The sequence below is a fragment of the Allokutzneria multivorans genome (genome assembly GCF_039537405.1).
In the GTDB taxonomy this organism is placed as follows: Bacteria; Actinomycetota; Actinomycetes; order Mycobacteriales; family Pseudonocardiaceae; genus Allokutzneria; species Allokutzneria multivorans.
Genome location: NZ_BAABAL010000018.1, coordinates 412,920 through 524,201, shown reverse-complemented (window position 1 = coordinate 524,201; position 111,282 = coordinate 412,920). Strand labels below are relative to the sequence as shown.

The following is a 111,282-nucleotide window of genomic DNA, read 5'->3' as shown; positions in this document are numbered from 1 at the left end:
CTGGCCGAGCTGCTGCGCCGCGTGGAGAGCTTCCACCCGGCCGGACCGGTCCGCAGGCTGCGCTCCAGCTTCGTGCACGGCATCAAGGAGCTGCCCGTCACGGCTCGCTTGGCCTAGGGCCTGTCCTGCAAGTCGCCGGGTTCGGCGGTCTTCAAGACCTACACACCCCTGCCCCAGCGGTCTTCAACGACGGCAAACCTCGCGAGGCTGCTGGGTTTGCGGCGGTTGGTGATGATCAACAGGGGGTTTGGTGGTCTTGAAGACACCCCGACCCCCAGCGGCACCGTGACCGGAATACGCAGCTCAACCACTTACAGGACAGGCCCTAGCAGGGTCCTCAGCCAGGTCGCGCTCGGCGTAGAGCCGGTGCTCCCACTCCTCGTTCACCACGATCCACAGGCATTCCCGGAACGGGAAGTTCTCCATCTGGGGCCAGCCCGGTTCGGTGCGCGTCACCTCGGAGTCCAGCTGCTCGTCGGTCAGCGACTCGATCACCGAGCGCACCATCGCCTGCCGTTCGCGGCGGACCGCGAGGACCTCCTCCAGCGAGGGCCGGGCCTCGCGGTCCCAGGGAATGCCGTCCCAGCCGGGCGCCTCGTCCCACGGCAGGTCCAGCGGGTGCCACGGCGACGCGGTGCCCAGCACCATCCGCCCGACCCACGCGGCACTGGCGAAGTTGAGGTGCCGCAACGTCTGGACGAAGGACCACTCCCCGTCGACGTTGCGGTGCAGCTCAGCCTCCGGCAGCCGCCGCGCGCGCTCGACCGTGCCTTCCCACAGCCGCTCCAACACCGGCCACGCTTCGCGGAAGTCGTTGGCGCTCTTGGGGTTCATCTTCGCGCGCTCCGGCATGCGGCGGTTCAGCTCCGCGTCGACCAGCGGCGCGACGTCGACGCCGTTGATCACCAGGTTGCGCAGCTCCCCGCTGATCTCCACGTCGATCAGCTCGACGCCGCGCATCTTCGTCCCGTGGAAGAGCGCGCCGCGCACGTCGGCGCCGCTGAAGTCCACGTGCCGGAACGTGGCGTTCCGGAGCTTCGTGCGCTGGAAGAGCGCTCCGCTGAGGTCCTGCTCGTGGAACTCGGTCATGACCGGCACCGTAGAGCCGATCCCGGACGTTCGGCTACCGCAACCGCCGCGCAGGCCGCAGTCCGCGTGGCGCGGAGTTCACCAGTCTTCAAGTACACCGAACCCCCGGCCTGGAGGTCTTCAACCGCCGCAAACCCCTGGCCCTGTGGGGGTTTTCGGGGGGTTTGAAGACGTGCCGACCCGGGCGCTACCGGGAACGGCGGGCCGCCAGGGCCAGTGCGACGAAGGTGATCACCACGCCGATGAGCGTCGCGGTCGACGGCGGGCCGGAGGTGATCATGTCGAGCGCCACCGCGCCCAGGAGCTGGCCCGCCACGCTGGCGAGCCCGAAGACGAGCACTCCGATGCGCCGCACCGCGAGCGTCGCCACCGCGATCACACCGACGCCGATCACTCCCGCCAGGTAGAGCAGCGGTTCGCCCGGCAGCTGTCCGACTGAGCTCCCGGTCAGCACCACCCTCAGCACCAGCGCGATCCCGAGCCCCGCCGTCGCCACCACGAAGTTGAGCAGCGTCGCCGGCCACGGCGACCCCGCGACCGCGCCGACCCTGCCGTTGAGCGAGGACTGCACCGCGATCGCGACACCCGCCAGCACCGGCAACACCACCAGCGCCAAGGTCCCCTCGCCCGCCCACGCGCCACCTCCGGCGATCGCGACCGCGCCGACGCACGCCACGGCACCGACCGCTCGCGCGACCGTGATCGGGCGCGGACCACCTGGGCCCGGCCAGAACCTGTCGACGACCAGTCCGCCGACCGCCGTGCCTCCCACCGCGGCGACGGTGAACACGGCCACTCCGAGCGGAGCGGCGCTGATTCCCTGTCCTGCCACGAACAACGCGCCGCACAGTCCGCCCGAGAGCTGCCACCACCGCAACTCGTTGCGGCGCACCGCGGTGCGGATCCGGCCGAGCCCACGCCGCCCGGACGGGAGCAGGGGAACCACCGCGAGCAGCAGCAGAAGTCCGACGGCCGTCGACGCCAGCGTCCCGGTGATCCCGTCTCCGGCGAGCGCGCCGAGATCCCCGTTGAGCCGAGCCTGGAGCGCCAACCCGACCCCGGCCACCACCGCCGCCACCACCGGGACGACACCCCGAACTCCGGGACCAGCGGAATCCTTCCGCACCACCACATCGCGCACCGTCACACCGTGAAACGGTGGCAGCCCCGACCTCCGCGCGGGAGCCGAGATGAACGATCCTGTCAGCACTGCTCCACCTGGCGTAGACCGCCATCCCACCGCCCCCGTCGACGTACCCGGGCGTGGGCGCGGGGGAGAGGGGTGGACGTAGCGGCCCGGCACCTGGGCGGGTGCCGGGCCGCGGTGTGCTCAGCAGGTCGTGGGCGGGGTCATGCTGGTCCGGAAGACCGTGGCGGAGCTGCTCTTCTGGTCGGTGCCCTCCTTCGCGCGCGTGACGCTCTGCCCGGCGACGGTCCAGTCGCTGCGCGCCCCGTCGAAGGACCAGTTCCCGCTGACCTTCTTGGTGAGGTAGCCCTTCTCCAGCCAGCCGTACTGCTTCGGTTTGAGCACCAGGTAGGCGCCGACGCTCACCGCGCGCTCCTCGATCCAGGTGTGGGAGTAGGAGGCGGTGATCGCGACCTTGAGCTTGCTGATCAGCAGGTCGGTCTCCTTCTCTCCGCTGATCGAGCCGCCGACGGTGTTCTGCCACCCGGTCATCTCGGTGTAGTTGAGCACCGCCGTCTGGTCGACGTTGGCCATGTTGCGCACCACCGTGGTGGGCAGGCACTTCATCGTGTCCACGTAGGCGGTGTTGGTCGTGCCGTCCAGCGTGAAGTCGCACGAGCCGTTGCTCTCGGCGCACTCGGCGAAGCCTCGGTCGATGGCGAGGTTGGCGGTGCCCGGCGCGTCACCGTTGTTCTTGCCGAGCCGCCACTGCTGCTTGGTGTCGCTGGAATCGCAGTGGTCGGCGAGCTTCGCGGCGGGCGCCATGTCGATCTTGGTGAGGCAGCTGCCGTTGTCGCTCTGCCGGATCAGGTAGGTGCTGCCCAGCTTGACCGGCTCCAGGTACCAGACCTGGTTGGAGCTGTCGTTGCACGCTTCCTGGTAGATCCGCAGATCCGACCACCAGATGTCCATGCAGCGGTTGGCGGCCCGGTTGACGATGCGGAACGTGCCGCCGCCGCGCGACTCCAGCTTCCAGTTCTGGCTCTCCTTGGCCGCGTTGGGCGTCAGGAGGTTGTAGTAGGTGTCCGCCCGCGCTTCCTCCAACGGGCCGATCGTCAGGTTGGACGCGACGTTGAGGATGCTCAGGCAGTTCATCCCGCCCGTCCCCGCGCACGGCGAGGGGCCGGAGGACAGGCTGCTCCACTCGCTCCAGTCGTTGCCGGGCGGGGCGCTCGGCGCGTTCTGCGCCTTGGCGGACATCCGCCCGTCGGCCTGCCTGGTGATCAGCGCGACGCGGCCGTCGGTGTTGCGGGCGGCGATCAGCTGGTTGTCGGTGCCGGGATCACCCAGGCGCTCGAACTCCCGCCAGGTGTCCACGCTGCCGGGCTGTCCTTGGATGCGGTGCACGACCATGCCGTCCGACACGGCCTTCGCGAACAGCTCAAGGCGCCCGTCGGAGTTGGAGACCACCACCGGGTCGTTCTTGAGCACACCGCCCATCGAGGTCCACGCACCCCAGGTCGCCCCGTCCGCCTTGGTCTGCGCGCTGTACCAGATCTGCCCGTTGGCTCGGCGCCCGAAGATCTGCAACCGTCCGTCGTTGTTGCGGCCCACCGCGGGCACCCCGGCGAACTCGCCGCCCAGATCGGTCCAGGCTCCCCAGTCGTTGACGCCGTTGACCGTCTTCTGCGTCCGGCTCCAGAGCTTCTTGTCCGCGCCGACCGCGAAGACCTGGAGCTTGCCCTGGAGGTTCGCCTCCAGCACCGGCTCCATCGCGATGGTCGTGCCGGTCGGCGCGCCGAGCTGGCCCGCCGTGCCGTCCCACTGCTCGGTGAAGGGGCTGCCCGCGACCTTCTGCCAGCGGCTGATCAGCGTCCCGTCGGTCGAGCGCGCCACCACCTGCACCCGGCCGTCGGGGTTGAGCGCCACCGCGGGGTCGCCGGTGATCTTGTTGCCGAGCGACTTCCAGCCGGTCTCCCACTTGGTGCCGCAGGTGAGCCCCGCGGTGCCCTGGCTGGTGTAGCGCACCGTGCCGTCGGTGCCCCTGACGAAGGCCTCCAGCCGCCCGTCCGCGTTCTTGACGATCACCGGGTTGCCCGCGGCCGCGCCGGTCAGGTTGGTCCACTGGCCCCAGCGCGAGCCCGGCGAGGTCTGCCCGATCTGCCAGATGTCGCCGTTGGCGGCGGTGGTGAAGGTCTCCAGGCAGTTCTGGCTGTTCATCGCGACGTTCTTCGCGCCGGAGGTCTCGACCACCCCGATCTTGCCGATGCCCGGGTCGGAGACGGTCGGTGGATCGGCGGCGTGCGCCGACGGCACCGCCCCCAGTGCGGCGGTCACCACCGAGGCGGTGACCACGGAGAGGAGCGCTTTCGTTGTTCGATGCTTCCGGCGGCGCATGACGGCTCCATTCTGGGAATGCGTTTCCGCGAATGAGCGATCCGCCGTCTGCCCCGACTCAGCCTGTCTGGATCGAATCGCCCGTCGGACAGCGTGGGGGCCGGAAATAGTTCCGCACAAGAGCAGTTATTGACTCGATATTTACTGTCGAATGAGGCAGGGAAATGCATGGATATTCACTCCGTGGTGTCCGGAAAGGTCCACGGATGCGGTTCGCCGTCCCCGGCCGATGATCACTGGTTGTCGCCGCGCTGCTCCGTTCGGCGGCATGGCGTGAAGGGGTTTCGCGGACATCCCTCGCGATTGCCGTCCACGGGTAGGTTCGCGTTCGTGCCCAAGGCCCTGTGGATCACCTCGTTCGCCTTCGCGACGGTGCTGCTGAGCGCCCTCGTGCTCGAAACGCGTGTGCTGCTCGGCTTCGACAGCGTGCTCTGGGTGGTGCTCCTGCTCGGCGTCGCCGCGCTCTGGGTGGTCGTCGTCGTGCGGCTGCACGTGCGCCGCGCGGTCGTCGTGCTCGCGGTCCTGCTCGCGCCGGTGCTCGTGGTGACCGGCGGCGGGAGCTGGCTCATCGCGCAGAACCTGGCTTCGGCCGAGCGCGCGAGCGGGACCGACGCGCTGTGGATGGGGCACGCCTGGGTCGACGGGCGGCGCTCCCGCTCCGACGTGGACGCTCTCGTGGCCCGCGTCCGCGAAGCGCGGTTTCGCGACCTCTTCGTGCACTCCGGGCCGCTCCGCGACGACGGCTCGCTCGATCCCGCGCTCCGGCCGGCCGCGCGGGGGCTCGTCGAGGACCTCCACCGAGCCCTGCCGGGCGTCCGCGTGCAGGCGTGGCTCGGCAACGTCGTCGACGAGGGCCGCATGAAGCTCGCCGATCCCGCGACCCGCGCGCGCATCGTGGAAAGCGGGCGGCAGGTGCTCGACGACGGCTTCGACGGCGTGCACTACAACTTCGAGCCCGTTCCAGAAGGCGACCGCGATCTCCTGGAAACCCTTTCTTCGGCGCGGGAGATGACGAAGTCGCGGGCAAAAGTGCTTTCGGTGTCCGCCAACCAGATCGAGCCTGTGCGCGGAACGAACTTCGTCGGCCAGACGCTGCGTGGAAAGCCGCACTGGTGGTCGGCGACCTACATCGGTGAAGTGGCGCGGCGCGTCGACCAGATCGCCGTGATGTCCTACGACTCCGGCATTCCCGTCGAGGCCGCCTACACCGGCTATCTCCGCGCGCAGACCCGCATCGCGCTCCAGGTCGTGCCGCCCGAGGTCGATCTGCTCATGGGCGTCCCCGCCTACCACGACGGCCCGATGCACACCGCCGCCGAGACCGTCACCGCCGCCGTGAAGGGCATTCGCCTCGGCGTGGTTGCGGGTCGGCGGGTCGGCGCGGCCGTCTACGTCGACTTCGCCGCCACGCCGCAGGACTGGGCGCAGTACTTCGCCGGGTGGGTCCACTGACCGTCCACAGTGGAGGATCTGCGGCGGTGGCATGCTGGCGGACATGCCCTGGTTCAGCGCCGCTACCTCAACTCCGACGGGCGCCGGGTCGACTGGAAGCTGATCGACGTCCAGACGCTGGACCTGCTCGGCGATGCCGTCGAGGACGGTCGCGAGGTGTACTCGGAGCTGCGCGATCCCTCGGAGGAGGAGCTGCGGCGGTGGCCCGCACGCGTGCGCTTCGACCCGGAGAACACGCCTCCGCAACAGACCGGCGTGTGAGGCCGCTGATCGGCTTAGACTCCCGGGCGTGACCCAGACCGGGCGTTCTCGCGAGCTCGGCGCCCTGCTGCGCACCGGCCCGTTCCACGCGGCGCTGCGGCTGGCCATCAAGGAGCGCGGGCTGACCCTGGAGCGCCTGCGCGCGCACCTGCGCAGGCACGGCGTGTCGATCGGGCTCTCCAGCCTCAGCAACTGGCAGCACGGGCACAGCCGCCCCGGCCGCGCCGACTCCGAGCACGTGGTGCGTGCGCTGGAGGAGGTGCTGCACCTGCCGAGGCTGTCGCTGGTGACCCTGCTCGCGCGCTCGACCCCGCAGCGGCTGAGCGAGCACGTCGGCCCGCTCGGCGAGCTGCTGGCGGAGTTCGGCGAGACCCAGGGCGAGCACCTGGCCGTGCTCAACCGCTACGACCGCGTGGTGCTCGACGAGCACGGGCGCTTCGGCAACTACCTCTGCCGCACCGCGATCCGCGCGCGCCGCGACGGCGTCGACCGCTTCGTGGTCCGCTACTTCGGCGCGGAGGACAGTTCGAGCGAGTCGGTCGGCCTGCTGGCGCTGGAGAACTGCGAGCTGGGCCGTGTCCGCAGGCACCCGGGCTCTCCGGTCATGGTCGCCGAGCTGCTCTTCGGCCAGACGCTGCGCGCGGGCGACACGTGGGTCTTCGAGTACCAGGGGGTGAGCAGCCACCCCGGGCGCAGCACGGAGTTCGCGCACGCCTTCCGCTACCACGAGAAGCAGTACGTGATGGAGGTCCGCTTCCACCCGGAGTGTCGCCCCGCCCGCTGCCGGTCCTACGAGCGGGGCGACCTCTACAGCCCGAAGCGGATCACCGGCGACCTGCCGCTCAACGACCGCGACGGCGTGCACATCCTCGTCGCGGACGGCACCTCCGGGGTCGTCGGCATCCAGTGGGAGTGGGACTCAGACGACGCGTAGCCGCAGGTTCGTCGCGCCCTCGGCGTGGCTCACCCCGATGCGTTCGAGCTTCACGTTGGTCCCGCCAGGGTGGTCGAACAGGCGCACGCCGTCGCCGAGCAGCACCGGCACCACGAACACGAAGATCTCGTCGAGCACCCCCGCTTCGAGGCACTGGCGGGCGACGTCGGCGCCGATGATGTTGACGTAGCGCTCACCGGCGGCGGCCTTCGCGGCGGCGACCGCGCTCTCCAGGTCCCCGACGAAGGTGACCCCCGGCACCGGCTCGGCGGGCGCGTGGTGGGTGAGCACGAACTGCGGCCCGTCCCACCCGCCGCCGAAGGCCTTGCCCTCTCGCTCGGGATCGCCCCGGTGCGGGTCGTCGCCGCTGTAGCTGCGTTTGCCGACGAGCAGCGAGCCGATCTCCTCGATCAGCCCCGCGACCTCCGGGTTGGGGCCGATGTGCTCCTTCAGCCACGACATGTCACCACCCGGCCCCGCGATGAAACCGTCCAGCGACATGGTCGCGGAGTACAGCGTCTTGGCCATGATCCACCTCCGTCACGATCGGTCGACTGGAGTTGAGACGGTGACGGCCGGGAAAACTCATCGGTGCTCGACGAACTCGGCCCCGCCGGTCAGGTGGTGAAGCGCGAGGACCTTCCCCACAGGAACCAGAACAGCGGCCCCAGGAACGGGAAGGCGAACACGGCCAGCGCCCAGATCGCCTTGCCGCCCGGAGCGTAGTTCTCGCTGCGCACGATGCCGACCAGCGCCGCGATGTAGATGATCAGCGCGGCGAGCCCGATCACCAGGAGCACGCTCAGCACGCTCCACCCCGCGATCTGGCCGCCGAGGTCGGCTTCTTCGGCGAGCACCGCTCCCATCGGACTCTCCCTCCGTCGTGGACCTTCCCCTCGATCGTCGGTCAGCGCGCAGGGCCCCGCATCCCGGGAGCTGCGGGGGACCCGGTCGGCGGCCAGGATGTGATCATGACTCACGACCAGCCCGACCCCCGCCGCTGGAAGGCGCTCGCCGTCAGCCTGAGCGCCGGGTTCATGGGCCTGCTCGACGTCAGCATCGTCAACGTCGCCCTGCCCTCGATGCAGTCCGGTCTCGGCGCCTCCGCCGGAGCCGTGCAGTGGGTCGTCTCCGGCTACGCGCTGGCCTTCGGCCTGACCCTGGTCGCAGGCGGACGGCTCGGCGACGCGCTCGGCCGCCGCACGATGTTCCTGCTGTCCCTGGGCGGGTTCGTGCTGACCAGCGCCCTGGCCGGGATGGCGGCCGACACCACCACGCTGATCGTGGCGCGGCTGCTCCAAGGCGCCTGCGCGGGACTGCTGAACCCGCAGAACTCCGGCCTGATCCAGGACCTCTTCCGGGGCCCGGAGCGCGGGCGCGCCTTCGGCTTGCTCGGCGCCTGCATCGGCGTCTCCACGGCGGTCGGGCCGGTGCTGGGCGGGGTGATCATCGCGATCTTCGGCGCGGAGCAGGGGTGGCGGTGGGTCTTCTTCGTGAACCTGCCGATCGGCCTGGTCGCGCTGGCCTTCGCGCTGCGGCTGCTGCCCGCCGACCGCCGTCGTCCCGCGCGCCTGCGCGAGGAGATCGACGTCGTCGGGGCGCTGCTGCTGGGCCTGGCGGTGCTGTGCGTGCTGCTGCCCCTGGTGCAGTTCGAGAACGACGGCCTCGCGCGGTTCTGGTGGCTGTTCCCGCTCGCGGTCGTGCTGGGCTGGGTGTTCGTCAGGTGGGAGCGCCACACCGTCCACAGTGGACGATCACCCCTGCTGGACACGCGACTGTTCACCGACACCCCCGGGTACTCCTCGGGAGCCGCGATCGGCGCCGCGTACTTCTGCGGCTTCACCGGGGTTTTCGTTGTCCTGTCGATGTTCTTCCAGACCGGGCAGGGCTACACGGCGCTGGAGTCGGGTCTCGTGGTCACCCCGTTCGCCCTCGCCTCGGCGCTGGCCGCCGGGCTCGCGGGTCGTGCGGTCGCCCGCTTCGGCCGCCGCATGACGATCCTCGGGCTGTGCCTGGTGGCGGCCGGGTTCACCGTCGCCGGAGTGCTCGCGCTGACCGCTCCGGAGAGCGGGCTCGGCGTGTGGGTGGCGCTGCCGCTGGCGGTGGCCGGGCTCGGCGGCGGGATGGTGATCTCCCCGAACACCACGATGACGCTGGAGCACGTGCGCGGCGAGATGGCCGGGGTGGCGGGCGCGGTGTTGCAGACCGGTCAGCGCGTCGGCACCGCGATCGGCGCGGCGCTGCTCGTCGCCGCCTTCCACGTGGTCGCGGCGCACGCGGGCGGGCGAGCCGGGCTGGCGGTGGCCCTGGCCTGCGCGGTGGCGCTGGTGCTGCTGGCGCTGGTCCTGGCGGTGCGGGAACGGCGCGGTTGACATGCAGCCAGAAGGCTGCCTATATTTCAGGCAGCCAACCGCCTGCCTATCGAGGGGGAGCGATGGACGAGGTGTTCAAGGCGCTCGGCGACGCCAGCAGGCGGCGCCTGCTGGACAGCCTGAACGCGCGCAACGGGCAGACGCTGCGCGAGCTGTGCTCCGGGCTGGACATGGCCCGGCAGTCGGTGAGCAAGCACCTGGCGCTGCTGGAGGACGCGGGCCTGGTGACCACCGCGCGCCGGGGGCGGGAGAAGTTGCACTACCTCAACGCAGAGCCCATCAACGCCATCGCCGACCGCTGGATCGGGCAGTACGCCCGGCAGCGCGTGCGAGCGCTGGCCGACCTCAAGACCGCATTGGAGCAGGAAACCGTGAGCCGGACCGAGTTCAGCTACACCACCTACATCAGGACCACGCCCGAGCGGCTCTGGCAGGCGCTCACCGACCCGGCCTTCACCGACCGCTACTGGGGCGAGCGCTTCGAGACCGACTGGAAGAAGGGCTCGGTGATGACCTGGGTCTCCGACGAGAAGCGGATCGCCGACCCCGAGCAGGTCGTGCTGGAGGCCGACCCGCACCGCAGGCTGTCCTACACCTGGCACACCTTCACGCAGCAGTTCGTCGACGCCTACGACATCGACGCCGAGACGGCCGCGAAGATCACCGCGGAGCCGCGTTCCCAGGTCACCTTCGACCTGGAGCAGGAGGGCGAGCTGGTCAAGCTCACCGTCGTGCACGACGGGTTCGAGCCGGGCAGCGCGGTGCTCGGCATGATCAGCGGCGGCTGGCCCTCGTTGCTGTCCAGCCTCAAGACGCTGCTGGAGACCGGGGAACCGCTGCCGCGGTGAGCACCGCGCTGCCGGTGCTCAGGGCCTCGGCGGCAGGTCGAGCTTCCGGCAGGGCCAGCCGGTCCCCTGCTCCGAGCCGGTCTTGTGCATGCCGGAGGCGCAGACGTCCAGCTCGCCCTTGACCACGTCCGGGATCTTGTACAGCCCCATCGTGACGTACCCGGTGCCGGGGGCGAGCTTCGCGTTGGGGCTGTAGTTGGTCGCGTAGCTGTGCATGGCCCAGCTCTTGGTGAGCAGGACCATGTCGGTGTGCGGGTTCTCCGTCCCGGCGTGGCAGTAGCCCGCGACGAAGATCGGGTTGTAAGCGCCCGTCGGGCACCCCTCGGACGGGGCCTGCGACTGGGCCCAGCGCACGTTGAGGTCGCGCGGACCGAAGTCCTCGACCTCGATCGCGGGGTCGGCGGAAGCGACGGCGAAGTACACCTGGAGGAACTTCGTCCCGGCGGGCGCGGGCTTCATCTGACTGGAGTGCTCGGTGGACCACTCCACCTTGAGGACCTTGACGGCGGCCTTGGCCTTGTTCACGCCGATGCGCGAGCTGGGCTGGAAGACCATCGCCTCGCCCGGCACGTCGGCGAAGGTCTGGGGTTTCGCCGGATCGCTCTGCTTCGAGGTGCTGGTGTCGCCGCCCGGCGTGGTGGGGGAGGTGTTCGTGCTCGTGCCGCCCCCACCGCACGCGGAACCTGACAACGCCAGCACGGCCGCGAGCGCGACCATTCGGATCGTTCTCATGGTGCATGCCTACCGGACCGTCCTACCAGGACTGCGACCGCACCCTGATATCGCCCGCGCAACGTCCCACGAGGATGTCGAACGGGCCCGCTTCGCGCCGCCACCCGCCCTCCGCCCAGTGCTCGAACGCACGCTCGGGGAGGTCCACCACGGCCTCCACGGTCTCGCCCGGCGCGGCGGTCACGGCGGCGAAGCCCGCCAACCACAGCACCGGGCGCTCGATCTCCGACGTCGGCCGCGAGAGGTAGACCTGCACGACCTCGCGCCCGGCCCGCAAGCCACTGTTGGACAGGCGCACGCGCACGCGATTTCCGTGCTCCACAAGGACTTCCGAGTACTCCCACGTCGTGTACCCGAGGCCGTGGCCGAACCAGTACGCGGGCTGCTCGCCGCTGCGCAGCCATCCCCGGTGCCCGATGTCCAGGCCCTCGGAGTACTCCAGCCTGCCGTCCACCGGCGTCACCGAGGCCGCCGAAACGTCCTCGGCGGGCCACGTCGTCGGCAAGCGCCCGCCCGGCTCCGCCGCGCCCAGCAGCACATCTGCCAGCCCGGCGCCGCCTTCCTGGCCGGGCAGCCAGCTCAGCAGGACGGCGGGCACCTCATCGCGCCACGGCATCAGCACCGGCGCTCCGGAGTTCACCACGACGACGGTCCTCGGGTTCACCGCGCTGACCGCGCGCACCAGCTCGTCCTGCCTGCCGGGCAACGCGAGCGTGGCTCGGTCCGATCCCTCGCTCTCCGACTCGTCTGTCGTGCCGACCACGACCACCGCGACATCGCTGGTGCGAGCCAGCTCCACGGCCTTGGCGAACGCGTCGTCGTCGCGCGGCGCGTCGGCCGAGAGCACAGAGGCTCGGGGCGAGTCCGGGGCGAGCTGGCGGCGGGCCACGAGGAGCACCGGCCTGTCCGCCTCCAGTGCGACCGTGACCGTGCGCCACCTCGGGTCCAGGTAGAGCGTCGCGGGGTCGTCGGTGTCGACCTCGATCACCTCGTCGATGACGGTCTTCCCGTCCACCACAAGGGAAACCGGGCCCCATGCGCCGAAGGACAGCTTCCAGTCGCCGGAGACCTCGGGGTGCAGGACGGCTTGGAGTTCGACGATCCGCTCGCCCTCGGCGCGACCCGGCTCCGGCAGCCTGCCCGTGAACCGGTGCTCGCTGAGCAGCTCCGCGCCGTCGGCGTCCAGGATGCGCACGAGCACGCCGGGCTCGCCCGTGACGGGGTGCGTGGCGTTGTCCCGGTGCAGCGGCGTCGGCTTGGTGGTCGTGCGGACGCCGGGGGAGTGCACGACGTCGGCGACGCCTTCGAGCGCCGCGCGCAGACCGTCCACAGGGGACACCACGGCCGCCGGGTAGACCTCCGCGCTGCCGCCGCCCTGGAAGCGCACCGACGCCGCGTTGGGACCGACCACCGCGACACGCTCCACAGTGGACAGTGGAAGGAGGCCGCCTTCGTTGCGCAGCAACACCGTGCTCGCCGTGACCGCCTCGCGGAGCAGCGCGCGGTCATCACCATGGGGCTCACTGCTCGAAGGTCCGCTCACGCGTGCGGCTAGGCGCACCAGGCGGCGGATCTTCTCGTCCAGCGCGGACTCCGGCACTGCTCCGCCGCGCACCGCCTCGGCGAGCCCGAGGTTCCAATGGCTGCGCGGGCCGGGCATCACCAGGTCCTGCGGCGCGTTCGCGGACGCGGCGACCGAGCGCACCGCGCCCCAGTCGGAGACCACGACGCCGTCGAAGCCCCACTCGCCCTTCAACGGCTCCGCGAGCAACGGGTTCTCTGTCATCGTCGTGCCGTTGACCGCGTTGTAGGCAGCCATGACCACCCATGCGCCCGCTTCCACCGCCGCTTCGAACGGCGCCAAGTACAGCTCGCGCAGCACGCGTTCGTCCACGCGGGCGTCCAACGTCATCCGGTCCGTCTCGGAATCGTTGGCCACGTAGTGCTTCGCCGTCGCCGCGACTCCGCCGGACTGCACGCCCTTGATGAAGGCGACGCCGATCCGCGCGGTTAGCACAGGGTCCTCGGAGAAGCACTCGAAGTGCCGTCCGGTCACCGGCGAGCGGTGCAGGTTGATCGTGGGCGCGAGCAGGACGTCCACGCCCTTGCGCCGCGCCTGGGCCGCCAGCACCGCGCCGAGCCGCTGCACGAGTTCCTCGTCCCAGGTGGCCGCGAGCGCGCTGGGGGAGGGCAGCGCCAGCGAGTGGTCGCGCTCGTCCCAACGCTCGCCGCGCACCCCGATCGGGCCGTCGGACATGACCAGCTCGCGCAGCCCGAGCGCGGGGTCGGCGTTCGTGCGCCACATGGTCTTTCCGGTCAGCAGCCGGACTTTCCGCTCGATCGGCAGGCCCGCGAGATCATCGTCCACGCACCCCACCGTAGCCGGGTCGCTCAGGGCTGCCAGCGGGCGAGTCGATCAAGGGCGGCGGCCGTGCGGAGGAACCCGTCCTCGCCGAGCAGCTCGCGCATCTCGGCGTTGAAGCGCTCGATCTCCGGCCGCGCGGCACCGAGCGCGGCGGCCCCGTCCTCGGTCAACTCCAGCACGAAGGCGCGGTGCTCGCGCGGGTGCGGCGCCTTGCTGACGAGCCCGGCCGCGACGAGCCTGCCGACCAGCGCGGTGACTCCCGGCTCGCGCAGCCCGAGCGTCGCCGCGAGCTCCCGCTGGGTGAGCCCCGGCCGCTCGCGCACCGCGAACAGCGCGCCGAGCTGCGCCGTGGTGATCCCGGCCGCCGCGGCGCACCGCCGGTCGGCCACCGTGCGCAGCTGGTGCGCCGCCCGCTGGAGCAGGAAGAACAGGCGCTGATCGGGCTCGGACATGCGTCGATCTTGACAGACCGGGCGGCACTGGCGATGCTCACTTCACTAGCGAAGTGAGGTGAGCGGTGCCCGACATCCCCGATCTGGAGACCGCGCGCGAGGTCCTGGCGGCCCAGCCGTTCAGCGCGCTGCTCGGCGCCCGGCTCACCGCCTTCGGCGGCGGCGCGGCGACCCTGGAGCTCGACGTCCGCGACGAGCTGCGCCAGCAGTACGGCGTCCTGCACGGCGGCGTGCTCGGCTACGCCGCCGACAACGCGCTGACCTTCGCGGCGGGCACCGTCGCCGGGGCCGGGCTGATCACCGCTGGGTTCACCATCGACTACCTCCGCCCCGCCGACGGCGCGGTGCTCCGAGCCCACGCCACCGTGGTCCGGGCCGGCCGCACCCGCGTGGCCTGCCGCTGCGATCTGTCCACTGTGGACTCCGACGGCGTCGAGACGCTCTGCGCCGTCGCCCAGGGCACCATCGCCCGCCTTTCGTGACTTTCCGTGATCACTCGGGCGGCGGTACCCATGATCCGGTGGCGGCTCCACCGGGAAGGGTGATGATCGCGCGGCGGTGCGCGTCGCGCGCCGCCACCCATCTAGGGTCCCCGGGGTGGTAACGAACGACGCACTTCAGGCTCTGATGGAGGCGGTTGAACGGGCGCTGACCGGGCTGGAACGCCTGCCGTCCGAACCCCTCCCCTTCGCGGCCGCCGCCCTGATCGCGGTCGAGTTCGGCGCGGTCGCGACCCAGACCGAGTCGCGACTCTCCGTCACCCTCGACGAGCGCTCCGCCCCCGTGGTCACCGCCCTGCGCGCCGCCCGCGTCGCACTCGCCGCCGACGGCTTCGACCCGCAGGTCGCCCACGACCGCTTCGTCGAGCTGCTCGCCAGCGTGCACGAGTACCGCCAGGCCAAACGCTCGCGCAACGCCTTCAACGCCCTGTGGCAGGACGCCATCCCCGAGCAGTTCACTCGCCCCTCCGGCCGCTCCCGCCACCGCGCCCCCGACCCCCACGCCGTCTGAGGCCTGTCCTGAGAGCGGTTGCGCTCTGCGTCCCCGGCGCGGTGTCGCCAGGGTTGGGATGTCTTCAAGACCGGCAAACCCCGCTGTTGATCATCGCTAATCGCCTCAAACCCTTCGGTCCTGCGGGGTTTGCGGTAGTTGAAGACGGCAGGGGTGGGGGTTGGGTGGTCTTGAAGACCCACAAACCCGCCGCCTCGCCCACCCATGCCCGGCGCCCAGCGCTTCCCCTTTCCCCCAGCCCCAACCTCGCCCCTGCCCCCCGCTCCTGACAGCAACCTCCCCGTCCCCTGCGCCTGCTCCGTCCGCGTGCCCCGAACGACCCCTTCGGGTACCTCAACTCCCTGAATGACCCGTTGAGGTACTTGAACTCCCCGAACGGCCCTTTCAGGTACTTGAGCGCACTGAACGGGTCGTTCAGGTCCCTCAACGCACTGAACGGGTCGTTTGGTGCGTTGAGCGCACTGAACGGGGCGTTGGGGGCGGCGGGTGCGGGGCGAGATCGGGGTTACTGGACCGATCGTTCCAGAGTTGCTACGGTCTGCGGCATGGGCAGGACCAAGGAGTTCGACCCCGACGTGGCGCTGCGCGCGGCGATGGAGCTGTTCTGGCGGCGCGGGTACGAGGCGACCTCGATGCAGGACCTGGTCGACCACCTCGGCATCGGCAGGGCCAGCATCTACGCCACGTTCGGCAGCAAGCACGAGCTGTACCTGAGCGCGCTGGACCGCTACTGCGAGAGCATGGACGGCAACGCGCTCGCGGCGTTGTCCAAGCCGGGGCCCGCCCTGCCCGCGGTCCGCGAGGTGATGCGCTCCTTCGCGGAGTCCGCGCTCGCCGACGAGGAGCGCAAGGGCTGCATGGTCACCAACACCGCGGTGGAGTGCCTGCCCCACGACCAGCGGGCCGCGCGCCGTGTCGACGCCAGTCACGACGCGGTGGAGACGGCGCTGACCGGCGCGCTGATCCGCGCGCAGAACCAGGGCGAGCTGGCTGAGGACCGCGATCCGCGTGCGATCGCCCGGTTCCTGGTGACCTTCCTGCAAGGCCTTCAGGTGATCGCCAGGACCGGCCACGACCGGCGGCTGACCGACGCGCTGGAGCAGGCGTTCGTGGTGCTCGGCTGAACCTCCCCGCCTCAGGGCGGTGTTGTGCTGCCCTTTTATTGGAACGATCGATCTAGAAAAGGAGTCGGGTATGCGTTTGTCCTTACGGCTCAAGGCGGGTGTCCTCGTGCTCGCGCTGCTGGCCGCCACGGGGGCCGCACCTGTCGACGGGCTCTCCGACGCGGCGCTCGCGCGCTCGCTGCCGGGAGATTTCCGCAGCGCGCACGCGGAGGTCAACGGCACGCGGCTGCACTACGTCGCCGGAGGCCGGGGCGAGCCGCTGGTCCTGCTGCCCGGGTGGCCGCAGACGTGGTGGCAGTACCGCAAGGTGATGCCCGAGCTCGCGAAGAACTACCGCGTGATCGCGGTCGACCTGCGCGGGATGGGTGGCTCGGCCAAGCCGGACTCGGGCTACGACAAGAAGACGATGGCCGCCGACATCCACGGGCTGATCGCGAAGCTCGGGCTCGGCCAGGTCAACCTCACCGGCCACGACATCGGCGCGATGGTGGCGCACAGCGTCGCCGCGAACCACCCGGCGGACGTGCGCAGGCTCGCGCTGCTGGACGTGCCGCACCCGGACGAGAGCCTGCAACGCCTGACCCTGCTGCCGGATCCGGGCGGCTCGCCGCACCTGTGGTGGTTCGCGTTCAACCAGGTGCGGGGGTTGCCGGAACAACTGGTGGCCGGGCGTTCACGGGTGATGTTGGACTGGATGCTCGGAAGAATGCTCAAGGACCAGGCGAGCGTGGACGAGAAGGCTCGTCGGGTGTTCGCGCGGGCCTACGACTCCGCGGATGCGATTCGCGGCGGAAACGGCTGGTACCAGACGTTCAACCAGGACATCGCGGATGCGAAGAACTACGCGAGGGTGACGATCCCGCTGCTCGGGCTGACCAATGACAGCCTGGAGTACGACGGCCTTAGCCCGGTGCTGCCGAAACAGGCGACGAACTTCCGGGTGGTCACGGTGGCGGGCAGCGGGCACTACCTCGCCGAGGAACAGCCGCGCACCGTCGTGGACGAACTGCGCAGGTTCTTCGGCTGAGCCGTTATGCCGCGCTGTTGCGATTGCGGACCCGGTCCGCAATCGCGACAAGGTGCCATAACGTGAGCCCTGGTCGCCCCGCGCCACGCCCGCCGGACTAATCGTTTGAGGGATTTCCTCCACATTTCGACCAGAGCCGACGACGGGGGCTTGCCAGCGTCGTGACCACGGGGTTGAGCCCGCCCGGGGGCTCGTCAACGGTGAATGTGACCGTTGCGCGCGACGCAAAAGTGGGACGGGCTATGTCGAACCCCCTGCGGGTTATTTGCTACTGTCGCGCCCAACGGGGCGACAAAACCGGCCAAACCCGACCTGACCACACCTTCATGGGGGTACAACATGGCTCAGCTGACCATCGTCCAGCTCATTGATGACCTGGACGGAACCAGTAGCGAGGACATCTCGCGCGTCGAGTTCGCTATTGACGGCGTCGCTTACGAGATCGACCTCAACGACGAGAACTCGGCGAAGCTGCGGGACACCTTCGCGCAGTACGTCGACGCCGCGCGCCGGGTCGGCGGCCGGGCGAAGCGGGGCACCGCCCCCGGCAAGGTCGGTTCCACCCGCAGCAAGGACGAGACCCGCGCGATCCGCGACTGGGCCAAGGCGAACGGGCACGAGGTCTCCGACCGGGGTCGCATTCCGAGCAACGTCATCCAGGCCTACGAGGCCTCCAAGAACTAGGGCCTCCCAGAACTGGGCCTCCCAGAACTAGGGGAACGACCAGAGTTCCCTCACGAAGGGCACCACCGCGGGCCGCGCGGTGGTGCCCTTTCGTCATGTCTGGGCCCTGTGCGCGGCCTCACAGAACGTGCAGAGACTGCAACTGTGCAGAGACTGCAAGATTTTTGCTAGCGTGGGCGCATGCCGTCGACCGACCACGTCCCCGCGCAGGCCCTGGGTCTGCGCGCCCGCAAGAAGCTGGAGACGCACCGCGCGCTGACCATGGCCGCGCTGCGGCTGGTCGGCGAGCGCGGGCTGGAGAACGTCACCGCCGAGGACATCAGCGCCGAGGCCGGGGTCTCGCCCAGGACGTTCTTCAACTACTTCGCCACCAAGGAGGACGCGGTCCTCATCGCCTACCCGGAGTCCGAGCAGCGCGCCGAGCAGTCCGCGCGGCGGCTGCTGGAGGCACCGCCGGAGCTGGGGCCGATGGAGGCCGTCCTGGTGATGATCACCGAGGACGTGGCGCTGATCGACGAGAACCGCGAGGAGTGGCTGGCCCGCTTCGCCATCGTCGACGAGCACCCGGCGCTGGCCGCGCGCATCGTCACCGGCCAGCTCAGCGGGGAGCGGCTGATGATCGAGACGATCGCGCGGCGGGTCGGCATGGACGCCGACGCCGACCTGTACCCCGCGCTGCTGCACGGCGTGATCGGTGCCGCGATGAAGGCCGCGATCAAGCTCTGGGCCCACGAGGGCGGACGACGGCCGGTCGCCGAGCTGATCCGCGCCTCCTTCGACGCGCTCGCCGCCGGGCTGCCCGTCCCTGCCGCCACCACCACGAGGGGAAACTCATGACGAGCACGACCGCCGCTCCCACGGAGGCGCGGCAGCACCAGGACCCGAGCAGACGCGTGGTCCTGCAAGCACTGTCCGGGCTGATGATGGGCATGTTCGTGTCCATCCTGGCCTCCACGGTGGTGGCCAACGCGCTGCCGAGGATCATCTCCGACCTCGGCGGCTCGCAGTCGGCCTACACCTGGGTGGTCACCACCGAGCTGCTGGCGATGACCGCGACGGTCCCGCTGTGGGGCAAGCTCTCCGACCTCTACAGCAAGAAACTGCTGGTCCAGCTCTCGCTCGGGTCGTTCCTCATCGGCTCGGTGGTCGCGGGCCTGTCCCAGGGCATCGACGTGCTGCTGGTCAGCCGTGTGGTGCAGGGCATCGGAGCGGGCGGGCTCACCGCGCTGGCCCCGGTCATCCTGGCCACGATCGTGTCCCCGAGGGAGCTGGGCCGCTACTCCGGCGTCCTCGGCGCGGTCTTCGCGGTCGGCACCGTCGCCGGTCCGCTGATCGGCGGCGTGCTCGTGGACACCCCGTGGCTGGGCTGGCGCTGGTGCTTCTTCATCGGCGTCCCGCTGACCGCCGCCGCGATCGTGCTGCTCCAGCGCACGCTGACCCTGCCGACGACGCGCAAGGACGTGAAGGTCGACTACCTCGGCGCCGCGCTGCTGATGACCGGCGTCTCCACGCTGCTGGTGTGGTCCTCGTTGGCGGGCAACCAGTTCCCGTGGGGCTCGGGGTGGACCGCGCTGCTCGTCGGCGGCGGTGTGCTGATCCTCGTCGCGGCGCTGGTCGTGGAGTCCCGCGTGTCCGAGCCGGTGCTGCCGCTGAGCCTGTTCCGCAACCGCACGGTGACGCTGTCGATCATCGCCAGCTTCCTCGTCGGTGTCGCGATGTTCGGTGGAACGGTGTTCCTGTCCCAGTACTTCCAGCTCTCGCTGGGCAAGTCGCCGACGCAGGCCGGGCTGCTGAGCCTGCCGATGATCTTCGCGATGCTGATCTCCTCCACCGTGTCCGGGCAGCTGATCAGCCGCACCGGCAAGTGGAAGTCGCACCTGCTGATCGGCGGCGTGCTGCTCAGCGCCGGGCTCGCCCTGCTCGGCACGATCAGCGCCACCACCTCCGTGGTGCTCCTGGGCTGCTACATGGCGGTGCTGGGCCTCGGCGTCGGCCTGCTCATGCAGAACCTGGTCCTGGTGGCGCAGAACGACGTCCCGCCCAAGGACCTCGGCGCGGCGACCTCGTCGATCTCCTTCTTCCGCAGCCTCGGCGGCTCGATCGGCGTCAGCGTGCTCGGCGCGGTGCTGGCCAGCCGCGTCGGCACCCTCACCGCCGAGGGCCTCGCCGCCGCGGGCGTGGTGGTCCCGGTCGGCGAGTCGCACGGTGCGGTGCCGAACCTGGCGCTGCTGCCCGAGCCGGTCGTGGCCGTGGTGCGTGACGCCTACGGGATCGCCACCAGCGAGCTGTTCCTGATCGGCGTGCCGCTGGCCGTGCTCGCGCTGGTGACCACGCTGTTCATCAAGCAGATCCCGCTCAAGACGCAGAGCGCCGCCCAGCGCCTCGCCGAGGAGGGCTCCACCGCGGGCTAGACCGGTCGCGTGGACCCTTCGGGCTGCTCAGCGGGTTCCCAGCGTTCTCCCAGCAATGCCGGGAAGGATGCGTGAGCATGATCGGAACAGCTCGACCGGCGACCAGGGTCCTCGTCGTTGACGACGAACAGGCGATCACCGAGCTCGTGTCGATGGCGCTGCGCTACGAGGGCTTCGACGTCGTCTGCGCGGCCAGCGTCGCCGAGGCGCTGACCGTGGCCGACCGGTTCACCCCGCACGTGGTGGTCCTCGACGTGATGCTGCCGGACGGCGACGGGTTCTCGCTCGCGCCGAAACTGCACGCGCGGCAGGGCGGGGTCCCTGTGCTGTTCCTGACGGCGCGCGACTCCGACGAGGACAAGATCCGGGGCCTCACCCTCGGCGGGGACGACTACCTCACCAAGCCGTTCTCGGTGGGGGAGCTGGTCGCGCGGGTGCGGGCCGTTCTGCGGCGCACGGGAGCTGCCGCAGCGGCTGAGCGGCTGGTCTTCGCGGACGTGGAGATCGATCCGCGCACCCGCGAGGTGCACCGCGCTGGGCGGTTCGTCGAGCTGACGGACACGGAGTACCGGCTGCTGCACTACTTCGTGGTGAACGCGCGCGTCGTGCTGACCCGGCAGCAGCTCCTGGACCACGTGTGGGGCCAGGACTTCGCCGGGGAAGCCGGAAACCTGGAGACCTACGTGTCCTACCTGCGGCGCAAGCTCGACGACGGGCCCCGGCTGATCCACACCGTGCGCGGCGTCGGGTACGTGATGCGGCTGCCCAGGTGACAGGGCTGTTCAGGTGACAGGGCTGCGCCGCAGGATGGTGCTGCTGACGGTGTTGCTCTCGGCCGTCGCCCTGACCGCCGTCGCCGCGCTGACCTTCACCTCGATGCGGTCGTTCCTGTTGCAGCGCACCGACGAGCAGCTGAACCTCGTGCGTCTGCCGATCGGCGCGAAGCTCGCGGGCGAGCCGATCAAGGAGCCGCCGCGCGGGGTCCAGCACACGCTGGTCAACGTGTACGGCGTGCTGCGCGGTCCGGACGGCCGGTTCGGGCCGGAAACGCGGTTCGGCACCGGAGTGTCCACAGTGGACAAGCCGGTGCTCGCCGACCTCCCGGCGATCGGCCAGGCCAAGTCCGTCGAGGGCTACGCGGGCGTGCGGTACCGGATCGCCGCCTACGAGGCGTTGCAGGGGCTCGAAGGCACGCTCTACGTCGCGATGCCGCTGACCGAGGTCGACGCGACGCTGGACCGGCTGTTCGTGCTCGTCGTGGTGATCACCGCGGCCGTGCTGCTGGCGCTGCTGGTCTTCGCGTTGTCCTTGGTGCGCATCGGTTTGCGGCCGTTGGACGAGATGGAGGCGACCGCGACCGCCATCGCCTCCGGCGAGTACCACCGGCGCATCGCCTACGTCGACAAGACCACCGAGGTCGGCAGACTCGGCCTCGCGCTGAACACGATGCTCGGCCGCATCGAGGACGCCTTCGCGCAGCGGTCGCGCTCCGAGCAGCGGCTACGCACCTTCGTCGCCGACGCCAGCCACGAACTGCGCACCCCGCTGACCTCGATCCTGGGTTACGCGCAGATGTTCCACCGCGGAGCCGCCGCCGACCCGGAGGACCTGCGCACGGTGATGCGGCGGATCGAGGGCGAGTCCTCGCGGATGACGCGCCTGGTGGAGGACCTGCTGGTGCTGGCCCGGCTCGACGAGGGACGGCCGCCGAGGCGCGCGGAGATCGACGTGGCCGCGCTGTGCCGGGACGCGGTGCTCGACGCGAGCGCGCACGAGCCGGGGCGGGTGATCACCGGGCCGGGGGAGGCTCCCGTGCTGGTCGACGCGGACGCCGACCAGCTGCGCCAGGTGCTGGCCAACCTGCTGCGCAACGCCCTCACGCACACACCGCCCGGCACGCCCGTCGAGGTGGTGCTGACGCGCTCGGGCGAGGAGGTCACGATCGACGTCGTGGACCACGGGCCCGGTATTCCCGCTGAGCACCACGAGCAGGTGTTCGACCGGTTCTTCCGGGTCGCGGCGGGGCGGGAGCGCGACAGCGGCGGCGCGGGGCTCGGGCTGTCGATCGTCGCGGCCGTGGTGCGCGCGCACGGCGGGCGGATCGGCGTGCTGGACACCCCGGGCGGGGGAGCGACCTTCCGGCTGGTCCTTTCCGGTGAACCCTGATTCCCAGGCCGCTCCCAGACTCGGCCCAGGAACGGTTGATGATCCACCGCGACCGTAACGATCATGACTTCCACGCAGGCCCCGGCCGGGGAGATCGCCGAGCGGCTCGGCCCGCCGCCCACGCTGCCACCGCCCACCGTCGACGTCGTCGTGCCCGTCCACAACGAGGAACAGGACCTCGGCCCGAGCGTGCGCAGGCTGCACGCGTTCCTGGGCGAGGCGTTCCCGTTCGGCTGGCGGATCACCATCGCCGACAACGCCAGCACGGACGGCACCTGGGCGCTCGCCGCGCAGTTGGTCGAGGAACTGCCCGGGGTCAGCGCGGTGCGCCTTGAGGCCAAGGGGCGCGGGCGCGCGCTGAACGCGGTGTGGACGAGCAGTGACGCGGAAGTGTTGGCGTACATGGACGTCGACCTCTCCACCGACCTCGCCGCGCTGCTCCCGCTGATCGCGCCGTTGGTGTCGGGACACTCCGACGTGGCGATCGGCTCCCGCCTGGCGCGCGGCGCGCGTGTGGTGCGCGGACCGAAGCGCGAGTTCATCTCCCGCTGCTACAACCTGATCCTGCGCGGCACGTTGCGTGCGCGCTTTTCCGATGCGCAGTGCGGTTTCAAGGCCGTGCGCAAGGATGTGGCCGAGCGCCTGCTGCCGTTGGTGGAGGACACCGGCTGGTTCTTCGACACCGAGCTGCTCGTGCTCGCCGAGCGCTCCGGGCTGCGCATCCACGAGGTTCCGGTGGACTGGGTGGACGACCCCGACAGCCGGGTCGACGTGCTCGCGACGGCCGTCGCGGACCTGCGCGGAGTCGCCAGGCTGACCAGGACGCTGGCCTCCGCGACGATGCGGGCTCAGCTGCCGACCACACTGCGCTCCGCGCTCGCCGATGAGCATCCCGGAGTGCCGAAGGGGATGAGCGCGCAGCTGGTGCGCTTCGCGGCCATCGGCGTCGTGTCCACAGTGGTCTACCTGGCGCTCTACGCGTTGCTGCGGCCCATGATGGGCGCGTTCTCCGCGAACGCGGTGTCGTTGCTGCTGTGCGCGGTCGGCAACACCGCCGCGAACCGCTTCTTCACCTTCGGTGTGCGCGGTCAGGAAGGACGGATGCGCGCGCAGTTCGAGGGCCTGGTGGTCTTCGCGCTCGGGCTCGGGCTGACGTCAGGATCGTTGTGGCTGCTGGAAAAGCTCGCGCTCGGCGGCGGTACGGCGGTCGAACTGCTCGTGCTCTGCCTCGCCAACGCCGCGGCCACCCTGCTGCGGTTCGTGCTCTACCGGAACTGGGTCTTCCGTCCCGGCCGTGGAAAGGACTCCGCTCGATGAGGTTCAGGCTTCCCGCGATCCTGGCGCTCGCCGCCGTGCTGCACGCATGGGGGCTGTGGGCGTGGGGATGGGGCAACAGCTACTACACGGCCGCCGTGAGGTCGATGTCCAGTGGCTTCGTCAACTTCCTCTTCGGCGCCTTCGACCAGGCTGGTGTCGTCACCGTCGACAAGCCCCCGTTCTCGTTGTGGCCGCAGGTGATCTCGACGTGGATCTTCGGGCTGCACGGGTGGTCGGTGTTGCTGCCGCAGGCGATCTTCGGTGTGGCGGCGGTGTTCCTGCTGCACCGCACCGTGCGGATCTGGGCGGGGGAGAACGCCGCGCTGCTGGCCGCGCTCGTGCTCGCGCTGACGCCGATCACGGTGGTGATCGACCGCGACAACAACCCGGACACGCTGCTCGTGCTGTTCCTCGTCGGGGCCGCCTACGCCATCACCCGCGCGGTCCAGCCGGACATCACCTCGGGCTCGGCGACGAAGTGGTTGCTGCTGGCCGCTTTCTTCGTGGGCTGCGGGTTCAACACCAAGATGCTCGCGGCGTGGATCGTCGTGCCCGCGCTGGTCGCGGCCTACCTCGCCGGGTCGACGGCGCCGTGGCGCAGGCGGATCACCGACACGCTGGCGGCGGGCGGTGTGCTGCTGGCCAGCTCGTTGTGGTGGGTGGCGCTGGTCGATCTGTGGCCGGGGGAGAAGCCCTACATCGGCGGCAGCACCAACGGCACCGCGTTGGACCTGGTGATCGGCTACAACGGCTTGGCGCGCATCCTCGGCATGGGCGGCGGCGGTCCTGAGGGCTTTCCCGGTGGCCAGGAGATGCCCAAGGCCTTGCGCAACATGATGATGGGCGGCGATCCCGGGCTCGGCCGCATGTTCAACGAGTCCATGGGCGGCCAGATCAGCTGGCTGCTCCCGGCGGCTCTGGTCATCCTCGTCGGCGTTGCTGCTGCGCGCCTGCGGCTTCCGGCCCACCAGCGGGCGGGCTGGGTGCTCTGGGGTGGTTGGCTGTTGGTCAACGGCTTGGTGTTCAGCTTCGCCGGAGGGATCTTCCACTCCTACTACACGACCGCGCTCGCCCCGCCGATCGCTGCCCTGATCGGCGCTGGAGTCGTTGCGGCGCAACGCGTTCGCTTCGGCATTCCCGTTCTTGCGGTGATCACCGCGGCGTGGGCGCTCGTGGTCGTCTACCGCACTCCTGAGTGGAACGCGTGGGTCGGCCCGGTGGTGGCTGTGCTCGCGGTCGCGACGTTCTTCGTCGGCAAGCGCGCCACCGCGCTCGTCGGCGTCACGGCGTTGCTGCTCGCGCCCGCGGTGTGGTCGGCCTCCGCCGCGTTCGGGCCGCCCCCGGCCAACGCCAGCCTCCCTTCGGCCGGCCCGCAGTCCACTGTGGACCTCCACGAGCTGATGCGGCCGGAGGTGGGTGGCGGCAACTGGACCAACAAGGGCGATCTCACCGAGGAGCAGCGCAAAGTCCTCGACCACGCGAGCGCGCGCTCCGGCGGCGCGCGGATCAGCCTCGCGGTGGACGGCGGGGCGATCATGGCGTCGAACTTCGTGCTCAACAGCTCACGAGTGGTCGTCGGCTTCGGCGGCTTCATGGGCGCCGACCCCGCGCCGACCACGTCGGAGCTGGCCGGATGGGTGCGGCGCGGCGAACTGCGCTTCGTCCTCGGCAGCCCGATGCCGGGGCGCGGAGGCGAGGCCGCTTCGCGCATGGCATGGGTGCGCGCCAACTGCACGGTCGTGCCGCACGCGGAGTACGGCGGCACCACCAGCACCCTCTACGACTGCCGCTGACCGTCCGCATGGCCCCCGCGAACACCACTCCTCAACCTTCTCCACCTCCTCAGCGCGGACTGAACGACCCAATGTGGCATTGGTTACGTCTGACGCAACAAATGCCACATTGGGTACGTCAACGGGGCGTGGGGCTAGGTCATCGCCCAGCGGAGGAGGCTGACGATGCCGTGGCCTGCGAGGTGGACGGCGGTGCGCTCCACGGGCGGGAAGTACGGCAGGCGCAGCGGCCACCGCGTCCACGACGGTAGCGCGGCCACGGCGGCTGAAGCCAAAGCGGCGTAAGGGGCTCGTGCCAGCAACGGCAGGGGAGGCTTGAAGAGGAGGAAGCGCGCGGTGTCTCGGGCCTGCGTCGTGCCGCGCAGCTCGGGGCGGTACTCGTCGAGCACGGTCGCCAGCTGCGCGACGGAGCGCGGCGGGTCCAGGACGCCGAGCCCCTCGGCGATCCGCGAGGTGTCAGCGACGTAGGAGTCGGCATCCGCCGGGCTGAGCGGTTCCCGGCCGTAGCGCTGGTAGCAGCGGAGGAAGCTGTCGACCTCCGCCGCGTGCACCCAGCCGAGCAGGTGCGGGTCGCTGGCCCGGTACTCGCGGCCGTCCGGCGCGGTGCCTCGGATGCGCTCGTGCACCGCGCGCACGTGGGTGATCGCCTCTTCGGCGTGCTGGACGGTGCCGAAGGTCGTCATGGCCAAGAAGGTGCTCGTGCGCTGCAAGCGGCCCCACGGGTCCGAGCGATAGCCGGAGTGCCCCGCGACCGCCGCCATCGCCAACGGGTGCAAGGACTGCAACAGCAGCGCGCGCAGTCCGCCGACGAACATCGACGCGTCGGAGTGCACCCGCCGGATCGCGCTGTCCTCGGCGAACCACCTGGGACCCGGCGTCGCGTCGATGAGGTCGCGGTTCGCCGGGCCGTCGGGACCGGCGACGCGCTCGAAGACGCTCGCCCCCACCCGCTGCCGCACGGCGTTCAGCCCGATCGCCATCCCCACCCCTTCCCGCGGGCACCAGCATGCTGGCCCGGGGTCGTGCCCCGGCCACGGTTCGGTCACAGGACGTCTCTCCCGAGCGCCTTTCGCGTTGGCGTCGGTGCCGTGGGGATAATGCGGGGGTGGACCATCTGGTGTGGGAGCACTTCCTGGTGACTGTCGGCGACGTGACGCAGCAGACCTGGGACGGGCAGACCGTGCGGCAGTGGCCGGCGGGCAGTCTGTTCGAGGAGCTGGTGTTCGCCGGTTTCCCCCTCGCGCACAACCCCGACGCGCCCGACGAGTTCTGCCCGGCGCCGGAGTGGTTCGAGTTCAGCGTGGACCCGACGACCGGCAAGGTGATCGTCTTCGCCGAGCTGGACGCCTCCGCGCCCTACGACCTCACCGACAACGGGGACGTCGTGCGGGCCTGGCGCGACGCGCACGTGCCGGGCTGAGCGCGTTTCGGTAGCGGAAGGATCACCCCCGTCACACCGAGGTCCTGGACCGGCGATACCCCGGGTATCACCCGATCCGACCCGAGGACGTGGCGCGCGTGGTCGTACTCCGCCGAACACTTGCCGGTCTCATCGTGCTCGTCGCCGTCGCGGCGGCCGTCAGCAGCTACTGGTGGGACACGACGCAGATCTGCCGCGTCAGCGCCGGCGGCACCCCGTTCATCGGCCTGGCCACGTGCAACCCTTGGGGCGCAACGGATCTGCTGCCCCCGGTGCTGCTCGCGCTGATGCTGTTGCTGCCCGACGTGAGTGAGCTGAGCGTCGCGAACCTGGTGACCCTCAAGCGCGAGCTGAAGGCCCAGAAGGCCGAGTTGCGGGCGACCAACGCCAAGCAGGAGGCCCTTGAGGCCGCGGTGGCTGTGCAGAACGCGCAGAGCATCACGCACACGACGAACTTCTACGCGGCCGTGCCCGCATCGCGGCTGCCCGACCAGATCGAGGGCAAGCGCGGCTTCGTCACGCAGGAACCTGTCCGGCAGCTGCTTTCGACGCCGCCTCAGGACTACGCCGCGAACGTGACCACGCTGATCTTCGAATGGGAGCGGCTGCGGGACGGGCTCGACCCCGGGCTCGTCAGGCCGGAGGTGGTGCGGCACTTCGCGCGGGTGTTCGACGACGAGATCCAGACCGTTCGGGCGGTCCGCAACAGCGTCGCGCATGGCCGCCCCGTCAGCCAGGAGGACCTCGTCGGCGCCATCGAAGCCGCGCGCAAGCTCAACGCGATCTTGGAGGAGTCCCTCGCCCCCGGCGACAGCTCCAACGGTGACCGCTCGTAGCGTGTGCGGACATGAGGTCAAGCACGAGGATCGCCGCTCAAGTGGGCGCCGTGTGGCTCGTCGCGTCGGCAGGCGCGTCGGTCGGCCTGCCCGGAATCGTGTGGGCCGCCTTCGCCGGGGGCGTGGCCGGACTCGTGCTGATGGCGGTGGTCGTGCTCGTGGGTGGCATGGCCCTGCTGGTCGGCGTCGGCGCGATGACCTCGTCGGCGACGGCCATGACCGCCGACCCTGATCGTCGGGTGTGGTGGGCGGTTCTGGTCGAGGGTGTCGGCGCCGTCGCGCTCTTCGCCCTTCGACCGCTGATCTTCACCACCGGCGCCGGCATGCCGTTGTGGATCTTCCTGTCCGGAATCCCGTTCGCCGTCGTGGCGGCGGTGCTGGCGCTCCTCCCCGGCAACCGCCCCACCTGACGCCCGTCCCAACGCGGGTGGTGAGAAGAACTCCACCCAGGGGGCGAAACCGCGTTGCCGCCGCAGTGCGCGATCTTCATGATGGGCGTCGTTGAGCGCTGGCGTGAAGAGGATCCGGTGGGTCGTCGTCGACGCGAATCCACCGCGTGCGAGAAATGGAGATGGCGAGAATGACGCAGACCTCGGGTGGTGAAGTGCGGCGACTGGTGTCGGCGGAGGTCATCGCCGAGATCGGGCCGATCGAGGGCGCGGACGCGATCGAGCGAGCGCGCGTGCGCGGCTGGGACGTGGTCGTGAAGAAGGGCGAAATGGCTGTGGGCGAGGAGGTCGTCTATTTCGAGATCGACTCCGCCCTGCCGCTCTCTGACGACCGGTTCGCGTTTCTCGAACCGCGCGGCGCCAAAACCCTGGGCGACGGTTCCAAGGTGCACGTGCTGAAGACGGCGAAGTTGCGCGGCCAGTACTCGCAGGGCCTCGTGCTGCCGTTGGCGGCCTTTCCCGACCTGGCCGGGGTCGACAGCGGCGGGCTCGCCGAGGCACTGGGCGTGGTCAAGTACGAGCCGCCGATCCCGACGAGCCTCTCCGGACAGGTCAGGGGCGTGTTCCCGGCGCACCTGGTGAAGAAGACCGACGCCGAGCGCGTGCAGAACCTGACCGAGGTCTACGACCGGCTGCTGGCCGAGGGTTCGTGGTTCGCCACGGAGAAGATCGACGGCTCCAGCGTCACCTACGTCGTGACCGGTGACGCGGAGGACCCGATCCGGATCTGTTCCCGCAACTGGGAGTTGGAGCCGAAGCCGGAGCTGACCGGTATGAAGATCGCGCAGCGCTACGACCTCGCCGCGCTGCCCCAGGGCACGATCGTCCAGGGTGAGCTCTACGGCGAGGGCATCCAGGCGAACCCGTTGCGCGTCAAGGGAGTTGCCCTGGCGGTGTTCGGGGTGTTCCGCGACGGGGCGGCGGTTCCCCGGGACGAGTGGCCCGAGCGGTTGGCGGCCCTCAGCGCTCCGGTGCTGGACTGGGAGGTCCCGCGTACGGTCCGGGAAGCGGTCGACCAGGTCGACGGCATGACGTCGGTGATCGCGCCCGGCCGGAAGGCCGAGGGCGTGGTGTGGCACGAGCGGTCCGGCAAGTCCTTCGCCGAGCTCGACGGCCGTTCCTGCTGGAAAGCCATCAGCAACCGCTATCTCATGAAGAACGGTTGACCAGAGGCCGGTGCTTCCGCCCAGCGGCGGCGGCACCGGCCGGTCAGCGAGACCGCGTGCTGAAGCGGCAGCGCGCCCGCATCGCCGCCGATCGCGACGGCTCGTGAACCGCGCTGTCGTTGTCGGGGCGGCGTGCTAGACAGCTGAGCATGTGCAGAAGTATCAAAACCCTCCGCCCGCCCTTCGCCGACGACGTCACCGAGATCGACATGCACGCGGCGGCCTTGCAGTACGTCCGCAAGATCTCCGGCTTCCGGAAACCGGCCGCGCACAACGCCGAGGCGTTCGACCGCGCGGTGGCCGCCGTCGCCGAGGCCACGGCCGAGCTGCTCGCCTCGATCGAGGTGCGCGGAGCGGCGAAACCCCAGGGCTGAACGGCAGGCCTGAACGGGCGGGACCGGGCTGCTTCACCCGGACGGCGGTACCGCGACGTTTGCGCACGTCCGGGTAGGCGTGCGGGCTCCGCCGACAGGGCCGGACGGGCTGCGACGCCTGGGAGAACGCCTGTCCCCGAACAGGTGAGTGTCGCTCGCGCGATGTGCACATTGCGTGCTGATGGTTGCGGGTAATTTCCCCTGCCGAGTGAACAAGGGGCGGCAATCGCGTGTCCCGTCGGGTGGATCTTCAACGGCGGTGCGCTGGTGTGTGACCATCCCACGGCCCCGAATTCACCCGGCCACGTCTTCTTGAGGAGTCCCGCCACCGTGACTGTCGCTGTGACCGGCGCGACCGGCTTCCTGGGCCTGCGCCTCGTTCGCGAGCTGCTGGAGCGACACACGAACCTGCTCGTGCTGGCGCACGCGGGATCGCCGGACGCCGTCGAGCGCATCGGGCGGTTCCTGGAGCTCTCGGGCACCCCGCGCACGGTGATCAGCACGCTGCCGGACCGCATCCGCGTGGTCGAGGTCGAGCTGACCGAACCGCGCATGGGCCTCTCCGACGAGGACTACGAGTCGCTCGCCGGGGAGCTGGAGGTGCTGTGGCACTGCGCGGGCGGCGTCGACCCGAGCGCGGGCATCGAAGCGCTGAGGCTGGCCAACGTCACCACCACGCGCACCGTGCTGGACCTGCTCGACGCGTCGCCCCGCACACCGTTGCTGCACTACGTGAGCAGCGCGTTCGTGGCGGGCTCGCGACGGGAAGGGGTGATCGAGGAGGACGCGCTCGACGACCTGCCGGGCTTCGAGAACGCCTACGAGCGTTCCAAGCACGAGGCCGAGACCGCGGTGCGCGCCTGGGCCGACGAGACCTTCCGCCCGGTGGTGGTGCACCGCCCGAGCCTGATGATCACCGACGCGCCCGCGCCCGGTGAGCTGTGGTCGCACCCCCTGCTGAACCTCGTGCGCGCCGGCAAGGCCCAGCAGCGCCGGATGCGGCTGGGCTGGCTGCGGCTGCCGAGGTGGCTGCGCCCGACCGTGCGGCTGGTCGGCCACGAGGACGCGCGCCTGAACTTCATCCCGGTGGCCCACGCGGCCGCGGCGATGGCGAAGATCGCCGACTCGGTCGCCGAGCACGGCCCGGCGGGTGTCGTGCAGACCTACCACGTGGTGCACGGCAGCGACGTGCCCGTGCAGGCCGTGATCTCCGTGCTGGAGAAGAACTTCCCGCTGCGCGTGAAGCTCGTTCCGCAGCCGCCGCACCGGATGCGCGCGATCGAGCGGGTCACCCAGGTCTCCAGCCTGGAGCCCTACCTGAGCCACCGCAGGACCTTCGACGACGCCCGCGCCAGGGCCGTGCTCGGGCCGCACGGCGCGGAGACCCCGATCGACCTGGACTACCTGCTGGCCAGCGTGCGCACGGTGGGCACGGGTCCGCGCAGGCTCGGCCCGCTGGACCGGGTGTACCTCGACTACGACGCCGGTCATCCGAACAGCGCGGAGCTGGGCGGGTTGCTGCGCTTCGCCGGACGCGCGCCCTCGGTGGAGGAGCTGCGCGAGTACGTCGCCGCGCGCGTGGCCCGGGTGCCGGACCTCTCCCTCGCGCTGAGCTCTGGGCGCGACTGGGAGCGCCGCGAGGAGCTGGACCTGAGCTACCACGTGCGCGAGATCGCCACGGTCGGCGGGACCGGCGACATCGGCCTGCGCTCGGTGGTGGAGGACGTTCTCGGGCAGCGGCTTGCCCGCACCGAACCGCTGTGGCAGCTCTGGCTGGTCCACGGCTACCGCGACGGCGAGTACACCGTGTTGTTCAAGCCGCACCACGCGTTGCTCGACGGCGCGTCAGCGGAGGAGGCGCTGTACCGCCTGCTCGATGACGAGGCGGCCGAGTCCGAGGCGCCGAAGCCGTGGTCGGGCAGGCCCAGGGTGCTGCGCTCGGTGATGAGCGGCGTCGCGCGCTACCTGCGCGGCTTCCGGCCGGTGTCCGCGCGGCCGTTCTCCGCGCGCGGACTGACCGGCGAGCGCCGGGTGTGGTGGACGACGGTCGGTTCGGAGCACCTGCACCGGGCCGCGCGGCTGCACCGGGTGACGGTGAACGAGATCTACCTGGCCGCGCTCAGCGGGATGCTGCGCGAGTGGCCGGGCATGCCGTGGCGGACGGTGCCCGAGCGGATGTGGGCGCTGGTGCCGATGACCGTGGGCAGCAGTCCGGGGCCGGACGAGCTGGGCAACCACTCGGTGCCGCTGCGGGTGGAACTGCCCTGCGACGAGCCGGACCCCTTGAAGCGACTGGCCCGGGTCCGCGCCTCCAGCATCGAGCAGAAGAACGTGATCGGCACGACGCGCGGCATGCGCTCGCTGCCCACCTGGCTGGTCCGGCTGACCTGCGCGCTGACCTTCTCGCGCTGGCACGTGGACCTGATGGCGGGCAACAGCAGGTGGACCCGCAAGGTCGACCTCTTCGGCGCGGAGGCCGTCGGCGTGGTGTCGATCGGCATGCTGCACCGCGACCGGCCGATCGGGGTCTTCCTCGGCACCCACGGCGAGACCGCGAGCCTGTGCGTCGTCACCGACTCCGCGCTGCCCGCCTCCGACGGGTTGGACCACCTGTGGGCGGCGGCGCTGGACGAGCTGGCGCCCCGCGTTCGCGCCACCGCGCCGGTGTGGGCGGCGGCATGAGCGTCCTCGCGTTCTCCGCGGACAGCGTCGCCGAATGCGCGCGCCGCATCCGCGAGCGCGTGCACCTGGTCTCCGGTGTGCTCGCGGGCAACGACGAGATCGGCCTGGTCGTCGGCGAGGTGAAGCCCGGCAGCGTGGTCGTCGGAACGCTGCCGCCGCTGTACCCGGAGTGGCTGGGCGACCGGTCCTTCTGCACCGCGCACGGCACGCGCTACCCCTACGCGGCGGGGGAGATGGGCCACGGCGTCGCCACCACCGCCATGGTGATCGCGCTGGCCCGCGCGGAGCTGCTGGGCTTCTTCGGAACGGCTGGCCTCCCACTGTCCACAGTGGAGCGTGCGGTGCGGGAGCTGTCGGCCTCCGTCGGTGGACGGCCGAACTGGGGCGTGAACCTGGCCGCCGATCCCGCCAACGAGGACGCGGTGGTGGACCTGCTGCTGGCCAACGGGGTCCCGTGCGTGTCGGTCTCCGGCTTCCGCGAGCTCACCCCGGCCGTGGTGCGCTGCTCCGCCGTCGGCCTCATCCGCGATCCCGAGGGCCGGATCCAGCGCCGCACCAACCTCTTCGTCAAGGTCAACAGCCCCGAGCTCGCCGAGCGCTTCCTCTCGCCGGCCCCGCAGCGCGTGCTCCGCGAACTCGTCCACAGTGGACAGATCACCGCCGAGGAGGCGGAGCTGGCCGCGCTCGTGCCGGTGGCGGAGGACATCACGGCCTCCTCCGGCAGCGCGCGCCCGCTGATGTCGCTGCTGCCCGCGATCCTGGCGCTGCGCGACGAACTGGCCGCGCGGCACGACTACCCGCGCCCGGTCCGGGTCGGCGCGGCGGGTGGGATCGGCACGCCGCAGTCGGTCGCGGCGGCCTTCACCCTGGGCGCGGACTACGTGGTGACCGGTTCGGTGAACCAGGCCGCGGTGGAGTCCGGGCTGTCCGAGGCGGGCAAGCGGCTGCTGGCCGACGCCGACCTCGCCGACACCGGGCTCGCTCCGCGCTCCGACGGCTTCGAGCGGGGCGAGCAGGCGCAGGTGCTGCTCAAGGGCACCGAGTTCGCCGCGCGCGCGAGCAAGCTGCACAAGCTCTACCGCGACCACCAGTCGCTGGAGGAGATCCCGTCCGGTGAGTTCTCCTCGCTGGAGCGGGAGATCCTGGGCCGCCCGGTCGCGAGCGTGCTGGCCGAGCTTCCCGCCGTGAGCGACGCGCGGCAGCGGATGGCGATGGTGTTCCGGTGGTACCTCGACCGGTCCGCGCTGTGGGCGGTGCACGGCGACCCCGGGCGCGCCGCCGACTACCAGCTGCGGTGCGGGCCCGCGATGGGCGCGTTCAACCGCTGGACGGCGGGCACGTTCCTGGCCGAGCCGCACAACCGCTCCGTCGTGCAGATCGCGCTGAACCTCCTGGAAGGCGCCGCCGTCGTCACGCGCGCGCAGCAGCTGCGCGGCTACGGAGTGCCGGTTCCGACGTCCTCGTTCGCCTTCCCGCCGCGTGAGCTGCCGTAATTCGGCTCCGCGTCGGCGGGTTCGCGGCTAGCCTGCCCCCGTGCAGACCGCCCTCATCGCCGCCTTCGCCCTGACGCCCGTCGGGTGCTGGCTGCTGCTGGCCCGGACCGAGCGGCTGCTGTGGCCGGTCGCCCTGGGCCTCGCGGGCTTCGGCGGGCTGAGCTTCCCGGTGCTGTCCGGGCTCGTGCCGACCGAGCTGGACCGGGTCCTCTGGCTGGGCTACGTGCCGCTGACGATGCTGGTGGTCCTGCTCGCACGGCGCGCCGAGGGCTGGGCCGCACCGCTCACCCGGCGCGCGCTCGCCGGTCGGGTCGTGCTGATCCTGTTCGCGGGGCCGGTGTGGCTGGGCGTCGGGATCGGGTGGTGGCTCATCGAGACGGAGCCCGGCATGCCGTCGACCTCCGAGGTGCTGCCGCTGCCCGACGGGGTGCGGGTGGTCGACGACACCAGGACCGGGTGCGGGTCCAACTACTGCGGGCGCACCGTGGTGATCGCCGGACCGGCAGGGGAGTCCGCTGTGGACACTCTGCGCCGGGTTCGCGAGGACCTCTTGGGCGCCAAGGGTTTTCGCGAGGAAGGACCGAGCGCGGTGAGCAAGGTGCACCGTCGAGGTTTCGGTGAGCGCGACCTCGACGTGGAGATGTACGTGCAGGACGGGCGAATCCTGCTCCAGCTGGGTGACGGGAAGAACTTCCGTGACTGAGAACCTGCTCTTCTGGGGGCACCAGCCCGAGCGCGACGGCAGCGTGGGCAAGGGCTGCCTCAGCCAGTGGTGGCCCGCGCCGTTCGTGGTGGACGGGCTCACCTTCGCCACCGCCGAGCACTACATGATGTGGCGCAAGGCCGTGCTCTTCGACGACACCGCGACCGCCGAGCAGGTGCTGGCGGCGGCGGATCCCAAGGCGGCCAAGGACTTCGGACGCGGCGTCGTCGGCTTCGACACGGCGGTGTGGGAGCGCGAGCGCTACGACATCGTGGTCGAGGGCAACCTGGCGAAGTTCCGCGCGCACCCCGAGCTTCGGCGCTTCCTGCTGAGCACGGGCCACGCCTGGCTGGCTGAGGCGAGCCCGCTCGACCCGGTGTGGGGGATCGGCCTGGCCGCCGAGCACCCCGACGCCGCGCACTTCGAGCTGTGGCCCGGCCTCAACCTGCTCGGCAAGGCGCTGATGGACGTCCGCGCCCGCCTCCGCTAGGTGATGCCTACTGAGCGGAGTACGGCGCCGAGGGTGTCGTAGGTCCGGTTGAGGTCGATGGCGTCGGGGGCGATGCGCCACTGCATGTGGATGCCGACGACCGCGCCGAGAACGACGGTTGCCAGTTCGTCGGCGTTGACGTCGGCGGGGAGGTCGGCGCGGCCCAGCCACGTGCTGATGCGGCGGCGCAGCGACTCGTGCAGGTCGGCGTACCACTTGTGCGGCGCGGAGCCCGGCTCGACGGCCTCGCCGACGAGCGTGGCGAAGAGCTTGGTGGACGGGCTCCGCGTGAACGCGACGAGGGTGTCCAGTGCCTCGTCGAGCGTGTCGGGCTCCCCGGCGAGCGGCCGCACGACGGCGTGGTCGACGACGGCGCCGAGCAGGCCTTCCTTGTTGCCGAAGTGCCAGGGGATCGAACCCCGGCTGATCCCGGAGCGCGCGGCGATGTCCTCGAAGGTCGTCTGGCGGTAGCCGCGCTCGGCGAAGAGCTCGGTCGCGGCGGTGATCAGCAGCCTGCGGCTCTCCTGCGTGGTCTCGGCCCGCCTGCCGGCCCGTGGGGTGCTCGTCACAGCCGCCGATCCTAGCGTTGGCTACCGATCACGTTCTAGGTCGTGCAACACTCCCTGTGTTGGCCAACATAGAAACGGGAGGTGGACGTGCCGGTGAAGACGCAGCTGCGCTGGGCGAGCGCGGTCATGATCGTGATCGGGGCGGGGCACCTGGTGCTGGCCATCGTGTTGGCCTGGGACAGTCACGCGAGGTGGCTTGACCAGGGGCTGTGGGCGTCGGTGCCGCTCATGGGCGGCGCACTGGACAACGAGGTCGCCTTCTGGGCCGCGCTGGGCAGCTTCTCCGTGCCGCAGATCCTGCTGGGCTGGGTCCTCTGGCACCTCGCCGGGCGCGGCGTGACCGTGCCCGCCGGGGTCGGGTGGGTCTACGCCGCGTGGTGCGTGCTCGGTGGGATTCTCCTTGTGCCATCGCCGTTCTTCGTGGGAGTCGTCCCGGGTTTGCTCATCGTCTCCGCCGCTCGGAACTCACACGAGCGAAGCCGCGGCTAGCGTGCAGCCGACCTGGACGGCGACGAGCTTGCGGATCGCGATCCGCTCGCCGGGCAGCTCGCGCGTGGCCTGGGCGCACCACTCGGTGAACCGGGCCTCGACGTGGGCGAGGGCCTCGCGGATGCCCTTGCGGGTGTTGCCGGAGCCGAGTTCGGCGTGCAGCGCCCGCAGCAGGGTGCCCGCGAGCCGGATCCGGAACATGTGCGGCAGCACGTCGAAGGAGCACACCTCGGCCACGGTCGCGAGGCGCGCCGGGCCGTCGGCGATGTGCTTCCACGCCCCGGCAACGGCTTCCGCCTGCGTCAGACTGTCCACAAGGGACCGTTGGAACGGTGTGTCCAGCGTCAGATCCGGCTCCGCGACGGCGAGCGCGGCGCGGAGGAAGCGACCGGCCTCCTCGACCTGCTGAGCGGTTCTGCGCACCAGGGCGGGAAAATCCGTGTCGGACGGGCTCGTGTCGGCGGCGCGCGGGTCCTCCCAGTACGGCACCTCGGTGACGATCGTCGTGGTGCCGTGGCGCGCGGAGTAGTCGCCGCTGCTCGCACCGAAACTCCCGTCGCCGCCGACCTCCGCGCTGGTCGGCATCCTGATCACGCCGGGGCCGAGCATGCTGCTGTCGGGCACCTCCCACACGGCGTTGTGCAGCGGCACGCCGAACCACCCGGGGACCTCGCCGAGCGCGGCGGTCAGCGCGTTGTTCGCTGTGTCGTCGACGGTGCTGACGTAGGTGAAGACTCCGCCGTACTCGCCGTTGTGCAGCGAGCTGATCAACACGGGCCGCACCTCGTCGATCACTCGGGCCAGCGCGGCGGTCTCGGGCAGGGGGCGGTCGAAGTAGCCGGGCTCGTCGAGCTTCGGGAAGGTCCACTCGACCTGCTCGTCCATGGCGGGGCGGTAGAAGTGCCTGCCGAAGACCTCCCAGCCGCCGGGCCGCGTGTGCCAGCCCTCGTTCAGCCGCGCGCCGTCCGGGTCGACGCACGGGACGAGGTGCCAGCGCAGGCCGGAGCGCAGCGACTCCTCGGCGCAGAGCAGGCGGCCGAGCTCGCGCACGGTCAGCGCGCCGACGGGCTCGTTGGGATGCGGTCCGCCGAAGGCGAGCGCGGAGCGCGGTCCGTCGCCGATCACGGCCATGACCAGCGGTTCTCCGTGCCGCGACGTGCCGATCCTGCGCAGCTCGACCAGGTCGGGGTTGGCGGCGGCCAGCTCGGCGAGGTCGGCCTGCATCTCCTCGACGGTGGGGAAGCGGTCCAGCGCGGGGATGCGGTCCAGTGCTGCCCTGAGGTCCATGCGCGCTCCAATACCGTAGAGGCTCTATGCGATAGGGACTCTACGGTATTTCGGGGCGGGCAGGATGGGGCTGTGGACACGACACTCGCCGACCGCCTGGAGCACGATCGCAACGCGTGGCTGTGCACGCTGCGCCCGAACGGCTCGCCCCACGTGACCCCGGTGTGGTTCATCTACCGCGATGACACCTGGTGGATCGGCAGCAGCGAGCGCAACCGCAAGGTGCGCAACATGATCAACGATCCGCGCGTCTCGCTGGCGCTGGAGGACGGCATGGCCCCGGTGGTCGCGGAAGGGCTCGCGACCGTGCACGAGGACGGCTTTCCCGACGACATCGTCGCGGCCTTCAAGGCCAAGTACGACGGGTGGGACGTCACGGCGACCTGGGAGGGTGAAGGCGCGCGCGTGCTCGTCGAGGTGCGAATGACGAAGTGGCTGCTCAGCGGCGTGGCTCAGTGACCGAGACGATCAAGCACGGCAGCCGGTAGCGGTGGCCGTCGGGGTCCGTGCCCCACAACCACTGGCGCCCGTCGGCCTCGGTGTAGGCCTGCGTGACGCGCAACCGCACCCCGGCGACGTCGACTCCGCCGCAGGTCACGCCTGGTTTGATCGTTACGGTGTCGCCGGTCCTCGGCGCCTGCTCGCTCGTCATGACAGCCTCCTGCCGTGCGGCAGGATGCCACCACGAGCGGCCGGTGCCGGAAAATGTTGCCGTCTTGATGTCTAGAGCCTGTCGTCTCAGTCGTCAGGTTCGCCGGTGTTCAACGACAGCACCGAGCAAGTCCGTGGGGTTCGAGGCGGTTAACGATGATCAACAGGAGGGTTTGGTGGTCTTGAAGACACCCCAACCCCTCAGCGACACACGGACTAGAGCGTCGGGAACGGAACGGAGTCGATGAGGTCCTCCGGCGCGGACAGCCGCCACGCCTCGTAGACCAGCTCGGTCAGCTCGTCGAGCTCGATGCCGGCCAGGTACACCACGACCCACCCGAAGCCGCCCGCGGTGAACTGCTCCTCGAACACCTCGGGGCGCTCGGCGACCAGCGCGAGCTGTTCCGTCAGCGTCTGCTTCAGGCCGACGGTCTGCGTGCGCGGCCAGAAGTAGCCGAACCGCTTGCCGCGCACGCTGAACGAGCTGTAGTCGCCGCCCTGGGCGCGTTTGACGTCGCCGAGCGCGTCGATGATGCGGTGGAACTCGTCAGCCTGCACAGTCACCCGGACATTATGGGCGGCCCCACCGACAGCGTCTCGCGTTCGCTACGCGCGAGAACTGTCGCGCTCGGCGCTCTGGCACCAGATGATCAGCCGATGTGGTGGGGAAATCGCTACCCGGTGTTCGTCGCGTCCCGGCTGATCTCGCAGACCGGAGACATGGCCGCGCTGTCCGCGCTCACGGTGCACGTGCACGCGAGCACCGGATCGCCGGTCGCGGTCGGAGCGTTGTTCCTGGTCCGCATGCTGCCCAGAATCCTGGGCCTGGTCGCGGGCGCGATCGGGGACCGGGCGGAGCTGCGCGGGCTGATGATGCTCTGCGACGCCGTGTGCGGGGCGGTGTTCCTGCTGATCGCGCTCGTCGACCCGACCTTCCCGGTGTTGCTGGCGCTGGTGTTCGTCGCCGAGTCCGCCTCGACGATCACCCTGCCCGCCGCGCGCACCCTGATCGGGCGGACGGTGCCGAAGGAGCACTTGGCTGCGGCCAACGGGATGCTCATCGCGGCTTCGGCGACCGGGTTCGCCAGCGGCGCGGCGCTGGGCGGGTTGCTCGCGGGGATGGGAGACTACCGGTGGGCGCTGGTGATCAACGCGGCTTCGTTCGCGATCTCGATCCTGTTGCTGGTCCCGCTGCCGCGCGCCGTGCCGGAGCCGCGTTCCGGGCGGTCGTTCTTGGCGGAGACGGTGGCGGGCCTGGCTGTGTTGCGGCGGTCGGCTCATGTGCGGCCGGTGGTGATCGGCCTGGTCGGGATCGCGTTCGCGGCGGCGTTGGACCGGCCCGCGCTGATCGTGCTCGTGCGCGAGGACCTCGGCGCCTCAGCCCTGTGGTACGGCTTGGTGCTGGGCGGGATCGCGGTCGGCGGGTTGGTGGCCGCGCTGGGCATGCCGCGCTACCGGGGGATGGACGCGTGGGCGCTGAGGTTGTTCGGCGTCGGGATCGCGGCGCAGGCTGCCGGTCACCTGACGATGGGGCTCGCGCCGGTCACCGCCGTTGTGGTGCTCGGCGCACTGGTAGCCGGGTTCGGCAACGGCCTGGAGTCGTTGTGCGGCAACACTTTGCTCCAGCGTGACGCGCCGAAGGAGTCGCTGGGCGTCGTGCTGGGCGTGGTGCTCAGCGGCTCGTTCCTGGCCGACGCCGCGGGCTCCGCGCTGGGCGGCCTGCTGGTGGAGGCGATCTCCGCGCCGGGCACGTTCGTGGTCGCCGCGCTGATCATGCTGGCCTGCGTCAGGATTCGCTGAACACCAGCTTCGCGAAGCGCTCGCCCATGCGCACGTGCGTCGCCGCGTCGGGGTGCAGCTCGTCGGGCAGCGGCAGCTCGGCGTAGTCGGCGGCTCCGTAGAGCTGGAGTCCGTCGAGGTAGCTCAGCTTCGGGTCGTCGGCCGCGCGCGCCGCGACGATCTTGGCCAGTTCCGCGCGGATGACGGTCAGCGTGAGCCTGCCGCGTTCGGACGGGTCGCCGGTGGCGCGGAACTTGACCGTGCCGCCGCTCATGTCCAGCGCGCCCGGGCCGGGGGTGTGCTCGTGGATGGGGCAGTGGATCGGCGAGATCACCAGGATCGGCGTGTCGGGCTGCCCTTCGCGGATCGTGTCGAGGAAGCCGTGCACAGCGGGGCCGAACGCGCGCAGCCGCATCAGGTCGGCGTTGACCAGGTTGATGCCCATCTTGACGCTGATCAGGTCCGCCGGGGTGTCGCGCAGGGCTCGCGCGGTGAACGGGTCGAGCAGCGCGCTGCCGCCGAACCCCAGGTTGACCAGCTCCACGCCGCCGAGCGAGGCCGCGACGGCAGGCCAGGTCGTGGTCGGGCTGGCCGCGTCCGAGCCGTGGCTGATCGAGCTGCCGTGGTGCACCCAGACACGGCGTCCGCGATCCGGCGTCGGCTCGACCGGCGCGTCCGCGCGGAGTGCCACCAGTTCGGTGACTTCTTTGTGCGGCAACCAGATCTCGATGTCCTTGGGTGTGGACGCGAGGCTGTCGAAGCGCACCGTGCACACAGGTCCGGGCTTGTGCTCGAAGCCCCCGGTCGCCATGTCGATGATCGTGAAGTTGCCGTCCGGCACGCTCGCCCGAGCGGTGAGGCGACCGTCGACGAGCAGGTCGTACACACCGTCGGGGCGCGGCGGGACTCCCCGGTAGGCCGTCTTGGTGGCCAGCACGTCCAGCTCCACCACGGTCGCGGCCGTGCGGAAGGCCAGGCGCACCCCGGAGGGCTGGGCCTCGACCATCGCCAGCTGCGGGTCGTCGCACTGCGCGCGGGCCCTCGCCGGGAGCCGGTGCGGCAGCACGCCGCGTTCGGTGACCTCCAGGTCGAGGGCTCCGCGCAGGAGCTCCGGCGTGATGGGCGTGGTGATCATTGCGCTGCTGGAGGCCACCGGGCGATTCTGTCAGGCGGGGTGGGTGATCCGCCTCAGGAATTTCCGGGTGCGCTCCTCGGTCGGGTCGCCGATCACCTGCGCGCTGGTGCCGCGCTCGACGATCACCCCGCCGTCCAGGAACAGGACCTGGTCGGCGACCTGCTCGGCGAAGCGGATCTCGTGGGTGACGATCACCGTGGTCCAGCCCGAGGAGGCCAGGTCCTTGATCACCGCGAGCACCTCGCCGACCAGTTCGGGGTCCAGCGCCGAGGTCGGCTCGTCGAAGAGCACCACGCGCGGCTTCAGCGCCAGTGCCCTCGCGATGCCGACGCGCTGCTGCTGACCGCCCGAGAGCTGCGAGGGGTAGGCGTCGGCGCGCTCGCCGAGCCCGACCTGGTCGAGCAGTGCCCGCGCGTCGGCGACGGCCTCCTCACGTGGGCGTTTCTGCGCGAGGACCGGGCCCTCGATCACGTTCTCCAGCACGGTGCGGTGCGGGAAGAGGTTGTGCGCTTGGAAGACCATGCCGCTCTGCGCGCGCAGGCGGCTCGCCTCCTTGCGGCCCGTCCTGCCGGAGGGCAGCTGGGCGAAGTCGACCTCCACGTCATCGATGCCGATCACCCCGCGTTCGGGGATCTCCAGCGCGTTGAGCGAGCGCAGCACGGTCGTCTTGCCGGAGCCCGACGGTCCCAAGAGGACGGTCGAGGTGCCGCTGAGCGACTCGAAGTCGATGCCGCGCAACACCTTCTGGTCGCCGAAGGACTTCTCCAGTCCGCGCACGCGGATGCGAGGGGTGTCAGTCATGCCGTCACGTACCTGTTCAGTCGGGTCTCCAGGCGTTTCTGCGCGGCGGAGAGCGCGACGCAGATCAGCCAGTAGTACAGACCGGCGAAGGAGTAGAGGGCGAGGAACTCGTTGCTCTCGGCCGCGGCGAGCTGCGATTCGCGGAACAGCTCGGTGAGCAGCACCACCGAGCCCAGCGAGGTGTCCTTCACCAGCGACAGCAACGTGTTGGACAGCGGCGGCACCGCGATCCTGGCCGCTTGGGGCAGCACGATCCGCCGCAGAGTCAACGGATAGCTGAGCCCGACCGTGGCCGCCGCCTCGAACTGGCCGCGCGGCACGGACAGGATCGCCGAGCGGATGACCTCGGCCGCGTAGCCCGCGACGTTGAGGCTGAAGGCGATCACCGCCGCGAGGAACGGGGAGAACTTCAGCCCGAGCTGCGGCAGGCCGTAGAAGACGATGAACAGCTGCAACAGCAGTGGAGTGCCACGGATGATCGAGATGAACGCGCGGGCGAGCCCGGAGAGCACGCGGTAGGTGGAGATCCGCGCCAGCGCCACGCCCAGCGCGAGCACGAGTCCGATCGCGAAGCTCAGTGCTGTCAAGGGAATCGTCACCTTGACCAGTCCGACGAACATCGGCCACGCCGTGCTCGCCAGCACCTCCCACGTGCTCCGGCCGCCGCGTCCCTGCGACAGGTCCGCGTTGCCGCCGTCCGGCACGGAGACGTCGGCCTTGAAGTACTTCTCCGAGATGCCGCGCAGGGTTCCGTCCGCTTTGAGCGCGGCGAACGCCTGGTTGGCTTGGGAGAGCAGGTTCTCGTCGGCCTTGTTCGAGCCCTTGCGGAAGGTGAGGACCTGTTCGGAGCCCTTCTCCCCGGCGTTGCCCGCGATCTCGATGTCCTTGGATCCCGTGCTCGCCAGGTAGTCCAGCACCGCGATGTTGTCGTTGACGATCGCGTCGACCCGGCCCTGCGTGAGCAACGCGGCGGCTTGCGCGAAGCCCTCGACCGCTTCGACCTTCGCCCCGGCTTCGCGCGCGACCTTGGCCCAGTTGCTGGTGCTCGACTGCGCCGTGGTCTTCCCGCTGATGTCGGCGAGCGACTTGATCCGGTCGTCCCCCGTGCGCCGGACGACCACCCCGCGCGAGTACGTGTACGTGCTGGACAGGCCGTACTTCGCGCGCCGCTCGTCGTTGGCCGAGACCTGGTTGGCGATGAGGTCGATGCGGCCGGAGTCCAGCGCGGGGAAGATGGCGTCCCACTGCGTCTCGACGAACTCCAGCCGCCACCCCGCCTTCGCCGCGACGGCCTTGATCACTTCGATGTCGTAGCCGGTGAGCTGCTGCGATCTCGGGTCGTGGAAGGAGAACGGGGGATAGGTGCCCTCCGTGCCGACCCGCACGACCGGTTGCTGCGCGTTCGCCGCTGGGGCGAGCACCACCAGCAACAGGAACAGCAGCACTCCTCTGAGCGCGTGTCGCATCAGCGACTCCCTCGACCTCGACCCGGCAACGCGGTGCGAGGTTAGATCGGTTCAGGGGTGTTCCGCGCGCTGATCCACTATGCGGGATAGCTCGTTCGGGCATGATGGACTGGTGGATTCGAGTGTTGACCGCGCCGTGCGCGACTGGGTGCACGGCTGGGCGCTGACCCGGGGCACCTCCGCGCCCGTTGCCGAGCCCGACGGCTACCGCATCGACGTGGGTCGTCCGGGTCACCTCGTGCGCTACGTGCTGCCTTCGGCGTCCACGGTGGACTTCAGGAGTGCTTCGCTGACGGCTCCCGGCACGTGGCTGAAGATCTGCGGGCATCCCGCTCTCGGTCCACAGTGGACCGTTGAGGCGCCGGAGTACTTGATGGGCAAGGAGCTCTCGGCGTCGTCCCGCGTCGCCCCGCCCGCCGGTTACGTCGTCTCGCGCTCGCCGCTCGGCGTCGAGGTCCGCGCTTCCGACGGTTCTGTCGCCGCTTCGGGCCTGTTCGCCGTGTGGGGTTCGGCCTCCACTGTGGACCAGGTGGTCACCGATCCCGCGCACCGCCGACGAGGGCTGGGCAGCGTGGTGATGAGCGAACTCGACGTGCTCGCCGCCGAAGGTGGTGCTGTGCGGTCGGTTCTGGTCGCGACCGAGGACGGCTTGGGTCTGTACCGGCGCCTCGGCTGGGCTGTGATCAGTCCCGTCACGGCCGCTCACCTCGCCTCATGAGGTTCTCGTGGCTGGCTGCCCACTACCCGGGCCGTCCCGTTGAGCAGCTGTGGTTCGCTCTCGACCGCGACGCGCGCGGCGACTGGTGGTTCGACGCGTACTTCCTCGGTCGCGTCCGGTTGAGCGGAGGTTCCGAGCACGTCGCCCGCTTCGCTTCGTGGCTGCTCAAGCCTGCTGTCGATGAGGCGTACGAGCGGAGTTTCGTGCTCGTCGACGATGAGCCCGACCCCGGTCGGCCGATTTCCTGGCTCGCTCCTGGCGCCACCGAGCCCGCGCGAGTTTCCGACACCGTGTTGACCGTCGAGGTCATGATCGGCCGCGACGAGGACGGCGGCCCGGAGTACCTGATGCTCCAGCCCAGCGGCCGCGCGCCGCAGCAGGGTTTCGCGTTCCAGATCTGCGCGGAGCTCGTGTGGGAGCCGATGGACCGCGCGTCTGTGGAGCGCGCCGCTGTGGCGTTGCTCGATTCCAGCGCGGGTCCGGCTTGACCTGGGGCCCCTCGCGCGTGCCCTTGGGCCTCTCACGGGCACGGAAGGGATTCCGGCCCTCGCGGGGAAGCGTATGGCACGCGCACCCCAGGTAAAGCCTCCGTTCCGTTGCGCCCCTTGCTTTCCAGCCCCTCGTGTTGTGCGCATTACACCTCCCCTCCCTGTTACGCCGTCAGTCGTGGGTCGACTCTGATGTTGCGCATCGGTTTCTGCTCCGCATCCACCCACGTCGGCGGAATGAAGTCCGGTCGCCCGTCCTCGCCGAAGACGATCTTCCAGTCTTCTTGGTGGATCACGTGATGGTGGTGCGAGCACAACAGGGTCATGTTGTTCAAGTCGGTCGGGCCTCGATGCTCTACCCAGTGCAACACGTGGTGAGCTTCCGTCCACGCGGGTGGCCGGTCGCATCCGGGGAAGGCGCATCCCTTGTCCCGCACCGCCAACGCCCTGCGTAGGGGAGCAGGCGCGGTCCGGGCGGAGCGCCCGTAGTCGAGGGGGATGCTCTCCCCGTTCAACACCACCGGGATGAGTTCGGCGTCGCAAGCGAGTTGCCGGATCAGCGAGGCGGTGGCTTCGCCGTCCCAGTCGGTATACCCGGTCCGGAGTTTCTCTTCCAGGTAGTCCAAGCGCATCGTGACGACCATTTGCGGTCGAACGCCTCCGCTGGCCGGGAGGTCATGGGTGGCCATCGCGACCGCGACCAACTCGCAGAGTCCGTCGGCATACCGCTGCTCCACCGTCCGAGGATCTTGCTCACCATTGGTCGGGCGGGGTTTGGATACGGCGTGCAGGGCTTCTTCGAAGATCGCGCCCTCGATGGGCGGGAGGCATCCGTTGAAGAACAGTGATCCGTGTTGGTCTTTGCCCATCCGGAACGACCGCGCTTCCACGGCCTTCTGCTCGTCTTTGAACGCGCCTTCTTGGTCGAAGTGGGAGCGGACCCGTTTGCCTGCTTGCGCCAACTCGCGTGAGGTCAGCTCGGGTGCGTAGGTGAGGAGGATGTCTTCGGCTTCGTCGGCAGCATCGGCGGGGATGTTTTTGATGACATCGGCGATGACGGCGGCGTGATCGCCACTGATCTCGCCTGCGTACAGGGCGTCCTTCGTGGAAGGTACACCGGGCAGGTCTTCTACGAGCAGCGAGCGTCGCTTCGCTTCCGCCGGAGAAATCTTCAAGTGTGACCGCAACAGTGTCGCGAGGTTCCGGCACCCTTGCGCGGTGTGCAGACCACGATCCTCCGCATACTCAGCGGCATCGACCTTTGCTGCGGTCACCAGATTCGTGAGGGTCTCCAACTCAACCAGGAACGCGAGATGCTCTTTCTCGGAGAGCTTGTAGACGTCGCGCGCTTCGAGATGATCTACCAAAAGCGTCTTCACTGCCTTGATATCCAACATGATTCACCTCCCTGTGCTGGCTACCCCTCATTTTAGCAACTCCTCCAACAGCGTCAAATCCGTTGCAGGCCAAGGGGAAACGGAACTGTCAGCCGTCAGCGAAACCGGGGTCGGCTTTACCTGGGGTGCGCGTGCCATACGCTTGTCAGCGTGGCCGGGATTCATCCCGTGCCCGTCCGGCCCATTTCGGCACGCGCGAGGGGCCCCAGGTCAAGCCGACCCCCATGCTGGAACTGTCACGCTCCACGCAGCCGTCCCCGAGCTGGAAGCGCAGCCGTACCCCGCTGGAAAGAGCTAAAAGCTCCAGCCTTTCCCGACCTGGAAGCCCAGCCTTTCCCGACCTGGAAGCCCAGCCGTACCCCCGCTGGAAGCCCAGCCGGTGCAAACCGGAACCCCAGCCGCCCCCCACCTGGAAGCCAGCCGTCCCCGACCTGGAACCCCAGCCCTACCCGCCCGGAGAACCCGTCCGAAGTCACCCCTTCAACCACGGACGAATCGGTTTGGCCTCGGCCACAACGCCTCGTAGAGACAGGCCATGAGCGACTGGATTCCCGACGGGATCGACCTCAGCAAGCCGAGCGCGGCGCGCGTGTACGACTACTACCTCGGCGGCGGGCACAACTTCGAGGTCGACCGGGTCTTCGCGGAGCGGGCGCTGGTCGCACATCCTTTCGCCCGCGAGATGGCGGTGATCAACAGGACGTTCGTGCGGCGCGCGGTGCAGTTGATGGTGGGGCGCGGGATCAGGCAGTTCCTGGACTTGGGCTCGGGGATCCCGACGGTGGGCAACGTGCACGAGATCGCGGGGGACAGCCGGGTGGTGTACGTGGACTGCGAGGACGTGGCGGTCGCGCACACCAGGATGATCCTGAAGGGCAGCGACAGGGCGACGGTGGTGCACGCGGACGCGGCGCGGCCGGAGGACGTCCTGCGCGCGCCGGAGACGACGCGGATGCTGGACTTCGACGAGCCGGTGGGGGTGCTGGCGGCGACGGTCTTCCACTACGTGCCGGAGCAGCACGACCCGTTCGCGGCGCTGGAGCGGTACCGGGACGCGGTGGCGCCGGGGAGCTACCTGGCGATCAGCCACCTGGCGAGCGACGGGCTGCCCGCGATGATCGAGCAGATGGCGGCGATGATGAAGGAGTCGCGCAACTCCATCCACGCGAGGCCGTGCGCGGAGATCGCGCGGATGTTCGGCGACTTCGAGATGGAGGAGCCGGGGCTCGCGGGGGTGGCGCACTGGCAGTCGGAGCGGCCGGTGGACGCGGTGCGGCACCTGGACGTGGGGCTGCTCATCCAGGCGGGGATCGGTCGGAAGCCAACAGGGCGCGGAAGTTCGGACACTGGATGACGTCCTCGTGCTCGCAGCGCAGCACGTGGGCCAGCAGCTCCAGAGCCTCCTGGGCGGCGCGGACGCGGTGTTCGAGCCGAGCCTGCTGCTCGCGGAGCACGGCCTTGCGGTCAGCGCCCGCGGGTGCGTGCAGGAACACGCGCGTGTCGTCGAGGCTGAGGCCGACCTCCTTGGCCTTGAGGATGAACGTGACGCGCTCGGCATCTTCGGAGCCGTACCTGCGGTGACCGCCGGAGTGCCGCGCCGGTTCGAGCAGCCCCATGGACTCCCAGTGCCGCAGGACGTGCGTGGCGAGCCCGAAGCGCGCGGCGAGCTCGCCGATGGTGAAGCTTGACTTCATGTCGACATGAAATTGCACGCTCGGCGCATGGTCAACGACTTGAGCAGCGCCCTGGACCGGCTCGACACCCTGCCCGCCTCGGTGGAGCTGCGGAAACGCTCCTACGAGCTGCTGAGCGCCCGGCCGGGTGACGCGGTGCTGGACGTCGGCTGCGGCACGGGGCTCGCGGTGGCGGAGCTGGCCGAACGCGGAGTGAGAGCGGAGGGCCTCGACCCGAGCCCGGACATGATCGGCGCGGCGAGGACGCGGTATCCGCGTGCGGAGTTCACCCTGGGAGTGGCGGAGTCGCTGCCGCAGGCGGACGGCTCGCTGCACGGGTACCGGGCCGACAAGGTGCTGCACGCCGTGGCCGACCCGGAGGCCGCGATCGCGGAGGCGGCCCGGGTGCTGGCGCCGGGCGGGCGGATCGTGGTGCTGGGCCAGGACTGGGAGGGCGTCGCGGTCGACTCGGACGATCCCGTGCTGACGCGGCGCCTGATGGCGGTGCTGTCGGAGGGCGTTCCGCATCCCACGATCGCCCGGAGCACGCGGAACCTGGTGCTGGACGCGGGGTTCCGCGATGTCCAGGTGGAGGGCAGGCTGCTCGTGTTCACCGGGGCCGACGCGATGATGCACCTGCTGCGCCGCACGGCGAACGACCCGGACGGACCGCGGTGGCTGGCCGATCAGCTCGACCGGGCCGAGCGCGACCGCTTCTTCGGCATGGCTCCGGTGCTCATCACCTCGGGGACGCGCTGACGGCGGCTTTCGCGATGCGCGACAGCACGCGCCGGACGGCGACCGCGTGTCCTCCGCTGCCGATGACGAGCGCGCGGTAGACGCGGCCGAGCACGCCGGGGAATACGGCTCGGCTCTCGGCGCGCAGCCGCGACCGATCGGGACCGAGATCGTCGACTCGGAAGATCAACTCATAGGTCGAGAAGCGGTGACGGCCCGAGAGAATCAGCGGAGTCGTCGATGTGACGCGGAACCCGGGCAGCGTCGAGCCCTCCGCCAGCGGGCGCGGGCCGGACGTACGGGTCTCAGGGCAGCCGACGAGCCGCGTGTAGAACTCGGCGAGGGAGCCGGAGAAGGACTTGTCGAGCGCCTCCGTCAGCGCGGCCCACACCGCCTCGGCGGGTGCCGCCACGGGGACCGTGTGCTCGTCGATGTGGGGGAGTGTCATCGCCGCGCGCCGAGCTCGGCGGCCATCGCGTCGGCGAGGGCGTGCGCGGCGCTGAGCGGGCGGACCATGACCGTGAGCTGGTCGATGCGGCCGTGCTCGTCGACGTGCAGGAAGTCCGCGCCCTCGATCTCGCGGTCGCCGACCCGGGCGTGGAAGACGAGCACCTGGTCAGCGGCGTCGGGGGCGCCGATCTCGCGCACGTAGCGGAAGTCCTGGAACACCCGGGAGACGGCGCGCAGGATCGTGCCGACCACCTCGCGGCCCTGGTAGGGGCGGAAGGCGACGGGGCTGTGGAAGACCACGTCGTCGGTGAGCAGCGCGACGGCCGCCTCCATGTCCTGCGCTTCGACGGCGACCCGGAAAGCACGCACGGCTTGCTCCTGAGTTAGTCAACTAGTTGAATAGGTGTCACTGACACTAACCCCTTGCGGGAAGGCTGAACAGATGGCTCTGCGTCACGCGGTGCTCGCCGCCCTGCTGGACGGGGACGCTTCGGGCTACGAGCTGGCGAAGCGCTTCGACGTGTCCGTGGCCAACTTCTGGTCGGCGACGCCGCAGCAGCTCTACCGCGAGCTGGAGCAGCTGGAACGCGCCGAGCTGATCCAGGGCCGCGTCGTGGAGCAGGAGCGGCGGCCGAACAAGCGCGTGTTCAGCCTCACCGCCGCCGGTCGCGAGGAACTGCACGCGTTCACCGCCGAGCAGACCCGGCCGCCGGCGATGCGTGATGATCTCCTGGTCAAGCTCCGCGCGCTCGACATCGGCGACCAGGAAGCGCTCCACAAAGCCATGTCCGCCCGGTTGGAGCTGTCAGAGGCCAAGCTCGCGCGCTACGACCGGCTGCACGCGGACCTGCTGGACGGCCGCTCCGAGCAGGAGTACGCGCGCGAGGCGGAGTCGATCGGCGTGTACCTGACGTTGATGGGCGGGCGCGCCTACGAGCAGGCCAACGTCAACTGGGCCAGGGACGTGCTGCGGGTGTTGGAGCTGCGCGAGTCGTGAGCTGAAGCGACGGGCACCCGCGACGGCTCGCGGGTGCCCGTCCTCGCCTCAGCTGGTGATCAGGCGCAGGCCGTACGCCTTGAGGATCGGGTTGACCGGGAAGAAGAACGTGGTCGCGGGCGCGCTGCACCCCTCGGCGGTGCCGCCGGAGGTGACGCCCTGGGCCTGGTTGCCCGACAGCCAGGAGCCGCCGGAGTCACCGCCCTCGGCGCAGGCGTTGGTCTTGGTCATGCCCTTGACGGTGCCCTGCTCGTAGACGACGGTCTGGTTCTTCGCCTGGATGGTGCCGCAGCGCCAGCCCGTGGTGGAGCCGGAGCGGCAGACCGCCGCGCCGACGGCCGCTTCGGTCGAGCCCTGCACCGCGACGGTGCCGCCGTTGTAGCGGTTGACCACGCCGCGCGAGACCCAGCTGGAGTTGGTGCCCACCCAGCCGTAGTCGTTGCCGGGGAAGCTGGAGCCGCGCACCGTTCCGGAGGCGACCATGTTGTGCCCCCACGTCTGCTGCCCGGCGGGGCTGCAATGCCCAGCGGTGACGAAGCCGCCTTGGACGGAGAAGCCGATCGAGCAGCGGGCCAGGCCGAACAGCATGTGGTAGGCGTCGCCGCCGCGCGTGTCGTGCAGCGTCTTGTACTGGTCGTCGCTGCGCTCCACGGTGATCGCGCTCGCGTCGGCACCGCTGGCCTTGACGAACTTCTCGCCGTCGGCGACGACCTTGGCGGTCACGACAACGCGGTTGTTCGCGGTGTCGACGTACCACCCGCTGACGACGCCCCTGGCGTGCTGGTCGGCACTGTCCAAAGTGGACTTCACGGCGTCGAGTCGCTTGGCGCTGCGCGCGACCACGCGAGCCTGCGCGCCCGCCGCGCGGACCGCGCCGATCTTGCTCGCGTCGGTCACGGACACGATCAGCGTCGGGTCACCGGCGGCGAAGTGCGACCCGGCGTAGCTGTCGCCGAGCACTCCGCGCAGCTCGGCGTCGGTCTCAGCGGCCCTCATCTCGTTGGCAGCTCGGGCTTCCGCCTGCTCGGCGGTCAGGCCGAGGTCGCGCTGCATCGCGCTGAGCATCTCCGGGGAGGCGGTCGCGGGCAGGGCGAGCGCCGCCGCCGAAGTGATCGCCAACAACGCGGCACCGGCGAGGCGGACAGCTGAATTCGGCTTCATGGAAGTACTCCCGTCACGGCAGGGGGCGTGGGGCAGAGCCGCTCTCCCACGGTGGCTCACGGCGGGGGGCCGAACTGCTGCCGCGGCACGTTAGGGAGCCCGTTTCGGCTCAGCTATCCGCCATTCCGGGCAACGCGCGGTGGTTGTCGCTCCAGCGCGGAACGTCGGCGAGGCATCCCTACTTCAGTAGGAGAACCTGGGAGGCGTTGTAGGCCGTTCGCGGTACTGCCATTCTGGGGGAATGTTCACCCTGCTGTCCCGCCTGTCGGCCGCGGTCCTGCTGACCGTCGCGCTCGCCGTTCCCGTCTCCGCCACTCCGACAGTGAGCACGATCGCCGAGGCCAGAGCGTTGCCGCTGGGCTCGACCGTGACCGTCGAGGGCACCACGACCACGCCGAGCGGTGTCTTCGAATCAAGCTTCTACGACAAGGGTTTCGCGATCCAGGACCGCTCCGCCGGGATCTACGTGAAGACCGCCGACGACCTCGGCGCGCGCCCCGGCCGCCGCGCCCGGGTGAGCGGTGTGCTGACCGACAGCTCCGGCCTGCGCACGATCGTGCCCGCCACCGACGGCGTGAAGTTCGGCCACTGGGCGCTTCCCGTGCTGCCCGAGCCTGTGCGCACCGGCTCCGTCGGCGAGTCGACGGAGGGCCGTCTCGTCGCGGCGGTCGCCAAGATCACCAAGCCGGTGGAGAACGATCTGCCCTACGGCCACAAGGTCCACGTCAACGACGGCTCCGGCGAAGTGATCGTCTTCGTCAACACGCAGACCCGCATCGACGTGAGCCGCTTCGCCGCTGGGCAGCGCGTGCGCGTCGTCGGCTTCAGCAGCCAGTACGAGGACCACCACGAGATCGATCCGCGCGGTCCGCACGACCTGCTGCCGCTCGGGTAAGCCGCTCGGCGAGGAGCTTCACCTCCGCGCGCACGGCATCTCCTTGCAGCACAACGAAAGGAAGCTCCGTCGCGGCGAGCTGCGCGGCGTACCACACGGCGTTGTCGGTGCTTCCGCGCAGCGCGCAGCCGTCCCCATCTTCGGTCAGTCGGCCGAGCGCGCGCGGAACACATTGGGCCGCAAGGGAAATCGGCACCTCGAAGCGGACTTCGGCCTCGTGCGTCCAGCCGTCGGCGAGGTGGTTCTCCACCTCCTGCACGGGATCGAGGTCGGCGGGCGGGTCGAAGGAGCGACCGGTCGGCTCGGCCTGCTCGACGCGGTCCAGGCGCAGCACGCGCCTGGCTCGGGCGGTCTGCGACCAGCACAGCAGGTACCACCGCCCGTGACGCACCACGACGGCCCACGGATCGAGCACCATGTCCCGGGCGCGGTAAAGGATTCGCAGCTGCTGCCTGCTCTCGCACGCCTGCGCGAGCGCGGCAGTGAGCTGAGGATCGGGGCTGGCCGCCGCGTCGCCGGGGTTCTGGGCGTTCACCCGCCGGATGGCCTCGACCGGCGCGGCGGAGGACGCGGGCAGCACGCGAACGATCTTGCCGAGCGCCGTGGCCACGGGGTGGTCGCCGTCGGCCGCGCCGTGCCAGCCCTGGAGCACGGCCATGACCAGCCCGAGCGCCTCGGGCGTGCTGAACATCAGCGGCGCGAGGCGGGCGCCCCGGCCGACGCGGTAGCCCCCGTACGGTCCGCTGAGCGACTCGATGGGAATCCCGGCCTCGCGCAGGATGCCCACGTAGCGGCGCGCGGCGCGGTCGGTGACGCCGAGCCGCGCGGCGAGCTCCGCCCCGGTGATGCCCGGTCTGTCCTGAATGGACTCGAAGGCGAGCAGGGCGCGCGCCGTCGGGCTGAGGTCGTCACGCATGCGAGGCCCGAATCTGCGTTTGAGGAAGCGGAACGTCCGGGACTGATCGTAGCGTTGCCGCATGAAGGTCACGTTCACCGGCGAGGTCTGGTACTGGCGCGGCCCGGCGCCGTGGTACTTCGTCACCGTCCCCGAGGAGGTGCGCCGTGACATCCAGGAGCTGTCGGGGCACGTCAGCTACGGCTGGGGGATGATCCCGGCGACCGTCACCGTCGGCGGGAGCACGTGGGCGACCTCCCTGTTCCCCAAGGACGGCAGCTACATCGTGCCGCTGAAGACGCAGATGCGCAGGCGCGAGGGGATCGAGGAGGGGCAGACGATCAGCCTGGATCTCGCGATCCCGTAGTCGCTCCCGTAAATGTGCCCCCTGAGCTGCGCTTTGTCGGTGACAGCGAAGTGACAACGCTGCCTGGCAGGCTGCGGCGATGGGAGCACAGTGGCATGTGAGCGCCTTTCACGCGCGTGCCGACGATCGCGCCGACGAGGACGGCGTGATCGCGCTGGTGCGCGAGCTGCGGGCACGGGTTCTCTTCGACCGTGGCCGCCGTCCCGCCTTCCGTGCCGACGACGGCACGCACGTGGACGACCAGGTGCTGGACCACGGCGCCTGGCACTTCATCGCGCGGCGCTCGCCCGACGGGCCGCCGCTGGGCTACATCAGGCTCTCCACGCCGGAGACGGGTGAGCTGTTCCAGTCGCTCGCTTTCCTCGGTGCGGAGCGCTACGCGCACGTCCTGCGCGCTGAAGGCGTTGCTGTGCAAGACACCTTCGAGCACAGCAGGCTCGTCGTGGAGCACCGCGCGCGCAAGCTCGGCCTCGGCGCCCACCTGAACGCGGTCGCGATCGGCGCCGCGCACGCGCTGGGCGCCAAGCTCATGATCGGCACGTCCGGCACGAAGGACGGCCAGCACGTCTTCCACGAGCGCTTCGGTTTCCGTGCCGTCAACAGCACGCGCCGCTACGTCGACCGCTACACCGAGGACGTCGTGATCATGGTCCACCGGCCCGCCGACGGAGCGGGGGAGTACCTCGACCTGGTCGCCGAGATGCGCGACGCCTTCCCGGGAATCGCCTCCGCCACAACGGAAATCGCTCCGGCGCCGGAGGCGTTCACGCTTCCCGACACCGCCGACCGCTCTGCTTGGCGGCCCACCCTGTTCGACCTCGCGCACGACCGCTCGGCCTTCGCGGCGCTGCTCTCGTCGGGCCGCGTGCGGGAGGTCCACGACACGATCGACGCGCAGCTCGACGAGCTCATCCGCAGTCGTGAACCGTCGATCTCCTTCGGTGACGAGGAGATCGCGGCGCGCAAGGTCGAGCAGCTCGCCGGGGTCCCGCTCCAGGCGTACGGCACGTGGGCGTGGTACCCGTGGTCGGGGCGGCTCGTGCACGTGCTGCCGCGCGAGGAGTTCCGGCTCGTGCGCACCGACCGCAACCGCGGCAAGGTCGAGCGCCCGGCCCAGCGCAGCCTGCTCGAACGCCGCGTCGGCATCGTCGGCCTCTCGGTCGGCAACGCCTCCGCCGTCACGTTCGCGTTGGAGGGCATCGGGGGTGCGTTCAAGCTCGCCGACTTCGACAGCTTCGGCCTGTCCAACCTGAACCGGCTGCGCGCCGGAGTGCATCACCTCGGCGTCAACAAGGCGGTGATCACCGCTCGGCAGCTCTTCGAGATCGATCCCCACCTCGACGTCGAGATCTTCACCGAGGGTCTCACCGAAGCCACGATCGGCGAGTTCTTCGCCGGCCTGGACCTGGTGGTGGAGGAGTGCGACACGCCCTACGCCAAGATCGCCGTGCGTGAACGGGCCCGCGCGCTCGGCATCCCGGTGGTGATGGACTGCAACGACCGGGGGATGCTCGACGTCGAGCGCTTCGACCTCGAACCCGACCGCCCGCTGCTGCACGGCTTGATCGGCGACGTCACGGCCGAGTCGGTGAAGTCGTTGACACAGCAGGAGAAGGTGGATCTCATCCTGGCGATGGTGGACGCCGGCAGGATCAGTCCCGAGCTGCGCGCGTCCTTCGACGAGCTCGGCAAGACGTTGAGCAGCTGGCCGCAGCTCGCGTCCGGTGTCGCGCTCGGCGGCGCTCTCACCGCAGAGGCCGCGCGGCGCGCCCTGCTCGGCGCCGACTGCCCTTCCGGCCGCTTCTACGTCGACTTCGCCGAGCTGATCACCGCTTCCGCCAACAGCCTCGCCGATCGGAGCCCGGTGTGCGGCCCGTCGTGATCGCGGGCACCGGCCTGCACGTCCCCGACACCGTGGTCACCAACGACGACCTGGCCAGGATGATCGACACCACTGACGAGTGGATCACCAGCCGCACCGGGATTCGTTCGCGCCGGTGGCTCGCACCGGATCTCGCCGTCTCCGACATGGGCCTTCCGGCGGCTCGCTCGGCTCTGGAGTCCGCGCGCCTCGCTCCGTCCGAAGTGGACGTCATCATCTTCGCCACCTACACCTGGGACCAACCCCTGCTGTCCACCGCGTTGATCGTCAAGGACAAGCTCGGCGCCGACCGCGCACTGACCTTCGACGTCACGCATTCCGCGTGCGCCAACGGTGTGCAGGCCGTCATGCTCGGCTCCCACCTGTTGCAGTCCGACGGCATCCGTTCCGTGCTCGTCATCGCCGCCGACGCCGCGTCCCGTGTCACCGACCCGCTGGAGCGCACTTCCCGCGTCTTCTTCGGCGACGCCGCTGCCGCAGTCGTGCTGCGCCGTGGTTCGGTCCCCGGTACCGGTTTGCTCGCATGGGATTTCGGTTCTGAGCTGTCCGATGCGGTTGAGATCCCCGCCGGTGGTTCGCGCTTGCCCACCTCTGCTGTCACGGTCGCTGCGCGCCAGCACTACCTCCAGATGGACGGCCGCGCGGTCTGGGACGCTGCGACCCGCTGGCTGCCTGACAGCATCCTCGCCGCGACCGCGCGTGCCGGTGTGTCCGTCGCTGAGGTGTCGCACTTCTTTCTGCACCAGGCCAATGTGAACATCATCAAAGCTGCTGTCGAGAAGCTCGGAGTGCCGCTGTCCCGGGCTCCGATCACCCTGGATCGGCTCGGCAACACCGGCTCCGCTGGAGTGTTCACCGCGCTGCACGAGTCCGTCAGCCGGGGGTTCGTCCGCTCCGGTGAGGCGTTCGTGATGTCGGCGATCGGCGCGGGTTTCCAGTGGGGTTCCCTGTGTTTCCGGCAACCGTGACATCTTGTGCTTGTGGATGCTCTTTTGATCGGCGGCAGGGCCGGTGTTGGCAAGACCACTGTCGCGTGGGAGGTTTCGGCTTTGCTGCGGGCGGTTCCCGTCGCGCACGCGCTGATCGACGGCGACTTCATGGGGCAGGTTCACCCGGCTCCTGAGGGCGATCCGCACCGTTCGGAGATCACCACGCTGAACCTCGCGGCTGTCTGGTCGAACTACGCGCGGCTCGGTTGTTCCCGGCTGGTCTACACCAACACGCTGTGCGTCATGCCTTCGGCGACGTCCATTTTCACCCGCGCTATGGGCTCTGATCTGCGGATCGTCCGTGTCTTGCTCACTGCTTCCGATACCACCGCCCACTCCCGGCTCGCCCACCGCGAGCTCGGTTCGGAGCTCGACCAGGAGTTGGTCAACAGCGCCAGCAAGGCCCGCCTGCTCGACGCGCGGTGTCCTGCTGACACGGTCCGCGTGGCGACCGACCACCGATCCGTGCCGGAGATCGCTCGCGAGGTGATCGCTGCCACCGGGTGGACTAGCGCCTGTGGTTGAGCTGTGCATTCCGGTCACGATGTCGCTGCGGGTTGAGGTGTCTTCAAGACCAGCAAACCCTGCTGTTGATCATCGTTAACCGCCGCAAACCCTGCGGTCTTGTGGGGGTTTGCTGTCATTGGAGACGGCTGGGGCGGGGGTTGGGTGGTCTTGAAGACCGGCGAACCTGATGGGGCTCAGGGCGTGAGCGCGAGGTCGAGTTCGACTCTGATGTTGCGCGTCGGTTTCTGGTCCGGGTCGACCCAGCGCGGCGGGATGAAGGTCGGCAACCCCTGCTCGAAGACGATTTCCCACCCCTGCTGATGCATCACATGATGGTGGTGCGTGCAGAGCAGGACCATGTTGTCGAGGTCGGTGGGTCCGCCGTCGAGCCAGTGCACGACGTGGTGGGCTTCCGTCCAGGCCGGGGGCCGATCGCATCCGGGGAAGGCGCATCCTTTGTCCCGCACGGCGAGTGCGGTCCGCATCCCGGGTGAGGCGGTTCGTTTCGACCGTCCGAGGTTCAGCGGCACGTTCTTGCCGTTGAGTACGGCGGGGACGATGTTGGCGTCGCAGGCCATTTCGCGGATGAGGTGGGCGGAGAGGGGGCCGCCCCAGGAGGTGTCGCCGAAGCCGATCGCGGTGAGCAGGGCGTGGTAGGGGATGGTGATGATGATCTGCGGCTTTTGTCCGCCGTTGGTCGGCAACTCCCTGGTGGCGAGGGCGATCTTCATCGCCTCGGTGAAACTGTCGGCGTAGCGTTGTTCGGGGGTGCGGGTGTCTTCCCCGCTGCGAGGGCTGGCCAGCGCGTGCAGGGCTGCTTCGACTGCGGCGCCCTCGACCGGGGGCAGGATGCCGGTGAAGTGCAACCACCCGTTGTGGTCTTTCCCCATCTTCACCGACCGTTGAGCGATGTTCTCTTGTTCGTCGCGGTAGGCGCCTTCGGGGTCGAGTTGGGTGCGGATGCGTTTGCCCACATACATCAACTGACGCGGATTCAACTGAGGTGCGTGGTCGACGAGGGCTTCTTCGGCTTCGACCGCACGATCCTCCGGGATCTTCGCCACCGCGTCGGAGACGACCAGAGCATGGCGAGGACTGATCGTCCCGGCATACATCGCTTCCTTCGCCAACGGCAGCGACGGGAGTTCCTGCACGAGCCGACTGCGGCGCTTGGCATCCTCAGGCGCCAACTTCAAGGCTGTCCGCAGTAACACCGTCAAGTCCTTGCACCCCTGGTCGGCGTACAGGCCTTGGGACTGGGCTTCGGTGGCGAGGTCAGTGCTCGCGGCCACGGCGAGGGTGGCGATCTTCTCGAAGTTCCGCAGCTCATCCAACAGCGGGTCACCGGTGAACCGGTAGGTGTCTCCGCGCGCGAGGTAGCGTTTCAGCAAAGCGATAATGGCCTTGGCACTCAACAGAATCCCCCTCTTTCGACTCCTCTCTATTGTCTCAAATTCGAAGATCGAGATCCTGTCCCTACAGAGTGAATCACGTTGAGCCACAACGGTTTTGTTCGTCGACTCCGTCGACATAACCACAGAAACCACAACGAAATCGCCAGGCGCCTGCGAAACCGGGTCGGCTTTACCTGGGGTGCGCGTGCCATACGCTTGCTGGCGTGGGCCGGTGATCCTTCACCGTGCCCGTCCGGCCCATGACGGCACGCGCAAGGGGCCCCAGGTCAAGCCGACACCCGCGCAGGAACCCACGCGCACCACGCACCCAACTCAACCGGGAAGCGCGGCCGTACCCCGCTGGAAAGAGCTCAAGGCTCCAGCCGTTCCCCCGCTGGAAGCCCAGCCGTCCCGACCGGGAAGCGCAGCCGTTCCCCCGCTGGAAGCCCAGCCGTCCCGACCGGGAAGCGCAGCCGTTCCCCCGCTGGAAGCCCAGCCGTCCCCGACCTGGAAATCCAGCCGTCCCCCGGCCCGGAAAATCAGCCGTCCCCCGGCCCGGAAGCCCAGCCGTACCCCACGCAAGAAACGACGGCAAACCCTCATCGAGCCGCTGGGATTGCGACGGTTAACGATGATCAACAGAGGGGTTTGCTGGTCTTGAAGACACCTCGACCCCCAGCGGCACCGTGACCGGAACACGCAACTCAGCCACTTGCAGGACAGGTCCTGACGCTGACGCTCCACAAAGTCGACATTCCCAATGACTTCAGTGTCGACTAAAATCAAACCTCCGGAAACCAGGAACGCTTCAAGCTGCCTAGAAGGGCGCGGTCGTCCACTGTGGACACTGTAAACACGCTGAGTAGGTCGCCGGGGACTCGAACCCCGAACCCGCTGATTAAGAGTCAGCTGCTCTGCCAGTTGAGCTAGCGACCTGAGTGGGGCCGCCCCCGATCACGGGGCGGCGCCCTGGTCATGACGCGGCTGCGCCTCTGGGGGAGCCCTTCGTCATGACCGCCCCCCTTGCTTGCTTGTGCGCTTCCCATCATCGGCAGTGGCCGCCATTGGGGCAAACGGATTTACGGCGGCTGTTCACTCGGCGCGGAGCGCGTGCAGCGGGTGTGCGCGCGTGACGCGCCTTCCGGGCAACCGGATCGAGAGCACGCCGGTCAGCACGGTGGCGGCGACGATCCCGGCGAACACCCACGGAGTGCCGGACGGCAGCGGGATCGCCGTGAGCCGCAGCGAGAGCACGGTCAGCGGGATCGCCGCGACCACGGTGCCGAGGGCGACGGCGATGCCCACGATGATCACCGTCTCGGTGCGCAGCATCCGGGCGATCTGCCGCCGCGTCCCGCCGACCAGGCGCAGCAGAGCGAACTCGCGCGCCCGCCCGGTCGTCACGGTCACGAGCGTGGTCGCCGAAGCGAGCGCGACGTAAGCCAGCACGAGGCCGAGCAGCAGGCGGTTGAGCCACGCATTGGCCTCCAGCTGGTTGTCCTGCGCGACGCTCAACGCCGAGCGATCGCCCACCGTGACACCGGGAGACAGCCCGCGCAGCGCAGGAGCCACGTCGGCGTTGGGCGCGGCCGACACCAGGATCGCGTCGGCGAGCCGGTCGGTGGTGTGTGGGAGCACGACCTCGGCGGGCAGCAGCACATCGCCGAACCCCAAGTTCCCCTCGAACACCGCCACAACGCGGGGATGCGTGGCGAAGCCGTCGCCCAGCACGAGTTCCACGCGGTCACCGACGCGCTTGCCGAGCCACGAAGCCTCGGTCGAGCTGAGCGCCACGGTGTCGCCGCGAAGCTCGGAGAACGCCCCGGAGATCACCGGGAGCCGCAACACCGAAGCGACGGAAGAGTCGACGCCGTAAGCGGTTGAGCGCGAAAGCGGCTCCTTCGCGGCGCTGCGGTCGATCGCCACGACCTCTGTCGCGACGAGCGGACTGGCCGCGACAACACCGGGAACTCCGCGTGCCGCAACGGAGAGCGAAGCCGAGACGCCGCCGCCCTGGCCGGTCACCACGAAGTCGGCGACGGTGGCGGCTCGGGCCTGGACCTGAGTGGCGTCGATCAACGTGCTCTGCGTGTAGAACTGACTCGTGGCGAAGCCGATCGTCAGCACGAGCGGAGTCACCGCCGCGGCGAGGCGACGCGAGCTGGCCGAACTGTTCGCCGCCGCGAGATAACTCGAAACCCGCCCTCCGTGGAGCCGCGCTCCGACAGCCTGGGTGAGCGCCGCCATCAGCCGAGGCCCGAGCAGCGCGAGGCCGATCACCGCGAGCAGCGAGGAGACTCCGGCGGGCACCACGGTGAGCTTCGCGGGTACGAAGATCACCGCCACCACCGAAACGAGGGCGAGGCCGACGAGGACGCAGCCGGTGATCGTCCGCGCACGACCGATCTCCGGACGCTCCACAGTGGACTCGCGGAGTGCTTCCACCGGAGACACTCGCACTCCGCGCCGCGCGGCCGACCACACCGCGATCCTGGCCGCGCCGAAGCACAGCAGGGCAGCGGCGAGCGCGGGAACCGGGCCGATCGACAGCACGAAACCGTCCGCGATCACGCCGATCCCCGCCAGCCCGTCACGGAGCGAGTACGCGAGCAGATAGCCCGGCACCACGCCGATCGCGACAGCCGTACCCGTCACCACGAGCACCTCGCCGGCGAGCATGCGGTGGATCTGCCGAGGCGTGGCCGCGACTGCCCGCAGCAGCGCGATCTCCCGGCGGCGCTGGTGCACCATGAGGGACAGCGTGCTCGCCACCACGAAGATCACGATCATCAGGACGAAGCCGCTGAAGGAGCCGGACACCAGCAAGAGCACGAGACGCGACTGCGCGGCGCTCAGGAACTCGACCTCGCCCCTGTCCACACCGGACTTGACGACCGCACGAGACGAAAGACCTTGGGAAGCCAAGGACTTCGACACGCGATCAGCCAACTCGGAGTCCGAGATGCCCGGCGACGGGAAGACCGCGAGGGCGGCAGCACCACCAGGAACCGAGGCGAAGTAGAGGCCGGAGTCCACGACGCCGCTGACCCGGTACTCCGCGGGCGAGCCGTCCGTGGCGATCCGCACCGAGGAGCCGACCGGAGCGAGCGAGGCACTGAGCACGACTTCGCCGACTCCCGGAGCCGTTCCCGAGCGCAACGCGACCGGAGTGATCTTGGTGGAAGCCCAGCCGTGGCCGGGCATGCCGACCACCTCACCGCTCGAAGTGATCACGCGCGCGGAGACGCTGGTGTCGGGCACCACCTCGCGGACTCCCGGCGTCGCGGCGACGGCCGAAGCGACCGAGGCGGGCACCAAAGCACGCTCTGGCAACCATTCCACGGGGTCGATGTCGTCCTCGACGGGGACCGTGACCGACTGCGTGGCACCGACGACGACGGGCGCGCCCGCGTATCGCTGCGGGGCGATTCCCGCGAACAACCCCGACTGCAACAGCACACCGCACGCAGTGATGAGGACGACGCCGCCGAGCACTGCGAGGAACGCGGACACGAAGCTCGTGCGGTGCGAGCGAACCGACTGCCAGGCGATCTTCATGCTCGCCGTCCCAGGTGCGTCATGCGCGCGGCGACGGCGTCGGCGGTCGGATCGGCCAGTGAGTCCACGATCGCGCCGTCCGCCAGGAACAGCACGCGGTGGGCGTAGGACGCGGCGACCGGATCGTGCGTGACCATCACGACGGTCTGTCCGCGCGTGTCGACGAGTTCTCGCAGCAGCCGCAACACCTCCGCCGCGGTCGTGGTGTCGAGCGCGCCCGTCGGCTCGTCGGCGAAGACCGCGTCCGGCCTGGTGATCAGCGCGCGGGCGATCGCGACGCGCTGCTGCTGACCGCCGGAGAGCTGGTTCGGGCGGCGCCCGAGCAACCCGCCGAGCCCGACCGCGCTGGTGATCTCCATCAGCCACGCGGGATCGGCCGAACGCCCGGCGAAGCGCAGCGGGAGCGTGATGTTGTCGGCGACGCTCAGCGCGGGGATCAGGTTGTAGGCCTGGAAGACGAAGCCGATGCGGTCGCGGCGCAGCTCGGTGAGCTTGGTCTCGGACAGCCCGCCGAGGTCGGTGCCGCCCAGCAGCACGCGCCCGGAGGTGGGCCGGTCGAGCCCGGCGGCGAGGTGCAGGAAGGTGCTCTTGCCGGAGCCCGACGGCCCCATCACGGCGGTCAGGACCCCGCGCGGCAGGTCGGTGGTGACCGCCTTCAGCGCGGTGACGCGGTTCGCCCCGGAGCCGTAGACCATGGTCGCCGCCTCCAGCCGGACGGCGTGCCCGGTCCCCGTCTCACCCACCGCGACCAGCTGCTGACGTGTCATCATGATGCGCCTTCCGTCCTGTGTTTCCCGACGTCAGGACGGTAGGTCGGCGGGAGCGGCGGCAACCATCCCGCGCGTGCCCCTGTCGATGGTGGAGCCTGCTCCACCCCGTCTCTGGAGCAGCCTGGGTGAAGGAGTGGAAGTACCTCGCGGGCACGATGGTCGTGGGCTTCGCGGCGATGCTCTCCGCCGTGCTGGTGCTGGCGTGCGTGGTCATGATCGTGACGCTGCCGTTGCTGCCCAGGGTCGCCGGGCTCGCGCGGAGGCTGGCGACCTTCGAACGCGGGCGCACCGGGCGCTTCCTCGGCACCACGATCCCGCAGCCGCCACGCGAGGGCGGGGACCCGTTCGTCGAGCTGCTGAGCGCCTCCAGCCGTCGCGACCTGGGCTGGCTGGCCATGCAGGCTCTCCTGGGGACCCTGGTCGGCTCCGTCGCGATCGGCTCGCCCGCCGGGGTCGTGCAGAACGTCGTGTTCGCCGCGATCTGGCCGTACTTCCCAGGAATCACCACGACCGTCGACATGCCGATCCGGTCGTGGAGCGATGCCGGGCTGGCACTGCTGACCGCGGCGGCTTACGGCCTGCTTGGGCTGATTTTCGTCCCACGCCTGGCCCGGTGGTACTCACGGGTGAGCGCCGCGCGCCTCGCACCGCCGAGCCAGAGCCTGGTGGAGCGCTTGGCCGAGGTCACCGCGACGCGCGCGGCGGCTCTCGAAGCGCACGGCACAGAGCTTCGGCGCATCGAGCGCGGCCTGCACGACGGCACGCAGAACCGGCTCGTCGCGGTCGTGATGCACCTCGGCATGGCGGAGCGAGCCTTGCACCGCAACCCCGAAGCCGCGCTGCCGTTGGTGCTCACGGCGCAGAACGCGGCGACCGATGCGCTGACCGAGCTGCGCGAAGTGGTTCGCAGCATCTACCCGCCCGTGCTCGCAGATCGCGGGCTTGAAGGTGCGGTGACTTCGCTCGCGGCGCACTGTGCGATCCCGTGCACGCTCGGTATCGGCGAGCTGCCGCGCCTGCCCGCAGCGGTCGAGGCAGCGGCCTACTTCGTGATCGCCGAAGCGCTGACCAACGCGGTGAAACACAGTGGTGCCAAGCAGATCACCGTCGGGTTGTGGACGCAGGACCGCGCGCTCGTCGTGGAGATCACCGACGACGGCACGGGTGGCGCCGACGAGGAGCAGGGCAGCGGGCTGCTCGGAATCCGTCGACGCGTGGACGCCTTCGACGGCCTCACCGAGATCACCAGCCCGCACGGCGGACCCACAGTCGTGCGTGTCGCGATCCCTGCGGGAGCATGAGCCGTGCGCATTGTGATCGCTGAGGACGACGCCCTGCTCCGCGAGGGCCTGACCCACCTGCTCCGCGCTGAGGGCATGGAGGTCACCTCCGCCGTCGACAACCCGTCCGCCCTGCTCAGCGCGGTCGCCGAGGACCGGCCGGACGTGGCGGTGGTGGACGTGCGCATGCCGCCGAGCTTCACCGACGAGGGACTGCGCGCGGCGGTGGAGGCCCGGCGGCTGCACCCCGGGCTCGCCGTGCTCGTGCTGTCGGCGCACGTGGAGGACAGCTACGCGGCGGAGCTGCTCGCGGACGGCAGCGGCGGAGTCGGCTACCTCCTCAAGGAACGGGTCGGCAAGGTCGAGGACTTCCTGGACGCGTTGGCGCGCGTGGCCGGAGGTGGGACCGCGATGGATCCGGAGGTGGTGTCGCAGCTGCTGGTCCGGCGGCGCGGGGACGACCCGCTGCACGGGTTGACGCCGCGCGAGCGCGAAGTGCTGGCGCTGATGGCGGAGGGCCACTCCAACGCGACGATCGGGTCGACGCTCGTGGTGAGCGACAGCGCCGTGCACAAGCACATCGGCAACATCTTCTCGAAGCTCGGCCTGCCCGCGACCGACGCCGGGCACCGCCGGGTGCTGGCCGTGCTGGCGTACCTCAGGTCAGCGTAGAGCGCGGGAGAGCGCGGTCGCGTACGCGGTCAGCAGGAGCCGCATCGCGAAGCGGCGCAACGGATTGGGGGTCCACCGGCGTTCCCAGGAGCCGGTGAGCGTGATCGTCGTTCCGCCGTTGGCCTCGGCGAGCGACACCGTCAGCCAGTGCAGGGGCGTCCAGTGACCCGGCCAGCGAACCTCCCACTCCAGGCTGCGCACGACGTTGCTGAGCTCGCGCAGCGTGAAACCGCGCCCGTTGGTCAAGGTCATCTTCCAGAGGCCGTCGGTCACGGGCTCGGCGCTGGCGACCGCTGTGTCCCATTCCGAGCGCCGCGCCGGGTCGGAGACCAACGACCACACGGTGTCGACGGGCGCCGGGATGAATCCACTGTGGACGGCCGTGCGAGGCAGCTTTGGTTGCTGCGGAGCGGTTTCGATCGCGCCGTGAACCTCGGCGGGGGTGAGTCCGAGGTGGAGCAGGAGTGCTTCGACCAGTCCGCTGGGCTCGTCGACGAGCGCGCGCACGATCCCGACCTCGTCACGTGTCCGGATGACGCCGAGCGCGCGCTCGGAGAACTCGATCTCGCGGTTGCCCGGTTCGCGGATCGGGCCGGTCGGCATCGCGGGGGCGGCGATCCCCAGGCTCCCGATCCGCTCCGCGTGCACGGCCTCGACGGCATCGCGAGCGCGCTCCAGGGTGATCCCGAGCCGCCGCAACGCTTTTCCGGCCGCGCCGCCGGAGAGCAGCAGGGCCAGGAACAGGTGCTCGACGTCCACCTGGGGGTGTCCCCAGCGCGACGCCTCGTCCCTGGCCTGGACGGACAGGTTCGCCGCCATCACGAACTTCGTCATCCTCTGTTCCTTCTCGGTACGTCGATGGACGGGTCGATCCGCCTGGCGTACTTCTTGTGCACGGCCTGCCTGGACACACCGAGCGCCTCGGCGATCTCCAGCCAGCTCATGCCCGCCCGCAGTCCGGCCTCGACCTGGCGGAACTCCAGGGTCTCGGCCAGCAGGCGCAGTGAGGACACCGCGCGCAGTCCGGCTCTCGGGTCCGACACGTCGGCGGCGACGGTCGTGACGTCCCGTGACTCCATGGCTAGCAACCTACATTGCTAAGTGTGCGGGTAGCAACTCTGGTTGCTAGTGCACAATCGTGGGGTGAGCATCAGGACCGTGTCATCCAGAGTCGTCTACGAGAACCCGTGGCTGTCGGTGCGCGAGGACCGCGTCGAACACCTCGACGGAACACCCGGGCTGTACTCAGTGATCGACAAGCCGGACTTCGCCGTGGTGATCCCGTGGGAGAACGACGGCTTCCACCTCGTCGAGCAGTACCGCTACGCGATGGGCGCGCGGTCGTGGGAGTTCCCGTCCGGGTCGTTCCCGCCGGGGGAGAGCGGCACGCCCGAGCAGATGGCCGCCGCGGAGCTGGCCGAGGAGACGGGTTTCGTGGCGGGCCGGATCGAGGAGATCGGCTACACGCACAGCGCGAACGGGATGTCCGGCATCGGCGCGCACGTGTTCCTGGCGACCGAGCTGACCGGCGGTGAGCCGAACCGCGAGGTGACCGAGCAGGACATGCGGCAGCGGTGGTTCTCCCGGGCCGAGGTCGAGAACATGGTGCGCGGCGGCGTGATCACCGACGCCCCGACCCTGGCCGCCTACCTGATGTGGAGCCTGCGCTAGCCCGGGGCGGTCGCGGGCGACACGGAGCGTGGTGGTTCAATCTCGCGCTGTGAACGTGGCGGAACTGGTGCTGCGCCTGCCCGAGCTCGGCCTCGCCGAGGACGCGATCGGGGCGGGCTCGCTCGTGCGCGACCGGATGTGCGTCGCGCAGGACCCCGAATCGCGGAAGTGGGCCGCCGGGTTCATCGACGGCAACGGGCGCCCCGGCCGGTGGCGCGCCTTCGCCGACGAGTCGGCGGCGTGCTGGTACCTCTACGGCGAGCTGGCCGCCGACCAGGTGTGGCGCGGCGTGCTCGGCCCGGCGGGAGGTGGGCGCTGATGCAGGCGAAGCTGTTCGAGCGCAACCTCGTCCGGCTGGGCATCGCCCCGTTCGACCCCACGAGCGTGGCCGCGAACCGTTGGCACGCCGAACCTTCCGGCTCCGCGTGGCGCGTGCGGCTGCTGGATGAGGGCTGCTCGCCGGTGTTCTCCGTCGACGTGCCCGACCAGGACGCGGCGTGCACCTACATCCTGGGCAGGCTCGTCGCAGAAGGGCTCGCGGCCCGCGCCATCGCGGTCAGGCCCTAGGGCGTGTTTCCTAGGTCTCGTTCGATGAGAGCCGGGCTCGGCCCGGCTATCGCGAACACGGACCTGTGAAACACGCCCTAGCTGCCCGGGTAGGTGCCGAAGGACCAGAGGTTGCCGTCGGCGTCGCGAACGTCGAAAGTGCGCGAGCCGTAGTCGGTGTCGTGCAGCTTGCGGAGCACCTCAAGGCCCTCGGCGACCTCGACCCGCTCCCAGACCTGGTCGAGGGTGGCGGTGTCCGGGGCGACCACGTAGACGCCCTGCGGACCGAGCGAACCCCAGTCCCCGCGCTTGCCGCGCGAGCCGAACATGATGCCGCCGCCCGCGGGCCAGCGCGCCTCGGCGTGCTCGACGACGCCTTCGTCGGAGCGGTGGACCACGGTGACCACGAAGCCGAAAACCTCGGTCAGCAAACGGATTCCGGCGTCCACGTCGGTGAAGCCGACGCTCGGCCAGACGGTGGGCGCGGGTGGCTGGGACAGCGTGGGAGTGCTCATGCCGGAGATCCTGACGGCTCCTCGGCCGCCTCGTCTTGAACGAATGGGAGCTCGTCGAGCACCCACTGCCCGACGCTGCACCCGGCCAGCGCGCGCCACTCCCGCGCGAGGTGGGGCTGATCGGCGAATCCGCACAGCGCGGCGACCTCGGCCAGCGGGTGCCGAGCGGGGGAGGCCAACAGCCGCCGCGCCGCCTCGAACCTGGCGACGCGCGCGGCCTGCTTCGGGGTGAACCCGGTGGCCACGCGGAAGCGCTCGGAGAGGTGGCGGCGGCTCCACCCCACGTGCGCGGCCAGCGAGTCCACCCGCGCCCGCCCGTCCCCGTCGAAGATCACCCGCCACGCTTCGGTCACCTCCGAAGGCAGCTCCGCGGTGCGATCGCCGAGCCTGCGCAGCAGCGCCTCGTCCAGCAACGCGAAGCGCTCCGCCCACACGGGAGTGCCGCGCAGGCGCTCGACGAGCAAGGTGGCCGCGCAGCCGAAGAGCTGGCCGAGGTCGAGCACCTGGTCGAACAGCTCCCCGGCTGGCAGACCGAGCAGCGTGCGCGCGCCCAGCGGCGTCAACCCGTACTGCACGCCCTCCTGCGGCCGTGAAGCGTCGATCAGCGCTGGTCGGGTGTGCAGGCCACCGACGACGCCGTGCGCGGCGACGGAGCTTTCCAGACCGGCAACGCGCAGCGGCTCGTGCAGGTCCAGCACCAGCGTCAGGTGCCGTGAGGGCAAGCCGCGGTGCACCCCGCTCGCGCTCGCGGGCACGTGGTAGCCGTGCGCGGCCGAGACGAACGGGCTCAGCGCGCGTGGCGGGTGGTGGACGAACAACGGCACGCCACGATCATCCACCCGCGAAGCGCCCGGCGCAGTGACCCTCGAACGAGGGGTCTGTTGCGCAACAGGGGTGAGCGCGGTCGTTCGACCGCTCCCGTGTGAGAAGGTCCCTGCGGTCGGCGCGCGGCGTGGGGACGGATCGCGCGCCGGGAACAGGAGCGTGCGATGAGGCTGGTCGTTCTCGGTGCCAGTGGCGGGCTCGGCCGGGAGGTCGTCGAGCTGGCGCTCAGCGAAGGCCACTCCATCAGGGCGTTCGTCCGCGATCCCGCGTCGCTGGCCGACTTCGGGAACAGCCCCTACCGGGAAGGGCTTTCCGTCGTCGCGGGTGATGTTTTAGACCCCGGCACGCTGGACGGGCTCTTCGTCGAGGCCGACGCCGTGATCTCGGCGATCGGTTCACCCGGCAACGGACCGAGCGTGGTGCGGACCCTGGGCTACCGCAACGTGGTCGACGCGATGGAACGGCAGGGCGCGCCCATGCTGGCCGCGGCGTCCGTGGCCGCCGTCGAACCCGGCGTGAACCCGATGGCGCTGGCCTCCGCGATGACGCACCGCCACCTGCTCAAGGACGTGCGCGGGATGGAGGAGGTCATCGAGGAGAGCAATCTCGACTGGGTGATCGTGCGCGCTCCCAGGCTCACCGACGACGCTCCGACGGGGAACTACCGCTTCGCCAACCGCAGGCCCCCGCTCGGCGGAGTGATGATCTCGCGCGCCGACATGGCCGAGGCGATGCTGTCCTGCCTGCACGGCCCCGGTCGCCGCCTCGGCACCATCGCCGTCGCCTACTAGCCCCTGTCCTGCAAGTGGTTGAGCACGGCATCGCCGGGGGTTGGGGTGTCTTCAAGACCAGCAAACCCCCCCTGCTGATCATCGTTAACCGCCTCAAACCCCGCGGCCTTGCGGGGGTTTGCTGTCGTTGGAGACGGTGAGGGTGGGGGTTGGGTGGTCTTGAAGACCTGCAAACCTGATGACTTACCGGACAGGGCCTAGTTGTCGTGCGCGTCGAGCCGAGGCTCCGCCACGCGCAGCCGTGGTCTGAAACCGCAGCAAACCCAGTACTCGCGCGGGGGTTTGCTGTCGTTGACGACCGCAGAGGCCGGGGTTCGGCAGTCTTCAAGACCCACAAACCCCTGCCCGCGCGGTCGTCAACAGCCACAAACCCCTGCCCGCGCGGTCGTCAACAGCCACAAACCCCTCTGCTCAGCGCGTGTTGAGCCTCGCCGCCTGCCGTGTCAGATGAGTGCGCTCGGCCAGGTTCGACGCCTTCGCCACGGCTTCCACGTACAAGCGCGCGGCCTTGGTCAGGTCACCGTCGCGCTCGTGCAGGTACGCGGCCACCGCCGTGTGGCGCGGCAGCGACTCGTCCAGCAGCGCCAGCGCTTCCAGGCCCGCCTTTGCGCCCTGCGCTTCGCCCACCGCCACCGCGCGGTTGAGCCGCACCACGGGGTTCTCGGTCAGCTTCGCCAGCTCGTCGTACCACTCCACGATCTGCGGCCAATCCGTTTCCTCGGCGGTCGGCGCGTCCGCGTGCAAGGCCGCGATGGCCGCCTGCGCCTGGAATTCGCCGAGCTGGTCGCGCGCGAGTGCCACCTGGAGGATCGCGACTCCTTCGGCGATCGACGTGGTGTCCCACGCATCGCGGTCCTGCTCGGCGAGCGTCACCAGGCTCCCGTCCGACGCGGTCCGGGCCGCGCGCCGCGCGTGGTGCAACAACATCAGCGCGAGCAGCCCCGCGACTTCGGGGTGGTCGATCGCCGTCGCGAGCTGCCTCGTCAGGCGGATCGCCTCCACCGCCAGGTCGACGTCGCCGGAGTACCCCTCGTTGAACACCAGGTACAGCACGCGCAACACCGTCGCGACGTCGCCGGGCTGGTCGAACTTCACGCTGGAGACCGTGCGCTTGGCGCGGCTGATGCGCTGCGCCATCGTCGCTTCCGGCACCAGGTAGGCCTCCGCGATCTGCCGCGTGGTGAGCCCGCCGACCGCGCGCAGCGTCAGTGCCACGGCGGAGGACGGCGTCAACGACGGGTGAGCGCACAGGAAGTAGAGCTGGAGCGTGTCGTCCACCGAGGACACCGGCCCCTGCTCCGGCTGCGCGTCCACCACGTCCTCGCGCTGACGACGAGCCGTCTCCGACCGCGTCGCGTCGAGGAACTTCCGCCAGGCCACCGTCACCAGCCAGCCCTTGGGATCCCTCGGCGGCTCCTGCGGCCACACGCGCAGCGCCTCCACGAGCGCGTCCTGCACCGCGTCCTCCGCCGCCGCGAAGTCCGCCCCGCGCCGCACCAGCACGCCGATCACGCTCGGAGTGAGGCTCCTGAGCAGAGTCTCGTCCACGCTCACCCGACTCACTCGACTCACTCGACTCACTCGACGATGATCGGCTGCTCGCCGTACAGCGGGCGCACTTCGAGCCACTCGTGAATCGGCTTGCCGCCCGCGCCCGGTGCGGCCGACAGCTCCGCCGCGAGTTCCAGCGCCCTCTCCCGGCTGTCCACGTCGATCACCGTCCAGCCCGCGATGAGATCCTTGGTCTCGGCGAACGGCCCATCGGTCACCGGAGGGCGCCCTTCGCCGTCGTAGCGCACGAACGTGCCCGTCGGGGCGAGCGCGCGGTGGTCGACGAACTCCCCGGACGCCTGGAGCCTGGCCGCGAAGTCGTTCATGTAGGAGATGTGGGCGGAGACCTCGTCAGGCGTCCACTGGTCCATGGGAACGTCGTTGACGGCGGCCGGGGCGCCTCGGTAGTGCTTGAGCAGGAGGTACTTGGGCATGCGGTGCATTGTGGCCGCTGAGGCGCGGTGTTTCCAGGCGGGCCGGGTTTCGGCTCGGCCGTGCTGGGGCTGATTTCTTGGTCGGGGACGGCTGGGTTTTCTGGTTGGGGACGGCTGGGTTTCCTGGTGGGGTACGGCTGGGCTTCCTGCTGGGGGACGGCTGCGTTTCCGGGTCGGGTACCGCTGGGGTTCCAGGTCGGGTACGGCTGGGGTTCCAGGTCGGGGAACAGCTGGAGCCTTTAGCTCTTTCCAGCGGGGTGCGGCTGCGCTTCCAGGTTGAGTTGGGTGCGTGGGGGGCGTGGGTTGCTGCGTGGGGGTCGGCTTGACCTGGGGCCCCTTGCGCGTGCCGTCATGGGCCGGACGGGCACGGTGAAGGATCACCGGCCCACGCCAGCAAGCGTATGGCACGCGCACCCCAGGTAAAGCCGACCCGGTTTCGCAGGCGACCGGCGGTTTCGTTGTGGTTTCTGTGGTGATGTCGACGGAGTCGACGGGCGGAAAGCGTTGTGGCTCAACGTGATTCACCCTATGGGGACAGGATCTCGATCTTCGAATTTGAGACAATAGAAAGGAGAAGCGAGGGGGAGAAAGTTGTTTGATACCAACGCAATGATCGAATCCCTGAAGGTGCATCTGGGGCATCGGGATGCCTATCGGTTGACCGGTGATGCGCTGCTGGAGCATTTGCGTGAGCACGAGACGATCTTGAATTTGGTGACTGCTTCGGCGATCGAGGTCGCTGCCGAGGCGGAGTCTCAAGGGTTGCCTGCCCGGGAAGGGTGTAAGGATCTGGCGGTGTTGTTGCGCGCCACCCTGAAGATCGCACCCGAAGACGCGAACCGGCGCAGTCGACTGGTGAAGCAACTGCCGTCGTTGGAGAGGGTGAGGGAGAAGTTGCATGCGGGGGTGATCAGTGCCCGGCATGCGCAGATCATCGCCGACACCGTCGCGAAAGTGCCCGCGAAGAAAGCGGAGGCGGTGGAGAAGGAGCTGTGCCGCCACGCGCCCCGCCTCAACCCCAGGCAATTGATGTACGCGGCCAAGGTCACGCGCGCTCATCTCGACCCCGAAGGTACCTATCGGGATGAGAAGGAAGGTGTGGCGCAGCGGTCGGTGAAGATGGGCACCAACGAACACGGCCACCTGCACTTGATCGGTAGCTTCGACACGCTGACGGGGCAGAAGATCCAGGCCCTGATGCATGCCCTGGCCAAGAAACGGCCCGGCGATGACCGCACGACCGAGCAGCGCTACGCCGATGCCTTCGCTGAAGTCATCGACCTTGCCCTCGCCACGAAGGTGTTGCCGACCAACGGGGGTGAACGGCCGCAGGTGATCGTGACGATCTCCTACACGGATCTGATGGCCAGCCTTGGCACTGGCTACACCGCGTGGGGCGACCCGATCACCGCGCGGCTGGTGCGGCAGATCGCTTGTGATGCCAACATTCTGCCGGTTCTGCTGGGGGGTGAGGGAAGGCCGCTGGATGTCGGACGCAACAACCGGACCGCGACCCCGGCCATGCGCAAAGCGTTGGCGGTACGGGACAAGGGATGCGCCTTCCCCGGCTGCGATCGGCCTCCGGCGTGGACGGAAGCACATCACGTAGTGCATTGGCTCCACGGTGGCGACACGAAGATCGACAACCTGGTGTCGTTGTGCTCGCATCATCATCACGTGATGCACGACGAAGGCTGGAAGATCACCTTCCACCACGGCATCCCGACCTTCACCCCACCGAAGTGGGTCGACCCCGACCAGACACCGATGCGCAACATCAGAGTCGACGGAGGCTTGGCGGCATAGGCTGATCATGACGAAGGGGGAGCGGTGAAGATCAAGGGTGTGGTCCTGCCGGAACGCGAGGAGCGGGTTCTGCGCGTGGACGGTGAGGTGCTGCGCGTTGCCGGAGACGACGGCGGCGAGCTGGTGGCGGACGGCGTGTGGCTGCTGCCGGGACTCGTGGACGTCCACACGCATCCGGGCACGGTGAACCCGGGCGACGAGTTCGACGAAGCGGTGTTCCGGCGCCACATGATCGAACACCGGGATGCGGGAGTGTTGCTGGTGCGCTCGCCGGGCTCGGCAGACCGGGAAACAGGGCGGGAACGCGACGAAACGGACCTGCCACGGTTGCGCTCGGGCGGGCGGTGGTTGGCGACGCCAGGGCGGTTCTTCGCCGGGTACGGGCGCGACATCGGCGAGGACGAGCTGGTGGCGGCGGCCGTCGAGGAAGCAGGAACCTCCTCGGGGTGGTGCAAGATCATCGGAGATTGGTCGCCGGGCCAACCCGCCGTGCCGGTGGACGTGCTGACGGCTGCGGTGGAAGCGGTGCACGCCGTTGGCGGGCGGGTCGCGGTGCACGCCCAGACGGCGGAAGGCAGCCGCAACGCCGTGCTGGCGGGGGCGGACAGCCTGGAGCACGGCATGCACCTCGACCACGGGCTGCTGCCGAGGATGGCGGAGCAGGGCACCGCGCTGGTGCCGACGTTCACGCCGTTCGCGAAGATCGTGGACAAGCTCGACGGCGCCCCGGCGGAGTTCCGGGAATGGCTGCTCGCGGGCTGGGAAGGATTGCCCGCCACGGTCCGCGCGGCGCACGCGGCCGGAGTGGTGGTGCTGGCGGGGACGGACACGACGCCGTGCGGAGCGGTGGCGGGCGAGATCGACTGGCTGATCCGGGCCGGATTGCCCGCCGAAGTCGCGGTGGGGGCGGGGTCGTGGACGGCGCGCGAATGGCTCGGGCTGCCGGGGCTCGAAGACGGAGCACCGGCCGATGTCGTTGCCTACGAAGCAGATCCGGTCGCCGACCCGAGCGTTCTCACGCGGCCGAGCCGGATCATCCTGCGGGGTCGGCTCGTGCGTTGAGGCCGGCCTCGAAGCCCGCGATCACCAGCTGAGCGCGGTCGCGGGCGGAGAGCTTGGCCATCAGGTGGCCGATGTGCGTCTTGACGGTGTGGCGGCTCAGGTGCAGGCATTGCTCGATCTCGGAGTTGGACAGGCCGCGCGTGATCAGGGTCAGCACCTCGCGTTCGCGCGGAGTGACACCGGGAAGCGGGCGCGGGGAAGGCGCGCGGAGGAACTCCTCGATGAGGCGCTGGATGACGCTGGGTGCCAGCAGAGCCTCGCCGGAAGCCACGGTGCGGACGGCGTCGATCAGGCGCGGCGGCGCGACGTCCTTCACCAAGAAGCCGCTCGCACCCGCGCGCAACGTCGCGTACACGGCCTCGTCGAGATCGAACGTGGTCAGGATCAAGACCTTCGGCGGGCGGGGGAGCGCGGTGATCAAGCTCGTCGCGGCGACGCCGTCCACACCTGGCATGCGCACGTCGAGCACAGCGACATCGACGGAACGACTCGAAGCCAGCTCGTGCGCCTCGCGGCCGTTGCCGGCCTCAGCGACCACCTCGATGTCGGGCTCCGAATCCAAGAGCACACGAATAGTGTTGCGGTACAAGGGTTCGTCATCAGCGAGCAGCACCCGGATCATGACGCCACCGCGCTCGCGAAGGGAACCGTGGCACGCACGGTGAACGGATCGCCGCCCACGTCGAGGACCCCGCCGTGCAGCGCGACGCGTTCACGCATGCCGAGCAGACCGTGCCCCGGTGGACCGGAAGCCGACGCGGAGCCCTCATTGACGACGGTGATCACGAGCTGTCCCTCCGAGACGGCAGTGGTGAGGCGGCAGCGCGGCGGCGAGCAGTGCCGCCGGACATTCGTCAGCGCTTCCTGGACGAGGCGGTAGGCCGACATGCGCGCCGCCGCAGGCACATCGGACAGATCGCACTGCGAAGCGGCGACGGTGACACCCGCGCCGCGCGCGTCCTCGACGAGCTGGTCGAGTCCGGCGGAGACGGAGGAGCCGCGCACCGCGCCGAGCACCGTGCGGACGTCGTTGAGCGCGGCGCGGCTGACCTGCTCAATGGTGCGCAGAGCCGCTCTGCCCTCGTCGGGGTGGCTCTCCGAGAGGTGCGTGGCGACGGCCGCCTTCATCGCGATCAAGCTCAGGTTGTGCCCCACCACGTCGTGGATGTCGCGGGCGATGCGCAGGCGCTCCTCGACGACAGCGCGCTCGGTGCGCAGCTCGGCGATCTCGGCCTCCTGACGCCTGCGGACGCGCACGAACGCGGCCAGCGCCCACGACCCGGCGAGCGCCATGAAGCAGTACGCCATCGTGGCGATCGGCGTGGTGGAGAACGACTCGACGCCCTCCGACGCGGGCACGAGCGGCAGCCCCGGAACGAGAACAACCGCCAAGCCCGCGCCGAGCACGCCGAGAGCCGCCCCGGCGAAGCCCCACGCGCCGAACCCGGCCAGCGCGACGGGATACAGCGCCAGCACAGCGGCGAGCAGCGCGGCCTCGGCGCCGAGGCCGATCGCGATGGACACCGCGCTCGCGAGGGACACGACGACCAGCACGGGCACGGGTGCGCGCCGGCGCAGAACGAGCGGTCCGCCGAGCGCCACGGCGAGGACCCAGGCCAGCGGGTCCGCCTGCGGCGCGCGGAACACCGCGAGCGCCACCACCACTGCGGCGGCGACCGCGTCCAAGGCCGTTGGCCCGAGTTTGCGCATGGGATCAACGTAAACGGTTCGCGGCGGCGGCACATCTGACCGTGGTCAGCCACAGATCGGACCTGGGTCCGATGTGGAGCGAGCTCGACGTGCCGAGACTGCGAACGTGCTCAGCCCATTCCTGTCCGCGGTCGTCCTGGCGGCCGCCGCGATCGTCCCCAACGCGGACGTGCCAGCCGAGATCGACGCGATTGTCCAGCAGTACCAAGAGAGAGCTGCCGTCCCGGGAGTCGCGGTGGCCGTCACGCGAGGATCCGAAGTGGTGCGCGTGGCGGGCTACGGACGCACGGCGGCGGGCGAACCGATCACCGAGCGCACGAGCATGGCCGTCGCCTCGGTGAGCAAGTCGATGACCGCGAGGGCCGTGCTGGCGCTCGCAGATGACGGCCGCATCCGGCTCGACGACCCGGTGACCGCGCACCTGCCGGAGTTCACGATGGCCGACCCGCCCGCCGCCGCGATCACGGTGCGGCAGTTGCTCGACCAGACCTCGGGCATGTCGGACACGACGATCCGCTCCTTCAGCGGGCCCGAGGTCCGCACGCTGCGCGAGGCCGTCGCCGGGATGCGCGAGGCGGTCCTGGCCACCGCGCCGGGGACGAAGTTCGAGTACCACAACCCGAACTTCCAGGTGGCCGCCCGCATGGTCGAGGTCGTGAGCGGGATGCCGTTCAGCGATTACCTGGCGCGCACGGTGTTCGAGCCGCTGGGCATGAAGGACAGTCGCAGCGTCAACACCGCCGACGACCTGCCACCGAGTGCGCGCGGTCACGTGAAGGTGCTGGGGATTCCCGTCGCCCTGCCCGAAGCTCCTGGGTTCGGCAACGGCTCCGGCGGGGTGCTCAGCTCGGCGCGGGACATGGCGGCCTGGCTGCTCGCGCACGACAAGCGCGTGCCGAACTCGACGAACTCCTACGCGCTCGGCTGGTTCTTCGGCAAGACAGCCTCCGGGCAGCCGCTGGTCCACCACGGCGGCGACCTGACCACTTCGACCGCGTACCAAGCACTTCTGCCCGCGTCGGGCTACGGCGTGGCGGTCATGGCGAACACCGGAACGCAGTACGGCGACGCCCAGGCGATCGGTGACCGGATCGTGGCGCTCCTCGAAGGCAGGCAGCCCGTGCCCGCGAACGGAGCGCCGGTGGTCGTGGACGCGGTTCTGCTCCTGCTCGCGGTGCCGGTGGGACTGCTCGCGGTTCGCGGGGTGGCGCGCTCGCGGAGGTGGGCGGCCAAGGGGCGCTCGGCGCTCTGGCTGGTGCCGCTGGTGCTGCCGATCGTGCTCTTCGCCGTGATCCACCGCGTCGTCAGCTTCCTCTACCGGGGCCGCGACGTGGCGTGGACGCAGGTGGCCCACCTCTACCCGACGTTCATGATCACGCTCGCGGTGACGGCGCTGGGATGCGCGGTGGTGCTCGGCGCGAGGCTGGTCGCGGTGGTGCGGCGCGCCCGCGCGGACGCGCCGCACCGGGCTACGGAGCGACCGGCGTGAACCCGGCGCCGGCCTCCCCGCGCTTGTCCATGTCGGCGACGATGGCGTTCATGGAGGTGCTCAGCCCGGCCGCCCACTGGTTGCCGATGAGCTTGCCGTCCAGCACCACCGGCGAGCCGGAGTCACCGGGGCCCTCCCAGATGGTGTGCGCGAAGTACACGCCGCTCGTGCTGATCATGAAACCGCAGGTGAGGCCGGTGGTCTGGCCCTGCTTGCACATGCGGGTGCCCGGGGTGGGCGGCGAGCCGATGCCGGTGATCGTCAGGCCGCCGACGGTCGCGGTCGGCACCACCTTGGCCTTGTCGAACTTGATCACCGAGTAGTCCAGGCCGGGGTTGGTGGGGCTGCCGACCGGGTTGCTGGCGCTGACGTGCACGACCGTGCCGATCACGCCGGTCTCCAGGTCGGTCTCGGAGGTCTTGGCGGGCTGGGCCGCGGTGCCCGCGGGGGTCTTGTTGGCGTAGACCTTGTCGCCCAGCACCGGCTTGTTGTCCTCGCCGTAGAAGCAGTGCGCGTTGGTCAGCCCGACCAGCTCGCCCGCCCGGTCGTGGCCGATGGTGGTGATCGTGCACCAGGTCGCGCCGGTGGCGGGGACGGGCTTGCCCTTGCCGAAGACGATGCCGGAGCCGCCGCCGACGCGCACCGTCGGCGCCGAGGCGAGCGCCGGGGAGGCACCCGCCGTCAGCGCGAGAACGCCGAGGACGGCGATTGCTCGAATGCGATTCATGTCGGCGACCGTAGGGGCGGGGCCTGAAATCCGGATGAAACTGATTTCTTGAAGTGACCGCGGCGTGCCGGGGACCGAGCGTCCACAAAGGACAGTCGCGGTCGTCGGCGGGCGCACCTTCCGGCACGCCGCGGTCCGGGCGCGGCCCGCGTCGCTGTGGAGGTGCCACGTCTGGGGGTCGTGGCCGGTGCTCCACGCGGAAGAGCCGCGCCTGGTGCCGGGGGTTTCCCCGACACGGAAGGAGAGTAGGGGGTGCCACTTAAATAACGCTGAAATCCTTAGTGGGAAGCGTTTGGTGTGACGATTTCGCGTTTTCTTATGCGTTACCGGGGCAGTGCGACCTCGACGGCGGTCCTGCCGGGAAGCGTCACCTCGACGGTGTCGGCGGCGTCGGGCAGCAGCGCCGCGTCACCCGGTACCAGGTTCCACGCGCCGCCCGCCGAGCGCCATCGCAGCGCGGCGCCCTGCTGGGCGACGACCCACCCCTGGGCGTCGGGCAGCCGCACCACGACGGGCAGCGCGGCGGCGCGGTCGATCTTCGGGCCCCGCACCACGCGCTCGGCCCTGTCCCCTCGGAACAGCGCGGCGTAGCTCTCGTTCTCGTGACCGGCCACGTGCTCGCTCACGATCACCGTGCGCCCGTCCGGGAGCTGGGCGGTGATGTCCCAGCCGCCGGGCTGGTTCACGCCCGCGCGGTCGGAGGTGTACCAGCCCCGGAAGGCGGGATCGGTGAGGCGGAAGTGGTCGAGGGCGTCGGTGAAGCGCTGCCTCCGCTCGGTGAGGCTCAGCAGGGGGCCGCTGAGATGGCCCTTCAGCGTCGTCCATTGCAGCCCCGGCAGGGGAAGGCCGTTGCCGGGCCCGGTGACCCGCGCGCGAACCGCGTCCGTCTCCACCGGCCGCACCCGGTCCTGCGGTGGCACGGCCGCGCCAGGGTCGACCGGCTTGTGCTTCACGAACACCGCCGCGCTGCCCCGGCTGGAGTCCGGCTCGGCGACGGCGGCCACGGCCACGCCGTCCTGGAAGATGAACGGGGTCCACTCACGGGAGGCCGTGCCGTCGGCGGCGTACTCGGCTCGGCGTGAGAAGAAGCGGGCCTGGCTCTCCTGCAACGCGACCACGACCGTGTCCGGGCCGATGAGGAAGACGCCCCCACCCCCGGCGTCGAGTCCCATCAGGTGCTGCTTCCCGTCAGCGATGTCCGTGCCGAACAGGCCGACGACGACGAGCCCGCCGGGCGGGAGCGGGGAGTCGCACGAGCCCTTGGCGCGCAGGGCCTGCATGACCAGGGCGACGGGCCCGGCGCTGGAGCTGTTCGCCCAGGAGACGTGCGGTTGCCCGACCGCGTCCCAGCAGCCCGCCCTGGCCAGGGACGCTCCCACCTCGACGTGGGCGGCGAGTTCGCGCTCCCACGTCGCGCGCGCGTTGGCGAGGAACTCCGCGTCGCCAGCGAGGTCGCCGGTGGTCGGCGTGGACAGTCGGACGTCGCTTGCCGGGGTGAGCCGGTCGGAGTCCGCGCGCCAGCTGGGCACGCCGGAGAGCAGCCCGCCGAGCATCGCGGTGACCGCGAGCGCGGCGCCGACCATGCTAGCGCGCATCCGTTGCTTACGACGCTTTCCCTTGCGCAGCGCGGCCTCCGCGAAGCCCGCCGGAGTGTCCACATCGGACACCGCACTGCGCAGCACCTGTGCGAGGGCCTCGCTCTCGGTGGTCATCGCGGTTCCTCCACTGGCTCGGCGGCGGCCTTGCCGGACAGGTCGATCAGCCCGCGCAGTTTGCCCAGCCCGCGCGAGGTCTGGCTCTTGACGGTGCCCGTCGAACACCCGAGCACGTTCGCGGTCTGCTCCTCGGAGAAGTCCTCGAAGAACCGCAGGACGATCACCGCGCGCATCCGGGGCGGCAGCTCGGCCAGCGCGCGCATCGCCTCGTCGCGCGCGGCGAGCCGGTCCTCGGGGCCGTCGTGGTGCGACAGGTGCTCGCCGACCACGGTCTCGTCCCAGCGGGATTCGGCCACGCGGCGGGAGCGGCGGCGCCACCGGTGCTTGGCGGCGTTGAACAGCGCGGTCCGCACGTAGGGCTCGGGGTCGCCGACGATCCGGTTCCACCGGCAGTACACCCTGGCGAGCACATCCTGGAGCAGGTCCTCCGCCGCTCCCTGATCACCCGCGCAGAGCAGGCGCGCCGTTCTGAGCAACGTCGAGGATCGCTCGCGGACGAACTCCACGAACCCGTCGTCAACCGCTGCCATCATCACCTCGTACCCGCTGCCCCGTGCCCGGCCCCCGAACGGACGCGGAGGCAGGAGCACCAGGACCCTGTTATCGGCGGTCGTCACCACCGCTCCCCGGACCCGTCCGTGCCTTCTCACCTGTTCCTATCCCGTTGCCGCCGGATCGGTTGTCACCGCGACGGGAAAAGTTCGCGACCAGCAGCGCCAGCAGCCCGGAGACGGCGACGAGGAAGAACGCGTTGCCCCACGGCCACTGCGCCGCGGTCCAGGTCAGCTCCAGTTTGCCGCCCTTGGGCAGGAACCCGTGCGGGCCGACGAAGAACACCACGGCGGCCAGCCCCGGCGCGAGCAGGGCCCACCTGGGGCGGCGCAGCAGTTCGACGGCGACGGCGGTGGCGAGCACGGCCGCCCAGACCCAGTGGTTGCTCCACGACACCGGCGAGCACAGCAGCCCGGCCGCTGCGACCACGAGCAGCGCGGGGACCTCGTCCCTGACCCGCGCCAGCACGAACCAGGTGACCGCGAGCGTCAGCAGCACGCCGCACAACCAGAACGGGAAGACCTGTTCGTCGACCAGCCCGAACCGGCCGATCACACCCCGGATCGACTGGTTGGTGTGGAACTCCGGCCCGCCGATCCGGTCGGTGTTGAACAGCGTGGAGAACCAGTACTGGACGGAGTTCTCCGCCGACACCGCGAAGCCGACCGCGACGGTGCCCGCGAACGTCCCGACGGCCGTGAGCGCGGAACGCCACCGCCGCCGGGCGAGGAAGTACAGCACGAAGATCGCCGGGGTGAGCTTGATCCCGGCCGCGACGCCGATCAGCAGCCCGCGCGGCCACGGCGTGCGGGGCAGCAGGCAGTCCGCGACGACCATCACCAGCAGCAGCGTGTTGACCTGACCGAGGTCGATCGTGGCCAGCACCGGCTCCGACAGCACCGACAGCGCGCCCACCACGGCGCCGAGCCCTGTCGCGACGGCCGGGCGCAGACCGCACGCACGCGCCACGACCACACAGGCCGCCACCAGCGCCAACGCGGTCGCGGCGGTCACCACGAAGCCCATTGCCTTGAGCGACAACGGCATCAGCGCGGTGAACAGCAGCGCCGCGAAGGGCGGGTAGGTGAACGGCAGCTGGTACACCAAGGGCCGTGGCGGGAACTGGTCGTCGTAGAGGTGCCGGCCCGTCACCATCGCCTGACCGCCCGCGCGGTAGACGTCGAGGTCGACGAGCGGAGCGCCCGACACGTGCCACAACGCGGCGGCGAGCGCGATCCCGACGCCCGTCACCATCACGGCCGGTCGTCGCAGCAGAGCTTCAACAGTGGTCACGCACGGGAGAATCCCGATGCACCCCACTGCGTTGCGTCTCAGAAGATCTCCGTGAAACTTCCCATCCAACGCAACGTTCGGTCGCCCTCCGGTATCCGCGCGTGGCCGGAGATCTCTCCGTCGAGTGGGCCTCACCCACCGTGGAGTGGTTGGTCGGCGCCGCACCGGCGACGAGCGGGGACGACGCGCATGATCCGCAAGGAATCAGTTTCGCGCTCTCGAAAGGGACAGCGTCATGGCCACCAGGGTCAGGGAACTTCTGCTCGTCGCGGCTTCGCTCGTGCTCCTGCTGCCCGCCGCACCGGCGGCGCACGGGAGCACGCAGGACCGGGCCGCCGAGGTAGGGCTGGAAACGGAGCACGGGACCCAGTACTCGAGCTTCGCTTTTGCGGGAAACGTGGAGACCATCGGCGGGCGTCCGCACCTTGTCGGAGAGCTGACAGGTGGGTGCGTCAGGCAGAAGGTGACGGCGACGCTGCACTGGAAAGTGCTCCCTGAAGGCAAGGAGAGCACCGTCGCGCTCGCGTGCAGCGACACCGACCACAGCGCCAGGGGTGTTCGAGCTCTGGTTTCCGAGCCCGTCGCGCACGAGGGCAAAGGGGGAACCCTGGCGGTGTGGCTGTGCAGGAACAGCTCCACCGAAGGTTATTCGTGCGGAGCGGTGCAGGCGATGGGACGCCAGCTGGCCGCGTTCGGTGAGGCGAAGTTGATCACCGCAGGCGGCGGTCTCAGTGGATTCTTTCGAGGAAGCGTGCTGAAGGACTCAGGGAAGCTGCTGCTCTCCGGAGTCATGGAGTCGTCCTTGGGGGAGAACAATTTCTGCCCGAAGTACGTCGGCATGTCCCTGAAGGTGACCTACCGGCCGGGCGGGCAGACGCGCGGTGACATCTCCGTGTGCCCGCCGAAGGACTTCTCGCGCAACAAGCTGCGCGCGCAGACGGCCCTGCTCGACGAGCTCGACGCCACGAGCGTCGAGGCGAGGATGTGCGCGGTCAAGGCCAACGCGACCGAGGAGTGCTCCGAGACGACCACGATCCAGCTCTGAGCTCCCGCTAGGGGGTCAGGGGACGCGGCGGGCTTCGGGAAGGCCCAGTTCGCGGAAGATCAGCAGTGCCTCGCGCCACGCGTGCTCGGCGGGGGCGTGGTCGGCCGCGGAGGTGTGGGCGCGGGCCAAACCGTCGAGGGCGTGTGCCTCTTCGTAGCGGTCGCCCGTGATGCGCGACGCGGTCACGGCGGCCTCGAAGGCGGAGAGCGCTCCGGCGGCGTTGCCCGCGGCGAGGTGCGTTTCGCCGACGTAGCGCAGCACCTCGGTCTCCACGCTGACGGCGTCCACCTCGCGGGCCTGGGTCAGCGCGCGGTCGTAGAGCTCGAAGGCCTCGGCGTGGCGGCCGGTCAGCCGGTACACCTCGCCGAGGTTGCCGAGCGCGGCGGCGATGCTGCCGGGATCGCCGAGCTCCTCGTGGATCGCGACGGCCGCGACGCAGTCCCGCATCGCCTGCTCGTGCTCGCCGAGCCGCCCGCGCGCGAAGCCGAGGTTGGTGCGCAGCGCGGCTTCTCCGTGCGGGAACTCCAGTTCGACGGCGATGGGCAGGGCTGTGTCGTAGCACTCCACGGCGTCGGCGTAGCGGCCGAGCCGCTCGTAGAGGATGCCGAGGTGGTTCAGCGCGCCCGCCTCGGCGTAGCGGTCCCCGGCCTCGCGGCAGACCACGATCGCGTGCCGCAGCACCTGCTGCGCGTCCTTGAGCCTGCCGAGCCGTGTGCTCGCCATTCCCATGTGGTGCAACGCTGTTCCCTCGGCGCGGCGATCACCGATGAGCCTGCTGGCCGCCACCGCGTGCTCGTGGATCACGAGCGCGTCGCCGTGGCGGTCGCTGTCGAGCGTGCGTCGGCGCAGCACGGCGGCGAGGCGCACGGTGTGGCTCGGCCAGCCGTCGCGCACGCTGAAGCTCACCGCCGCGAGCAGGTTCTGCCACTCGGCGTCCATCCATGACTTGGCCTCGGCGGTGGTGCGCAGCGGCGGCAGGGCGACCTCGGCCAGCCAGTCCGCCTCGATCTTGGCACCGGGTGGGTGCAGGACCTCGATCGCCTTGGCGCCGGCGGTGACGTAGTAGTCGAGCAGCCGCGTGACGGCGGCCCTGCGCACCGGCTCGGCGATCGTGGCTTCAGCCTGCTCGCCGGCGTACTCGCGCAGCAGGTCGTGCATGCCGAAGCGGCTCTCCGACGTCCGCGCGAGCAGGTACGCGTCGGCCAGCTCATCGAGCACCCGCGCGGCCGAGGAGAGGTCGGTGCCGAGCAGCGCGGCGGCGGAGAACGCGTCGACCTCGCGCGCGGGGTGTACGCCGAACAGCCGGAACGCCTCGCCGGTGCTCGGTTCCAGGCTGCGCTCCGACCAGGAGAACACCGACCGAACCGATCCGTCCGGCTCGCCGACGTCGAGCTGACCCAAGCTCCCGGTCAGCTCGGCCGCGAGTTCGCTCAGCGGCTGCTGACGCCGCGTCGAGGCCAGCGCGGCGACGATGCGCAGCGCCAGCGGCAGTCCGGCGCAGCGCTCCGCGAGCGCGAGAACGGCTTCGCGGTGGGGTTTCTCCCGCCCGATCAGGTGCATCCGCAGCAGGTCGACGCCGTCGCGCTGGACGAGCGGCGCGAGGCTGACGGGGTGCGCGCCGGGCCGCAACTGCAACGCGGGGAGGTCACCGCGGCTGGTCACCACGGCGAAGCAGTCCCGGCTGCCCGGCAGCAGCGGCCGGACCTGCCCGGCGTCGCGGGCGTTGTCGATCACCACGAGCACCCGCCGACCGGCGAGCGCGCTGCGGAACCTGGCCGCGCGTTCCTCGGCGCCGGCGGGGATGTCGGTGTCGGCGAGCCCGAGTCCGCGCAGGAAGCTCGCGAGCACCTCGGCCGGATCTCGCGGTTCGTGCTGTGCGTAACCGAGCAGGTCCGCGTACAGGCATCCGCCGGGGAACTGCTCGGCGACGCGATGACCCCAGTGCACCGCGAGCGCGGTCTTGCCGACTCCGGCCGGACCGGAGAGCGCCGCGATGCCGACGCCCTCGGCGAGCACGCGGTCCAGCGCGACGATCTCCGCCGAGCGCCCGGTCAGCGGTCCGGGATCGGCGGGCAGCTCGCGGGGGACCAGGTGCTCGCGCGCGGCCGGGACCCTGAGCGCCCCGGACTCCGTCGCGCTCCGCCTGCGCTGCAACGCATCGCGCGCGGTGACCAGGCGGCGGTGCTCCTGGGTCGGGAGGTCGAGCGCGCACAGCAGGTCATCGAGCACGTGGCTCGGCGGCAGCGTGGTCCCGGCGAGGTAGGCGTAGAGGGTGCTCTGCGAGACCTCCAGCCGCTTCGCGAGCGCGGCGACCTTGATCCGGCGGTTGTCCCCGTGCCGCAACCACGACTTCAGCTCGCGGCCCAGGTCGACGGCGGTCACCAGCGGCGCCGGGTCGAGCACGTGTAGTCCCCCTCGCGCACGCGGGCTCGGTCGAAGATTCCAGAGTTTCCAGAGTCTACCCACGAGGTGATCACCGGGTGGTGTGCTGCGGCCGCCCCGGAGAGCGCGAACACCCGGTGGCAGCAAAGCGAAAGGACCTCATGATCGTGAAGAAGACCAACCGCTTCGGGGGTGCCGGCCTCGCGCTGGCAGCGCTGGTCACGACCTTGCTCGGCTCCGCTCCGGCGAGCGCGGGCGCCGCCGAGGCCGAGGCGACCCGCTACTACATCCTCATCGGCGGCACCTGCGACGGCGACGCCACCGTCTACAACGACGCGTGGCTGCGCGGCGGTGTCCGGCGGACCGTGCACTACCCGGCGGGCGGCACCGGACTGCCCAACTGCAACCAGACCCCGATGGACGTCAGCGTCCGCGAGGGCCACGAGGCCGCCAAGCGCGTGGTGATCGACAGCTACAACGCCGACCGCGGCGGCCGGTTCGTCGTGGTGGGCTACTCGCAGGGCGCCATCGTGGCCAACCACGTGCTCAACGACATCGCCGACGGCAGGCTCGGAGTGGACAAGTCCCGCTTCGAAGCCAAGATCTACGCCGACCCGATGGCCCCGGTCGGACCGCCCGGGCTCGGCATCGGCGCGGTCGTCCCGCAGGGCGTCGGCCTGCCCTTCGGCGGCTACGTCTCGCCCGGCGTCGGTCGGCGGGACTTCGGCGGAATCCCGTTCATTCGTTACTGCATCCAGTCCGACGGGGTGTGCCACTTCAATACGCTGGAGGCGCCGGGCGGCTACTTCGCCCAGCACTGGTGCTACCAGGAGCGGCCGATCATGGCCGACTCCCTCGCCGACGGCGTGTACATCAACGGCCCGCACGAGCTGGGGCGGCAGAACTGCCGTCCACCGCACCCGCGCTAGCCGGTGATCGACCGCGCGGGTGGGAGCCGCTCCCACCCGCGCGGTTCTGTCGTGCCGACACCGAACGGAGGTGGTAAGTGGAGGAAGAGAGACTGGTCGCCGGCCGCTACCGGCTGGTCAGGCGCGTCGGAGCCGGGGGGTTCGGACGCGTCTGGGAAGCACGCGACGAGGTGCTGCACATCGACGTCGCGGTCAAGGAGCTGTGGCTGCCCCAGTCGCTGTCCGAGGCGGAGCTGGCCGAGCGGCTGACCCGCGCCACGCGCGAGGCCCGCAACGCCGCGCGCCTGCGCGAGCACCCCAACATCGTCGCGGTGCACGACGTCGTCGTCGAGGACGACATCCCCTGGATCGTCATGGGCCTGGTCGGCGGGAAGTCCCTGGCAGAGCAGCTCGACGAGGGACCACTGCCTGTCGACCGGGTGGCCAGGATCGCCGCCGACCTGCTCAACGCGCTCGAAGCCGCGCACGCCGCCGGTGTCGTTCACCGGGATGTCAAGCCCGCCAACGTGTTGCTGGCCGAGAACGGCACCGCCCTGCTCGCCGACTTCGGCATCGCCGTGCACCACACCGACACCGCGCTCACCGCGACCGGGATGCTGATCGGCTCCGTGGAGTACATGGCGCCCGAACGGCTCAACGGCATCGACGGCCGCGAAGAGAGCGACCTGTACTCGCTCGGTGTGACGCTCTTCCAAGCTGCGGAAGGAACGTCGCCGTTCCGCCGCGAGACGCCCACGGCGACGCTCACCGCCGTCCTGCTCGCCGAAGCGCCCCCGCTGAGCAGCACCGGCAGCCTCGCGACGCTGATCACCCGACTCCTGGAGAAGGACCCGGCGCAGCGCCCGGGGATCGCGGAGGCACGCGCCCTGCTCGAAGCGGCACGCGAGCCGACGCGGGAGCTCGAGCGCGAGAAACCCAAGCCCACCAAGAAGATCGAGGAGGTCCAGACCCCGAGACAACCGGTCAAGCGCAACAACGATCTGTGGGTTCTGGCGATGTGCGCAGCGGTGATCGTCGCGCTCCTCGGGATCAGCGGGAAGCTGGACCCGTTGGTGGACTGGGTTTTCCCCTCGCCTTCGACCACCAACAAGGCCACACCGACCGCCACGCCGACGGCCACCAGGACCTCGTCGGCGACGCGCACCGCTGCCACCACCACGAACCCGCCGAAGTCGACGACCACAACGACGACGAGGTTCAACCCGGCCGACCTCAACCAGGAGTCCACCGACAAGACGCCGCTGACTGTCGCCGCGCTGCTGCCCAGCTCCTTCAAAGACGCGAAGAACGTGCACTACACGAGGAACAGCGGCAGTGTCCGGTCGTGCGTGACCTCGTGGATGGACCAGGAAGTGCGCGCCCTCCTGACGCGTTCGCGCTGCGGCAGCGCGGCCTCCGCGACGTACGTGGACGACTCCGGCAAGATCCTGGTGATGGTGTGGGTCGTGCCGATGGCGGACTCGACGACGGCCGAGACCGCCTACAACGCGGCCTCCGGCGCCGGTTCCTGGGGAATCCTGTGCCCCGGCAGCGGTCCCGGCGCGGAGATCTGCGACCAGAACAAGGACACCTCGCGCGCGACGCGCAGCGGCTGGGTGCGTCAGGTCAACCGCTACCTGATGAAGTCCTCCGCGTACTACATCAGCCTCACCCGCGACACCGGCGTGCAGCCCTGGCTCGACGCCGCCGCGCAGGCATCGGTGAGGGAAGCCGGGCCCAGCAACTACTCCGGGAACCGCTGAGCGGGCGGTCCCTGCTCGATCCTGCGCAGCACCGGCTCCAGGCGGTCGAGGTCCTCGCCCGCCTGGAGCTGCCGCTCGTCCCACCACGTCGCCCCGGCCCGCGCCAGCGGCGCGATGATCTCCGCGGCCCGCTCCGGATCACCCGGGCTGACGCCGCCCACGACGACCTCGAACGGCCCGTCCTCGCGGTGCTCGCGCACGTAGGAGACCAGCTCGCGGACGTCGTCGGCGGCCGGAGCCACACCGTGCCGCGCGGTGGTGAACAGCGGCACCACGCCGTCCCAGCGCGCCGCGCGGCGCATCGGCCTGCGGTTCGGCCAGATACCGCCCACCCACACCGGCGGGCGCGGGCGCTGCACCGACGCGGGCAGCAAAGTCACGTCGTCGACGCGGTAGTGCTTGCCGTCGTGGTTCACCGCCCCACCCGACCAGTAGCGGTTGAGCAGGTCCAGGCCCTCGTCCAGCTTCTCCGCCAGCACGACCGGGTCGGTCGGCTCACCGAAGCTGCCGAACTCGTCCTCGATCGGCCCGCCCAGCCCCGCCCCGAAGATCACGCGTCCGCCGCTGAGCACGTCGAGCGTGGCCACCTGCCGCGCGAGCTGCTCCGGCCGCCGCCGCGCCACCGGCGTGACCAGCGTGCCCAGCCGCAACCGCGTGGTCGCCAGCGCCGCCGCCGTCAGCAGCATCCACGGATCACCGAAGGGCTTTCCCGCGCGCGCCTGCTTGTCGTGCACCACGTGGTCCCAGACGAACAGTCCGTCCCAGCCCGCCTGCTCCGCCGCGACAGCGACGCGGGCGACCGTCCTCGGGTCGGAGAAGTCGCCGAAGTTCGGGAGGTTCACCGAGAAGCGCATGCTCGCAGAATAGGCTGCTCCACCATGATCACCTGTGTTGTGGAGTACGTGATCGACCCGCGCCGGATCGAGGCCTTCGAGCGCTTCGGCAGGCGGTGGATGGAGCTGGTGGACCGGCACGGCGGCACCCACCACGGCTACTTCCTGCCGGGGGAGGGCGCCAGTGACAAGGCGCTCGCGCTGTTCAGCTTCCCGAGCCTCGCCGCGTACGAGGAGTACCGGCAGCTCTTCGGCGTGCACCCCGACTTCGTGGCGGCCGACCGCATCCGCGACGAGAGCGGCTGCGTGCTCCGCTACGAGCGCAGCTTCATGCGGCCCCTGCTTCCGGGTGATCTCGCGGGCGACCTTGTCGCAGAACGATAACTATCGATTGACTTTCGATAGGTTCATCTCGACACTCGACGCATGTCGCTAGCGCATCGGGCGGTGGTCCCGCTCAAGGTCTTCCTGGTGGTCCTGTTCGCGGTCCTCGTGGTGTTCCAGGTGCTCTCCTTCCCCGGCCAGTTCCGGTACATGGCCGAGACGCAGCCGGAGCGCGCGCACCTCCAGTGGCCGCTGACCGCGATCGCGGTGTTCGGCCTGCTGTGCGTGGAAGTGGTCGTCGTGGCCACGTGGAAGCTGCTGACCCTGGTGAAGAAGGACCGGATCTTCACCAAGGCGTCGATGGTCTGGGTCGACGCGATCGTGTGGGCGATCGGGGCCGCGTGGGTGGTGCTGCTGGGGATCTTCCTCTGGGTGGGGATCAACGCCGACGACCCCGGAGCGCCGATGCTGCTGTTCGCGATGGTGGTGGGGCTCGCGGTGGTCGGGCTGGTGATGGTGGTGATGCGCGCCCTGCTCCAGCAGGCCACGGCGCTGCGCACCGACATGGAAGAAGTGATCTGATGGCGATCGTGGTCCGCATCGACGTGCAACTGGCCAAGCGCAAGATGAGCGTCGGTGAGTTCGCCGAGCGCGTCGGGCTGACCCCGGCGAACGTGGCCGTGCTGAAGAACGGCCGCGCCAAGGCGGTGCGCTTCAGCACCCTGGAGGCCATGTGCCGGGTGCTGGAGTGCCAGCCGGGGGACCTGCTCGAATGGGTTGAGTAGTTCTGCGGAGTCGCGCTTCGGCGCGCTGCTCCAAGGTGGTGCGCATGCACAACGATGGAGATCGGCTGCTCGGGCTCGCCGAGGAGATCGATGATCTTCGCCGCCGTCTCGGGCGGGTCGGCGGCGAGCTGCGCGCGCTGCGGGTCGACCTGGGCGCTGAATCCCTGGGCACCGAAAATCTGGGCGCTGAACCCCTGGAACAGCCTGCCCTGGAACAGCCCGTGCCCGAGCCGGTCATCCCGCCGCAACCCCAGCCCCAGCCCGCGTCCGTGTGGGACTCCCGGCCGCCGATGATCCAGTTCGGTCCGGCCCAGGAACCGGCGCGCACCCCGTCGCTGGCGGCGGCGTGGAGCACCGCGCTGGGCAAGGAGGGCGCTGGGAGCAGGCTGCTCGCGTGGGTCGGTGGCGCGGTGACCCTGCTCGGGATCGTGCTGCTGCTGGTGCTCGCGATCCAGCGCGGCTGGCTCGGCCCGCTGCCCAGGGTGCTCGTCGGCGCGGCGTTCGGCGCGGGCCTGGTCGGTGCCGGGCTCTGGCTGCACCGCAACCCGGTCGGCCGCACGGGCGCGTTCGCCTTGGCCGCGACCGGTATTGCGACGCTCTACCTCGACGCGATCGCCGCGACCACGCTCTACGAGTACCTTCCGCAGCTCGGCGGTCTCGCGGCCGGTCTGCTGATCGCCGTCGCCGGTCTGCTGCTGGCCGCGCGTTGGGATTCCTCACTGCTCGCGGCGGCCGTGGTCGTCGGCTGCGCCGTGTGCGCGCCGCTGATCACCAAGGGGTTCACGCCCGAGCTGGTCACGTTCCTGCTGGTGCTCCAGATCGCGACGGTCCCCGTGCAGCTGCGTCGCGACTGGTCCGCTCTCGCTGTGGCCGCGGGTGTTCCGCCGCTGATCGCCTCGGTGCTCAGCACGCTGCGCAACCCGTTCGTCGCCACCAACCCCAACACGATCGTCGCCGTCGTCGCCGGAGTCGTCGGGATCGGCCTCGCGCTGCTCGTGCTGCACCGCAGGCCCAAAGACTCCGCCGCGCTCGCGCTGCTGGTCGCTTCCGTGGTTCCCGCCCTGGTCGCCGCGTTGACCCTGCCTCGTGGTGAGGCCGTGATCGTGTCGGGTGGAACCGCCTTCGTGATGCTCGGCGTGTGGGGCGCCGGTCGTTGGCTGCCCGGCCGTGCCGGTGACCTCGCCGGGCTCGCTGGCCTGGTCGCGGCGTTGCAGGCCACGGTGACCCACTTCGACGGCACGGCCCGTGGCGCCGCGCTGCTCGGAGAGGCTCTCCTGCTGCTGTTCGTCGCGCGGTGGGGCCGCAGCCTGATCGCGCTCGCGGGTGGTCTGGTCTTCGGCTTCCTCGGCGGATTCGCCGCTGTGGCAAGGGATCTCCCGCTTCCGCTGCTGCTCCGGGTCACCGAGCGCACCACCGGTCAGCTCGCGGGCGCCTTCGCGGTGGCCGTGCTGATCGTCGCGGTCGCGTTGGTGCTGCCGTGGGTGGCCAACAAGCTCGGCGAGCTGCGCGCTCCGTCGGAAGCGTTGGCGCCGTGGCTGATCGCCGGGGTCATCGCGCTCTACGGCGCTGCCGGGGCGGTGCTGAGCGCCACGCTGTTGATCGTGCCCGGCCGCACCGGCTTCCTCGTCGGCCACGTGGCGATCACGGTGTCGTGGACGGTGGTCGCGCTCGTGTTGTTGGTGCGCGGCATCAGCGTCACGGCGATGCGCGTGAGCGGCCTCGTCCTGGTCGGCGCGGCAGTGGTGAAGCTGATCCTGTTCGATCTGTCCACTTTGGACGGAATGGCCAGGGTGGTGGCGTTCCTCGGCGCCGGGCTCGTGCTGCTGGCGGCGGGGACCCGCTACGCGCGCCTGGTCGGGGCGCAGCAGGCGGGCTGAGTTCCGCTGGCGCGGGGCCTCACGCGAGGCTCCGCGCCAGTTCCGTCAGCGCCAGCCCCAACGGCATGTCGAGGCGTCCCTTCGCGTGGACGTCGCCCCGCGTCGGCCCGTGGTTGATGATCAGCACCGGCTTGTCGGCCTTGGCCGCGTGGCGGACGAACCGCAACCCGGACATCACCGTGAGCGAGGAGCCCAGCACCAGTACCGCTTCCGCCTCGTCCACCAGCTCGTAGCAGTGCCGGACCCGCTCGCCGGGCACGTTCTCGCCGAAGAACACCACGTCCGGCTTGAGCACGCCGCCGCAGTCCGCGCAGTCCACCAACGCGAACCCCCGCACCGCCTCGGCGGGCAGTTCCACGTCGCCGTCCGGGTTGATCCGCGAGGTCTCCGCCGTGAACCCGGGATTGACCGCCCGCAACCGCCGGTCCAGCTCCTCGCGCGGGCTGATCCGCTTACACCCCAAGCAGACCACCCGGTCCAAGCTCCCGTGCAACTCCACCACGCCCGCCGCGCCGGCCGCCTGGTGCAACCCGTCCACGTTCTGCGTGAGCACCGAATTGATGTACCCGTTCGCCTGGAGCTCGGCCACCGCCCGGTGCCCGCTGTTCGGCTGCGCCCGCGCGATCGTCCGCCACCCCAGGTGGCTCCGCGCCCAGTACCGCTGCCGCCCGTCCACGCTGGCCACAAACTCCTGGTAGGTCATCGGCGTGTGCCGGTGCAGGCTGCCCGTGTCGCTGCGGTAGTCCGGGATCCCCGACTCCGTCGACAAGCCCGCGCCGCTCAGCACCAGCACCCCACCCGCCGCGACCACCTCTTCCACGTCGGCGAGGCTGGCCACGGCCGTAGAGGAGTCCTCGGTCGGTGTCCAGGACAGTGTCGGCCGCATGCGCACCCCACCAGCGTAGGTGAACTTCTTGGCAAGTCCTGTCAAGCAAACGTGAAACGCTTGCGAGCGCCGGGGGGCACGTGGGTAATTTCCGTCAACCTGCTGGGGGTCAGCAGAGTTGATTCGCTGAAGGAGAGCCGCCATGCGTGCACGAAAGTTCGCCGCTGCCTGTCTCGTCGCCGGTTCCGCACTCGCCGTGACCAGCGGCGTCGCCACCGCGTCCGAGGTGACCGCCCAGGGCCGCTGGATGGTGTTCGCGACCTACCCCGTCAGCACCCAGGGGTGGGCTGACTGCTGGAACGCCAAGGTGAACGTCGCGAAGGGCGACTGCAAGCTGAACAGCGACACCGGCGCCACCATCGATCTCTGGGGTTGGGCGTCCTGACGTCGAAGGGGCCGGGCTGTCCGGCCCCTTTGTCATGTCCGCTTCAGAACGGCGCGGGTTCGGCGATGGGTTCGAGTTCGGTGTCGTAGCTGCGCTGCGCCGGGGTCGTCCACCGGTGGGTGCCGTCGTCGAGGTTCTCGCACCGCCAGTTGGAGTGCGTCTTCATGGTGTGATGGTGCCTGCACTTCGGCCGCAAGTTCTTGATGGTCGTGTTCGTACCGTCGAACGGACAGCAATGATCAAGGTCGCAGCGGTGGGCGGGTTGTTGGCATCCGATGGCGGTGCACCTGGGGTAGCGGGCGTTGATGAGTTCTCGTTGTTTCGGTGACGGTCGGTAGGTGTCGCTGACTTCTTCTGCCATGCCGGTGGCGGGGTCGGTGAGGATGCGTTTCCAGATGCCGCCCTTGGCGATGTCCTGCGCGACGCCCGTGGGGATCGGCCCGTATCCCGCGAGCATGCCGGGATCGTCGGTCAGCCCGAGCAGCGCGGTGATCGGCATGGTGAGGTAGACCATCGTCTGCCCCTGCGGCGCCGGAGTGTCGAGACCCAGCAACAGGTCTCGGGCGACGTCGGCTCGTTTCTGGTCCAGGGTGCGGTCATCCTTGGGCAGGGATTTCGCGATCCGGTCGATGTGGTCGAAGGCCATCGCGGTGTCGTGCGCGGTCATGGTGTGACGGAGTTCGGCCATGCCGTCGTCGAGGTTGATCTTCTCGACCAGACGGCGTTTGCGTTTCTCTTCGTGGCGAGCGTCGGCGGCTTTCGGGTCGAGTTTGTGGATCAACGTCTGGGCACGCCGCCGGATGGAGGTGTAGGTGCGGGTGGGGGCGTACTCCAGCAGATTCTCCTCGGCGATCGAGGTCTGGGGTTCCTTCAGGATGCGGATCTGATCGACGATCAACAACGCCTTGCTTTCGTCGATCTTCCCGGCCGACAGGGCTGCGAGCACACGCGGGCGTTCGGTGAGTTCGGAGGCGTTGGAGAGGATCCGATCCGCCCCGCGTCGGGAGATGTGTAGGGCGCAGGCGATCTCATTCTGCACGAACCGATAGTCACGATCGTCGGCGGCGATGTGGAATGTGATCAAGGCTGTGGCGAGTTCCGCTTTCGCATGACAAAGAGCGGCTTGTTTCGCCTCAACCTCGATCAAGAGTTCATCGAGGGTCATACCCCCAATTCTACCCGCAAATAATAGTGGATCATGCCTCTAAAGAATGAATTCCCAGGCGCCCAAAATCCCGAAAAGCCCCACGCTGGAACGCAAGACGCCAACAAAACCGAGGCTTTACCTGGGGTGCGCGTGCCATACGCTTCCGCGAGGGCCGGGTGTTCTATCCCGTGCCCCTGTAAGGCCCAGGGGCACGCGCAAGGGGCCCCCAGGTCAAGCCGACCCCACGCTGGGAAATGGCGACCCCACGCCAGAAACGCGCAAAGCTTCACCCAACAACGCATGAGCCTGCACAACAGCACCCGAATTATCGCCCAACCAGCGCCGCACAATTCGATCCGCCGCCGCCTCCCGAACCGCGTGCAACCGCGTAACCCCCCGACACTCGGCATCAGCCGTCGCCACGGCGATCTCCTCAGCCGGACGTTTCTTCGCCAGCGCCACGGCTTCGGCCGGAGCCGCGACCCTGTGACCCTTCGTGCCCATGCACTTTGCGTAGGACTCGTACGCCGCAACGACCTCCGGATCTCTGTCCGCGCCGCTCGCCTGTCGTTGAGCCAGCTCGGCGGTGTAGAAGACAGTGAGAAAGTTCGCGACCGAGCCGTAGAGCTGTTTCCGTGCGCTGCCAACACATCCGCCGGAGGACGCGGCCGTCTCGAAGCCCCCGGCGAGGGTCACGCGGACGTCGGTGCCGGTGTCTCCGCGCAGCAGATCGTTGAAGCGTTCCCTGGTTTCGGGCGGCAGTGCTTCCGCGTGCGCCTCGACCGGGCCCTGGCGCGGCGGAGGGATCATCACCGAGTCCGGGTAGCCCTCGCGGCGCGCGTCTTCCAGGCGCAGCGGAGCTGAGGCTCGGACGAGCCCCACGACGGGGCGGTCCTCACGCGGCGGCGGAACGTCCGGATAGGACAGCCCGGCGCGGCGCATGCACTCGCCGATCTGCCGGTTCTCCGCCACGTCGAGCGACGCGGGCCGGTCGACGAGTTCGCGGAGCTGGTCGGCGACGGGCTTGCCGGGCGTGCCGCCGCAGGCCGTGATCAGTACGAGCAGGGCCGCTACCAGAGCAGATCGCATCACTGCCATGTCCTCCCACGAGAGCGAGGGGGCGCCGCCACGGCACCCCCTCGCGCACCCGGCTACTTGACGTCGAATTTGTCGATCTTGTCGTTCGCGCCGCCGAGCGTGCTGGCGTCGGTGTACTTCGCCCACTTGAAGACGTCGTCGCCGATGCCCAGGCGCAGGTTGACGCCGACCCACAGGTTGCCGGTGTTGTTGGAGCCCGACGATGTCCTGTCGTTGACCACGTCGACGGTGTCCCCCCGCCCGGCCCTGGAGTGGACGAGGACGGCTCCGCCGAAGTTGATGTGCTCGTAGGCGCAGAAATGCCCGGCTTCGCACTTCAGCTTCGCGGGCGCGGCGGAGGCCGGGGCGACGGCGGAGAGCAGGCCCGCGGTGGCCAGCGCGGAGACCGCGAATGCGTTGAGAACTCGTGTTTTCATGGTTGTTCCCCTCGGTGGGTCGTGGAGCTGCGCACACCGTGGGACCTCTATCGTGTGGAACGCTTGCGAGATTCTGCAAAGCGCAGGTCGGAGCGTGACAAGGGGGCGTCCAGGGGTGTTGCGCTTGTTGGGCGAGGTGGCCGCGGACGGGAACGGGCGGCCGGTGGACCTCGGTCCCGCCAAGCAGCGGCTGGTGCTGGCCGCGCTGGCCGCCGACGCCGGTCGGGTGGTTCCCGCCGACCGCCTCGCCGTGCGGGTCTGGGGCGAGGACGTGCCCCGCCGCGCCAGGGCGACGCTGCACAGCTACATCTCCCGGCTGCGCCAGGCACTCGACGGCGTCGACGACGTGCTGATCGAACGGCGTCCCAGCGGCTACGCGTTGATCAGCGATTCCGTTGACCTGCAACGGTTTCGAGCCCTGCGCGCGGAGGCGGCCAGCCAGGGCGACGACGTGCGGGCGGAGCGGCTGCTGACCGAAGCGCTCCAGCTGTGGCGCGGGGAGGCGCTGACCGGCGTCGAGGGGGAGTGGGCCGAGGACGAGCGCGCACGGCTGGAGCGGGAACGGCTCACCGCGCGGCGCGACCTGGTCGACGTGAGGCTGCGCCTGGGACAGGGGGAGCAGCTCGTGGTCGAGCTGGCCGCGCTCGCGACGGAGCACCCGCTGGACGAGCACGTCGCCGACCAGTACATGCGGGCGCTGCACCAGGCCGGGCGGACCGCCGACGCGCTGGAGCACTACCGCGTCGTGCGCCAACGCCTGGTCGAGGAGCTGGGCGCCGACCCCGGCACCGCGTTGCAGGAGCTGCACCGGAGGCTGCTGGCCGCCGACCCCGACCTGGCCGCCACATCCGCCGCGCGCGTCGTCCCGCGTCAGCTTCCCGCAGCGCCCGCGCCGTTCGTGGGGCGCGACGACGAGCTGGACCGCTTGGGGCACAAGGAAAGGATCTCCGTGATCGCCGGGGCGGGCGGGATCGGCAAGACCTGGCTCGCGCTGCACTGGGCCCATCGGCACGCCGCGCACTTCCCCGATGGCCAGCTGTTCGTGGACCTGCGCGGCTTCAGCCCGGACAACGCGCCGATGGAACCCGCCGTCGCCGTGCGCGGATTCCTCGGCGCGCTCGGCGTCGACCCGAGCCAGATCCCCGCCGACCCGCACGCGTGCTCGGCCCTGTTCCGCAGCCTGATCGCGGAGCGGCGCATGGTGGTGGTGCTGGACAACGCCGTCGACACCGCCCACGTGTCGCCGCTGCTGCCCGGCAGCGAGCTGTGCAAGGTCGTCGTCACGAGCCGCAACCGGCTCACCGGGCTCGTCACGGGCCACGGCGCGCACCACGTGCCCTTGAACGTTCTGTCCGATGTGGAGGCTCACGGCCTCGTGCGTGACCGGCTCGGCGCGGCCAGGACTTCGGCCGAGCACGGCGCGGTCGACCGGCTTGTGGCTCTGTGCGGCGGTTTTCCCTTGGCGCTGACCATCGTCGCGGCGCACGCGCAGACCCGCCCGCAGCTCCCGCTCTCCGCGCTGGCCGACGAGCTGCACGACCTCGGGCTGAGCGCGCTGGAGGACGAAGACTCCACCGCGAGCCTGCCCAGCGTGCTGTCGTGGTCCTACCACGCGCTCACGCCCGAGGAGGCGAACGCGTTCGGGCTGCTCGGTGCCGCGCCTGGTCCGGACATCAGCGTGCACGCCGCCGCGTCGCTGCTCGGCCTGCCGGTGAAGGCCACGCGGACGTTGCTGCGCGGACTGGAACAGGCTTCGCTGATCAGCCAGGACGCGCGCGGGCGCTTCGGCATGCACGACCTGGTCCGGCGCTACGCGGCCGAGATCGGGGGAGAGCTGCCCGAGGACGCGCTGCGCCGGCTCGTCGACTTCCACCTGCACACCGCCTACGCGTGCGACCGCGTGCTGCTGCCGTTCCGCCCGCCCGTCGAGCTCGACCCGCCCGCGCCCGGCACACACGTGCAGCCGCCGGTGGAGCGCGCGGCGGCGCTGCTGTGGTTCACCGCCGAACACGAGTGCGTGCTCGCTCTCCAGCAGGCGACGGCCGAGCGGGGGTGGCACCTCAGCACGTGGCGGATCGCGTGGACGCTCAACACGTTCGTGCAAGTGAGCCTGCTGCACCGCGATTGGCTCACGGTCTGGGAGGCCGCTTCGGAAGCCGCCGAGCACCTGGACGACCCGATGACCCGCGTGCTCGCCCTGCAGTACCTCGGGCTCGCGCACGCCAGCCTCGGGCGTACGGGGGAGGGGATCGGCCACCTCCAGCAGGCGCTCTCCCTCGCCGCTGAGCACGACGACGCCCAGCAGGGGCACATCCACCGCGCGCTGTCCCGAGCCTGCGAGCAGCAGGGGGACGATGTCGTGGCGATGGAGCACGCCAGGCAGGCGCTGCACTTCTACCGCGCGCTCGGCGATCCCGTGTGGAAGGCCATCGGCCTCAACTGCTACGGGTGGGACCTGGCCAAGTTCGGTCGTCTCGACGAGGCGAGGCAGCACTGCCGAGAGGCGTTGGAGCTGTTCCGGCAATGGGTGCCGTCCCCGGAACAGGCCAACACGTTGGACAGCCTCGGCTTCATCGAGCTGGGCGCGGGCAACCACGAGGAATCGATCGCCTACTACCGGCAAAGCCTTGCGCTGTACCGAGAACTCGGCAACCGGCTCGGCATCGCCGACCCCTTGGAAGGGCTCGGCAAGGCTTACGCAGCGTCCGGAAGGCCCGATCGGGCCCGCGAGGCGTGGCAGGAGGCGGTGGAGCTGTTCACCCAGTTCGGGCGGGAGCAGGACGCGCGGCGCATGCGCGAGCACATCGAGGTCCTCGACCGCGCCGGTCTGACGAACTGAGCCGGGCCCACCGCGCGGCGGACCCGGCTCACGCTCAGATGATCTTGTAGGGGATCAGCACCATGCTGTAGGGCTCGCCGTTCTTCGCCGGGGCGTAGGCGGAGAGGTCGATGCGCAGCTTGGCGTTCTCACACTGCTTCTCCGTCGTGCACAGGTCGGCCTTCGTGGCGTTGACGACGACGTCCACGACCAAGGGGGTGTTCGCCGTCACCGTGAGGTGCTGTTCCTTGTCGGTGCGGCACTCCCAGTAGGGGATGGCATCCGGCTTCGCGTTGGCGCACTTCGCGGTCGCCTTGAGACTGCCGGAGAGGTAGTACCTGACGGCGGTCGCGGTGAAACCCTCGGGCGTGGTGAGCGCGAGGGGCGCGATCGTCGTGTCGTTGGAGCCGACCGGATCCCCCTGCTTCGGGACGACGTCCTTCGTGCGGAGGCCGACGACGTTGTCCGTGGGCCGGAGCATGATCGTGAGTATCTGCTCGCCCGTCTTGCCCTTGGCCTGCAGGACCGCCTTGGTGCCGCCCGCCTCCCACTGCGCGCCGATCTTGGCGATCTCGTGCTTGCGGAAGTCCTCGACGGTGAGCGGTTTGCGGCTGTCGGTCGGGGAGCTCATCCACTCGAACAGCGCCTTGCCCAGCGCGTAGGCGGCCAGCACGGCGTTGATGCCCGCGCCGATCAACGGGTTCGCGATGACGACGATCGAGGCGACGAGCGCGATCGACCCGACCATGATGTCCTCGAAGGTCGCGTCCTCCTTGTTGACCGTCTGGAGGAAGCTGGCCGCGGCCCCGATGACGGGGATGATCCCGACCGCCGCCACCACCTTGTCGGTCGTCGTGGACTTCGAGTCCATGAGCGTGAACGCGGTGTTGGCGGCCCACAGCGCGGCGCCGCCCTTGGACGGCGCGGCGTTCTTCAGGTACGCCTTGCCGGGCTTGGTCTTGGCGAAGGAGTCGTGCTTCTCGACCTTCTTCAGCACGTGGTCGGTGACGGTCTTCTTGACCGTGGCGGCGCTCGTCTTGTCGATCTTGAGGCCCTTGGCGGCGTCCTTCAGGTCGGAGTTGGCGATGCTGCTGGCCAACTGCTTGCCGTTGTCGAAGACGCCCTTGACCGACTTCTTCGCGTCCGCGTCGGACTTGTCGGTGAGCTTGCCCTTGGGGTCCTTGTCCTTGACGAGTTCGCAGAAGGAGAAGGTCGCGTTCCTGACGCAGTCCGCGCGCAGCCGGAACACCAGGACGGTCGCCGCTCCGTCGCTGAGCTCGTTCTGCTCGGCGGCTCTCGTCCGCTGCTGTTGCGCGCTGGCGAGCCCGGAGGAGGCTCCCGACAGGACGGTCAGGATCGCCAGCACGGCGACGCACAGCTTTCCGCGTATGAGCACCATGATCAGGAGCGTGGACCGCCGCCCGGACCGAGGACAAGATCAGCCGCTCGGAGGTGTCGGGGGCACCGGAACGAGGGACGCGGAGGCCACGCACCGTTCGCCCGGACGGCCGGGCCGCGTCGGGTGGGTTCGGGGTTCGCCGGTCTTCAAGACCACCCAACCCCCACCTCAACCGTCTTCAACGACAGCAAACCACGCAACGCCACCGGGTTTGCGGCTGTTAACGATGATCAACAGGAGGGTTTGCCGGTCTTGAAGACACCCCGGCCCTCGACGGCCACTCGCGGGCGCGCCGGTTCGAATAGCGGAGTTCGCGCACCCGCACGACCATTGCGGCCATGAAGTTCGTCGAGGCGTTCAGCATCCTCATCGCCGTCGTCGGTCCGCCGAAGATCCTGCTGGCCTTCGTCAGCGACACCGAGCACGTGGACTCCCGTCGCCGCTGGCGCGTCGCGCTGACCACGACGGCGATGGCGCTCGGCACGGGGCTCTTCGTGATCGTGGCCGGGCGCCTGCTCATCCAGGTGTTCCACATCAGCGGCGGCGCGCTGATGCTCGCCAGCGGGGTGATCCTGTTCGTGCACGCGCTCGACCTCGTGCTGGACCGGCGTCCGCATTCGCACGGGGAGGACCGCACCGGCGGCACGCACGAGCTGGCGACCGCGTACTACGCCAACCCCGTCGCGGTGGCGTACCTGTTCCTGATGGCGGACGCGAGCACCCTGCCGTCGAGCCTGCCCCTCGCCGGGGCCTACGTCGCGGTGATCGGGCTCGACTTCGTCGCGATCCTGGTGCTCGGCATCCTGCTGCGCTACGTGAAGATGACCTACGCGTGGGTGCTCGTCCGCGTCCTCGGCGTGCTGCTGGCCGCGCTGGGCGTCGACCTGATCATCACGGGCCTCGAACAGCTGAACGTCCTCGAACCGGTGCAGTGACCACCGGTCAGCTGGCGATGCGGGCGGCGTCGGCGCGTTCGTGGAAGGCGCGGCGGTAAGCGCTCGGCGGGACTCCGACGATGCGCGCGAAGTGGGCGCGCAGGCTCGCGGCCCCACCGAAACCGCAGTTGTCGGCGATCCAGCCGATGGGCCGGTCGCTGGTCTCCAGGAACTGCTGCGCGCGCCGAACCCGTTGCCGCAGAAGCCATTGCAGCGGTGACATGCCGAGCGCCTCGGCGAAGCGGCGTTCGACGGTGCGCACGCTGACCTTCGCCCGCTCGGCCAGATCGGTGGTGGTCAGCGGCAGGTGCAGGTGCTCGTCGGCCCAGTCGAGCAACGCGGCCAGCCAGTCCTCGCGGAGCGCGGGCGCCGCCGGGCGGTGGTACTGCGACTGGCCGCCGTCGCGGTGCGGTTGCGTGACCAGGCGGCGGGCCAGCTCGGCGGCCACCGCGGCGCCGTGGTCGATCCGCACCACGTGCAGGCACGCGTCGATCCCGGCGACGGTCCCGGCCGAGGTGATCACGTTGGCGTCCTCGACGTAGAGCACGGTCGCGTCGACGCGCACGGCGGGATAGCGCCGCGCCAGCTCGTCCGCGTGCAGCCAGTGCGTCGTCGCCCGGCGCCCGTCGAGCACCCCGGCGGCGGCCAGCACGAAGGCGCCGGAGCAGATCGACAGGATGCGGATGCCGCGCCGGTGGGCCTCGCGGACGAGTTCGACCAGCTCGGCCGGCGGGTTGTCGTGCACGTTCTCGCAGGCCGGGACCACGAGCGTGTCCACATCGGCGAGGTCGAGGCCACCGTCGGTCGGCGCGAGGGTGAAGCCGGGGCTCAGCCGCACAGCCCCGGTGCCGACGGGGACGACCGAGAACCGGTACCACGGGTCGGCCAGGTGCGGGCGGTCCACGCCGAAGATCTGGCACGGGACCGCCGCCTCGAAGATCGGCATGGCGTCGGTGACGGCCATGACGACGCGATGGGGCCTGCGCATGACGCGAACCTAGCGCACGGTGTCGCTGTGCACGGTGTTCCTCCGCGCCCCGGGCCAGCACGATCTCATCAAGCTCAGAACACGAGGAGATGAGATGACGAAGCCGGTGGTCGCGGTGTTCGGTGCCTACGGGCACACCGCCAAGTTCGTGACGGCGGAGCTGCTGGGGCGCGGGTTCACCCCCGTGCTGTCCGGGCGCGACGCCGCGAAGCTCGCCGAGGTCGCGGGTGGCCTGGAGGCGCGGGTCGCCTCCGCCGACGACCCCGCCTCGCTCGATCGCGCGCTCGCCGGGGCCGTCGCGGTGATCAACTGCGCGGGGCCGTTCGGGGACACCGCGCCGCCGCTGATCGAGGCCGCGCTGCGCGCCGGGATCCACTACCTCGACGTCACCGGCGAGACCCTGGTGGCGATCGACACCTTCGACACCTACCGCCAGGACCCCGGGGTGAAGGAGTCGGGCATCGTGATCGCGCCGGTGATGGCCTTCTACGGTGCGCTCGGCGACCTGCTCGCGACCGCCGCGCTGGGGGAGTGGGCCAGCGCCGACGAGGTCTCCGTCGCCGTCGCGCTCGACAGCTGGCAGCCGACGCGCGGCACGCTGCTCGCGGGTGCGCGCCGAGCTGGGCGCCGGGTGGTCTACGCCGACCACCAGCTGAGCGTGCGGCCCGGTGACGAGCCGCAGCCGAAGTCGACGTGGACCTTCCCCGCCCCGTTCGGCACCCAGGACGTCGTCGGCGAGTTCTCCACCACCGACGTCGTCACGATCGCCCAGCACCTGGACACCGAGCGCATCACCTCCTTCATCAACACCACTCCGCTCAAGGACTTCGTCGACCCTTCGCCCGACGGTCCCGAGGCGGTGGACGCCAGTGGTCGTTCCGCACAGGTGTTCGTGGTCGAAGTCGTTGTGCGACGCGGAGAAACGACTCGGCGGGTCTTCGCGCGGGGCCGCGACATCTACGCGTTCACCGCCCCGATCGTGGTGGAGGCGACCTCGCGGATCTTGTCCGGCCGCGCGCTGACGAGCGGTGCCGTGACCGCCGGAGAACTGTTCGACGCCAAGGACTTCCTGCGTTCCCTGCCCTTCGACGAGCTGTCCTTGGGCGAGCCGTCCGACCTCAGCTGAGCGGCTTCGGCTGGTTCGCGCGCTGCACGGAGCGCCGGACCAGCCCACGCAGTCCCGGCAGCTGGATCGCGCGGATCACCAGGTCGCGGGCGAACACGTGCGCTCGCGTGGGCGGGGCGAACTGGCTGATTCCTTTGCGGGCCAAGGCTTGGCGTTTGCGAACTTCGGGGCGCAGCCGGGATTCCCAGAGCGCGAGCGCGGTCGGGACGTCGTGCTCCGCCAGCGCGATGCCGAGCTGGTCGGCGCCGGTGAGCGCGAGCGCGGCGCCGTAGCCCGCGAACAGCGTCACGCACCACGCGGCGTCGCCGAGCAGCACGACCCGCCCACGGCTCCACGAGTCCATCGCGATCTGGCTGACCGAGTCGAAGTACGCGCCGTCGCCGACCTGGGCGAGGACCTCCGGGAACGCCCCGCCCAGGTCAGCGAACGCCTCGCCCAGAGCTTGAGCGGGGCCGCGCGCCAGCTCGGTCGCGGTGTCCGCGCGGTGGTAGGCGAAGAACGCGGACGAACTGCCCGGCCCGAGGTTGACCACGGCGGCCGTGCGGCGCGGGCCGATGAACGTGGCGCTCGCGCCGTCGGGGACCTCGCGCGGTAACCGGCTCAATGGGAAAGCCCCGACGAGGTGGTCCATGTCCACGCGGAAGTCGGCTTCGGAGCCGAACACGACCTCGCGCACGCCGGAGTGCAGACCGTCCGCGCCCACGAGGAGATCGGCGCGCTCGGTCGTCCCGTCGCTGAGCACGACATCGACGCCTCCAGAGTCCTGCGAGACGCCCACAACCGTTGTGCTGAAACGGATCTCGACGTGGTCGCACACAGCCTCGTACAGCACGGACTCCAGATCGCCACGGAAAACGGTCAGCGCGCGCGGGCCCACGGCGGCTTCGGCGAGCGCGGCGGGCACGGTGAACTTCTGGCTCCCGTCGGGCCGCACGATGAGCGCGGTGAACAGGCCCAGATCGCGCGGGGTGAGCGCGGGCAGCAGGCCCATTCGCTCGACCGCGTCGTAGCCGTGGCCGAGCAGGTTGACCATGTAGCCGCTGCTGCGCCTGGCCGGGGCGCGCTCGACCACGAGCACCTGCCACCCGGCCCTGCTCAACCGGAGCGCGGTGGCCAGCCCGGCGATCCCCGCCCCTGCCACCACCAACTTCTTCGTCACTGCGGCTACCTCCCAGTATGAACGCGTGTTCAAACTGAGTATGAACACGTGCTCATACTGGGCGCAAGTCCCGTAGACTCGGCGAATGCCCAGAGGAGTCGCCATCCCGGAGGTCCGGCAGCAGCTGTTCGCCGCCGTCGAGCGGGTGATCGCCAGGGACGGGCCGGGCAGGCTCAGCGGGCGCGCCGTCACCGCCGAAGCCGGGGTTGCGACCGGCCTGCTGCACGCGCACTTCGCCGATCTCGACGGGTTCCTGGCCGCCTACGCCGTCGACCGCGCCTTCCTGGTGTCGGCCGGAGCGGGGGCGCTGGCGGAGCGCGTCGGCACGGGCGAGGTCGCCGGCAACCTGTGTGAAGCGATCACCGCGACGCCGCCGTCGACGCTCGGCACGTTGGCCAAACTCCTTGTCGCACGGCCAGAATTGGCTGCTCGGGTGCACGCCGTTCTCGGTGACAGGACCGCCGGTCTCGACGCGATCGAGCACGCCGCCGCCACCTACCTCGCCGCGGAGCGCAAGCGCGGACGCATCCCGGCTCACGCGTCCCCCGAGGCGCTGGCCCTGGCGGTGGTCGGCGCCCTGCACCACCTCGTGCTGACCGCGCCCGACGACGTCCACGCGCGCCTGCGCCACGTGATCACCGCGCTCCTCGGCGCTCCCGCGAGGAGGTCCTGAGGGATCGGCCGTTGGCATATATCGGGGGACGATATATAGTCGGTCGTGTGTTCAGGAGAGCGAGGAACGGCATGACCGTGGTCCCGACGATGCTGGAACGGCGTTACCGCAGGATGCTCGTGGTGCTGCCGAAGTGGTACCGGGCCGAGCGCGAGGAGGAGATGGTCGCGGCCTTCCTCGACGACGCCGAGGGGAACACCGGGAACTGGCCGGGGTGGGGCGAGTTCGGCAGCCTCCTCGCGCTGTCGGCGCGCACGCGTTGGCCCGGCACGACGGGCAGCCCGCGAGCCCTCGTCAAGGGCCAGGTCGTCCGCCTCGTCGCGTTGCTGGGACTGCTGTTCGTCTCGACCGTCTCCGTGATGTTCGGCCTGCTGCGCTTGTTCCCCGAACTGTCAGGGCACTACGAGCCGGGAATGGCGGAGGGCACGGCGGCGTGGCAGTGGTACGACGTGGCCTGGGTCGGCTTCTGGTCGCTGTCGTTGGTCACGTTCCTCGCCTTGCTCAGCGGGGCGCGCCTGGTAGCGCGGATGGCGGCTGGCCTGTCCCTGGCGGCCGTGGTGTCGTTGACCGTCGACACGGTGATCAGCGGGGAGGACCTCTCCGGCTACACGTTGGTGTTTTGCGCGAGCAGTGCGCTGTACACCGTGTGCGTCTTCGCCGGGTTCCACTCCGACGCGCCGCAGGTGCGGGTGCGGTGGTGGTTGGTGGCGCTCGCCGGTCTCGTCGTGACCTACATCGGGATGACCTGGCTGCCCTACGGGCTCTTCCACGCCGCGATCGCGGTGGCTGCCGTGGTGTACGTGATCGGGTACTACCTGAAGGCGTGGCGGATGAGCGCCGCTTGGTCGCTCGCCTCCGCCGTCATCTTCGGTCTGGAGGCGGCCGAGGAGTTGGCGGCCGCGCCCGCCTACATCTTCGACAGGGTGGTACCGATGCTCGGGACCCCGCTCGCTCTTGTCGAGGCTGCCGCGCTGGTGGTGCTGGCGCTGTGGTTGTGGGCGCAGGCGGTGAAGGCGCTGCCCGCGCGGGAGCGGAGCCCGCTGCGCATGGCCGCGTGAACTCGATCTTTGCGCGGGGTGCTTGCCTCCCCGCGTGAGTAGGCGCTTCACTGGCTCGCATGCGACGCTCCCGCCTGCCTATCCCGGCGGCGTTCGGTTTCCCGCTCGGCGCGGCGTTGGCCCTGGTGGTGACCAGCATCGTCGCCGCGACCGGAGCGGCTCCGCTGTCGCTGATCGCCATGGTCGTGGTGGTCGACAGCATCGCCGTGCTGTCGACCTTCCGCGCGGCCATGCCCACCGTCGCGGTGTGCTGGGGCCTGCACAGCACGTTCATGATCGGCGAGTACGGGGTGCTCACCCTGAGCGCGGAGACCGGCAACAACGCGCTCGTGCTCACACTGTGCGCGATCACCGCGCTGGCCTTCGCCTCCACGCTGCGCCCGAACGGCAAGCTGCTGCACCAGCGCTGGTACCACCCGCGCGCCTGGCGGATCCCCGAGCAGCGCAGGTAGGGACTGGGCCGGTCAGATCAAGCGCGTGCGGCCCAAGGGACCAGCCCGCGCGCGCTTTCGGCGAAGCCGCCCCGAAAGCGGCTCGCGCGTCCCTATCCTCCGGCTCATGCTGATTCGCCGGAAGTCGCGGATGCTCGTGGTCCTCGCCATGACCCTCGCGGGCTCTCTCCTCGGGAGCCTCACGGGCGTGGCGGCGCAGACATCGTCCTCCGGACGGCAGTTGCTGTTCTACAACCACGCCTACGGGGTGTTCGACCGGGAGACCGCCGACGCGGTCGAGCACTCGGCCTACCTCAAGGACTTCGCCAACTTCCAGGTCCGCACCACCACCGGAGCGGGCGGGTCGAAGTGGACCGGGCGCTACCTGATGGGCAGGCAGACCTACCTGGAGGTGTTCGGCGTCGGCGACCTGCCCGGCGCGGACGGCACGATCGGGCGCGCGGGGCTGGCGGTCTCCGCCGAGCGCGCCGGAGACCTCCCGACGGTGCTCAACCGGTTGCGGGACCAGGGAATCACTGATCCGGTGGTGTTCCGCCAGACCCGCGACTTCGGCGACGGGATTCCGGTTCCGTGGTTCGACGGCGTCTTCACCAGCGCCCAGTACGACGCCTTCGGGGCTTGGGGGATGGAGTACCTGCCGGAGTACTTCGCCGACCCGAGGAGCAAGACCGAACCGGCCGCGTTCCCGGGCGACGTGGGTCGTGAGCGCTACCTGTCAGACGACTACGCGAAGCACCTCATGCGCGATGTGACGGACATCAGGATCGCGATGACCGCGCGCGACCTCGCCAACACCGTGCCGCTGCTGCGCTCCGGCGGCTTCGCGCTGCACCCGGTCGCGGGCGGCGGCACCGTCGCGCAGCGCGGAGGCACCACGATCCGGCTCGACGTCGCCGCGCTGGGCCAGGTCGGCCTGCGCGAGGTGGGGATGTCGCTCAACCGACCCGTCACGCGCCACGAAGAACGGCTCGGGCGGTCCACCCTCGTCGTCGGCCCCGGTCCCCGCGCCGTGTGGTCCTTCGACGCCAGGCGCTAGCGAGCGCCGAGCGGCACCGGGAAACGCAGCTCAACCGCTCACAGGACAGGTCCTAGGGCCTGTCCTGCGAGTCATCGGGTTCGCCGGTCTTCAAGACCACCCAACCCCCGCCCCGGCCGTCTTCAACGACAGCAAACCCCGCAAGACCGCAGGGTTTGCGGCGGTTAGCGATGATCAACAGGGGGGTTTGGTGGTCTTGAAGACATCCCAACCCCGGCGGCACTGGGAGGCGCAGCTCAACCGCTCACAGGACGCGTCCTAGTCGGGCATGAGGCGGCGGAACATGTCGGCGAACCCGCCGTCGACGTGGATCTCGATGCTGCCCTCGGCCTCGTCGTGCCGGGTCAGCTGCTGGAACTCGCCCTTGTTCCACCAGTGCACGTGCGGGCTGAGCGGCCCCGCCTCCGTGCTGTGGCCACTGATCGCCATGCCCGCCATGGCGTTCAGCGACTCGACGAAGCCCTGGTCGCGCGGTACGTGGTACAGCAGCTGGTTGCGGAAGGGCATCGCGACGAGCACGCCGTTGGGCAGCTCCCGCTCGCCCGTCGTGCGCTGGACGACCTCGTCGAGCACGAGCGCGGTCGAGGCCACGTACACCGACCCCGCGAGGACCTGGACGCCGTCGATCTCCGTGCGGTGGTCGGGAACCACGGCCCGGAGGTTGCGCAGACCGGCCTCGCGCAGGACGTCGAGGCCGTGCCGTCGCACGCGGTCGTCGTTGTACAGGGCCACGGTCTCCGGCAGGTCGAGCGCGAGCAGCTCGGTCACGCCGGGAAACGCCTCGCGCCCGTAGCCGAGCCAGTCCACGTCGGGCAGCGCGGCGTTCTCGTAGAGCCGGAGGTAGGTGCGGGAGAGCAGGTCCTCGGTGGGCACGTCGAACTCGTCGGGCCCCTTCATGGCGGCCCGCAGCGTCGAGACGTGGCGCTCGACGGCCTCCGTCCAGTCCTTCACCGGAAGGCCGCTCACGTTGCGGGACAACGCGTCCAGGCCGTACACGACGTCGTCGGAGTCCACGAAGTGATCGCCGTGGAGGGTCACCTCGTGTCCCGCCTTGGTGGCGACGCTCTTCACGAGAACGCGCAGCATCCTCGCCTGGTTGACGGTCAACGCGGGCAGCGCCTGGTCCTTGTCGTTGCTCAGCACGCCGCGACCCTAGACGAACTCCCCGACAGGAACCTCCCCCAGCGCGCGGTCCAGCACGGCCAGGCCCGTCGACAGCTCCTCCTCGGTGCTCGTCAACGGTGGTGCGATGCGGAAAACCCCGCCCATGCCGGGAAGCTGGACGATGTTCATGTGCAGCCCGAGCTCCAGGCAGCGGCGCGTCACCCAGCGGCCCAGCTCGTCGGAGCCGCGCTTGGACTCGCGGTCCAGCACCAGCTCCAAGCCCTGGAACAACCCGCGCCCGCGCACGTCGCCGACGATCTCGTGCTCGGCGCGCAGCTTCTCCAGGCCTTCGCGCAGGTGCGCGCCGGACTCGGCCGCGCGGGTGGCCATGTCGTCACGGGTCAGCACGTCGAGCACGGTGTTGCCGACCGCGGCGACGAGCGGGTCGGAGACGTGCGTGGTGAAGAACAGGTAGCCGAGTTCGTGCGCGCGCTCCTCGATCTCCGCGCTGGTGATCACCGCGGCGAGCGGGAGCCCGGCCCCGAGGGTCTTCGACAGCGTGAGGATGTCCGGGACGATGCCGGAGCGCTCGAAGGCGTACCAGTCGCCGGTGCGGCACAGGCCCGTCTGCGCCTCGTCGGCGATGAGCAGCATCCCGCGCTCGCGGCACTTGGCGTGCAGCGCGGCCAGGTAGCCCTCCGGCGGGACGATCAAGCCCCCGGAGCTGACGATCGGCTCGACGATGCACGCGGCGAGGCTGCCGACGGACTGCGCGTCCACGAGGTCGAAGGCGAAGTCCAGCTGTCGCCGCCAGTCCAGCTGCCCGTCGGCGTCGACGAAGTCCGGGCGGTAGGGGTTGGGCGTGGGGATGGCGATGTTGCCCGGCACCGGCGGGCCGTAGCCGCGCCTGCCCGCCGAGTAGGTCGCGTTCACCGCGGCCTGGGTCATGCCGTGCCAGGAGCGGCTGAAGGAGACGATCTCGAACTTGCCGGTGACGAGCTTGGCGAGCCGGATCGCGGCCTCGTTGGACTCCGCGCCGGTGGACAGCAGCAGCACCTTCTCCAGCGGGTCCGGCAACGTCTCGGCCAGCCGCCGGGACAGCTCGACCACCGGGCGGGAGAGCATGCCGCTGTAGAGGTGGTCGAGCTTGCCGATGCCCTCGCGCACGGTGGCCACGATCTCCGGGTGCGAGTGGCCGAGGATCGCGCTCATCTGCCCGGAGGTGAAGTCCAGGACGCGCCGCCCGTCCTCGGTCACCACGTGGCTGCCCTCGGCCCGGTCGATGATCTCCGGGGTGAAACCGCCGCCGTAGCGCAGCACGTGCCGGTCGACGTCGCTCCAGAAACTGTTCGCCATGCGGATCACGCTAGGTCGGGTCAACCGTGCGGGTCCATCGATGATTTATGCTCAGCCTGTTCGGATGAAGCGATCAGTCCGGAGTGCCCGTGCTCAGTCCCTGGCGCCTGCGCCTGCTGGTCCAGCTGGAGAGCCTGGGCACCATCCGCGCGGTCGCCGAAGCGCTCGCGATGAGCCCGTCGTCGGTCTCGCAACAGCTCTCCGTGCTGCAACAGGAGGCGCGCGCGACGTTGCTGGAGCACCACGGCCGCCGGGTGAGCCTGACCCCGGCCGGAGTGCGGCTCGCGGCGCACGCCCGGGAGATCCTGCGCTCCATCGAAGCGGCCGAGGCGGATCTGACGTCGCGGCGCACCGAACCCGTCGGCGACGTTCGGGTCGCGGCGTTCTCCAGCGCACTGCGCGCGGTCGTGCTGCCCGTCGCGGCCGAGCTGCGGCGGAGCCATCCCCGGTTGCGGCTCACGGTCACCGAGCTGGAGCCCCACGACGGCCTGCGGATGCTGCGGCGCGGTGAGGTCGACGTGGCGGTCGTGTACGACTTCGCCGACGGCTGGCTCCCCGTCGACGCTCAGGTCCGGTACGTGCGCCTGGGCAGCGATCCGGTGGTTGTCGTTCTGCCGCAAGGACATCCGGGCGCTTCGGCGGAGGAGCTGGAGCTGGGGTCGATGGCGGGGGAGCGGTGGGCGATGGACCGGCCCGCGTGCTACCTGTCCGAGCTCGTGCTCCGGCGGTGCCGTCAGGCCGGGTTCGAGCCCGAGATCGCCGGGCACTTCGGCAGCTACCCGCTGCTGCTCGACCAGGTGCGCCTCGGGTTAGCGGTGGCGGCGCTGCCCGCGCTGGCCGTGGACGAGCGGGACGGCGTGGTGGTCCGGCCGCTCGTCCCCGCGCTCACCCGGATCATCCACGCCGCCCTGCCCGTCGGTCCCGCCCCCACCGCCGCCGTCGACGTGGTCCTCGCCGGCCTCCGGGCCCACGGCGTCACCCCCACCCCGCGAACGCCGCGTTTGGTGCGTTGAGCGCGCTGAACGGGTCGTTTGGTGCTCCCAACGCACTAAACGACCCGTTGAGGGCTTAAGTGGCCTGCGGGAGGCGGTGTGTGATGGGTCAGGGGATGTAGACCTGGCCGGTCTGGGCGCCCTCCACCGAGCGGACGTACGCCTGGGCCACGTCGGAGAGGTTCACCGGCGGCATGCCCGGGAAGGAGTCGCCGTAGTCCGCGAGGCTCTCGGTGAACACCGACGGGCTCACGGCGTTGACGCGCTGCGGAGCGATCTCGATGGCCGCGGCGCGCACGAACGCCTCGACGGCGCCGTTGGCCATGGACGCCGCGGCACCCGCCGGGATCGGCTCGCGGCTGAGCACGCCGGTGATCAACGTGAAGGAACCGCGCTCGGCGATGTGCTGAACGCCTTGGCGCACAAGGTCGATCTGGCTGAGCACCTTGCCGTGGAAGGCCTTCAGGTAGTCCTCGGGCGCCAGGTCGGCGAGCGGCTTGAACGGCACGTCACCCGCCGCGCTGACCACGGCGTCGACAGGTCCGGCCGCCGCGTACAGGGCCGCGACTCCGGCGGGGTCGGTGATGTCGTGGCGGAGGTCCCCGGCGCTGCGGCCGACGGTGCGGACCTCGTGCCCGCGCCCGGCGAGGGTCTTGTGCACGGCAGCGCCGAGCTTCCCGGTCGCGCCGATCAACAGGATTCTCATGGCCCCGACGCTACGAGCGCGCGCGACCGGAGTGAAATGCCGTCTGCGCGGCGTTTATGCTCGGTGGTTATGAATGTGGAGGTGCGGCACCTGCGGGCGCTCGCGGCGATCGGTGACGAGGGCACGATCACCGACGCGGCCGTCGCGCTGCGCATGAGCCAGCCCGCGCTCTCGCGCACCTTGGAGCAACTGGAGCGACGTCTGGGCACGCGCCTGGTCGAGCGCACCACGCGCAGCCTCGCGCTGACGGCGGCCGGGAAACGCCTGTGGGAGCACGCGCACCGCATCCTCAACCAGCTCGACGACGCCCTCACGGAGGCATCCGCCGAAGCCGCCCCGCGACCGCTGCGCGCCGCTTTCGCCTGGGCGATGCTCGGCAAGCACACCGTGCCGCTGCTGCGAGCTTGGCGCGAACGCCGACCTGACGTCCCGGTCGAAGTGCGCCGCGTGGACGATCCCGAAGGCGCTCTGCGCAGGGGCGAGGCCGACGTGGCGTTCCTCCGCACGGAGCCCAGCGGGGAGTTCTCCAGGTTGGCGCTGATGCGGGAGGAGCGCGTGGTGGCGCTGCCCGAGCACCACCCGCTCGCCGCGCAGAGCACCGTGCGCCTGGCGGACCTCGTCGAGGAGTCGGTGGTGCTGTGCTCGACGGCGGCGACGTCCGGGGCCGAGCTGTGGCCGGAATCCGCGCGCCCCCACGTCTTCCAGGTGCCGGGCGTCTACGAGTGGCTCACCACGGTCGCGACCGGCGAGGCGGTCGGCGTG

The 111,282-nt window shown here is 70.2% G+C and carries 114 protein-coding genes and 1 tRNA gene (2 of these 115 running past the window's edge); 65 read left to right on the top strand and 50 right to left on the bottom strand.

What is annotated here, in order from left to right; translation table 11 throughout:
• Positions 1–117: the end of a cytochrome P450 gene (locus tag ABD798_RS26565; protein ID WP_344880200.1), read on the top strand. 1,098 nt of this gene lie to the left of the window's left edge; 117 of the gene's 1,215 nt are visible here — the last part of the coding sequence; its start codon lies off the left edge, out of view; it ends in the stop codon at positions 115–117.
• Positions 118–303: 186 nt separating this feature from the next.
• Here the strand turns inward: ABD798_RS26565 and ABD798_RS26560 are convergent, their stop codons facing one another.
• From ABD798_RS26560 to ABD798_RS26550, 3 genes are all read right to left on the bottom strand, one after another.
• Positions 304–1,089 (bottom strand): DinB family protein, encoded by a 786-nt coding sequence (locus ABD798_RS26560; RefSeq protein WP_344880197.1) that lies wholly within the window; start codon positions 1,087–1,089, stop codon positions 304–306.
• 187 nt (positions 1,090–1,276) lie between these two features.
• On the bottom strand, positions 1,277–2,236 hold the full coding sequence (locus ABD798_RS26555) for a DMT family transporter (protein WP_344880194.1): 960 nt from the start codon (positions 2,234–2,236) through the stop codon (positions 1,277–1,279).
• 183 nt (positions 2,237–2,419) lie between these two features.
• Entirely contained in the window at positions 2,420–4,612 is a 2,193-nt protein-coding gene (locus ABD798_RS26550; protein ID WP_344880191.1) for a DUF8189 domain-containing protein, read from the bottom strand.
• A 330-nt stretch (positions 4,613–4,942) separates the two neighbouring features.
• Here ABD798_RS26550 and ABD798_RS26545 point away from each other — a divergent pair, with 330 nt between their 5' ends.
• The 3 genes from ABD798_RS26545 to ABD798_RS26535 are packed head-to-tail and all read left to right on the top strand — an operon-like array spanning position 4,943 to position 7,259.
• Positions 4,943–6,064, top strand: coding sequence for a glycoside hydrolase family 18 protein (locus ABD798_RS26545; RefSeq protein WP_344880188.1), 1,122 nt, complete (start codon positions 4,943–4,945; stop codon positions 6,062–6,064).
• Positions 6,065–6,073: 9 nt separating this feature from the next.
• Entirely contained in the window at positions 6,074–6,325 is a 252-nt protein-coding gene (locus ABD798_RS26540) for a hypothetical protein (protein WP_344880185.1), read from the top strand.
• 28 nt (positions 6,326–6,353) lie between these two features.
• The gene (locus ABD798_RS26535) at positions 6,354–7,259 is read left to right on the top strand and encodes a hypothetical protein (protein WP_344880182.1); all 906 of its coding nucleotides are present in this window, start codon (positions 6,354–6,356) and stop codon (positions 7,257–7,259) included.
• Here the strand turns inward: ABD798_RS26535 and ABD798_RS26530 are convergent.
• Entirely contained in the window at positions 7,245–7,787 is a 543-nt protein-coding gene (locus ABD798_RS26530) for a dihydrofolate reductase family protein (RefSeq protein ID WP_344880179.1), read from the bottom strand. The genes ABD798_RS26535 and ABD798_RS26530 overlap by 15 nt on opposite strands.
• 89 nt (positions 7,788–7,876) lie before the next feature.
• Positions 7,877–8,125 carry a PLDc N-terminal domain-containing protein gene (locus ABD798_RS26525; RefSeq protein WP_344880176.1) on the bottom strand — a complete coding sequence of 83 codons (249 nt, stop codon included), beginning with the start codon at positions 8,123–8,125 and terminating at the stop codon, positions 7,877–7,879.
• Positions 8,126–8,230: 105 nt separating this feature from the next.
• On the opposite strand from ABD798_RS26525, the gene ABD798_RS26520 reads away from it, so the two are divergent.
• Positions 8,231–9,631 (top strand): MFS transporter, encoded by a 1,401-nt coding sequence (locus ABD798_RS26520; protein WP_344880173.1) that lies wholly within the window; start codon positions 8,231–8,233, stop codon positions 9,629–9,631.
• Between the two features lie 62 nt (positions 9,632–9,693).
• Positions 9,694–10,479: an ArsR/SmtB family transcription factor gene (locus ABD798_RS26515; protein WP_344880170.1), complete on the top strand. Its 786-nt coding sequence runs from the start codon at positions 9,694–9,696 to the stop codon at positions 10,477–10,479.
• 18 nt (positions 10,480–10,497) lie between these two features.
• On the opposite strand, the gene ABD798_RS26510 is transcribed toward ABD798_RS26515, so the two are convergent.
• The 3 genes from ABD798_RS26510 to ABD798_RS26500 are packed head-to-tail and all read right to left on the bottom strand — an operon-like array spanning position 10,498 to position 14,028.
• On the bottom strand, positions 10,498–11,211 hold the full coding sequence (locus ABD798_RS26510) for a hypothetical protein (protein WP_344880167.1): 714 nt from the start codon (positions 11,209–11,211) through the stop codon (positions 10,498–10,500).
• A gap of 22 nt (positions 11,212–11,233) precedes the next feature.
• Positions 11,234–13,579 (bottom strand): glycoside hydrolase family 3 C-terminal domain-containing protein, encoded by a 2,346-nt coding sequence (locus ABD798_RS26505; protein ID WP_344880164.1) that lies wholly within the window; start codon positions 13,577–13,579, stop codon positions 11,234–11,236.
• Between the two features lie 23 nt (positions 13,580–13,602).
• A complete protein-coding gene (locus ABD798_RS26500; RefSeq protein ID WP_344880161.1) occupies positions 13,603–14,028 on the bottom strand; it encodes a MarR family winged helix-turn-helix transcriptional regulator in 426 nt (141 codons plus the stop codon).
• A 65-nt stretch (positions 14,029–14,093) separates the two neighbouring features.
• Here ABD798_RS26500 and ABD798_RS26495 point away from each other — a divergent pair, with 65 nt between their 5' ends.
• The 11 genes from ABD798_RS26495 (at position 14,094) to ABD798_RS26445 (ending at position 25,561) form a co-directional block, all read left to right on the top strand.
• Positions 14,094–14,510: a PaaI family thioesterase gene (locus tag ABD798_RS26495; protein ID WP_344880158.1), complete on the top strand. Its 417-nt coding sequence runs from the start codon at positions 14,094–14,096 to the stop codon at positions 14,508–14,510.
• Between the two features lie 115 nt (positions 14,511–14,625).
• On the top strand, positions 14,626–15,039 hold the full coding sequence (locus ABD798_RS26490; RefSeq protein WP_344880155.1) for a hypothetical protein: 414 nt from the start codon (positions 14,626–14,628) through the stop codon (positions 15,037–15,039).
• A gap of 545 nt (positions 15,040–15,584) precedes the next feature.
• Positions 15,585–16,163, top strand: coding sequence for a TetR/AcrR family transcriptional regulator (locus tag ABD798_RS26485; protein WP_344880152.1), 579 nt, complete (start codon positions 15,585–15,587; stop codon positions 16,161–16,163).
• Positions 16,164–16,233: 70 nt separating this feature from the next.
• A complete protein-coding gene (locus ABD798_RS26480) occupies positions 16,234–17,190 on the top strand; it encodes an alpha/beta fold hydrolase (RefSeq protein ID WP_344880149.1) in 957 nt (318 codons plus the stop codon).
• 339 nt (positions 17,191–17,529) lie between these two features.
• Positions 17,530–17,874: a histone-like nucleoid-structuring protein Lsr2 gene (locus ABD798_RS26475; protein ID WP_344880146.1), complete on the top strand. Its 345-nt coding sequence runs from the start codon at positions 17,530–17,532 to the stop codon at positions 17,872–17,874.
• Between the two features lie 180 nt (positions 17,875–18,054).
• Complete coding sequence (locus ABD798_RS26470; RefSeq protein WP_344880143.1) at positions 18,055–18,711, top strand: TetR/AcrR family transcriptional regulator; 657 nt, start codon at positions 18,055–18,057, stop codon at positions 18,709–18,711.
• Complete coding sequence (locus ABD798_RS26465) at positions 18,708–20,285, top strand: MDR family MFS transporter (RefSeq protein WP_344880140.1); 1,578 nt, start codon at positions 18,708–18,710, stop codon at positions 20,283–20,285. The genes ABD798_RS26470 and ABD798_RS26465 overlap by 4 nt, the downstream gene beginning before the upstream one ends.
• A gap of 77 nt (positions 20,286–20,362) precedes the next feature.
• Positions 20,363–21,058: a response regulator transcription factor gene (locus ABD798_RS26460; RefSeq protein ID WP_344880137.1), complete on the top strand. Its 696-nt coding sequence runs from the start codon at positions 20,363–20,365 to the stop codon at positions 21,056–21,058.
• A gap of 13 nt (positions 21,059–21,071) precedes the next feature.
• Positions 21,072–22,451, top strand: a complete 1,380-nt coding sequence (locus ABD798_RS26455; protein WP_344880134.1) for a sensor histidine kinase — start codon at positions 21,072–21,074, stop codon at positions 22,449–22,451.
• Positions 22,452–22,514: 63 nt separating this feature from the next.
• Positions 22,515–23,768, top strand: a complete 1,254-nt coding sequence (locus ABD798_RS26450; RefSeq protein WP_344880131.1) for a bifunctional glycosyltransferase family 2/GtrA family protein — start codon at positions 22,515–22,517, stop codon at positions 23,766–23,768.
• Positions 23,765–25,561 (top strand): ArnT family glycosyltransferase, encoded by a 1,797-nt coding sequence (locus ABD798_RS26445; protein WP_344880128.1) that lies wholly within the window; start codon positions 23,765–23,767, stop codon positions 25,559–25,561. Before ABD798_RS26450 ends, ABD798_RS26445 begins: the two co-directional genes overlap by 4 nt.
• A gap of 134 nt (positions 25,562–25,695) precedes the next feature.
• Here ABD798_RS26445 and ABD798_RS26440 read toward each other — a convergent pair whose 3' ends face one another.
• On the bottom strand, positions 25,696–26,541 hold the full coding sequence (locus ABD798_RS26440) for an oxygenase MpaB family protein (protein ID WP_344880125.1): 846 nt from the start codon (positions 26,539–26,541) through the stop codon (positions 25,696–25,698).
• 125 nt (positions 26,542–26,666) lie between these two features.
• On the opposite strand from ABD798_RS26440, the gene ABD798_RS26435 reads away from it, so the two are divergent.
• The 9 genes from ABD798_RS26435 to ybiA all read left to right on the top strand — a co-directional run bounded on the left by ABD798_RS26435 (position 26,667) and on the right by ybiA (position 35,174).
• The gene (locus ABD798_RS26435; protein ID WP_344880122.1) at positions 26,667–26,981 is read left to right on the top strand and encodes a hypothetical protein; all 315 of its coding nucleotides are present in this window, start codon (positions 26,667–26,669) and stop codon (positions 26,979–26,981) included.
• A 98-nt stretch (positions 26,982–27,079) separates the two neighbouring features.
• Entirely contained in the window at positions 27,080–27,817 is a 738-nt protein-coding gene (locus ABD798_RS26430; RefSeq protein WP_344880119.1) for a hypothetical protein, read from the top strand.
• An 11-nt stretch (positions 27,818–27,828) separates the two neighbouring features.
• Positions 27,829–28,227, top strand: coding sequence for a hypothetical protein (locus ABD798_RS26425; RefSeq protein ID WP_344880116.1), 399 nt, complete (start codon positions 27,829–27,831; stop codon positions 28,225–28,227).
• Positions 28,228–28,397: 170 nt separating this feature from the next.
• Entirely contained in the window at positions 28,398–29,432 is a 1,035-nt protein-coding gene (locus ABD798_RS26420; RefSeq protein ID WP_344880113.1) for an RNA ligase (ATP), read from the top strand.
• A 149-nt stretch (positions 29,433–29,581) separates the two neighbouring features.
• Entirely contained in the window at positions 29,582–29,806 is a 225-nt protein-coding gene (locus ABD798_RS26415) for a DUF2277 domain-containing protein (RefSeq protein WP_344880110.1), read from the top strand.
• Positions 29,807–30,136: 330 nt separating this feature from the next.
• The gene (locus ABD798_RS26410; protein ID WP_344880107.1) at positions 30,137–32,488 is read left to right on the top strand and encodes an SDR family oxidoreductase; all 2,352 of its coding nucleotides are present in this window, start codon (positions 30,137–30,139) and stop codon (positions 32,486–32,488) included.
• Positions 32,485–33,981 carry a PfaD family polyunsaturated fatty acid/polyketide biosynthesis protein gene (locus ABD798_RS26405; protein WP_344880104.1) on the top strand — a complete coding sequence of 499 codons (1,497 nt, stop codon included), beginning with the start codon at positions 32,485–32,487 and terminating at the stop codon, positions 33,979–33,981. Before ABD798_RS26410 ends, ABD798_RS26405 begins: the two co-directional genes overlap by 4 nt.
• Before the next feature lie 40 nt (positions 33,982–34,021).
• Complete coding sequence (locus ABD798_RS26400; RefSeq protein WP_344880101.1) at positions 34,022–34,684, top strand: hypothetical protein; 663 nt, start codon at positions 34,022–34,024, stop codon at positions 34,682–34,684.
• Positions 34,677–35,174, top strand: a complete 498-nt coding sequence (gene ybiA, locus ABD798_RS26395) for a riboflavin biosynthesis intermediates N-glycosidase (RefSeq protein ID WP_344880098.1) — start codon at positions 34,677–34,679, stop codon at positions 35,172–35,174. The genes ABD798_RS26400 and ybiA overlap by 8 nt, the downstream gene beginning before the upstream one ends.
• Here ybiA and ABD798_RS26390 read toward each other — a convergent pair.
• The gene (locus ABD798_RS26390) at positions 35,171–35,743 is read right to left on the bottom strand and encodes a TetR family transcriptional regulator (RefSeq protein ID WP_344880095.1); all 573 of its coding nucleotides are present in this window, start codon (positions 35,741–35,743) and stop codon (positions 35,171–35,173) included. The genes ybiA and ABD798_RS26390 overlap by 4 nt on opposite strands.
• A gap of 81 nt (positions 35,744–35,824) precedes the next feature.
• On the opposite strand from ABD798_RS26390, the gene ABD798_RS26385 reads away from it, so the two are divergent.
• A complete protein-coding gene (locus tag ABD798_RS26385; protein ID WP_344880092.1) occupies positions 35,825–36,232 on the top strand; it encodes a DUF6463 family protein in 408 nt (135 codons plus the stop codon).
• Here the strand turns inward: ABD798_RS26385 and ABD798_RS26380 are convergent.
• A complete protein-coding gene (locus ABD798_RS26380) occupies positions 36,209–37,519 on the bottom strand; it encodes a M14 family zinc carboxypeptidase (RefSeq protein WP_344880089.1) in 1,311 nt (436 codons plus the stop codon). The two genes, ABD798_RS26385 and ABD798_RS26380, sit on opposite strands and share 24 nt — an antisense overlap.
• A 72-nt stretch (positions 37,520–37,591) precedes the next feature.
• Here ABD798_RS26380 and ABD798_RS26375 point away from each other — a divergent pair, with 72 nt between their 5' ends.
• Entirely contained in the window at positions 37,592–37,978 is a 387-nt protein-coding gene (locus ABD798_RS26375) for a pyridoxamine 5'-phosphate oxidase family protein (protein WP_344880086.1), read from the top strand.
• On the opposite strand, the gene ABD798_RS26370 is transcribed toward ABD798_RS26375, so the two are convergent.
• On the bottom strand, positions 37,959–38,171 hold the full coding sequence (locus ABD798_RS26370) for a hypothetical protein (RefSeq protein WP_344880083.1): 213 nt from the start codon (positions 38,169–38,171) through the stop codon (positions 37,959–37,961). The genes ABD798_RS26375 and ABD798_RS26370 overlap by 20 nt on opposite strands.
• A 215-nt stretch (positions 38,172–38,386) precedes the next feature.
• Positions 38,387–38,734 (bottom strand): MmcQ/YjbR family DNA-binding protein, encoded by a 348-nt coding sequence (locus ABD798_RS26365; protein WP_344880080.1) that lies wholly within the window; start codon positions 38,732–38,734, stop codon positions 38,387–38,389.
• A gap of 93 nt (positions 38,735–38,827) precedes the next feature.
• Between ABD798_RS26365 and ABD798_RS26360 the strand changes: the two genes are divergently transcribed.
• Positions 38,828–39,970, top strand: a complete 1,143-nt coding sequence (locus ABD798_RS26360) for an MFS transporter (protein ID WP_344880077.1) — start codon at positions 38,828–38,830, stop codon at positions 39,968–39,970.
• Here the strand turns inward: ABD798_RS26360 and ABD798_RS26355 are convergent.
• From ABD798_RS26355 to ABD798_RS26345, 3 genes are read right to left on the bottom strand one after another with little or no spacing between them, the layout of a single operon-like run.
• Positions 39,957–41,084, bottom strand: coding sequence for a GDSL-type esterase/lipase family protein (locus ABD798_RS26355; protein ID WP_344880991.1), 1,128 nt, complete (start codon positions 41,082–41,084; stop codon positions 39,957–39,959). The genes ABD798_RS26360 and ABD798_RS26355 overlap by 14 nt on opposite strands.
• 30 nt (positions 41,085–41,114) lie before the next feature.
• Positions 41,115–41,885, bottom strand: a complete 771-nt coding sequence (locus ABD798_RS26350) for an amino acid ABC transporter ATP-binding protein (protein WP_344880074.1) — start codon at positions 41,883–41,885, stop codon at positions 41,115–41,117.
• A complete protein-coding gene (locus ABD798_RS26345) occupies positions 41,882–43,351 on the bottom strand; it encodes an ABC transporter substrate-binding protein/permease (RefSeq protein WP_344880071.1) in 1,470 nt (489 codons plus the stop codon). The genes ABD798_RS26350 and ABD798_RS26345 overlap by 4 nt, the downstream gene beginning before the upstream one ends.
• Before the next feature lie 112 nt (positions 43,352–43,463).
• On the opposite strand from ABD798_RS26345, the gene ABD798_RS26340 reads away from it, so the two are divergent.
• Together ABD798_RS26340 and ABD798_RS26335 are read left to right on the top strand one after the other, a co-directional pair.
• Positions 43,464–44,069: a GNAT family N-acetyltransferase gene (locus tag ABD798_RS26340; protein WP_344880068.1), complete on the top strand. Its 606-nt coding sequence runs from the start codon at positions 43,464–43,466 to the stop codon at positions 44,067–44,069.
• The gene (locus ABD798_RS26335; RefSeq protein ID WP_344880065.1) at positions 44,066–44,557 is read left to right on the top strand and encodes a hypothetical protein; all 492 of its coding nucleotides are present in this window, start codon (positions 44,066–44,068) and stop codon (positions 44,555–44,557) included. Before ABD798_RS26340 ends, ABD798_RS26335 begins: the two co-directional genes overlap by 4 nt.
• A gap of 164 nt (positions 44,558–44,721) precedes the next feature.
• Here the strand turns inward: ABD798_RS26335 and ABD798_RS26330 are convergent, their stop codons facing one another.
• The gene (locus tag ABD798_RS26330) at positions 44,722–45,954 is read right to left on the bottom strand and encodes an HNH endonuclease signature motif containing protein (protein WP_344880062.1); all 1,233 of its coding nucleotides are present in this window, start codon (positions 45,952–45,954) and stop codon (positions 44,722–44,724) included.
• A gap of 535 nt (positions 45,955–46,489) precedes the next feature.
• On the opposite strand from ABD798_RS26330, the gene ABD798_RS26325 reads away from it, so the two are divergent.
• On the top strand, positions 46,490–47,308 hold the full coding sequence (locus tag ABD798_RS26325; protein WP_344880058.1) for an SAM-dependent methyltransferase: 819 nt from the start codon (positions 46,490–46,492) through the stop codon (positions 47,306–47,308).
• Here ABD798_RS26325 and ABD798_RS26320 read toward each other — a convergent pair.
• Positions 47,250–47,648: a MerR family transcriptional regulator gene (locus ABD798_RS26320; protein ID WP_344880054.1), complete on the bottom strand. Its 399-nt coding sequence runs from the start codon at positions 47,646–47,648 to the stop codon at positions 47,250–47,252. The two genes, ABD798_RS26325 and ABD798_RS26320, sit on opposite strands and share 59 nt — an antisense overlap.
• A 27-nt stretch (positions 47,649–47,675) precedes the next feature.
• Here ABD798_RS26320 and ABD798_RS26315 point away from each other — a divergent pair, with 27 nt between their 5' ends.
• Entirely contained in the window at positions 47,676–48,386 is a 711-nt protein-coding gene (locus ABD798_RS26315; RefSeq protein ID WP_344880051.1) for a methyltransferase domain-containing protein, read from the top strand.
• Here ABD798_RS26315 and ABD798_RS26310 read toward each other — a convergent pair.
• On the bottom strand, positions 48,367–48,813 hold the full coding sequence (locus tag ABD798_RS26310) for a hypothetical protein (RefSeq protein ID WP_344880048.1): 447 nt from the start codon (positions 48,811–48,813) through the stop codon (positions 48,367–48,369). The genes ABD798_RS26315 and ABD798_RS26310 overlap by 20 nt on opposite strands.
• Positions 48,810–49,184 carry a nuclear transport factor 2 family protein gene (locus ABD798_RS26305; protein ID WP_344880045.1) on the bottom strand — a complete coding sequence of 125 codons (375 nt, stop codon included), beginning with the start codon at positions 49,182–49,184 and terminating at the stop codon, positions 48,810–48,812. Before ABD798_RS26305 ends, ABD798_RS26310 begins: the two co-directional genes overlap by 4 nt.
• 73 nt (positions 49,185–49,257) lie before the next feature.
• Between ABD798_RS26305 and ABD798_RS26300 the strand changes: the two genes are divergently transcribed.
• Complete coding sequence (locus ABD798_RS26300) at positions 49,258–49,812, top strand: PadR family transcriptional regulator (protein WP_344880042.1); 555 nt, start codon at positions 49,258–49,260, stop codon at positions 49,810–49,812.
• A 48-nt stretch (positions 49,813–49,860) separates the two neighbouring features.
• Here ABD798_RS26300 and ABD798_RS26295 read toward each other — a convergent pair whose 3' ends face one another.
• Positions 49,861–50,973: a S1 family peptidase gene (locus ABD798_RS26295; protein WP_344880039.1), complete on the bottom strand. Its 1,113-nt coding sequence runs from the start codon at positions 50,971–50,973 to the stop codon at positions 49,861–49,863.
• Positions 50,974–51,214: 241 nt separating this feature from the next.
• Here ABD798_RS26295 and ABD798_RS26290 point away from each other — a divergent pair, with 241 nt between their 5' ends.
• Entirely contained in the window at positions 51,215–51,868 is a 654-nt protein-coding gene (locus ABD798_RS26290) for a single stranded DNA-binding domain-containing protein (protein WP_344880036.1), read from the top strand.
• Here the strand turns inward: ABD798_RS26290 and ABD798_RS26285 are convergent.
• Complete coding sequence (locus ABD798_RS26285; protein WP_344880033.1) at positions 51,798–52,784, bottom strand: helix-turn-helix transcriptional regulator; 987 nt, start codon at positions 52,782–52,784, stop codon at positions 51,798–51,800. The genes ABD798_RS26290 and ABD798_RS26285 overlap by 71 nt on opposite strands.
• A gap of 61 nt (positions 52,785–52,845) precedes the next feature.
• On the opposite strand from ABD798_RS26285, the gene ABD798_RS26280 reads away from it, so the two are divergent.
• The 4 genes from ABD798_RS26280 (at position 52,846) to ABD798_RS26265 (ending at position 56,526) form a co-directional block, all read left to right on the top strand.
• Positions 52,846–53,130, top strand: a complete 285-nt coding sequence (locus tag ABD798_RS26280) for a DUF1905 domain-containing protein (protein WP_344880030.1) — start codon at positions 52,846–52,848, stop codon at positions 53,128–53,130.
• Positions 53,131–53,227: 97 nt separating this feature from the next.
• On the top strand, positions 53,228–55,012 hold the full coding sequence (locus ABD798_RS26275) for a ThiF family adenylyltransferase (RefSeq protein WP_344880027.1): 1,785 nt from the start codon (positions 53,228–53,230) through the stop codon (positions 55,010–55,012).
• On the top strand, positions 54,997–55,980 hold the full coding sequence (locus ABD798_RS26270; protein ID WP_344880024.1) for a 3-oxoacyl-ACP synthase III family protein: 984 nt from the start codon (positions 54,997–54,999) through the stop codon (positions 55,978–55,980). Before ABD798_RS26275 ends, ABD798_RS26270 begins: the two co-directional genes overlap by 16 nt.
• A 12-nt stretch (positions 55,981–55,992) precedes the next feature.
• Entirely contained in the window at positions 55,993–56,526 is a 534-nt protein-coding gene (locus tag ABD798_RS26265; protein WP_344880021.1) for a hypothetical protein, read from the top strand.
• A 176-nt stretch (positions 56,527–56,702) separates the two neighbouring features.
• On the opposite strand, the gene ABD798_RS26260 is transcribed toward ABD798_RS26265, so the two are convergent.
• The 4 genes from ABD798_RS26260 to ABD798_RS26245 all read right to left on the bottom strand — a co-directional run bounded on the left by ABD798_RS26260 (position 56,703) and on the right by ABD798_RS26245 (position 62,227).
• The gene (locus ABD798_RS26260) at positions 56,703–57,923 is read right to left on the bottom strand and encodes an HNH endonuclease signature motif containing protein (protein ID WP_344880018.1); all 1,221 of its coding nucleotides are present in this window, start codon (positions 57,921–57,923) and stop codon (positions 56,703–56,705) included.
• Positions 57,924–58,765: 842 nt separating this feature from the next.
• A tRNA-Lys gene (locus ABD798_RS26255) sits at positions 58,766–58,838 on the bottom strand.
• 156 nt (positions 58,839–58,994) lie between these two features.
• Positions 58,995–61,460, bottom strand: coding sequence for an ABC transporter permease (locus ABD798_RS26250; protein WP_344880016.1), 2,466 nt, complete (start codon positions 61,458–61,460; stop codon positions 58,995–58,997).
• On the bottom strand, positions 61,457–62,227 hold the full coding sequence (locus tag ABD798_RS26245) for an ABC transporter ATP-binding protein (RefSeq protein ID WP_425549268.1): 771 nt from the start codon (positions 62,225–62,227) through the stop codon (positions 61,457–61,459). Before ABD798_RS26245 ends, ABD798_RS26250 begins: the two co-directional genes overlap by 4 nt.
• A 128-nt stretch (positions 62,228–62,355) precedes the next feature.
• Here ABD798_RS26245 and ABD798_RS26240 point away from each other — a divergent pair, with 128 nt between their 5' ends.
• Positions 62,356–63,531 (top strand): sensor histidine kinase, encoded by a 1,176-nt coding sequence (locus ABD798_RS26240; protein WP_344880013.1) that lies wholly within the window; start codon positions 62,356–62,358, stop codon positions 63,529–63,531.
• 3 nt (positions 63,532–63,534) lie between these two features.
• Entirely contained in the window at positions 63,535–64,182 is a 648-nt protein-coding gene (locus ABD798_RS26235; protein ID WP_344880010.1) for a response regulator transcription factor, read from the top strand.
• Here ABD798_RS26235 and ABD798_RS26230 read toward each other — a convergent pair.
• Complete coding sequence (locus ABD798_RS26230; protein WP_344880007.1) at positions 64,174–65,016, bottom strand: SRPBCC family protein; 843 nt, start codon at positions 65,014–65,016, stop codon at positions 64,174–64,176. The two genes, ABD798_RS26235 and ABD798_RS26230, sit on opposite strands and share 9 nt — an antisense overlap.
• Positions 65,013–65,261, bottom strand: a complete 249-nt coding sequence (locus ABD798_RS26225) for a helix-turn-helix domain-containing protein (protein ID WP_344880004.1) — start codon at positions 65,259–65,261, stop codon at positions 65,013–65,015. Before ABD798_RS26225 ends, ABD798_RS26230 begins: the two co-directional genes overlap by 4 nt.
• A gap of 79 nt (positions 65,262–65,340) precedes the next feature.
• On the opposite strand from ABD798_RS26225, the gene ABD798_RS26220 reads away from it, so the two are divergent.
• The 3 genes from ABD798_RS26220 to ABD798_RS26210 are packed head-to-tail and all read left to right on the top strand — an operon-like array spanning position 65,341 to position 66,420.
• Positions 65,341–65,853, top strand: a complete 513-nt coding sequence (locus ABD798_RS26220) for an NUDIX domain-containing protein (RefSeq protein ID WP_344880001.1) — start codon at positions 65,341–65,343, stop codon at positions 65,851–65,853.
• 49 nt (positions 65,854–65,902) lie between these two features.
• Positions 65,903–66,172: a hypothetical protein gene (locus ABD798_RS26215; RefSeq protein ID WP_344879999.1), complete on the top strand. Its 270-nt coding sequence runs from the start codon at positions 65,903–65,905 to the stop codon at positions 66,170–66,172.
• Complete coding sequence (locus ABD798_RS26210) at positions 66,172–66,420, top strand: hypothetical protein (protein ID WP_344879996.1); 249 nt, start codon at positions 66,172–66,174, stop codon at positions 66,418–66,420. Before ABD798_RS26215 ends, ABD798_RS26210 begins: the two co-directional genes overlap by 1 nt.
• A gap of 77 nt (positions 66,421–66,497) precedes the next feature.
• Here the strand turns inward: ABD798_RS26210 and ABD798_RS26205 are convergent, their stop codons facing one another.
• Positions 66,498–66,914: a VOC family protein gene (locus ABD798_RS26205; RefSeq protein ID WP_344879993.1), complete on the bottom strand. Its 417-nt coding sequence runs from the start codon at positions 66,912–66,914 to the stop codon at positions 66,498–66,500.
• Entirely contained in the window at positions 66,911–67,738 is an 828-nt protein-coding gene (locus tag ABD798_RS26200) for an AraC family transcriptional regulator (protein ID WP_344879991.1), read from the bottom strand. Before ABD798_RS26200 ends, ABD798_RS26205 begins: the two co-directional genes overlap by 4 nt.
• A 165-nt stretch (positions 67,739–67,903) precedes the next feature.
• Between ABD798_RS26200 and ABD798_RS26195 the strand changes: the two genes are divergently transcribed.
• Entirely contained in the window at positions 67,904–68,530 is a 627-nt protein-coding gene (locus ABD798_RS26195) for an NAD(P)-dependent oxidoreductase (RefSeq protein WP_344879989.1), read from the top strand.
• A 411-nt stretch (positions 68,531–68,941) separates the two neighbouring features.
• Here ABD798_RS26195 and ABD798_RS26190 read toward each other — a convergent pair whose 3' ends face one another.
• On the bottom strand, positions 68,942–70,078 hold the full coding sequence (locus tag ABD798_RS26190; protein ID WP_344880986.1) for an RNA polymerase sigma factor: 1,137 nt from the start codon (positions 70,076–70,078) through the stop codon (positions 68,942–68,944).
• Positions 70,079–70,107: 29 nt separating this feature from the next.
• Positions 70,108–70,515, bottom strand: coding sequence for a YciI family protein (locus tag ABD798_RS26185; RefSeq protein ID WP_344879986.1), 408 nt, complete (start codon positions 70,513–70,515; stop codon positions 70,108–70,110).
• Positions 70,516–71,124: 609 nt separating this feature from the next.
• Here ABD798_RS26185 and ABD798_RS26180 point away from each other — a divergent pair.
• The gene (locus tag ABD798_RS26180) at positions 71,125–72,321 is read left to right on the top strand and encodes an HNH endonuclease signature motif containing protein (RefSeq protein ID WP_344879983.1); all 1,197 of its coding nucleotides are present in this window, start codon (positions 71,125–71,127) and stop codon (positions 72,319–72,321) included.
• Positions 72,322–72,345: 24 nt separating this feature from the next.
• Entirely contained in the window at positions 72,346–73,383 is a 1,038-nt protein-coding gene (locus ABD798_RS26175) for an amidohydrolase family protein (protein ID WP_344879980.1), read from the top strand.
• Here the strand turns inward: ABD798_RS26175 and ABD798_RS26170 are convergent.
• Positions 73,355–74,005 (bottom strand): response regulator, encoded by a 651-nt coding sequence (locus ABD798_RS26170; protein ID WP_344879977.1) that lies wholly within the window; start codon positions 74,003–74,005, stop codon positions 73,355–73,357. The genes ABD798_RS26175 and ABD798_RS26170 overlap by 29 nt on opposite strands.
• Positions 74,002–75,093, bottom strand: a complete 1,092-nt coding sequence (locus tag ABD798_RS26165; protein WP_344879974.1) for a sensor histidine kinase — start codon at positions 75,091–75,093, stop codon at positions 74,002–74,004. The genes ABD798_RS26170 and ABD798_RS26165 overlap by 4 nt, the downstream gene beginning before the upstream one ends.
• 106 nt (positions 75,094–75,199) lie before the next feature.
• Between ABD798_RS26165 and ABD798_RS26160 the strand changes: the two genes are divergently transcribed.
• Positions 75,200–76,582, top strand: coding sequence for a serine hydrolase domain-containing protein (locus ABD798_RS26160; RefSeq protein WP_344879971.1), 1,383 nt, complete (start codon positions 75,200–75,202; stop codon positions 76,580–76,582).
• Here ABD798_RS26160 and ABD798_RS26155 read toward each other — a convergent pair.
• The 4 genes from ABD798_RS26155 to ABD798_RS26140 all read right to left on the bottom strand — a co-directional run bounded on the left by ABD798_RS26155 (position 76,563) and on the right by ABD798_RS26140 (position 80,869).
• Positions 76,563–77,309 (bottom strand): trypsin-like peptidase domain-containing protein, encoded by a 747-nt coding sequence (locus ABD798_RS26155; RefSeq protein WP_344879968.1) that lies wholly within the window; start codon positions 77,307–77,309, stop codon positions 76,563–76,565. The genes ABD798_RS26160 and ABD798_RS26155 overlap by 20 nt on opposite strands.
• A 323-nt stretch (positions 77,310–77,632) precedes the next feature.
• On the bottom strand, positions 77,633–79,021 hold the full coding sequence (locus ABD798_RS26150; protein ID WP_344879966.1) for a hypothetical protein: 1,389 nt from the start codon (positions 79,019–79,021) through the stop codon (positions 77,633–77,635).
• Positions 79,018–79,641: a SigE family RNA polymerase sigma factor gene (locus ABD798_RS26145; protein ID WP_344879964.1), complete on the bottom strand. Its 624-nt coding sequence runs from the start codon at positions 79,639–79,641 to the stop codon at positions 79,018–79,020. The genes ABD798_RS26150 and ABD798_RS26145 overlap by 4 nt, the downstream gene beginning before the upstream one ends.
• Positions 79,625–80,869 carry a glycosyltransferase 87 family protein gene (locus ABD798_RS26140; protein ID WP_344879961.1) on the bottom strand — a complete coding sequence of 415 codons (1,245 nt, stop codon included), beginning with the start codon at positions 80,867–80,869 and terminating at the stop codon, positions 79,625–79,627. Before ABD798_RS26140 ends, ABD798_RS26145 begins: the two co-directional genes overlap by 17 nt.
• Before the next feature lie 235 nt (positions 80,870–81,104).
• Here ABD798_RS26140 and ABD798_RS26135 point away from each other — a divergent pair, with 235 nt between their 5' ends.
• Positions 81,105–81,914: a hypothetical protein gene (locus ABD798_RS26135; protein ID WP_344879959.1), complete on the top strand. Its 810-nt coding sequence runs from the start codon at positions 81,105–81,107 to the stop codon at positions 81,912–81,914.
• Between the two features lie 15 nt (positions 81,915–81,929).
• Here ABD798_RS26135 and ABD798_RS26130 read toward each other — a convergent pair whose 3' ends face one another.
• Entirely contained in the window at positions 81,930–84,317 is a 2,388-nt protein-coding gene (locus ABD798_RS26130; RefSeq protein ID WP_344879957.1) for an ATP-binding protein, read from the bottom strand.
• A gap of 146 nt (positions 84,318–84,463) precedes the next feature.
• Between ABD798_RS26130 and ABD798_RS26125 the strand changes: the two genes are divergently transcribed.
• Positions 84,464–85,225 (top strand): PE-PPE domain-containing protein, encoded by a 762-nt coding sequence (locus tag ABD798_RS26125; protein WP_425549267.1) that lies wholly within the window; start codon positions 84,464–84,466, stop codon positions 85,223–85,225.
• Positions 85,226–85,302: 77 nt separating this feature from the next.
• On the top strand, positions 85,303–86,967 hold the full coding sequence (locus ABD798_RS26120; protein ID WP_344879951.1) for a serine/threonine-protein kinase: 1,665 nt from the start codon (positions 85,303–85,305) through the stop codon (positions 86,965–86,967).
• On the opposite strand, the gene ABD798_RS26115 is transcribed toward ABD798_RS26120, so the two are convergent.
• Positions 86,949–87,821: an LLM class flavin-dependent oxidoreductase gene (locus tag ABD798_RS26115; RefSeq protein ID WP_344879948.1), complete on the bottom strand. Its 873-nt coding sequence runs from the start codon at positions 87,819–87,821 to the stop codon at positions 86,949–86,951. The two genes, ABD798_RS26120 and ABD798_RS26115, sit on opposite strands and share 19 nt — an antisense overlap.
• Positions 87,822–87,845: 24 nt before the next feature.
• Here ABD798_RS26115 and ABD798_RS26110 point away from each other — a divergent pair, with 24 nt between their 5' ends.
• From ABD798_RS26110 to ABD798_RS26095, 4 genes are read left to right on the top strand one after another with little or no spacing between them, the layout of a single operon-like run.
• Positions 87,846–88,184 (top strand): NIPSNAP family protein, encoded by a 339-nt coding sequence (locus ABD798_RS26110; protein WP_344879945.1) that lies wholly within the window; start codon positions 87,846–87,848, stop codon positions 88,182–88,184.
• A gap of 42 nt (positions 88,185–88,226) precedes the next feature.
• Positions 88,227–88,706 carry a DUF2975 domain-containing protein gene (locus ABD798_RS26105; protein ID WP_344879942.1) on the top strand — a complete coding sequence of 160 codons (480 nt, stop codon included), beginning with the start codon at positions 88,227–88,229 and terminating at the stop codon, positions 88,704–88,706.
• Positions 88,706–88,909: a helix-turn-helix domain-containing protein gene (locus ABD798_RS26100; RefSeq protein WP_344879939.1), complete on the top strand. Its 204-nt coding sequence runs from the start codon at positions 88,706–88,708 to the stop codon at positions 88,907–88,909. The genes ABD798_RS26105 and ABD798_RS26100 overlap by 1 nt, the downstream gene beginning before the upstream one ends.
• A gap of 44 nt (positions 88,910–88,953) precedes the next feature.
• The gene (locus ABD798_RS26095) at positions 88,954–90,786 is read left to right on the top strand and encodes a DUF2339 domain-containing protein (protein WP_344879936.1); all 1,833 of its coding nucleotides are present in this window, start codon (positions 88,954–88,956) and stop codon (positions 90,784–90,786) included.
• Positions 90,787–90,805: 19 nt separating this feature from the next.
• Here the strand turns inward: ABD798_RS26095 and ABD798_RS26090 are convergent, their stop codons facing one another.
• Positions 90,806–91,678, bottom strand: a complete 873-nt coding sequence (locus ABD798_RS26090) for an NAD-dependent protein deacetylase (protein ID WP_344879933.1) — start codon at positions 91,676–91,678, stop codon at positions 90,806–90,808.
• Positions 91,679–91,814: 136 nt separating this feature from the next.
• Between ABD798_RS26090 and ABD798_RS26085 the strand changes: the two genes are divergently transcribed.
• A complete protein-coding gene (locus ABD798_RS26085) occupies positions 91,815–92,057 on the top strand; it encodes a hypothetical protein (protein WP_344879931.1) in 243 nt (80 codons plus the stop codon).
• A gap of 43 nt (positions 92,058–92,100) precedes the next feature.
• Here the strand turns inward: ABD798_RS26085 and ABD798_RS26080 are convergent, their stop codons facing one another.
• From ABD798_RS26080 to ABD798_RS26070, 3 genes are all read right to left on the bottom strand, one after another.
• Positions 92,101–93,222 carry an HNH endonuclease signature motif containing protein gene (locus tag ABD798_RS26080; RefSeq protein WP_344879928.1) on the bottom strand — a complete coding sequence of 374 codons (1,122 nt, stop codon included), beginning with the start codon at positions 93,220–93,222 and terminating at the stop codon, positions 92,101–92,103.
• A 213-nt stretch (positions 93,223–93,435) separates the two neighbouring features.
• Positions 93,436–94,293 (bottom strand): hypothetical protein, encoded by an 858-nt coding sequence (locus ABD798_RS26075; RefSeq protein ID WP_344879926.1) that lies wholly within the window; start codon positions 94,291–94,293, stop codon positions 93,436–93,438.
• 62 nt (positions 94,294–94,355) lie between these two features.
• Complete coding sequence (locus ABD798_RS26070; RefSeq protein WP_344879923.1) at positions 94,356–94,718, bottom strand: peptidase inhibitor family I36 protein; 363 nt, start codon at positions 94,716–94,718, stop codon at positions 94,356–94,358.
• Positions 94,719–94,833: 115 nt separating this feature from the next.
• Here ABD798_RS26070 and ABD798_RS26065 point away from each other — a divergent pair, with 115 nt between their 5' ends.
• Positions 94,834–97,557, top strand: a complete 2,724-nt coding sequence (locus ABD798_RS26065) for an AfsR/SARP family transcriptional regulator (protein ID WP_344879920.1) — start codon at positions 94,834–94,836, stop codon at positions 97,555–97,557.
• 34 nt (positions 97,558–97,591) lie between these two features.
• Here the strand turns inward: ABD798_RS26065 and ABD798_RS26060 are convergent, their stop codons facing one another.
• Positions 97,592–98,935, bottom strand: a complete 1,344-nt coding sequence (locus tag ABD798_RS26060) for a hypothetical protein (protein ID WP_344879917.1) — start codon at positions 98,933–98,935, stop codon at positions 97,592–97,594.
• A gap of 338 nt (positions 98,936–99,273) precedes the next feature.
• Here ABD798_RS26060 and ABD798_RS26055 point away from each other — a divergent pair, with 338 nt between their 5' ends.
• Complete coding sequence (locus ABD798_RS26055; RefSeq protein WP_344879914.1) at positions 99,274–99,870, top strand: MarC family protein; 597 nt, start codon at positions 99,274–99,276, stop codon at positions 99,868–99,870.
• Between the two features lie 7 nt (positions 99,871–99,877).
• Here the strand turns inward: ABD798_RS26055 and ABD798_RS26050 are convergent, their stop codons facing one another.
• On the bottom strand, positions 99,878–100,858 hold the full coding sequence (locus tag ABD798_RS26050) for a helix-turn-helix domain-containing protein (protein ID WP_344879911.1): 981 nt from the start codon (positions 100,856–100,858) through the stop codon (positions 99,878–99,880).
• A 94-nt stretch (positions 100,859–100,952) separates the two neighbouring features.
• Here ABD798_RS26050 and ABD798_RS26045 point away from each other — a divergent pair, with 94 nt between their 5' ends.
• Positions 100,953–101,984, top strand: a complete 1,032-nt coding sequence (locus tag ABD798_RS26045) for a saccharopine dehydrogenase family protein (RefSeq protein ID WP_344879908.1) — start codon at positions 100,953–100,955, stop codon at positions 101,982–101,984.
• On the opposite strand, the gene ABD798_RS26040 is transcribed toward ABD798_RS26045, so the two are convergent.
• Positions 101,977–103,143: an FAD-dependent oxidoreductase gene (locus ABD798_RS26040; protein ID WP_344879905.1), complete on the bottom strand. Its 1,167-nt coding sequence runs from the start codon at positions 103,141–103,143 to the stop codon at positions 101,977–101,979. The two genes, ABD798_RS26045 and ABD798_RS26040, sit on opposite strands and share 8 nt — an antisense overlap.
• A gap of 85 nt (positions 103,144–103,228) precedes the next feature.
• Here ABD798_RS26040 and ABD798_RS26035 point away from each other — a divergent pair, with 85 nt between their 5' ends.
• From ABD798_RS26035 to ABD798_RS26020, 4 genes are all read left to right on the top strand, one after another.
• Positions 103,229–103,816 (top strand): TetR/AcrR family transcriptional regulator, encoded by a 588-nt coding sequence (locus ABD798_RS26035; protein ID WP_344879902.1) that lies wholly within the window; start codon positions 103,229–103,231, stop codon positions 103,814–103,816.
• A gap of 71 nt (positions 103,817–103,887) precedes the next feature.
• The gene (locus tag ABD798_RS26030) at positions 103,888–104,874 is read left to right on the top strand and encodes a hypothetical protein (RefSeq protein WP_344879899.1); all 987 of its coding nucleotides are present in this window, start codon (positions 103,888–103,890) and stop codon (positions 104,872–104,874) included.
• 59 nt (positions 104,875–104,933) lie between these two features.
• Positions 104,934–105,326, top strand: a complete 393-nt coding sequence (locus tag ABD798_RS26025) for a hypothetical protein (RefSeq protein ID WP_344879896.1) — start codon at positions 104,934–104,936, stop codon at positions 105,324–105,326.
• 106 nt (positions 105,327–105,432) lie between these two features.
• On the top strand, positions 105,433–106,362 hold the full coding sequence (locus ABD798_RS26020) for a DUF5829 family protein (RefSeq protein WP_344879893.1): 930 nt from the start codon (positions 105,433–105,435) through the stop codon (positions 106,360–106,362).
• 258 nt (positions 106,363–106,620) lie between these two features.
• On the opposite strand, the gene ABD798_RS26015 is transcribed toward ABD798_RS26020, so the two are convergent.
• Complete coding sequence (locus tag ABD798_RS26015; protein ID WP_344879890.1) at positions 106,621–107,505, bottom strand: DUF1444 domain-containing protein; 885 nt, start codon at positions 107,503–107,505, stop codon at positions 106,621–106,623.
• Positions 107,506–107,514: 9 nt separating this feature from the next.
• A complete protein-coding gene (locus ABD798_RS26010; protein WP_344879887.1) occupies positions 107,515–108,822 on the bottom strand; it encodes an aspartate aminotransferase family protein in 1,308 nt (435 codons plus the stop codon).
• Positions 108,823–108,911: 89 nt separating this feature from the next.
• Between ABD798_RS26010 and ABD798_RS26005 the strand changes: the two genes are divergently transcribed.
• Positions 108,912–109,835: a LysR substrate-binding domain-containing protein gene (locus tag ABD798_RS26005; RefSeq protein WP_344879884.1), complete on the top strand. Its 924-nt coding sequence runs from the start codon at positions 108,912–108,914 to the stop codon at positions 109,833–109,835.
• An 88-nt stretch (positions 109,836–109,923) separates the two neighbouring features.
• Here the strand turns inward: ABD798_RS26005 and ABD798_RS26000 are convergent, their stop codons facing one another.
• Entirely contained in the window at positions 109,924–110,520 is a 597-nt protein-coding gene (locus tag ABD798_RS26000; RefSeq protein ID WP_344879881.1) for a short chain dehydrogenase, read from the bottom strand.
• 69 nt (positions 110,521–110,589) lie between these two features.
• Here ABD798_RS26000 and ABD798_RS25995 point away from each other — a divergent pair, with 69 nt between their 5' ends.
• A protein-coding gene (locus ABD798_RS25995) for a LysR family transcriptional regulator (RefSeq protein WP_344879878.1) crosses the window boundary here: on the top strand, positions 110,590–111,282 show its 5' portion. Its footprint extends 189 nt past the window's final position; only the first 693 of its 882 coding nucleotides appear in the window; it begins with the start codon at positions 110,590–110,592; its stop codon lies beyond the right edge, outside the window.

Excerpts from the sequence above, each read along its gene's own strand:
- ABD798_RS26560 (WP_344880197.1), bottom strand. The coding sequence starts at position 1,089 with ATGACCGAGTTCCACGAGCAGGACCTCAGCGGAGCGCTCTTCCAGCGC.
- ABD798_RS26550 (WP_344880191.1), bottom strand. The coding sequence starts at position 4,612 with ATGCGCCGCCGGAAGCATCGAACAACGAAAGCGCTCCTCTCCGTGGTC.
- ABD798_RS26530 (WP_344880179.1), bottom strand. The coding sequence starts at position 7,787 with ATGGCCAAGACGCTGTACTCCGCGACCATGTCGCTGGACGGTTTCATC.
- ABD798_RS26525 (WP_344880176.1), bottom strand. The coding sequence starts at position 8,125 with ATGGGAGCGGTGCTCGCCGAAGAAGCCGACCTCGGCGGCCAGATCGCG.
- ABD798_RS26520 (WP_344880173.1), top strand. The coding sequence starts at position 8,231 with ATGACTCACGACCAGCCCGACCCCCGCCGCTGGAAGGCGCTCGCCGTC.
- ABD798_RS26515 (WP_344880170.1), top strand. The coding sequence starts at position 9,694 with ATGGACGAGGTGTTCAAGGCGCTCGGCGACGCCAGCAGGCGGCGCCTG.
- ABD798_RS26510 (WP_344880167.1), bottom strand. The coding sequence starts at position 11,211 with ATGAGAACGATCCGAATGGTCGCGCTCGCGGCCGTGCTGGCGTTGTCA.
- ABD798_RS26500 (WP_344880161.1), bottom strand. The coding sequence starts at position 14,028 with ATGTCCGAGCCCGATCAGCGCCTGTTCTTCCTGCTCCAGCGGGCGGCG.
- ABD798_RS26485 (WP_344880152.1), top strand. The coding sequence starts at position 15,585 with ATGGGCAGGACCAAGGAGTTCGACCCCGACGTGGCGCTGCGCGCGGCG.
- ABD798_RS26480 (WP_344880149.1), top strand. The coding sequence starts at position 16,234 with ATGCGTTTGTCCTTACGGCTCAAGGCGGGTGTCCTCGTGCTCGCGCTG.
- ABD798_RS26475 (WP_344880146.1), top strand. The coding sequence starts at position 17,530 with ATGGCTCAGCTGACCATCGTCCAGCTCATTGATGACCTGGACGGAACC.
- ABD798_RS26470 (WP_344880143.1), top strand. The coding sequence starts at position 18,055 with ATGCCGTCGACCGACCACGTCCCCGCGCAGGCCCTGGGTCTGCGCGCC.
- ABD798_RS26465 (WP_344880140.1), top strand. The coding sequence starts at position 18,708 with ATGACGAGCACGACCGCCGCTCCCACGGAGGCGCGGCAGCACCAGGAC.
- ABD798_RS26460 (WP_344880137.1), top strand. The coding sequence starts at position 20,363 with ATGATCGGAACAGCTCGACCGGCGACCAGGGTCCTCGTCGTTGACGAC.
- ABD798_RS26450 (WP_344880131.1), top strand. The coding sequence starts at position 22,515 with ATGACTTCCACGCAGGCCCCGGCCGGGGAGATCGCCGAGCGGCTCGGC.
- ABD798_RS26445 (WP_344880128.1), top strand. The coding sequence starts at position 23,765 with ATGAGGTTCAGGCTTCCCGCGATCCTGGCGCTCGCCGCCGTGCTGCAC.
- ABD798_RS26440 (WP_344880125.1), bottom strand. The coding sequence starts at position 26,541 with ATGGCGATCGGGCTGAACGCCGTGCGGCAGCGGGTGGGGGCGAGCGTC.
- ABD798_RS26425 (WP_344880116.1), top strand. The coding sequence starts at position 27,829 with ATGAGGTCAAGCACGAGGATCGCCGCTCAAGTGGGCGCCGTGTGGCTC.
- ABD798_RS26420 (WP_344880113.1), top strand. The coding sequence starts at position 28,398 with ATGACGCAGACCTCGGGTGGTGAAGTGCGGCGACTGGTGTCGGCGGAG.
- ABD798_RS26415 (WP_344880110.1), top strand. The coding sequence starts at position 29,582 with ATGTGCAGAAGTATCAAAACCCTCCGCCCGCCCTTCGCCGACGACGTC.
- ABD798_RS26405 (WP_344880104.1), top strand. The coding sequence starts at position 32,485 with ATGAGCGTCCTCGCGTTCTCCGCGGACAGCGTCGCCGAATGCGCGCGC.
- ABD798_RS26380 (WP_344880089.1), bottom strand. The coding sequence starts at position 37,519 with ATGGACCTCAGGGCAGCACTGGACCGCATCCCCGCGCTGGACCGCTTC.
- ABD798_RS26370 (WP_344880083.1), bottom strand. The coding sequence starts at position 38,171 with ATGACGAGCGAGCAGGCGCCGAGGACCGGCGACACCGTAACGATCAAA.
- ABD798_RS26360 (WP_344880077.1), top strand. The coding sequence starts at position 38,828 with ATGTGGTGGGGAAATCGCTACCCGGTGTTCGTCGCGTCCCGGCTGATC.
- ABD798_RS26355 (WP_344880991.1), bottom strand. The coding sequence starts at position 41,084 with ATGATCACCACGCCCATCACGCCGGAGCTCCTGCGCGGAGCCCTCGAC.
- ABD798_RS26350 (WP_344880074.1), bottom strand. The coding sequence starts at position 41,885 with ATGACTGACACCCCTCGCATCCGCGTGCGCGGACTGGAGAAGTCCTTC.
- ABD798_RS26345 (WP_344880071.1), bottom strand. The coding sequence starts at position 43,351 with ATGCGACACGCGCTCAGAGGAGTGCTGCTGTTCCTGTTGCTGGTGGTG.
- ABD798_RS26335 (WP_344880065.1), top strand. The coding sequence starts at position 44,066 with ATGAGGTTCTCGTGGCTGGCTGCCCACTACCCGGGCCGTCCCGTTGAG.
- ABD798_RS26330 (WP_344880062.1), bottom strand. The coding sequence starts at position 45,954 with ATGTTGGATATCAAGGCAGTGAAGACGCTTTTGGTAGATCATCTCGAA.
- ABD798_RS26325 (WP_344880058.1), top strand. The coding sequence starts at position 46,490 with ATGAGCGACTGGATTCCCGACGGGATCGACCTCAGCAAGCCGAGCGCG.
- ABD798_RS26320 (WP_344880054.1), bottom strand. The coding sequence starts at position 47,648 with ATGAAGTCAAGCTTCACCATCGGCGAGCTCGCCGCGCGCTTCGGGCTC.
- ABD798_RS26315 (WP_344880051.1), top strand. The coding sequence starts at position 47,676 with ATGGTCAACGACTTGAGCAGCGCCCTGGACCGGCTCGACACCCTGCCC.
- ABD798_RS26310 (WP_344880048.1), bottom strand. The coding sequence starts at position 48,813 with ATGACACTCCCCCACATCGACGAGCACACGGTCCCCGTGGCGGCACCC.
- ABD798_RS26300 (WP_344880042.1), top strand. The coding sequence starts at position 49,258 with ATGGCTCTGCGTCACGCGGTGCTCGCCGCCCTGCTGGACGGGGACGCT.
- ABD798_RS26295 (WP_344880039.1), bottom strand. The coding sequence starts at position 50,973 with ATGAAGCCGAATTCAGCTGTCCGCCTCGCCGGTGCCGCGTTGTTGGCG.
- ABD798_RS26290 (WP_344880036.1), top strand. The coding sequence starts at position 51,215 with ATGTTCACCCTGCTGTCCCGCCTGTCGGCCGCGGTCCTGCTGACCGTC.
- ABD798_RS26285 (WP_344880033.1), bottom strand. The coding sequence starts at position 52,784 with ATGCGTGACGACCTCAGCCCGACGGCGCGCGCCCTGCTCGCCTTCGAG.
- ABD798_RS26280 (WP_344880030.1), top strand. The coding sequence starts at position 52,846 with ATGAAGGTCACGTTCACCGGCGAGGTCTGGTACTGGCGCGGCCCGGCG.
- ABD798_RS26250 (WP_344880016.1), bottom strand. The coding sequence starts at position 61,460 with ATGAAGATCGCCTGGCAGTCGGTTCGCTCGCACCGCACGAGCTTCGTG.
- ABD798_RS26245 (WP_425549268.1), bottom strand. The coding sequence starts at position 62,227 with ATGACACGTCAGCAGCTGGTCGCGGTGGGTGAGACGGGGACCGGGCAC.
- ABD798_RS26230 (WP_344880007.1), bottom strand. The coding sequence starts at position 65,016 with ATGACGAAGTTCGTGATGGCGGCGAACCTGTCCGTCCAGGCCAGGGAC.
- ABD798_RS26225 (WP_344880004.1), bottom strand. The coding sequence starts at position 65,261 with ATGGAGTCACGGGACGTCACGACCGTCGCCGCCGACGTGTCGGACCCG.
- ABD798_RS26210 (WP_344879996.1), top strand. The coding sequence starts at position 66,172 with ATGCAGGCGAAGCTGTTCGAGCGCAACCTCGTCCGGCTGGGCATCGCC.
- ABD798_RS26205 (WP_344879993.1), bottom strand. The coding sequence starts at position 66,914 with ATGAGCACTCCCACGCTGTCCCAGCCACCCGCGCCCACCGTCTGGCCG.
- ABD798_RS26195 (WP_344879989.1), top strand. The coding sequence starts at position 67,904 with ATGAGGCTGGTCGTTCTCGGTGCCAGTGGCGGGCTCGGCCGGGAGGTC.
- ABD798_RS26185 (WP_344879986.1), bottom strand. The coding sequence starts at position 70,515 with ATGCCCAAGTACCTCCTGCTCAAGCACTACCGAGGCGCCCCGGCCGCC.
- ABD798_RS26180 (WP_344879983.1), top strand. The coding sequence starts at position 71,125 with ATGATCGAATCCCTGAAGGTGCATCTGGGGCATCGGGATGCCTATCGG.
- ABD798_RS26170 (WP_344879977.1), bottom strand. The coding sequence starts at position 74,005 with ATGATCCGGGTGCTGCTCGCTGATGACGAACCCTTGTACCGCAACACT.
- ABD798_RS26165 (WP_344879974.1), bottom strand. The coding sequence starts at position 75,093 with ATGCGCAAACTCGGGCCAACGGCCTTGGACGCGGTCGCCGCCGCAGTG.
- ABD798_RS26155 (WP_344879968.1), bottom strand. The coding sequence starts at position 77,309 with ATGAATCGCATTCGAGCAATCGCCGTCCTCGGCGTTCTCGCGCTGACG.
- ABD798_RS26150 (WP_344879966.1), bottom strand. The coding sequence starts at position 79,021 with ATGACCACCGAGAGCGAGGCCCTCGCACAGGTGCTGCGCAGTGCGGTG.
- ABD798_RS26135 (WP_344879959.1), top strand. The coding sequence starts at position 81,105 with ATGGCCACCAGGGTCAGGGAACTTCTGCTCGTCGCGGCTTCGCTCGTG.
- ABD798_RS26115 (WP_344879948.1), bottom strand. The coding sequence starts at position 87,821 with ATGCGCTTCTCGGTGAACCTCCCGAACTTCGGCGACTTCTCCGACCCG.
- ABD798_RS26110 (WP_344879945.1), top strand. The coding sequence starts at position 87,846 with ATGATCACCTGTGTTGTGGAGTACGTGATCGACCCGCGCCGGATCGAG.
- ABD798_RS26105 (WP_344879942.1), top strand. The coding sequence starts at position 88,227 with ATGTCGCTAGCGCATCGGGCGGTGGTCCCGCTCAAGGTCTTCCTGGTG.
- ABD798_RS26100 (WP_344879939.1), top strand. The coding sequence starts at position 88,706 with ATGGCGATCGTGGTCCGCATCGACGTGCAACTGGCCAAGCGCAAGATG.
- ABD798_RS26095 (WP_344879936.1), top strand. The coding sequence starts at position 88,954 with ATGCACAACGATGGAGATCGGCTGCTCGGGCTCGCCGAGGAGATCGAT.
- ABD798_RS26085 (WP_344879931.1), top strand. The coding sequence starts at position 91,815 with ATGCGTGCACGAAAGTTCGCCGCTGCCTGTCTCGTCGCCGGTTCCGCA.
- ABD798_RS26080 (WP_344879928.1), bottom strand. The coding sequence starts at position 93,222 with ATGACCCTCGATGAACTCTTGATCGAGGTTGAGGCGAAACAAGCCGCT.
- ABD798_RS26075 (WP_344879926.1), bottom strand. The coding sequence starts at position 94,293 with ATGCGATCTGCTCTGGTAGCGGCCCTGCTCGTACTGATCACGGCCTGC.
- ABD798_RS26070 (WP_344879923.1), bottom strand. The coding sequence starts at position 94,718 with ATGAAAACACGAGTTCTCAACGCATTCGCGGTCTCCGCGCTGGCCACC.
- ABD798_RS26060 (WP_344879917.1), bottom strand. The coding sequence starts at position 98,935 with ATGGTGCTCATACGCGGAAAGCTGTGCGTCGCCGTGCTGGCGATCCTG.
- ABD798_RS26055 (WP_344879914.1), top strand. The coding sequence starts at position 99,274 with ATGAAGTTCGTCGAGGCGTTCAGCATCCTCATCGCCGTCGTCGGTCCG.
- ABD798_RS26050 (WP_344879911.1), bottom strand. The coding sequence starts at position 100,858 with ATGCGCAGGCCCCATCGCGTCGTCATGGCCGTCACCGACGCCATGCCG.
- ABD798_RS26045 (WP_344879908.1), top strand. The coding sequence starts at position 100,953 with ATGACGAAGCCGGTGGTCGCGGTGTTCGGTGCCTACGGGCACACCGCC.
- ABD798_RS26035 (WP_344879902.1), top strand. The coding sequence starts at position 103,229 with ATGCCCAGAGGAGTCGCCATCCCGGAGGTCCGGCAGCAGCTGTTCGCC.
- ABD798_RS26030 (WP_344879899.1), top strand. The coding sequence starts at position 103,888 with ATGACCGTGGTCCCGACGATGCTGGAACGGCGTTACCGCAGGATGCTC.
- ABD798_RS26025 (WP_344879896.1), top strand. The coding sequence starts at position 104,934 with ATGCGACGCTCCCGCCTGCCTATCCCGGCGGCGTTCGGTTTCCCGCTC.
- ABD798_RS26020 (WP_344879893.1), top strand. The coding sequence starts at position 105,433 with ATGCTGATTCGCCGGAAGTCGCGGATGCTCGTGGTCCTCGCCATGACC.
- ABD798_RS26010 (WP_344879887.1), bottom strand. The coding sequence starts at position 108,822 with ATGGCGAACAGTTTCTGGAGCGACGTCGACCGGCACGTGCTGCGCTAC.
- ABD798_RS26000 (WP_344879881.1), bottom strand. The coding sequence starts at position 110,520 with ATGAGAATCCTGTTGATCGGCGCGACCGGGAAGCTCGGCGCTGCCGTG.